This is a genomic window from Campylobacter gracilis, from assembly GCF_001190745.1.
Taxonomy (GTDB): Bacteria; Campylobacterota; Campylobacteria; order Campylobacterales; family Campylobacteraceae; genus Campylobacter_B; species Campylobacter_B gracilis.
In genome coordinates, this window is the sequence record NZ_CP012196.1 from 1309271 (window position 1) to 1424613 (window position 115343).

At 44.7% G+C, this 115343-nt stretch carries 104 protein-coding genes, 1 other RNA gene and 4 pseudogenes (2 of these 109 running past the window's edge); 35 read left to right on the forward strand and 74 right to left on the reverse strand.

The window, feature by feature from the left end; genetic code table 11:
* From pgsA to CGRAC_RS12230, 15 genes are all read left to right on the forward strand, one after another.
* A protein-coding gene (pgsA, locus tag CGRAC_RS06515; RefSeq protein WP_172539850.1) for a CDP-diacylglycerol--glycerol-3-phosphate 3-phosphatidyltransferase crosses the window boundary here: on the forward strand, positions 1–465 show its 3' portion. 93 nt of this gene lie to the left of the window's left edge; 465 of the gene's 558 nt are visible here — the last part of the coding sequence; its start codon lies off the left edge, out of view; its stop codon occupies positions 463–465.
* A 14-nt stretch (positions 466–479) separates the two neighbouring features.
* Complete coding sequence (locus CGRAC_RS11920; RefSeq protein WP_005870219.1) at positions 480–656, forward strand: hypothetical protein; 177 nt, start codon at positions 480–482, stop codon at positions 654–656.
* A gap of 343 nt (positions 657–999) precedes the next feature.
* Positions 1000–1254: a hypothetical protein gene (locus CGRAC_RS06520; RefSeq protein WP_005870217.1), complete on the forward strand. Its 255-nt coding sequence runs from the start codon at positions 1000–1002 to the stop codon at positions 1252–1254.
* Positions 1251–2366, forward strand: a complete 1116-nt coding sequence (rseP, locus tag CGRAC_RS06525) for an RIP metalloprotease RseP (protein ID WP_005870216.1) — start codon at positions 1251–1253, stop codon at positions 2364–2366. Before CGRAC_RS06520 ends, rseP begins: the two co-directional genes overlap by 4 nt.
* Positions 2363–3001 (forward strand): YggS family pyridoxal phosphate-dependent enzyme, encoded by a 639-nt coding sequence (locus tag CGRAC_RS06530; RefSeq protein WP_005870215.1) that lies wholly within the window; start codon positions 2363–2365, stop codon positions 2999–3001. The genes rseP and CGRAC_RS06530 overlap by 4 nt, the downstream gene beginning before the upstream one ends.
* 2055 nt (positions 3002–5056) lie before the next feature.
* On the forward strand, positions 5057–7054 hold the full coding sequence (locus CGRAC_RS06545; protein WP_005870205.1) for a TonB-dependent receptor plug domain-containing protein: 1998 nt from the start codon (positions 5057–5059) through the stop codon (positions 7052–7054).
* Between the two features lie 385 nt (positions 7055–7439).
* Complete coding sequence (locus tag CGRAC_RS06550; protein WP_040303635.1) at positions 7440–8486, forward strand: ABC transporter substrate-binding protein; 1047 nt, start codon at positions 7440–7442, stop codon at positions 8484–8486.
* Positions 8487–8496: 10 nt separating this feature from the next.
* Positions 8497–9498: a FecCD family ABC transporter permease gene (locus tag CGRAC_RS06555; protein ID WP_005870195.1), complete on the forward strand. Its 1002-nt coding sequence runs from the start codon at positions 8497–8499 to the stop codon at positions 9496–9498.
* Positions 9498–10244, forward strand: a complete 747-nt coding sequence (locus tag CGRAC_RS06560; protein ID WP_005870193.1) for an ABC transporter ATP-binding protein — start codon at positions 9498–9500, stop codon at positions 10242–10244. Before CGRAC_RS06555 ends, CGRAC_RS06560 begins: the two co-directional genes overlap by 1 nt.
* Before the next feature lie 195 nt (positions 10245–10439).
* Positions 10440–11123: a hypothetical protein gene (locus CGRAC_RS06565; RefSeq protein ID WP_005870191.1), complete on the forward strand. Its 684-nt coding sequence runs from the start codon at positions 10440–10442 to the stop codon at positions 11121–11123.
* Positions 11116–11649, forward strand: coding sequence for a hypothetical protein (locus tag CGRAC_RS06570; RefSeq protein WP_005870190.1), 534 nt, complete (start codon positions 11116–11118; stop codon positions 11647–11649). Before CGRAC_RS06565 ends, CGRAC_RS06570 begins: the two co-directional genes overlap by 8 nt.
* A gap of 132 nt (positions 11650–11781) precedes the next feature.
* On the forward strand, positions 11782–12243 hold the full coding sequence (locus CGRAC_RS06575) for an SF0329 family protein (RefSeq protein ID WP_005870188.1): 462 nt from the start codon (positions 11782–11784) through the stop codon (positions 12241–12243).
* A 273-nt stretch (positions 12244–12516) separates the two neighbouring features.
* Entirely contained in the window at positions 12517–13326 is an 810-nt protein-coding gene (locus CGRAC_RS06580) for a class I SAM-dependent methyltransferase (RefSeq protein WP_005870186.1), read from the forward strand.
* A 267-nt stretch (positions 13327–13593) separates the two neighbouring features.
* Positions 13594–13989: a hypothetical protein gene (locus tag CGRAC_RS12225; protein ID WP_005870185.1), complete on the forward strand. Its 396-nt coding sequence runs from the start codon at positions 13594–13596 to the stop codon at positions 13987–13989.
* Positions 13970–14656, forward strand: coding sequence for a hypothetical protein (locus CGRAC_RS12230; RefSeq protein ID WP_005870183.1), 687 nt, complete (start codon positions 13970–13972; stop codon positions 14654–14656). The genes CGRAC_RS12225 and CGRAC_RS12230 overlap by 20 nt, the downstream gene beginning before the upstream one ends.
* 291 nt (positions 14657–14947) lie before the next feature.
* Here CGRAC_RS12230 and CGRAC_RS06590 read toward each other — a convergent pair whose 3' ends face one another.
* From CGRAC_RS06590 to CGRAC_RS06605, 3 genes are all read right to left on the reverse strand, one after another.
* Positions 14948–16579 carry a cation:proton antiporter gene (locus tag CGRAC_RS06590; protein WP_005870182.1) on the reverse strand — a complete coding sequence of 544 codons (1632 nt, stop codon included), beginning with the start codon at positions 16577–16579 and terminating at the stop codon, positions 14948–14950.
* Positions 16580–17070: 491 nt separating this feature from the next.
* A complete protein-coding gene (locus tag CGRAC_RS06600; protein WP_005870178.1) occupies positions 17071–17382 on the reverse strand; it encodes a heat shock protein transcriptional repressor HspR in 312 nt (103 codons plus the stop codon).
* 12 nt (positions 17383–17394) lie between these two features.
* Entirely contained in the window at positions 17395–18309 is a 915-nt protein-coding gene (locus tag CGRAC_RS06605; protein WP_005870176.1) for a DnaJ family protein, read from the reverse strand.
* 168 nt (positions 18310–18477) lie between these two features.
* On the opposite strand from CGRAC_RS06605, the gene CGRAC_RS06610 reads away from it, so the two are divergent.
* The 3 genes from CGRAC_RS06610 to CGRAC_RS06620 all read left to right on the forward strand — a co-directional run bounded on the left by CGRAC_RS06610 (position 18478) and on the right by CGRAC_RS06620 (position 27595).
* Positions 18478–19899: a Do family serine endopeptidase gene (locus CGRAC_RS06610; protein WP_005870174.1), complete on the forward strand. Its 1422-nt coding sequence runs from the start codon at positions 18478–18480 to the stop codon at positions 19897–19899.
* Positions 19900–20781: 882 nt separating this feature from the next.
* Positions 20782–22245, forward strand: coding sequence for an autotransporter outer membrane beta-barrel domain-containing protein (locus CGRAC_RS06615; RefSeq protein WP_005870170.1), 1464 nt, complete (start codon positions 20782–20784; stop codon positions 22243–22245).
* A 163-nt stretch (positions 22246–22408) separates the two neighbouring features.
* Entirely contained in the window at positions 22409–27595 is a 5187-nt protein-coding gene (locus CGRAC_RS06620; protein WP_156187203.1) for an autotransporter outer membrane beta-barrel domain-containing protein, read from the forward strand.
* A gap of 450 nt (positions 27596–28045) precedes the next feature.
* Here the strand turns inward: CGRAC_RS06620 and CGRAC_RS06625 are convergent.
* From CGRAC_RS06625 to CGRAC_RS06650, 6 genes and pseudogenes are all read right to left on the reverse strand, one after another.
* Positions 28046–28396: pseudogene (locus CGRAC_RS06625) on the reverse strand (ABC transporter permease subunit); the annotation flags it as partial.
* A gap of 119 nt (positions 28397–28515) precedes the next feature.
* Positions 28516–29028, reverse strand: a complete 513-nt coding sequence (locus tag CGRAC_RS06630; RefSeq protein WP_005869047.1) for a pyridoxamine 5'-phosphate oxidase family protein — start codon at positions 29026–29028, stop codon at positions 28516–28518.
* Positions 29029–30189: a cell division protein FtsZ gene (gene ftsZ / locus CGRAC_RS06635; protein WP_040303139.1), complete on the reverse strand. Its 1161-nt coding sequence runs from the start codon at positions 30187–30189 to the stop codon at positions 29029–29031. It lies immediately after the preceding gene.
* A 22-nt stretch (positions 30190–30211) separates the two neighbouring features.
* Positions 30212–31579: a cell division protein FtsA gene (ftsA, locus tag CGRAC_RS06640; RefSeq protein ID WP_005869051.1), complete on the reverse strand. Its 1368-nt coding sequence runs from the start codon at positions 31577–31579 to the stop codon at positions 30212–30214.
* Positions 31572–33029 (reverse strand): peptidylprolyl isomerase, encoded by a 1458-nt coding sequence (locus CGRAC_RS06645; protein ID WP_005869052.1) that lies wholly within the window; start codon positions 33027–33029, stop codon positions 31572–31574. Before CGRAC_RS06645 ends, ftsA begins: the two co-directional genes overlap by 8 nt.
* A 132-nt stretch (positions 33030–33161) precedes the next feature.
* On the reverse strand, positions 33162–33722 hold the full coding sequence (locus CGRAC_RS06650) for a class II aldolase and adducin N-terminal domain-containing protein (RefSeq protein ID WP_005869054.1): 561 nt from the start codon (positions 33720–33722) through the stop codon (positions 33162–33164).
* A 64-nt stretch (positions 33723–33786) separates the two neighbouring features.
* Between CGRAC_RS06650 and rsmH the strand changes: the two genes are divergently transcribed.
* The 3 genes from rsmH to CGRAC_RS06665 all read left to right on the forward strand — a co-directional run bounded on the left by rsmH (position 33787) and on the right by CGRAC_RS06665 (position 37334).
* Positions 33787–34722, forward strand: coding sequence for a 16S rRNA (cytosine(1402)-N(4))-methyltransferase RsmH (gene rsmH / locus CGRAC_RS06655; RefSeq protein ID WP_005869057.1), 936 nt, complete (start codon positions 33787–33789; stop codon positions 34720–34722).
* A 742-nt stretch (positions 34723–35464) separates the two neighbouring features.
* Complete coding sequence (locus CGRAC_RS12850; protein ID WP_005869060.1) at positions 35465–36274, forward strand: hypothetical protein; 810 nt, start codon at positions 35465–35467, stop codon at positions 36272–36274.
* Complete coding sequence (locus CGRAC_RS06665; protein ID WP_005869061.1) at positions 36264–37334, forward strand: DNA recombination protein RmuC; 1071 nt, start codon at positions 36264–36266, stop codon at positions 37332–37334. The genes CGRAC_RS12850 and CGRAC_RS06665 overlap by 11 nt, the downstream gene beginning before the upstream one ends.
* Before the next feature lie 1081 nt (positions 37335–38415).
* Here CGRAC_RS06665 and CGRAC_RS06670 read toward each other — a convergent pair.
* Positions 38416–38688, reverse strand: a complete 273-nt coding sequence (locus CGRAC_RS06670; RefSeq protein ID WP_005869064.1) for a hypothetical protein — start codon at positions 38686–38688, stop codon at positions 38416–38418.
* 37 nt (positions 38689–38725) lie between these two features.
* Positions 38726–39042, reverse strand: an RNA gene (rnpB, locus tag CGRAC_RS11270) — RNase P RNA component class A.
* A gap of 339 nt (positions 39043–39381) precedes the next feature.
* On the opposite strand from rnpB, the gene CGRAC_RS06675 reads away from it, so the two are divergent.
* Positions 39382–39747 carry a hypothetical protein gene (locus tag CGRAC_RS06675; RefSeq protein WP_005869065.1) on the forward strand — a complete coding sequence of 122 codons (366 nt, stop codon included), beginning with the start codon at positions 39382–39384 and terminating at the stop codon, positions 39745–39747.
* Positions 39748–40075: 328 nt separating this feature from the next.
* On the opposite strand, the gene truD is transcribed toward CGRAC_RS06675, so the two are convergent.
* A complete protein-coding gene (truD, locus tag CGRAC_RS06680; RefSeq protein WP_040303190.1) occupies positions 40076–41188 on the reverse strand; it encodes a tRNA pseudouridine(13) synthase TruD in 1113 nt (370 codons plus the stop codon).
* 106 nt (positions 41189–41294) lie between these two features.
* Between truD and CGRAC_RS06685 the strand changes: the two genes are divergently transcribed.
* Entirely contained in the window at positions 41295–42332 is a 1038-nt protein-coding gene (locus CGRAC_RS06685) for a hypothetical protein (protein WP_005869068.1), read from the forward strand.
* 96 nt (positions 42333–42428) lie between these two features.
* On the opposite strand, the gene CGRAC_RS06690 is transcribed toward CGRAC_RS06685, so the two are convergent.
* From CGRAC_RS06690 to CGRAC_RS06735, 10 genes are all read right to left on the reverse strand, one after another.
* Complete coding sequence (locus CGRAC_RS06690) at positions 42429–42683, reverse strand: hypothetical protein (RefSeq protein WP_005869070.1); 255 nt, start codon at positions 42681–42683, stop codon at positions 42429–42431.
* Between the two features lie 101 nt (positions 42684–42784).
* Positions 42785–43267 (reverse strand): hypothetical protein, encoded by a 483-nt coding sequence (locus CGRAC_RS06695; protein ID WP_005869072.1) that lies wholly within the window; start codon positions 43265–43267, stop codon positions 42785–42787.
* Positions 43268–43282: 15 nt separating this feature from the next.
* Entirely contained in the window at positions 43283–43759 is a 477-nt protein-coding gene (locus CGRAC_RS06700) for a hypothetical protein (protein WP_005869074.1), read from the reverse strand.
* 15 nt (positions 43760–43774) lie between these two features.
* Positions 43775–44251 (reverse strand): hypothetical protein, encoded by a 477-nt coding sequence (locus tag CGRAC_RS06705; RefSeq protein WP_005869076.1) that lies wholly within the window; start codon positions 44249–44251, stop codon positions 43775–43777.
* Between the two features lie 441 nt (positions 44252–44692).
* Entirely contained in the window at positions 44693–45379 is a 687-nt protein-coding gene (locus CGRAC_RS06710) for a lysophospholipid acyltransferase family protein (RefSeq protein WP_005869078.1), read from the reverse strand.
* Entirely contained in the window at positions 45360–46652 is a 1293-nt protein-coding gene (locus CGRAC_RS06715) for an SH3 domain-containing protein (protein WP_005869079.1), read from the reverse strand. The genes CGRAC_RS06710 and CGRAC_RS06715 overlap by 20 nt, the downstream gene beginning before the upstream one ends.
* The gene (gene purQ, locus CGRAC_RS06720) at positions 46646–47311 is read right to left on the reverse strand and encodes a phosphoribosylformylglycinamidine synthase I (protein ID WP_005869080.1); all 666 of its coding nucleotides are present in this window, start codon (positions 47309–47311) and stop codon (positions 46646–46648) included. The genes CGRAC_RS06715 and purQ overlap by 7 nt, the downstream gene beginning before the upstream one ends.
* On the reverse strand, positions 47308–47544 hold the full coding sequence (gene purS, locus CGRAC_RS06725) for a phosphoribosylformylglycinamidine synthase subunit PurS (RefSeq protein WP_005869081.1): 237 nt from the start codon (positions 47542–47544) through the stop codon (positions 47308–47310). Before purS ends, purQ begins: the two co-directional genes overlap by 4 nt.
* A 3-nt stretch (positions 47545–47547) precedes the next feature.
* Positions 47548–48267, reverse strand: coding sequence for a phosphoribosylaminoimidazolesuccinocarboxamide synthase (gene purC, locus CGRAC_RS06730; RefSeq protein WP_005869082.1), 720 nt, complete (start codon positions 48265–48267; stop codon positions 47548–47550).
* Positions 48268–48277: 10 nt separating this feature from the next.
* Positions 48278–49594 (reverse strand): S41 family peptidase, encoded by a 1317-nt coding sequence (locus CGRAC_RS06735; protein WP_005869084.1) that lies wholly within the window; start codon positions 49592–49594, stop codon positions 48278–48280.
* Between the two features lie 188 nt (positions 49595–49782).
* Here CGRAC_RS06735 and CGRAC_RS06740 point away from each other — a divergent pair, with 188 nt between their 5' ends.
* On the forward strand, positions 49783–52392 hold the full coding sequence (locus CGRAC_RS06740; protein ID WP_005869085.1) for an ATP-dependent Clp protease ATP-binding subunit: 2610 nt from the start codon (positions 49783–49785) through the stop codon (positions 52390–52392).
* A gap of 1027 nt (positions 52393–53419) precedes the next feature.
* On the opposite strand, the gene CGRAC_RS12750 is transcribed toward CGRAC_RS06740, so the two are convergent.
* The 19 genes and pseudogenes from CGRAC_RS12750 to dsbD all read right to left on the reverse strand — a co-directional run bounded on the left by CGRAC_RS12750 (position 53420) and on the right by dsbD (position 67065).
* The gene (locus CGRAC_RS12750; RefSeq protein ID WP_005869088.1) at positions 53420–53554 is read right to left on the reverse strand and encodes a hypothetical protein; all 135 of its coding nucleotides are present in this window, start codon (positions 53552–53554) and stop codon (positions 53420–53422) included.
* 1 nt (position 53555) lies between these two features.
* Complete coding sequence (locus CGRAC_RS06750; RefSeq protein ID WP_040303199.1) at positions 53556–53801, reverse strand: helix-turn-helix domain-containing protein; 246 nt, start codon at positions 53799–53801, stop codon at positions 53556–53558.
* A gap of 1219 nt (positions 53802–55020) precedes the next feature.
* Complete coding sequence (locus CGRAC_RS06755) at positions 55021–55473, reverse strand: hypothetical protein (RefSeq protein WP_005869094.1); 453 nt, start codon at positions 55471–55473, stop codon at positions 55021–55023.
* 255 nt (positions 55474–55728) lie between these two features.
* Positions 55729–56181: a hypothetical protein gene (locus tag CGRAC_RS06760; protein WP_005869096.1), complete on the reverse strand. Its 453-nt coding sequence runs from the start codon at positions 56179–56181 to the stop codon at positions 55729–55731.
* A gap of 23 nt (positions 56182–56204) precedes the next feature.
* On the reverse strand, positions 56205–56405 hold the full coding sequence (locus tag CGRAC_RS06765) for a hypothetical protein (protein WP_005869098.1): 201 nt from the start codon (positions 56403–56405) through the stop codon (positions 56205–56207).
* A gap of 16 nt (positions 56406–56421) precedes the next feature.
* Positions 56422–56904 (reverse strand): hypothetical protein, encoded by a 483-nt coding sequence (locus tag CGRAC_RS06770; protein ID WP_005869100.1) that lies wholly within the window; start codon positions 56902–56904, stop codon positions 56422–56424.
* Positions 56905–57206: 302 nt separating this feature from the next.
* Complete coding sequence (gene mrdA / locus CGRAC_RS06775) at positions 57207–59027, reverse strand: penicillin-binding protein 2 (RefSeq protein WP_005869104.1); 1821 nt, start codon at positions 59025–59027, stop codon at positions 57207–57209.
* Complete coding sequence (locus tag CGRAC_RS06780) at positions 59024–59512, reverse strand: hypothetical protein (protein WP_005869105.1); 489 nt, start codon at positions 59510–59512, stop codon at positions 59024–59026. The genes mrdA and CGRAC_RS06780 overlap by 4 nt, the downstream gene beginning before the upstream one ends.
* Positions 59479–60252 (reverse strand): GNAT family N-acetyltransferase, encoded by a 774-nt coding sequence (locus CGRAC_RS11545; RefSeq protein ID WP_005869106.1) that lies wholly within the window; start codon positions 60250–60252, stop codon positions 59479–59481. Before CGRAC_RS11545 ends, CGRAC_RS06780 begins: the two co-directional genes overlap by 34 nt.
* A 112-nt stretch (positions 60253–60364) precedes the next feature.
* A pseudogene (locus CGRAC_RS12925) lies at positions 60365–60739 on the reverse strand (ribosome biogenesis GTP-binding protein YihA/YsxC); the annotation flags it as partial.
* 312 nt (positions 60740–61051) lie between these two features.
* Positions 61052–61264 (reverse strand): annotated as a pseudogene (locus CGRAC_RS12930) (GTPase); the annotation flags it as partial.
* Positions 61261–61776 carry a lipopolysaccharide transport periplasmic protein LptA gene (gene lptA / locus CGRAC_RS06795; protein ID WP_005869111.1) on the reverse strand — a complete coding sequence of 172 codons (516 nt, stop codon included), beginning with the start codon at positions 61774–61776 and terminating at the stop codon, positions 61261–61263. The pseudogene CGRAC_RS12930 and the gene lptA, both read right to left, overlap by 4 nt.
* The gene (lptC, locus tag CGRAC_RS06800) at positions 61740–62273 is read right to left on the reverse strand and encodes an LPS export ABC transporter periplasmic protein LptC (protein ID WP_005869113.1); all 534 of its coding nucleotides are present in this window, start codon (positions 62271–62273) and stop codon (positions 61740–61742) included. Before lptC ends, lptA begins: the two co-directional genes overlap by 37 nt.
* A 55-nt stretch (positions 62274–62328) precedes the next feature.
* Positions 62329–62817: a KdsC family phosphatase gene (locus tag CGRAC_RS06805; protein ID WP_005869115.1), complete on the reverse strand. Its 489-nt coding sequence runs from the start codon at positions 62815–62817 to the stop codon at positions 62329–62331.
* 85 nt (positions 62818–62902) lie between these two features.
* Entirely contained in the window at positions 62903–63850 is a 948-nt protein-coding gene (locus CGRAC_RS06810; RefSeq protein ID WP_005869116.1) for a PstS family phosphate ABC transporter substrate-binding protein, read from the reverse strand.
* Position 63851: 1 nt separating this feature from the next.
* A complete protein-coding gene (locus CGRAC_RS11925; RefSeq protein WP_005869117.1) occupies positions 63852–63989 on the reverse strand; it encodes a hypothetical protein in 138 nt (45 codons plus the stop codon).
* Positions 63990–63997: 8 nt separating this feature from the next.
* Complete coding sequence (locus CGRAC_RS06815; protein ID WP_005869118.1) at positions 63998–64222, reverse strand: hypothetical protein; 225 nt, start codon at positions 64220–64222, stop codon at positions 63998–64000.
* Between the two features lie 245 nt (positions 64223–64467).
* The gene (gene hisB / locus CGRAC_RS06820) at positions 64468–65046 is read right to left on the reverse strand and encodes an imidazoleglycerol-phosphate dehydratase HisB (protein ID WP_005869119.1); all 579 of its coding nucleotides are present in this window, start codon (positions 65044–65046) and stop codon (positions 64468–64470) included.
* Between the two features lie 48 nt (positions 65047–65094).
* Complete coding sequence (gene dsbD / locus CGRAC_RS06825) at positions 65095–67065, reverse strand: protein-disulfide reductase DsbD (RefSeq protein WP_005869120.1); 1971 nt, start codon at positions 67063–67065, stop codon at positions 65095–65097.
* A gap of 108 nt (positions 67066–67173) precedes the next feature.
* On the opposite strand from dsbD, the gene ppk2 reads away from it, so the two are divergent.
* Complete coding sequence (gene ppk2 / locus CGRAC_RS06830; RefSeq protein ID WP_005869125.1) at positions 67174–68076, forward strand: polyphosphate kinase 2; 903 nt, start codon at positions 67174–67176, stop codon at positions 68074–68076.
* 746 nt (positions 68077–68822) lie between these two features.
* Here ppk2 and cas1 read toward each other — a convergent pair.
* The 18 genes from cas1 to CGRAC_RS06915 form a co-directional block, all read right to left on the reverse strand.
* The gene (cas1, locus tag CGRAC_RS06835) at positions 68823–69821 is read right to left on the reverse strand and encodes a CRISPR-associated endonuclease Cas1 (RefSeq protein WP_005869127.1); all 999 of its coding nucleotides are present in this window, start codon (positions 69819–69821) and stop codon (positions 68823–68825) included.
* 16 nt (positions 69822–69837) lie between these two features.
* Positions 69838–70116, reverse strand: a complete 279-nt coding sequence (gene cas2 / locus CGRAC_RS06840) for a CRISPR-associated endonuclease Cas2 (protein WP_005869129.1) — start codon at positions 70114–70116, stop codon at positions 69838–69840.
* An 8-nt stretch (positions 70117–70124) separates the two neighbouring features.
* Positions 70125–70622, reverse strand: coding sequence for a Dna2/Cas4 domain-containing protein (locus tag CGRAC_RS06845; RefSeq protein ID WP_005869131.1), 498 nt, complete (start codon positions 70620–70622; stop codon positions 70125–70127).
* The gene (locus CGRAC_RS06850) at positions 70622–72799 is read right to left on the reverse strand and encodes a CRISPR-associated helicase/endonuclease Cas3 (protein ID WP_040303152.1); all 2178 of its coding nucleotides are present in this window, start codon (positions 72797–72799) and stop codon (positions 70622–70624) included. Before CGRAC_RS06850 ends, CGRAC_RS06845 begins: the two co-directional genes overlap by 1 nt.
* Positions 72789–73502, reverse strand: coding sequence for a CRISPR-associated protein Cas5 (gene cas5, locus CGRAC_RS06855; protein WP_005869135.1), 714 nt, complete (start codon positions 73500–73502; stop codon positions 72789–72791). Before cas5 ends, CGRAC_RS06850 begins: the two co-directional genes overlap by 11 nt.
* Positions 73503–74420: a type I-B CRISPR-associated protein Cas7/Csh2 gene (cas7b, locus tag CGRAC_RS06860; RefSeq protein WP_005869148.1), complete on the reverse strand. Its 918-nt coding sequence runs from the start codon at positions 74418–74420 to the stop codon at positions 73503–73505. It abuts the gene before it with no gap.
* Positions 74420–76213 carry a TM1802 family CRISPR-associated protein gene (locus CGRAC_RS06865; RefSeq protein WP_005869150.1) on the reverse strand — a complete coding sequence of 598 codons (1794 nt, stop codon included), beginning with the start codon at positions 76211–76213 and terminating at the stop codon, positions 74420–74422. Before CGRAC_RS06865 ends, cas7b begins: the two co-directional genes overlap by 1 nt.
* A 116-nt stretch (positions 76214–76329) precedes the next feature.
* Entirely contained in the window at positions 76330–77061 is a 732-nt protein-coding gene (locus CGRAC_RS06870; RefSeq protein ID WP_040303154.1) for a CRISPR-associated endoribonuclease Cas6, read from the reverse strand.
* A 72-nt stretch (positions 77062–77133) separates the two neighbouring features.
* Complete coding sequence (gene glyS / locus CGRAC_RS06875; RefSeq protein WP_005869154.1) at positions 77134–79161, reverse strand: glycine--tRNA ligase subunit beta; 2028 nt, start codon at positions 79159–79161, stop codon at positions 77134–77136.
* The gene (locus CGRAC_RS12755) at positions 79145–79279 is read right to left on the reverse strand and encodes a hypothetical protein (RefSeq protein ID WP_005869155.1); all 135 of its coding nucleotides are present in this window, start codon (positions 79277–79279) and stop codon (positions 79145–79147) included. Before CGRAC_RS12755 ends, glyS begins: the two co-directional genes overlap by 17 nt.
* A complete protein-coding gene (locus CGRAC_RS06880; protein ID WP_005869156.1) occupies positions 79276–80637 on the reverse strand; it encodes an endonuclease/exonuclease/phosphatase family protein in 1362 nt (453 codons plus the stop codon). Before CGRAC_RS06880 ends, CGRAC_RS12755 begins: the two co-directional genes overlap by 4 nt.
* A complete protein-coding gene (locus CGRAC_RS06885) occupies positions 80625–81113 on the reverse strand; it encodes a tRNA (cytidine(34)-2'-O)-methyltransferase (protein WP_005869157.1) in 489 nt (162 codons plus the stop codon). The genes CGRAC_RS06880 and CGRAC_RS06885 overlap by 13 nt, the downstream gene beginning before the upstream one ends.
* On the reverse strand, positions 81106–81801 hold the full coding sequence (locus tag CGRAC_RS06890; RefSeq protein ID WP_005869158.1) for a hypothetical protein: 696 nt from the start codon (positions 81799–81801) through the stop codon (positions 81106–81108). The genes CGRAC_RS06885 and CGRAC_RS06890 overlap by 8 nt, the downstream gene beginning before the upstream one ends.
* Before the next feature lie 49 nt (positions 81802–81850).
* Positions 81851–82972, reverse strand: a complete 1122-nt coding sequence (locus tag CGRAC_RS06895; protein WP_040303159.1) for a tRNA nucleotidyltransferase/poly(A) polymerase family protein — start codon at positions 82970–82972, stop codon at positions 81851–81853.
* On the reverse strand, positions 82932–84281 hold the full coding sequence (locus CGRAC_RS06900) for a CiaD-like domain-containing protein (RefSeq protein WP_005869160.1): 1350 nt from the start codon (positions 84279–84281) through the stop codon (positions 82932–82934). The genes CGRAC_RS06895 and CGRAC_RS06900 overlap by 41 nt, the downstream gene beginning before the upstream one ends.
* Entirely contained in the window at positions 84274–84516 is a 243-nt protein-coding gene (locus CGRAC_RS06905) for a hypothetical protein (RefSeq protein ID WP_005869161.1), read from the reverse strand. The genes CGRAC_RS06900 and CGRAC_RS06905 overlap by 8 nt, the downstream gene beginning before the upstream one ends.
* 9 nt (positions 84517–84525) lie before the next feature.
* Positions 84526–85596 carry a 3-isopropylmalate dehydrogenase gene (leuB, locus tag CGRAC_RS06910; protein ID WP_005869162.1) on the reverse strand — a complete coding sequence of 357 codons (1071 nt, stop codon included), beginning with the start codon at positions 85594–85596 and terminating at the stop codon, positions 84526–84528.
* A 9-nt stretch (positions 85597–85605) separates the two neighbouring features.
* Positions 85606–86088: a 3-isopropylmalate dehydratase small subunit gene (locus CGRAC_RS06915; RefSeq protein ID WP_005869163.1), complete on the reverse strand. Its 483-nt coding sequence runs from the start codon at positions 86086–86088 to the stop codon at positions 85606–85608.
* Between the two features lie 406 nt (positions 86089–86494).
* Between CGRAC_RS06915 and rpoD the strand changes: the two genes are divergently transcribed.
* The 3 genes from rpoD to CGRAC_RS06930 all read left to right on the forward strand — a co-directional run bounded on the left by rpoD (position 86495) and on the right by CGRAC_RS06930 (position 90717).
* Complete coding sequence (gene rpoD / locus CGRAC_RS06920) at positions 86495–88375, forward strand: RNA polymerase sigma factor RpoD (RefSeq protein WP_005869167.1); 1881 nt, start codon at positions 86495–86497, stop codon at positions 88373–88375.
* Positions 88376–89009: 634 nt separating this feature from the next.
* A complete protein-coding gene (locus CGRAC_RS06925; protein WP_005869171.1) occupies positions 89010–90131 on the forward strand; it encodes an AAA family ATPase in 1122 nt (373 codons plus the stop codon).
* Positions 90132–90207: 76 nt separating this feature from the next.
* Positions 90208–90717: a hypothetical protein gene (locus CGRAC_RS06930; RefSeq protein ID WP_005869173.1), complete on the forward strand. Its 510-nt coding sequence runs from the start codon at positions 90208–90210 to the stop codon at positions 90715–90717.
* 674 nt (positions 90718–91391) lie between these two features.
* Here the strand turns inward: CGRAC_RS06930 and CGRAC_RS06935 are convergent.
* The 7 genes and pseudogenes from CGRAC_RS06935 to CGRAC_RS06960 form a co-directional block, all read right to left on the reverse strand.
* Entirely contained in the window at positions 91392–92840 is a 1449-nt protein-coding gene (locus CGRAC_RS06935; protein ID WP_005869179.1) for a DKNYY domain-containing protein, read from the reverse strand.
* 183 nt (positions 92841–93023) lie between these two features.
* Complete coding sequence (locus tag CGRAC_RS06940; protein ID WP_005869183.1) at positions 93024–94265, reverse strand: uracil-xanthine permease family protein; 1242 nt, start codon at positions 94263–94265, stop codon at positions 93024–93026.
* Between the two features lie 213 nt (positions 94266–94478).
* Positions 94479–94556: pseudogene (locus CGRAC_RS12935) on the reverse strand (KxYKxGKxW signal peptide domain-containing protein); the annotation flags it as partial.
* A gap of 318 nt (positions 94557–94874) precedes the next feature.
* The gene (locus tag CGRAC_RS06945; RefSeq protein ID WP_172539852.1) at positions 94875–95768 is read right to left on the reverse strand and encodes an NAD(P)H-dependent glycerol-3-phosphate dehydrogenase; all 894 of its coding nucleotides are present in this window, start codon (positions 95766–95768) and stop codon (positions 94875–94877) included.
* 988 nt (positions 95769–96756) lie between these two features.
* Complete coding sequence (gene gatB, locus CGRAC_RS06950; RefSeq protein WP_005869195.1) at positions 96757–98178, reverse strand: Asp-tRNA(Asn)/Glu-tRNA(Gln) amidotransferase subunit GatB; 1422 nt, start codon at positions 98176–98178, stop codon at positions 96757–96759.
* A 113-nt stretch (positions 98179–98291) separates the two neighbouring features.
* Positions 98292–98516 carry a hypothetical protein gene (locus CGRAC_RS06955; protein ID WP_005869196.1) on the reverse strand — a complete coding sequence of 75 codons (225 nt, stop codon included), beginning with the start codon at positions 98514–98516 and terminating at the stop codon, positions 98292–98294.
* Positions 98506–99186 (reverse strand): F0F1 ATP synthase subunit A, encoded by a 681-nt coding sequence (locus tag CGRAC_RS06960; protein ID WP_005869197.1) that lies wholly within the window; start codon positions 99184–99186, stop codon positions 98506–98508. Before CGRAC_RS06960 ends, CGRAC_RS06955 begins: the two co-directional genes overlap by 11 nt.
* 371 nt (positions 99187–99557) lie before the next feature.
* On the opposite strand from CGRAC_RS06960, the gene CGRAC_RS11935 reads away from it, so the two are divergent.
* The 4 genes from CGRAC_RS11935 (at position 99558) to dnaK (ending at position 103119) form a co-directional block, all read left to right on the forward strand.
* The gene (locus CGRAC_RS11935; RefSeq protein ID WP_005869199.1) at positions 99558–99707 is read left to right on the forward strand and encodes a hypothetical protein; all 150 of its coding nucleotides are present in this window, start codon (positions 99558–99560) and stop codon (positions 99705–99707) included.
* 120 nt (positions 99708–99827) lie between these two features.
* Complete coding sequence (locus tag CGRAC_RS06965) at positions 99828–100616, forward strand: HrcA family transcriptional regulator (RefSeq protein ID WP_040303165.1); 789 nt, start codon at positions 99828–99830, stop codon at positions 100614–100616.
* Entirely contained in the window at positions 100613–101188 is a 576-nt protein-coding gene (grpE, locus tag CGRAC_RS06970; protein ID WP_005869201.1) for a nucleotide exchange factor GrpE, read from the forward strand. Before CGRAC_RS06965 ends, grpE begins: the two co-directional genes overlap by 4 nt.
* Before the next feature lie 44 nt (positions 101189–101232).
* Positions 101233–103119, forward strand: a complete 1887-nt coding sequence (gene dnaK, locus CGRAC_RS06975; RefSeq protein WP_005869203.1) for a molecular chaperone DnaK — start codon at positions 101233–101235, stop codon at positions 103117–103119.
* 18 nt (positions 103120–103137) lie between these two features.
* Here dnaK and CGRAC_RS11940 read toward each other — a convergent pair whose 3' ends face one another.
* Together CGRAC_RS11940 and tupA are read right to left on the reverse strand one after the other, a co-directional pair.
* Positions 103138–103323 (reverse strand): hypothetical protein, encoded by a 186-nt coding sequence (locus CGRAC_RS11940; RefSeq protein WP_005869205.1) that lies wholly within the window; start codon positions 103321–103323, stop codon positions 103138–103140.
* 321 nt (positions 103324–103644) lie between these two features.
* Positions 103645–104463: a tungstate ABC transporter substrate-binding protein TupA gene (gene tupA / locus CGRAC_RS06980; RefSeq protein ID WP_005869209.1), complete on the reverse strand. Its 819-nt coding sequence runs from the start codon at positions 104461–104463 to the stop codon at positions 103645–103647.
* Positions 104464–104546: 83 nt separating this feature from the next.
* Here tupA and tupB point away from each other — a divergent pair, with 83 nt between their 5' ends.
* Positions 104547–105239 (forward strand): tungstate ABC transporter permease TupB, encoded by a 693-nt coding sequence (gene tupB, locus CGRAC_RS06985; RefSeq protein WP_005869210.1) that lies wholly within the window; start codon positions 104547–104549, stop codon positions 105237–105239.
* Positions 105236–106510 carry a tungstate ABC transporter ATP-binding protein TupC gene (tupC, locus tag CGRAC_RS06990; RefSeq protein ID WP_005869211.1) on the forward strand — a complete coding sequence of 425 codons (1275 nt, stop codon included), beginning with the start codon at positions 105236–105238 and terminating at the stop codon, positions 106508–106510. Before tupB ends, tupC begins: the two co-directional genes overlap by 4 nt.
* A 525-nt stretch (positions 106511–107035) precedes the next feature.
* Here the strand turns inward: tupC and CGRAC_RS06995 are convergent.
* From CGRAC_RS06995 to CGRAC_RS07020, 6 genes are all read right to left on the reverse strand, one after another.
* Positions 107036–108361 carry an aminotransferase class V-fold PLP-dependent enzyme gene (locus tag CGRAC_RS06995; protein ID WP_005869212.1) on the reverse strand — a complete coding sequence of 442 codons (1326 nt, stop codon included), beginning with the start codon at positions 108359–108361 and terminating at the stop codon, positions 107036–107038.
* A gap of 155 nt (positions 108362–108516) precedes the next feature.
* Positions 108517–109974, reverse strand: coding sequence for an ankyrin repeat domain-containing protein (locus CGRAC_RS07000; RefSeq protein ID WP_005869214.1), 1458 nt, complete (start codon positions 109972–109974; stop codon positions 108517–108519).
* A gap of 393 nt (positions 109975–110367) precedes the next feature.
* Positions 110368–110556 carry a hypothetical protein gene (locus CGRAC_RS07005; RefSeq protein ID WP_005869215.1) on the reverse strand — a complete coding sequence of 63 codons (189 nt, stop codon included), beginning with the start codon at positions 110554–110556 and terminating at the stop codon, positions 110368–110370.
* A gap of 17 nt (positions 110557–110573) precedes the next feature.
* Entirely contained in the window at positions 110574–111365 is a 792-nt protein-coding gene (locus CGRAC_RS07010) for a winged helix-turn-helix domain-containing protein (RefSeq protein ID WP_005869218.1), read from the reverse strand.
* 9 nt (positions 111366–111374) lie between these two features.
* A complete protein-coding gene (gene fdhD, locus CGRAC_RS07015; RefSeq protein WP_005869219.1) occupies positions 111375–112157 on the reverse strand; it encodes a formate dehydrogenase accessory sulfurtransferase FdhD in 783 nt (260 codons plus the stop codon).
* A 263-nt stretch (positions 112158–112420) separates the two neighbouring features.
* Entirely contained in the window at positions 112421–114673 is a 2253-nt protein-coding gene (locus CGRAC_RS07020; RefSeq protein WP_232501139.1) for a molybdopterin oxidoreductase family protein, read from the reverse strand.
* 533 nt (positions 114674–115206) lie between these two features.
* Here CGRAC_RS07020 and napA point away from each other — a divergent pair.
* Positions 115207–115343, forward strand: the beginning of a protein-coding gene (gene napA, locus CGRAC_RS07030; protein WP_005869227.1) for a nitrate reductase catalytic subunit NapA. The gene runs 2647 nt beyond the window's last position; only the first 137 of its 2784 coding nucleotides appear in the window; its start codon is at positions 115207–115209; its stop codon lies beyond the right edge, outside the window.

Here is a 115343-nt window from a genome sequence, read left to right on the forward strand (position 1 = left end):
GGCGGTATGGTGGGCTCTGTGCACGTCAGCTGGATCGATTATTTTGCCGCGTTCGTATTTGTCATCGCCTCCGTCACGGACTTTTTTGACGGATACATCGCGCGCTCTTGGAACCAGAAGACCAAACTAGGCGCCATTATCGATCCGCTTGCCGATAAGATGCTGACGCTTGCGGGCTTTTTGGGGCTTATGTTTATCGGGCGCGCTAGTCCGTGGGCGATCTACCTGATCCTAATCCGCGAGTTTTTCATCACTGGCCTTCGCGTGGCGATGGCGGGCGACGGCGTAGAGGTCGCCGCGTCGATGGCTGGTAAGGTAAAAACGGTCTTTCAAATGATCGCTATCGGCTGGCTAACGATGCAGTGGCCATATGCAAACGCCCTACTCTGGATCGCAGTTGCGCTGACGCTATATTCGGGTTTTGAATACGTCGCGGCGTATGCGAAGGCGACAAAAAAGAGTTAGAATTTAGGCTATATATGGCTTTCGTAGTTGAAGAAAAAATTGGCGAAGAAAATGCGAGAAAATATAATCTCGACAAAGTTCAAAAGGATATTAGAAATAAAATTTTCAAATGCGATTGTCTCTTTGCCGTAAAAAAACAATGGATAACTGGCTACAGAGCTTCATCGCAAGACGCTAGAACCCGCGCTTAAAGTGGGTTTTAGCGATAGAATTTCAGCGTAAAATTTCACCTATTTTAGTAGCGCGGAATTTTAAAATTTCACGTTCAAATTTTACCGATAAATTTCCTAAACGCTTAATCCGTGCACGTACGGTCGCGTGCTAAGCCTATAAAATTTGAAAGATAAAAATTCCGCCACACAAAATTTCACGGCGTAAAATTTCGTTTAAACCGTCGCGCAAAATTTCAGGGCGGCGCGGCAGTGTTTTAAAACACGATGGAATTTCAAAGCGCGACAAAATTTTAGAGCATTACGACTTGTCAAAACATAATGAAATTTTAAAGCATAGCGACAGTTCAAAGCACAAAGCTCCGTGCAGCTAAATTTTATAACTCGCTCTACAAAATCTCGCGGTAAAATTTCGCTTTTAAATTTTAAATTCCTCACGCCGATCGTCCGCCTGCGCGCCCTTAATTTAGCTAAATTTATAGCTCGAAACGGCGGTGAGCTAAGCTCAAAGCTAACCAAGTTTAAAAAAGCGAGCCAAGGCTTTAAACGGCAATCTAAGCTTAAAATTTACAAAATCATAGTAAGCTTAGCCCATTTTTTACAAAGGTCTGAAATTTGAAAAGCATAATTTTAACGCTCGCGATCCTGGCGGTCGGATTTTATTTTTACTCGATAAATTTTATGGTCACGGTGCTGGCGATCAGCTTCCTCATCTTTTTCCACGAGCTGGGGCATTTTTTGGCGGCGCGGGCGCTGGGCGTGGGGGTGAACGTCTTTAGCGTGGGTTTCGGCGAGAAGGTCTTTACTAAGCGTATCGGCGCGACGCAGTACGCCATCAGCGCGATCCCTCTGGGGGGCTACGTGAGCCTTAAGGGGCAGGAGGATTTGGATCCCGCCGCAGTAAGCACAGACCCCGACAGCTACAACTCCAAAGGCCCGATCGCGCGCATAATTATACTTTTTGCGGGGCCGTTTTTCAACCTGCTGCTTGCGTTTTTGATCTACATCGCACTGGGCTACATCGGCGTCGAAAAACTAGCGCCGAAGGTCGGCAAAATCTCGTCGGGCTCTGCCGCAGCAAGCGCAGGGCTAATGCTAAACGATGAAATTTTATCGATCGACGGTAAGCAGATCCGCGAGTGGGACGACATCTCAAAGCAGGTAACCGCAACACCGCTAAGCCTAGAGATCATGCGCGGCGGCGAGCGGCTGAGCCTGCAGCTTACACCAAAGCTCGGCGAGAAAAAAACCATCTGGCGCGAGAGCATCAGAGTGCCGCTCATCGGCATTTCGCCCGATTACAACGCGACCGTGACGCTATATCACAAAGGTGCTCGCTCGCTTAGCTTCGCGTGGGATCAGACGGTGGAGGCATCAAAGCTCATCTTGGTAGGTCTTGAAAAGCTCGCCAGCGGCGTCGTTTCGCCCAAGGAGATGGGCGGCATCGTCGCTATTACAGATATCACCTCAAAAGCGGTCGATTACGGCGCGGCGGTCTTGCTCGCGCTCGTGGCGCTAATATCGGTAAATTTAGGGCTTATCAACCTCTTTCCGATCCCCGCGCTCGACGGCGGACACATCGCGTTTAATCTCTTTGAGCTCATCTTCCGCCGCCCGGTGCCAAAGCGGGTATTCGTGAGTGCTAGCTATGTAGGCATGGGGATTTTAGCGCTTTTGATGATATTTACGGTGCTAAATGATTTTGCTAGAATTTTGGGATTTTACAAATGAGGCTGGATGAAATTTTAAAGCGCATTGAGGCTGCAAAAGCAGGCGCGGGCGAAGTGCAGCTAGTCGCGGTGAGCAAAAACGTAGGCACGGATGAGGTGCGCGAGCTGTATTCGCAAGGACAGATCGCGTTTGGAGAAAACAGAGTGCAGGAGCTGAAGCGCAAAAGCGAGCTACTGCGCGAGCTGCCGCTAAAGTGGCACTTCATAGGCACGCTACAAAGCAACAAAATCAATCAGCTCATCGCTCTGCGCCCGACGCTGTGGCAGAGCTGCAACAGTTGCGAGCTCGCGCTTGCCGTAAATAAGCGGCTGAATTATCCGCTAGATACGCTGCTGGAGATCAACGCCGCGGGCGAGAGCTCCAAAACTGGGCTCGATAAAAACCGCGCGGTGGAGGAGTTTTTGCGCATTAAGCAGGAGTGCAAAAATCTAAATTTAATCGGCGTGATGAGCATCGGAGCGCACGTGAGCGAGCCAGCGCAGATCGCGCGAAGCTTCGAGGCAACGCGAGAGATCTTTGACGCGCTCGTGCCGCACGGTGCGCGGATCTGCTCAATGGGGATGAGCGATGATTTTGAGCTCGCGATCAAATGCGGCTCAAACATGATCCGCCTGGGTAGAATTTTATACGCCTAGCCCCCGAGGGACGGGCTTTATCGCGCGAGCAAATTTTATACCGCTTTTATTAGGCGGCGCGCTTAATTTGCCGCGAGAGCTAAATCGGGCAACTTGCCTCGATGATGAAATTTGGCGCGATAAAGCTAGCGTGATGTTAAATTTTAAGCCTTGATGAAATTTTGCGGCATAAATTTTATGCGGCGCGATAATCGGTCGCACACAGCTCTATGCTGCCCTCGATCTGCAGGTTCGGCACCCTGCGATGATCGTGCGGTAGCCCTACGCAATTCTATCGATACGCTCGGTGCATGACGATACTCGGTCGCGCGCAAGCCTCATCGGCAAGCTCGGCCGCACGTCGCGATATAAAAAATTTTGATGCGTAGGGCGCGGCGCGATATTAAATTTGCGCGTCTTGGCAAAATTTTATTTTGTAAAATTTTAATAAGGCACGGCGACGGAAAATTTCAAAGCGACGCGCCGATAGAGGGCGCGCGGAAATTTTAAGCGGCGGCGCGGCGGCGTAGAATTTTATGAAATAGCTCGCTAATGGACGACGCGGCGCAAGAGGCTTAAAATGGCGGTGCGCTAGTGAGCGACGAGGCGGGCGCGGCGGCAGAAATTTTTGTAGCAGATGCGGTGTCGCGACGGGAAATTTTAAAGCGGCACGACTTGAGTCGATAAATCTTGGGCGATGAAATTTGGCGCAGCGTCTAGATCGTAAAATTTTAGTGCGTTTCGACGGTATAAAATTTAAAACGCCTTAGCGGCATAAAATTTTAAACTGTATGGCCACGCCGAATTTTAAAGCGACATAGCGCAGACCCGATCGATAAAATTTATCACAGCGCCGAGGTTGTGAAATTTAACCCGCTTCGCCGCTGTAAATTTAAAGCAGCGGCGAATAAGACGCAGTTGCGGCGCCGATAGCAGATGAAGCAAAGCCCGTCAAGCAGTGTAAAATTAACCCGCTTTGGCGTTGCGAAATTTCAAAGCGGCAGCGCAGACGACGCGGCTCGGCGAGCGATGCAATGTTTGCAGAAACAGCGCCCTGCGACGCGTCGATAGAGACGTAGCGGCGCGCCGATGGGTATGAGGCGGCGCAGAAATTTTAAGCGGCGGCGCGCTAGTGGGCAATGCGATGTGAAAGACATAGAGCGACGCGCGAGCACTGTGGCGGTGGGAAAATTTTAAAGCGGCACGACTTGAGCCGATAAATCTTGGGCGATGAAATTTGGCGCGGCATCTAGATTACAAAATTTTATTTCATCCAAACGATATAAAATTTCAGCCCGCGCGAACCCCGCTCATAAGGCGCCGGTTTGCTCAGGCGCGCTTACGCCGACAAAAAGCGCTCGCGCCGAAGTCTATTCGCACGGCGTCCGCTCGCATGGGATCGGCCCGCGCCATGACCCGCCCGCGTCAAAATCCCAATCCATGCGTGCTGCAAAATTTTAAAATTTCATAGCCCGCAAAGCCGCGCGATCTTGAGTTGCGACCGACCCAAAGTCCGTATCTTGCTCAAAATTCCACTCTTAACGTAAAGCCACCCATCGTGCAAGCCCACTCTCGCGCAAAATTCGGACCTTCCCGTGAGCCGCAAGGCGCTGGTTCGCGCCCTACACGCTGCACGCCGTATGCCATGCTGTACTTGTATGCAGCGCACACCGCATGCCGCACGTTGAACGCCAAAATGCATAGGCAGCGCGATCAAAAATCGGTAAATCGCTACAGCAAAAGCCTTCGCAAGCGGAGCAAATATATATTTTACTGCTCGATAAGACCGATATGGTGCCCCTCTGCATGCTCCTCGCCGCAAGGTTAGCCGCTCGCGCATTAGACGCTCCGTTTCCAAGCTTAAGTTTTCGACGGCTCGTACGCGATCCGTCCTTAAAATATTTTCTCGCTACGCTTTTGTGAGTTTTGTTAAAATTTCGTTTATACAGCCCTCCAAATTTAAGCTTCTTTTAACATATATTGAATAAAATTCTTTTCATATATCGATAGCTAAAAAATACCTAAAAATAAGATTTTCTGCGATATATTAAAATAATTTTACTCAAGGGAGTTTCGATGAAAAAGAGCTGTCTGTTTGCCGTCATAGCCTCCGTTGCGCTTCACGGCGAAATTTTTAATCTAGGCGAGATCGAAGTCACGTCGAAAATCGGCGATAAAGTCCAAGAAAGCGACACGAGCGTCGCGGTAATCGACGAAGAGAAGATGAAGAAAAACGAGATCAAGCGTCTTTCCGAGGTCGCCGAGAGCACGCCCGGCCTGCAAGTAAACAAAGGCGGTGGTGGAAGAGCCGAGCAGACCTTTTACGTTCGCGGTTTTAACGCTAGAAGAGTGCCCGTCTTTATCGACGGAATTCCCGTCTATATCCCTTACGACGGCTATATCGATTACGGACGATTTACGACATTCGATCTATCGCGCATCGTAATCTCTAAAGGCGCTAGTTCGGTGCTTTACGGACCCAACACTATGGGCGGCGCGATAAATTTGATCACCAAAAAGCCTAGCAAGGAGCTTGAGGGTGAGATCGGTTATGGAGTCGAGAGCGGCAAAAGCAGTAAAACTATCGGCAATAACGTCGATTTTAGCATCGGCACTAAGCAAGAGCTATTTTACCTTCAAGCAAGCGGAAGCTTCTTAGAAGACAGAGGTCAGCAGCTTTCGTCTAAATTTAATAAGCCTATAAACGGCGATGAAGACGGCGGTAGACGCGATAACTCCATACAAAGAGATAAAAAATTTGGATTTAAGGTAGGTTTTACGCCTAATGAAACTGACGAATACGCTATCAGCTACAACAATCAAAAAGGCAGAAAGCAAGCCCCTCGCTATGCGGGTCGCTATTTGGATTGGAGCAATTATTGGGATTGGCCTATGTGGGATAAGGAAAGCATCTATTTCCTCTCGCATACGCAAATTGCAGGTAGCCTATACATAAATACGAAGGCGTATTATGATAAATTTAAAAACGATCTACGAGCATTCGATGATAAAACCTACAGCACACAAAGAAAAAGGTCTTCATTCAACAGCCATTACAGAGATCATTCTTATGGCTTCGGTGCCGAAGTAGGCGGCGACGTAAGCGATCAAGATACATTAAAATTCGCGACGAATTATAAATTTGACGAGCATAAGGAACATAACGATGGCGAACCGATCCAAACTACCAAAGACGCTATGTATAGCTTCGCTTTGGAAAATACGTATAAATTTACCGATTACAATAAGCTCATCTTAGGTGCCGATTATGATATTAGAGATTCTAAAAAAGCCGAGAAATACGGCTCTATTTTAGCTAGAAGACCGCATTTTTATAGCTTCCCCGATCTAAAAAAGGAAAGAGCTTTTAACTACCAAGCAGCTTATAAGCATAGTTTTGACGGCAACGATGAGCTTAGCTTAAGCTACGCAAAAAAGACCTTTTTCCCAAGCATGAAAGATAGATATAGCGAGCGATTTGGCAGGACTTTCGCAAACCCTGCCCTTCGCCCCGAGATAGCAAACCACTACGAAATAGACTATCAAAGAATTTTCGGAGAAACGCTAAAGCTCGAAACAGCAGTATTTTATTCAAAAGTCAAAGACGCATTCGGGCTTAGAAAAGAAACCAGAAACGGTCAAACTAGAAATATGTTCGTAAACATCGACCGATCGACCCACAAAGGCTTTGAGTTTAGCTTGGGATATTTTGCAACTAAAGACCTTGAGATAGGCGGCAACTACTCTTATCTTATAGTTACGAACGACAACACAGACGCAAAAGTGTATGATCTGCCGAAGCATAAGGCTTTCTTATATGTAGATTATAAAATTACACCTAAGCTATCTGCATACTTGTCGCAATATATCTCATCCGGCAAATATGTCTTATCTGAAGAAGAAACTAGGCTGGCAGGATTTGGCGTTACAAATTTAAAGCTTACTTACGAGCCGATCGAAAACTTAAGCATAGAAGCGGGAGTATCGAATTTATTTGATAAAAACTACGAATACGACGAGGGCTATCCTGAGGAGGGTCGCGTATTTTTCTCAAACATCAGATATAAATTTTAATCGGTTTTCAGACGGCTGTGGCATTTAGCCTAGTGTTTCATACAACTCCTTGGCGAGCGGTTTTGAGCTTCATCTCGGACCGCTCGCCTCTTTTGAAATTTTGCTTTTTAGAATGTAGCGTTTGCCGCGCAGTCCCTAAAATTTCATCCATTTAAATTTCGCTCTTTAATTTCAAATCCTAAATTTTGCGCGCACAACCTAGCCGATTGCACGCATCGTATCGAGCCCTTTAAATTTTAAAGCCCAAATTTTGCACCGAGCAATCTAAAATCACCGCCGCTAAATTTTAAAATTTAGCAGCTAAATAGGCGTCTAGCGAAGATAAATCTATTTTAAAATTTCTTTTGCTATACTTGCGAAATCAAAAAATTTAAAAGGGAAAACGGTGAAAAAAATATTTCTATTTCTCTGCGCCGCGAGCATGCTTTTTGCTCTGAGCGAGGCGCAGATCAAGGACTATATCGCTCAAAACAGCGAGAATATCGAGCAGCTGCAAGGCACTCCAGCTAAAATTTACGCCAGCTCGCCGCCGCTTTTATATATGCTTTACGCGCTTGATCCCGCTAAAATCAGCGGCGTAAATTTCGAGTGGAACGCCTTCGAGCGCCCCTACGTCAAAAAAGAGGTGCAAGAGCAGCCAGTCGTGGGCGGCTTTTTCGGCCAGGGTAAAATTCCAAACGCCGAGATGCTGCTGCGCCTAAACCCAGATCTCATCCTCGTAAACGCAAGCTCGCGCAACGCCAAAAAGATGAGCGAGGTTTTCGGCTCGATCAAAAAGCCGATGCTTTATCTAAGCGCAGTGAGGCTCGAGGATTATCTGGACGGGTTTGAAATTTTAGGTGAAATCACGGGCAAAAAGGAGCGCGCAGCACGTCTCATAAAATACGCCAAAGAGTCGTTAAATTTGACCGCGCAGATCGAGGAATACATTAAGAAAAACAACCTGCAAGAGGTAAAAATCTACTACGCGCAGGGCGGCGACGGGCTAGCTACCGAGTGCGAGGGTTCGTGGCACGCTACGCTCATCGAGCGAGCCGGCGCACAGAACGTGCATAAATGCAGCGAAGATCCAAACGCCAAATCTTTCGGGCGCGTAAAGATCAGCTTCGAGCAGCTCGTTAAATACGATCCGGACGTCATCCTCATCTACGAAAAAGAGCTGTTTGATAAAATTTACGGTGATCCGAAGTGGCAGCTGCTAAGCGCGGTGAAAAACAAAAAGGCCTACTACATTCCGCGCGAGCCATTTTCGTGGTTTGACCGCCCGCCTTCGTTTATGAGGTTTTTGGGGCTAAAGTGGCTGATAAATTTGTCCTACCCCGAGGCATTTAAATTTGACATGGTTTCCCAGATGCGCGAGTTTTACAAGCTATTTTTAGATCTTGAGCTCACAGACGAGCAAATTTATAAAATTTTGGGACGCGCCGAGTGAGTAAAGAAAAATGAGTAAAAAGGCGTTTGCGTTTTTAGCCCTACTGCTTGCGCTTTGCGTCGCGGGCTCGCTGCTTCTGGGCAAATACGGCTTTAGCGCAGAGGACTATGCGCGCTACGTCACGGCGCTACTACGGGGCGAAAGCTTAAAAGATTTTGAGGTCATGCACACGCTCTTGCTCGAGATTCGCCTGCCGCGCATACTTGCCTGCGTGCTCATCGGCGCTAGCCTTGCGATCAGCGGCGCAGCGTATCAGGCGATGTTCGTAAACCCGCTCGTAAGCCCTTCGATACTAGGCGTTCTAAGCGGCGCGGGATTCGGCGCAGCGGTCGGGATGTTTTTTAAGCTCAATGAATACCTTATCCAGCTTAGCACATTCGGCTTCGGTTTTCTTGCCGTGGCCGTGGCGCTAGGCGTTTCGGCGTTGTATTCGCGCAGCGGCAGCGTCATCGTGCTGGTGCTCGGCGGCGTCATCAGCGGCTCGCTCTTTACCTCGCTGCTCTCGGTGCTAAAATACGCCGCAGATCCCAATGATGCGCTTCCGGCAATCACCTATTTTTTGATGGGAAGCCTCGGCTTTGCGTCCAAGAGCTTCATCGAAATTTCGATCTTGCCGATGTGCGCGGGCGTTTTACTGCTAGCGCTTAGCGGCAAATACTTAAACGCGCTAAGCCTTGGCGAGGAGGAGGCAAAGAGCCTGGGCGTAAATACGGCGCGGGTTAAAATTTTCATCGTCCTCGTCGCGACCTTCGTTAGTGCGCTTAGCGTGACGATCGCGGGCATCATCGGCTGGATCGGGCTTATCGTGCCGCACATCGCGCGCTTTATATTCGGCGCCGACAACCGCGCGGTACTTGCTAGCTCGGCGATGATCGGCGCGATATTTCTGCTATTTTGCGACAGCTTTTCGCGGCTCATTTTTACCTTTGAGATCCCTATCGGCATCGTTACCTCGTTATTTGGCATTCCGATGTTTATCATCGTGCTTCGCCGCACCAAGAGGAGCTTTTGATGCGAGAAAATTTGATAGAAGTGCGAAATTTGCGCTTTGCTTACCGCGATAAGCCCGTGCTAAAGGGCATCAGCTTCGACGTCGCGACGGGCGATACGCTAAGTATCCTAGGCGCCAACGGCAGCGGCAAAAGCACCCTGCTACGCATAATGCTCGGATTTTTAAAATTTGAGGGCGAGGTGCTAATCGCGGGCAAAAGCGTGCGTGACTACGGTAAGCGCGAGCTAGCCTCTCTCGTCGCCTACGTGCCGCAGACGCACGCGCCGTCCTATGACTACAGCATCTTTGACGTCGCTCTGATGGGCGCGCTGTGCAGGACGCCGCTGTTTTGTAGCTTTAGCGCGGCGGATAAAAAGCTAGCCGAACAGGCGCTGGAAAAGATGGGCATCGCGCATTTAAAAAACGCGCCCTACACAAAGGTCAGCGGCGGCGAGCGGCAGCTGGCGTACATCGCGCGCACGCTGGTTCAAGGCGCGAAAGTGATCTTTATGGACGAGCCGACAAACGGGCTGGACTTTGGCAATCAAATCAAGCTACTCGAGATGATAAAAGCTCTAGGCGACGAGGGCTATACCTTCGTGCAGACGACGCACTATCCGCGTCACGCGAAGTTCGTCTCAAGCTTGACGCTGTTTATAAAGGACGGCGAAATTTTAGCCTTCGGGCGCAGCGAGCAGCTCATAAACGCCGAAAATATCGATAAAATATACGGCATAAACTACGAAAGATACGAGGATAGATTATAAATTTTACGGGCGCGTAGCGCCGTTAAATTTAGCCGAACTAGGGTAAAATTGCGCGTATAGAATAACTTTTCGGCGGCAAGGCGGCGCGCCGAAAAATGCCAAGCTGCAGATCGCGGCTGCGGCAATGCAAGCAGCAAACCAAATTGCTAGCGAGCAAAACGTCTAAATTTAAACGATAAATTTAAAAGGAAAATCATGACTCCGCGCGAGATATTTTTAAACGGCTGCAATGAGATCGCGGCAAATTTTGCGTACTTCAAGCCCGCGCAAAAGTGGCAAAAACTAACGAAGCTTGCAAGCGATAAGGAGATTTTATTTGAAATTTATTTTGGCTCCAGCATGCGCAATTACTCAGGCAGCGTGAGCATCCTGCCGCAGATCGCGATCTACTGCAAGCGCCTAAAAAAGCTGATGCAAGAGGAGCTGTCCTACTCGACCGACCTTGTTTTCGTATCGCATCTGGGTTATCTCACGCCGCGCAAACAGTTTCGCGACTGGCAGCTTGCAGGCGCCAGCTTTGAGCCCAGCGTTCGCGAGATTAGCGCGGCTATCAAGGACTACGCGCTGCCTATTTTTGAGCTTTTTGAGGACAAACAAAAGGCGGTGGAGTTTATGATGCAGCGCGGGGCTAAATTTAACAAAAATCTAAGCGCTTTCGATCTGCGCCCGATCTACTTTATCTTTTATTTCGGCGGCAAGGACGCGGCGGAGGCGTTTTTTAACGTCTGCCTGAGTGATTGCACGCACAAAGGGCGATTTTATAAGCTTTATGAAGAGCTTGCAAACGGCGCGGAGACGGATTTTGGCAGGAGTTCGTTTTGGAGCGATACAGAGGCGAAGTTTGCATTTGTAAAAGGACTTAGAATTTTAAATGGCTGAAGCTTTAATTCAAATTTTAATCGTAATTTTTAGCATCTTGCTTCTGGGCGGGATTATTTGGACGCTCTTTTGCCGCAACCTTCGCAGGCTTAGTTCGAGCTGTCTTGCCGCGATAGATGGGATAAGCGAAGCAAGCGCGATAAAAAGGCTTTCCGTGCGACCGTTTTTGTTCTGGCTGGAACGGTTTTTTATCTCGTGCGAGAGCCTTTGGTTCGATCAAAATTTCATCTACGTTTTTGACGGACAGAAGCTCGCGGCGAGGTATAAATTTGAGCAAATTTTAGCGTTTGAAGTCACAAAAATTCGGATAAATCATGCTAGGATTTGGCGGATCCGCTTTGCGGGCGGCGCGAGCGAGCTTGAACGTAGCAGCGCGAACAAGCCTGAGCAAGACGGCGCAAGCGAATATAAATTTGTGCCCGCCGCTTCTATTTTTGAGCCGAGCTTTAAAGAATTTTTGCAAATTTTACGCGAGAAAAACCGAGGAGCAATCAAGACGGAGTCTAGATTTTGGGAGACCGTTTAGCGCGGCAGAATTTTACAAAGCGATTTGCAAAAAATAGAAAAGGCGCGCAGCTTTCAGGCGCGATCGCCGCAAAGGGCGGCAAAAGCTACGCGCGAAACCGCAAGAGGCGATAAATAGACAAAAGGAGGCAAAATGAAACGCTGGAGCAAGCTTGCAAAACGGCTTTACGAGCTCGTAGATGAAAGCATTGACTTTAAGCTCCACTGCACGGTTTATAGGATGCAAAGCAGGCGCGGCAGCACGGATTTGCCGCGATATTTTATCACGCTTGCTGGCGAGATTATTTTTGACTACCCGAAGGATTTCGTGCAAAAAAGCGGCGGCATAAAAAGCCTAGCGCAGGGCGCTCTAACGAAAATTTATCCGTATGGTAACGATATAAGCGACATCGGCGAGCTTATCCGCGAATATATCGATACGCCCAAAGAGGAGTTGTTTGCAAAGCACTTTGATGCCGATGAGTGGGGGCTTGCAAATATCCTAAAGGCCGCCGACAAACGCATCGGCAAAAGGAGGCTGCAAATTTTAGCCAAAAACAAGAAAAATCAAGCGATGCAAAAGGTAATAGCGGCTAGATTGGAGGCTTTGCGATAAATTTGAGCGGCGATTTAAATGCGGAGCGAACAAGTGCGGACGACAGACTAAAAATTTTGATTTATGAGCGGACTTTTAAAATTTAACTGCGATCGTTCGGTGAAAATTTAAAGAATTTCGAGCAGATAAAATACGCAGGGGTGGGCTTGCCTTAGCACTTCTCGCCGGGTAGTTTGAAATTTCGGGCGGATTTGGGCGTGGCGCATAAAATTACGCTAAAATTTAACGAAAAAATCGGTGCGATCTGCTCGCAAAATTTTAGAAAGGATAGTTATGATTTTAGCTTCAAACTACGATGAGATCGACTTTGGCGCGCTTTATAAGGCGCAAAAGGCAAAAAGCTCATTCGGCAAAAAACTGGCCGAGCATTGGGACAAAAAGGCGCCCAGCTTCAACGAGGGCGTGATGAAAAGCGCCTACGCGCGCGAGTTTATAGACAAGGTCGATTTTTCGGACGCTTCGACGCTGCTTGATTTTGCGTGCGGAGCGGGCGCGCTTAGCATCGCCGCAGCGGATAAGCTGGAGCGGATCTACGGCTTTGACTTTTCGCCTAAGATGCTCGAGTTTGCCAAGAAAAACGCTCAAACTTACGGCGCAAAAAATATAAAATTTGCACAAAAAGCCTTCGAAGACGACTGGTCGGACGTGCCCGCGTGCGATATCGTCTTTGCCTCGCGCTGCCTCGAGGTGGACGATCTAAAAACCGCGCTTAATAAGCTTCTTTCAAAGACCAAAAAGGCGCTTTACATCACGTTTAAGGTGGGTGGCAGCTTCGTGGACGGGGATATTTTAGACGCGATAGGGCGCGAAGTGGAGCAAAAGCCCGACTTCGTTTATCTTTTAAACATCCTGTTTCAAATGGGCTATCTGCCGAGTCTCAGCTATATCAAAGCCTGGTGTCACGGCGGTGCGGCGAAAAGCGCGGAGGAGTTTGTGCAAAAGACGCGCTGGATGCTAGGCGGTGAGCTAAACGAAGCGGAGGAGGCGAGACTGGCGGAGTATTTTAACAGCGGCAAATACGAGCCAAAGCGAGATTTTATGCACTGGGCGTTCGTGCGGGTGGATAAAACGGATGAGCTTTAGCTTGGTTGCCTTATTTTATGAATGAAGCAAGATAAATTTTGAAGCTAAATTTAGCTAGAAGCGGAGTGTAAATTTAGCCTGCCAAAAATTTTATCGATAAAATTGCAAGAGCCGGTAAGTATTCATTTTTAAAAATTTAATGCAAAATCGAGATTGTTTGCCTGCTAAAAAAGAAGCAAGCCAAAAAAATCTCGCTTCATTAAATTTAAAACGCCACGGAGTAAAAAAGCAAAATTTGAGCTAAAATAACCGAGAAAGGCAGTAAAAATGCAAATGCAAATGCAAAAAGACAAAATCCCCGCGGACATCAGCCAAATTCCGCAAGAAATTTTAAAAAGTTACGATAGATTTCGCTTTTGTAGATATCTGTTTTTCGGGACGCTTTTGACCTTCCTGATTTATATCGTCGTGTTTCTTGCGTTTGTAAATGATGCGCCTATAATGTCGTTTTTATGCATGCTCGCGCTATCTGCGATAAATATACTCGTCTGCCTAAACAGGCTGAAGTATAAAACTTATATGGATACATGTGGCTGCGATATTTTACGTTCTTTATGCTTTGGTCGGATTTTATTTACAGATAAAATATCACATAGACTGGGATACACGTCAGATTATACCTGCTATTTTTATCGCTATTCCGGTGGCGATAATAACATATAACGCAAATCCGGAATTTGACGCCGATGAGACCGTGTATCTACCGGCACCAAAATCGCAAGCAAAAATCGGCGGAGCCATCGCTGATAAAATTTCCGGCGAGCAAAATTTTAATAAAACAAACGGCGAGGCGCAAGCTACCCAAGATGAAACCGCTAAATTTGAGCAAAATTTTAATGACGCGAGCCTTGAAGCAGAATCTATCCAAAGCAAAGAGGAGGCGCTAGAGTACGGCAAAGCTCTAACACGAATTGCAAAAAATTTAAAGCAAAAATATCAACTTCACCGTTTGATCAGATTTACTTTCGCGAGTTTTGCGACAACGGTTTTTTTGATTTTATTTTTACCAAATTCGTACGAATTACACTGGGCGTTTATAATTAGCGTCGTTTGCACGATTATATTTTTCTTTTCAAAACGCAGATACAGTAAACTTTTCGTAGAAAATCCCAAAAAAAGCAATACGATTTTCGCGATAGAAAATTTTGCGATTGTGACGCTAGTTTTGTATCTCCCACTCTCGGAATTGCTCTTTTCTCAAGGACGAAGTTACGATAATATGGCTCTAATTCTTGGGTATCTGTATTTGCCGATAGCTCCGATATTGTTTATAACGACCATCGTTTGCCTAGCACGCAACTTAAGCGTTTATAAAGAGATAAAAGAGTGAAATTAGTAAAATTTAAACGAATTTTTAAATAACTTTATCGCGCAAATATATTTCATCAGCTCCTTGTCTAAGTATTCTTTTGCTGTGGAATGACAGCTTAAATTTAGAATTTAAATCAATCCAAAGCAGCACTTTGCGTCTTTAAATTTGCAAGCCCGCCATCTAAATATATCTATATTATCTGCGTTCATTAAAACGCTTTAAATTAGCTGAGTGTAGAAGTAAGAATAAAGAAGCGTGGATATTTTAGGCATAGCAAATGCGTTTAAATTTGATCTTAAACGCTCAAGGCTACTGCGTTAGCTTGCATTTCAGCGCCTCTTGTAAAAGTGCATTGGCTACTACTCTCTCCTTTTTTACGAAGATAAAATTTTCGCCGTATTCGCTCTGCAACTCGCTTTGCGGATCGGCACCCGTATGCATCACTATGATATTTGCTTTTAAATTAGAGCCGTTTAGCATCTTAGCGACGATGTCGAGCTTTTGCTGATTTGCGATCGTTAGGATGATGACCGACGCATCGCGCGCATGCAGCTCGTCGATCGCGGTTTTTTGCATTATATTTACAAAGTATATGTTCTCTCCGCGCGATTTGCCCAGATCCACAAGCTCTAAATCACTCTCGGCGACTACGTATAGCAGCCCCTGATCTTTAAGGCGTAGCACAACTTCTTGCCCTATCCTGCCGTAGCCTGCTACAATGATGTGATTTTTCATCGGCGGGATTTGAGTTTTATGCTCCTCATCCTCGAGCTTTTCGACCTTGGACTCGAAACGGTTGGCGATTTTGTTTAAATTTTTAAGAATAAACGGCGTTAAAATCATCGTCGCTGTTACGACTGTAATTAAAATTTGCCCATTTTCCTTACTTAGCATATCGCGGCTCATCAACAGCGAAAAGATCGCAAGCGCAAACTCACCTATCTGGCATAGCGACAGCGCCGCTTTTAGCGCTATCCTTTTGCCGGTCGAGAGAAATAAGATCGCATAAATCACAACCGTTTTAAGCGCCATTATAACGATAATAGCGAGCAGGATTAGCCCATAGTGCGAGACGATGACTTCAAAATTTATCTGCATGCCAATCGTGATGAAAAAAAGTCCCAGCAGTATGTCTCGAAACGGCGTCAGATCGGCCTCTATCTCATGTTTATACTCGGTTTCTGCGATGAGCATGCCTGCGATGAATGCGCCCAGCGTGTACGAAAAGCCAAAAACATGCGCCAAAAAGCTAGCCCCCACGACGGTAAAAAGGATGGTCGCGATGAAAATTTCTTTAGAATTTGTCCTTACGACGTAGTAGAGGAAGCGGTTAAAAGCAAATTTACCGAGCACGAAAAGGATCACTACCACTATGGCGGCGCTTACGGCGGTTTTTAAGATTAGATAGTTCACGGGGGTATTGTCAGTCGAGCCGAATATGTCTATCATCAGCAAAATAGGGATGACGGCGAGGTCTTGAAATAGCAGGATCCCAAGCACCTTGCGCCCGTAGTTTTGGTTGATTTCGCCTGTTTCGTTGAGTGTTTTTAGCACGATCGCCGTAGAGCTAAGCGCGAGCGCAAGCCCGATAATCATCACGGTTTTTATGTTTCCGCCGAAAGCTTGATCGATGATGAGCGCTAGAATAATACCGGTGCCGAGCACTTGGAGCATGCCGTTAAAAAATACGTCCTTTTTCATACTCATCAGGTGATGGAAGCTAAACTCAAGCCCGATGGTAAACATCAAAAAGACGATGCCAAATTCTGCCAGCTCAGACATATGGGCGTTTTCGACACTGCTTAAGCTATATATCTGCGAAAAGCACACGCCCGCGACGATATATCCGATGATAGTGGGAATTTCAAAAATTTTAAAGACGATATTTAGTACTATCGCAAGCGCGGTGATCGCAAGAAATAGCTCTATAACAAGCTCCATTAACTCCCTTTTTTGTAAAATTGTGCATAAAATTTAGCGCTAAATTTATTGTCAAATTTTACATTATCCGCGACCATTTATCGGAGGCGATATATCGATTAAATTTTATATTTTCATATAAATTTACGGGTAAATTTTATAATGTGATTTTACTAAAATCCCGCTTAAAAATAGAGAAATTATGTCGCACTTTATCGCTAAATTTAGAGGTTCGCGACAAAATTTTAAAATCTAACACGACTTAGAATTTTAAATTTTAAAGCTAAATTATATCAAGGCGGTTTTTAAATTTAATCGCAAGAAAATTCGCCCGGGTTTACGCTTAGCGCAACTTTAAATTTAACGCGCCTACAAATCCGCACTGAAAGTCAAAATTTATCGCTTTAATCTACGCTTAAGAGGCGATCTTGCTTTTTGATAGCATTAAAATTTCAGCTTATAGCGCCAGGATCTGATTTTTGCTGAGCTTTAAAATCTTTATCTTGCAGATCCTAGTCTGTCTCTCCGCCAAGCTCTAAAATTCTAGCTCGCAGCTCCTCAATCTCGCGCTCATACTCGGCGATCCTTTCTTGCAGGCGAAAGATCACGTCCACGCCCGCAAGATTGACGCCTAGTTCCTTTGTAAGGTTTAAAATCATACGTATGCGGTCCATATCATGCGCCGAGTACAGGCGCATCTTACCCTCAGTGCGCCCCGGACTCACGAGCCCTTCGCGCTCGTATTGCCGCAGCGTCTGCGGATGGATATCTAGGACTTTCGAGACTATCGATATGAGATAAACTGGTTCGTCGTAATCATGCATTTTGATGCCTCCTTATAGCTTTTGCAGCGCGGCTTTGACGTCCTCATCCAGCGAATCGACGTCGGGCAAAACGACATTTACCACCGCGTATAGATCGCCTAAAATTTTACTCTTGCGATTTTGCACGCCGTAGCCTTTTAGGCGGTATTTCTGCCCGTTTTTGGTATTCTTTGCAATCTTTATCGTTGCGCTTTTGCTCGGCGTCGAAATTTCTACCTTTCCGCCAAACATCGCTGTTTTCAAAGGAACGTCGATTGTTTTGAAAAGATCGTCGCCTTCGCGGCTGTACTCGGCGCTTGGCGCGATTTTTATCTCTAAAATTAGATCGCCGCTTTGAGCGCCTGATTTTTGTCCTTTACCCCTGATGCGCAGCTTCTCACCCGCATTGATGCCCGCAGGTACTTTAAATTTAACCGTCTCGCCGCTTATGCGCACGCTCATCTCGCCGCCTTGTATCGCGGTTTCAAAAGGAATTTCAATCGAGCTATGCGTATCTAGACTCTGCGCGCCGCCAAAGCCGCCGCCGAAACTACTGCCGCTAAAGCCACTAAAACCTTCGCCACCGCCGAAAGAGCTGAAACTAAATCCGCCGCGCGAGCCTGCGCTTTTTGCGCCGAAGGAGCCGCCGAAAATGCTGTTTAGGATGTCGTTTAGATCGCCCATGTTCGCCGAGCCCTGCGCGAAATCGTGGAAATTCTGCCCGCCAAACATCTCGTCGCCGTGGCGGTCATACTGCGCCCGCTTTTTCTCGTCGCTTAAAATTTCATACGCAGCGTTGATCTCTTTAAATTTATCCTCAGCTCCGGGCTCTTTATTGATATCTGGGTGATACTTACGAGCTAGCCTGCGGTAAGCTTTTTTAATCTCCTCGGCGCTTGCTGATTTATCCACGCCTAAGGTTTCGTATAAACTGCTTGTGCTTGCCATTTTAATCCTTAAAATCTTAAAATTTATGTAGATTATATCATAAAACTTTAGTGAGTGTCAATCAAGTTTGCTAAATTCTATTTATAAATTTTAATTTTGCGTTAAGAATATATTAGCGGACAAAATTTATAATTCCGCCAAAATTTCATTATCACAAAGGAAGCAAAAATGAAAAAATCGATCATCATATCGATAGCTTTAGCAGGTACGCTTTTTGGCGCCAGTATCGACATTAAAGAAGCTCCAAGCAATTATGAGCGCGTAAATCCGGGCTTTAATCAAGATGTCGTGCTTTCGTATCACAGCTCGCTTGCGGACGTAAAAAAATCCGTCGTCAATATCGCAACTAAAACCAAGATCAAAGCAGGTAATAGTCCGATGTCGCAGATGTTTGACGATCCGTTTTTTAAGCAATTTTTCGACTTTGACATTCCGCAACAGCAGGAGCGCGAAGGAAGCTCGCTAGGCTCTGGTGTCATCATCTCCGAAGACGGCTATATCGTAACTAATAATCACGTGATAGAAAATGCCGACGAGATCGTAGTTACGCTATTAGAAGGCGATAAGGAATATAAAGCCAAGGTAATCGGCACCGACCCTAAAACCGACCTTGCAATCATCAAAATCGACGAAAAAAATCTCTCTGCGGTTAAATTTGCCGACTCGTCCAAGGCTATGGAGGGCGACATTGTATTTGCTATCGGAAATCCTTTCGGTGTGGGCGGCACCATCACTCAAGGCATCATCTCGGCGCTAAATAAAAACAATATCGGACTAAATCAATATGAAAATTTCATCCAAACCGACGCTTCGATCAACCCGGGCAACTCAGGCGGCGCGCTAGTGGATAGTCGCGGCGCGCTTTTGGGGATAAATTCCGCTATTTTAAGTCGCGGCGGCGGAAATAACGGCGTAGGCTTCGCAATCCCTTCAAATATGGTAAAAGAGATTGCTGAAAAGCTCATCACAAACGGCAAGATCGAGCGTGGCTTTATAGGCGTCACGATCTCGGATATGTCTAAAGACCAAAAAGAGCTCTATGAAAGCAAAGAGGGCGCGCTAATCTCAAGCGTAGAAAAGGATATGCCAGCCGATAAAGCAGGTATCAAGCGCGGCGATTTGATTACCAAAATAAACGGCAAATCTATCAAAAATGCCAACGAATTAAAGAATTTAATCGGCTCAATGGCTCCGGGAAGCTCAGTGGATGTAGAATTTGAGCGCGACGGCAAAAGCAAGAGCACGACTATCAAGCTAGACGCGATGAAATCCGACTCCACCACCTTAGGCTCAGCCGGCGAAAACTCGAAAAGCGCTATAGAGGGGCTAAAGCTAAGGACGTTAAATGACAGCTTGCGCCGCAAATATAACCTCGACGACGATGTCTCGGGCGCCCTCGTCTTAAGTGTCAAAGATGGCTCAAAAGCCGATGATTACGGCTTTGAGGTAGGCGACGTGATCATCCAAGTCGGTCAAAACGATGTCAAAAGCTCAGACGACTTCGATCGGTATATCAAAGATTACAAGGGCAAAAAGACCCTAGTCTGGGTTATCAGACGCGGAATTCCGCAAGGTCTTGTAATCCGCTAAGCTTGGTCCGCCAGGCTTTAACGGCAAGAAACGCGCAAGCATTAAAATTCAACCGCGGCAAGCCCAGCTCAAAGCATTAGCGGAGCTTACAAATAAGCTAGCAGAAGCTTTTGAGATTTTGGGCTTTTTGACAAGCGGAATTCCTAGCTTTCGAGCGTAAGATACACATAAACTATAAAAATGGGCTTTTGGTGAGCATTAAAAGCTGCCGAAAGCCCTCCTGTTATTTCAAGTACCTCTGAAAGTCCTCTGTTATTTTAAACAGCTCCGAAAGCCCTTTGCCATTTTGAATACAACTGAAAGCCCAGATTTTTCGCTTAAAATTTTTAGAATTTTGCTTTTTTGCTTTTGTTTTCACTTATAATTTTTAAAATTTAACCCTCCACGCCGCTACTTTATCGTTTTTATCGCCTCGTCTGGAACTTGCTTTAAAATTTTAATCTCTTTGCCAACGACATATCGCAGAAGCATGTGCTTATAGTCTAGAATTGCTTCAAATTTTAATTCCTCTTGTATATTACTTCACTTTAAATTCTACAAATCCAAATTTATAAAATTTATGCCCTACCCTATTTCTCATTATCAGAAACTGCTGCCTTTTTATTCTAGCGCTTTTCTCGCAGCGACGCTTCTTGGGAATTCCGCTAGCTAAATTTTAAGGTCGGAATTTTAAAATTCCATCATTTTGTAATCGTAATTTTTCGTTTAAGCTTCGATAACAAAAATAAGCTGAAATTTTACTTTATTATCGAAAACGTTGCATCACAATACCCATTTTTTCGCATTAAGCTACCTTTCATTAGAAATTTTATTAAATTTATTGTAAATAGGTATTTTTATAGTATAATGAATAGTTTTTATTTTTTACGAAGGATTACAACTATGAAAGATATTAAGATACCGATTATCTCAGGTCTGAGTATCGCTGCTACGCTAGCACTGATGCCGATGCAAGCTTTAGCCGACAATGCAAAAGCGACGGTAACCGGCGGCGGTAGCGATGGTGTTTTGCATACTCCAGGCGGCGGGTATTACTCGGGTGGTTATGAAGGTGCCGGTAACGGAGGCGGCTCCAAAAATCATATAGTAACTATCACCGGAAGTGCTTCAGGCACTGATATGTCGGGGTACAGTATATACGGTGGCGGTATGGGTCATCCTAGCATTACACCTACGACATCGGCCGATAGAAATCAGATCACCGTTCAAAACCGCGCTACCGTTACCACCGTAATAGGCGGTGAAGGCAAAGGCGCAACAGGCAATACCGTAAACATAATAAATGCAACCGTTAATAGAGTCGTTCTCGGCGGCAACGGCACTTGGGCTGGAAAGCCAGGATATTCGGGAAACGCCGTCGGCAACACCGTAAATATCGAAGGCAATAGCCATATAATCGGCGATAATAACACCGTTGGGAGCTTCGAAGCTATAGTATCGGGAGGTCGTGCTAGATATGGTCGCTCCGCAGAAAATAATACGGTAAATATTAAAGGTGCAGCGCAAATAGATAAATACAGGATAGAGGGCGCTACCATACACCAAGGCGGCTCCGCGAAAGGCAATGGCGTAAATATTACGGGCGCTATCGTCTTAAGCAACGGTCAAGAAATAGACGGCGCGGTATCGGTATCTCCAAATTTCGCTAGTACATTAGAGAAAAACTATGTCGTCATAAACAGCGCCGGTGCTAAGCTTCAAAATATAACAGGCGCCAATGCTACTAGAGAGGGTATTACCACCGGAAGCAACGCTACGGCTAGCAAAAACTACGTAAAGCTACAAAACGGAGAGGTTCGATCTACTACGGGCTCATATATGGCAGCCGTTTCTAACGACAATTACTCTGAAATCAGCGGCGGAAAGGTTATAGGTGACGTTCACGGAGGCTTCGGCGGAGGTTCTGGTACCAATCACGTCGCTACTAGCACGAATGATTACGTCAAAATAAGCGGCGGCGAGATAGGCGGTAGCGCTTACGGCTTCCGCAACGTAAATGGAGAGATAAAAAGTAGCTACGTTGAAATGAGCGGAGGCAAAGTAGCACAAGATGCTATAGGCGGAAACAGCCTGAACGGCAAAATTTCAAATACCAAAGTAATTCTAAACGGCGGTGAAGTAGGTCGCGACGTCATCGGCGGAAATAGCGTTAAGGGCGACGTTACGGGCGCTAGAGTAGATATAAAAAGTGGCGTCACGGTAGGTCACGATATCATCGGCGGTAGAAGTGAAGAAGGCAAGGTCGAAGGTAGTTGGGTAGTAGCGGATTTAACAAATAAGACCGTTAATCAAGTAATCGGCGGAACCAATAAAATTCTTCATCGGCAGCGGAACGGCAAACAATAACCACGTCCAAATAACCGGCGGAACACTAAACGGTCCTGCTCTGGGCGGACGCGGCGAACAAGGCGTCAGCGGCAATGAATTCTTCGCGACCGGAACGACTATCAACAACCACGTTTCGGGCGGAACTACCTCAAGCGGCAATGCCGTACAAAACGCCTTATCCTTGGTAAATTCTACAGTCAATGGAAATAGCCAAGTAAAAGGCGGTAACGCTATGGCGGGCTCTGCATCCAATAACAGCGTAATTTTGCAAGGCTCCACGATAAACGGAGTAGTTTATGGTGCGCAAGCTACCACTGCTGGCAGCAATGACAATACGGTAAATTTAACGAATAGCACCGTTACCGGCACGATTTACGGATTATTCGGTAGCGGTAGCGGTAGCGGCAATACCTTGATAAATGCCTCAGACGCCATTGCTCCTAATAAAGCGGGTAATATCGCTAGATTTGATGTTTTAAATTTCTTGCATATATCAAATGCGAATTCCGATGCAAACAAAGCCGCTCTTCAAATCACGGGTGGAGCTCAAACCGATATCAATAACGCCAAATTCCAATTAGATGGCACTGATTATAATGTAGATACTTATGCGATAGGCGATGGCGAGAAGCGCTATTTGATCCATAATGAAAAGGGATTTACCGGTTTTGACGAAACACAAACGACCAAGCGCACCGATAACGTATTTACGATCAAAAATGCCACTACCTACTCGATGAATTTAAAAGGTCTGATGAAAGATGATGACGGAAAATCCATCGTAATCCAAGGTAAAAAGAAAACCGACCGCACTATCGATGGAGCATTCGATAACGGCGAAGTCGGCAAATACACCGGTCCTGCGGGCGATCCTGTTATCGACGTAGGTGAAGATCCAAATGCACCGCAGAATTTCGGCGGGCTAGATATCGATATGACCGGTACTAATAACGCTAAGATAAATTTAGTAAGTGGCAATAATATAGGCACGATAAAAGCTGATGGCAATGACGAGATAAATGTCGGTAAAGACGGTGCCAATCCGCTAGTGCCGGGCAATATAACTGCAAAAAATATCGAAAAATCAGGCCCCGGCAAACTAAAGATAAATTTCAATTTGCCTAACAACTATAATGGAGGTAATCCTGCGATCAAACTTACCGACAACGGGCTTACGGATTTAACCGGTACTGACGTCAATGTAAATAATGCCAAAGACGGCACCACATACACACTCGTCAAAAAGACTAATGGCGGCACTATAAATTTCAACGATAGAGACGTCCAAAAAAACCAGACCTATACTATTACAGACAAAGATCACTATCAGTATGATGGCGAGACTTTTAGAAGAGAAAACGGCAATCAAGAGCTTGTTTATAAAAAAGGCACCATTACCAACGCTTGGGGCGATACCGATTTCGATAGCAGCGAGCTAACCAAAAATCAAGCTAGCAATGCGGCCCAAGCAGACGCTCATAAGCTATTCGGTAATAAAGGCAACACCGTAATCGTAAAAGAGGGCGCAGGTAATCTAGGCAGCAAAAACATAAGCTCGGGCAGAGCCGACGTCAAAGATACTGATACGCCTAATACTATCCACAATAACTACACTACGATAAAAGGCGGAACGGAATTTGGCGATGTATATGCAGGCTATGGTGATAGCGGAACCCAAGATGTTTACAACAACCATCTAAGCTTTGAAGAAACTTCAAAAGGTGCGGTAGTAAACAGAAATATCGGTGCAGGCTATAACGTTAATGGAAACGTTCACGACAATACGGTAACCACTGATGATACCACCATTAACGGCAATGTCTACGGCGCACAGACAGCTAACGGCAATGCAGTTAAAAACATTGTAAATCTACAAGGCGGTAGCGTAGGCGGCGATGTATACGGCTCAAAGGCTAGCAGCTCTGCGACAAACAGCACGGTAAATCTAAGTGGTACGCAAGTCACTGGCAATGTCTACGCAGCAGATGCTGCTAGCGGCAGCGGTAATACCGTAAATTTCTATGGTGGTAAAGTCGGTAAAACTATCTACGGTCTATCCAGTGCAGGCGGCACAAATAACACCCTAAACGTATATAACGCTTCCACTCAAAAAACCGCAGGCGATATTAAGAATTTCAATAATCTTAACTTCGACGGAGTTACCGCAGCTACTAACGGAAGCGCTGCAACCGCTGCTTTAAATTTAACTACTACTAATGATACTAATATCATCAATGACGCTAAATTTAAACTAAATGGCGAAGAGTATGACGTAAATAAAGATACCTACCACTCGCTTAATATCGAGGAGGGTAAGGAGTATTATCTAATCCATAATGCCGGCAATACCTTTACAGGCTTCAAAGAAAAAGCCAAGCAAACGGATAATGAGTTTACCATTACCGGTAAGAGTAGCTATGAGATTAACCTTAAAGGCTTAATCCAAAGTGCCGACAATCAATCTATCCTAGTTCAAGGCAAAAAGCTTACAGGTAGAAATATATCTAGCGACGGCAAATTCGATAACGAAGAGATTAGCAAATATACTCCTGATCTAAGCAATGGCGCTAATATTAACGTAGGAAAAACTCCGGGAGCTAATAAAGATTTTGAAGGACTTGACATCGATACTTCAAATACTCCTGGCGTTAAATCTAAAGTCACTTTAGTAGATGGTAAAAACATAGGCACTATCAAAGGAGATGCTGACGATACCGTAAACGTAGGCAAAGAAGATGGCTCTTTAGTACCGGGTACTATCGAAGCTAAAAATATCGTAGGCGTTGGCAAGTTAAATTTCAATATGCCTAATAGTTACAACGGCGATCCGGCTCTTAAGCTAACTGGCAGCAATCTTACTGATCTAAGCAATACCGATGTTAAGATAAATAATGCCCAAAAAGATAAGGACTATACCCTAATTAAAGGCAACGCTGCTATAAATTTCCAAGATAAAACCACTCAAAAAGAGCAAGTCTATAACATTATAGACAACGCTCACTATCAATATGACGGCGAGACCTTTAGAAAGCAAAATAACAATAAAGAGCTTATCTATAGAGAAGGCACCATTACCGATGCTTGGAACGACAACGACTTTGATAGCAACGAGCTAACTAAGAATAAAGCTGATAACGCGCATCAAGGCGGAACGCCACTATTTGATAATAAAGGCAATACCGTAAATATCGTATCTACTGCAGGCGATCTAAGCACTAAATCCGTTTACGGCGGTGCGACACTAAGCGGCAGCACGGATGACGTATTTAATAACACCGTAAACATTAATGGTGCTGATACTAAAGAGATTTTTGCCGGTGCTTCTAAAGGTAGCGGTAGGGTTTACGACAACGTAGTAAATTTCAATGCAGGAAGCGTAGTAAATGCTATTAGCGGCTCAGACGATGCATCTAACGCAAGAGGTAATAATAGTGGCAACACTCTTAACGTAAATAATGCTTCCACTCAAAAAACCGCAGGCGATATTAAGAATTTCAATGCTCTTAACTTCGACGGGGTTACCGCAGCTACTAATGGAAGTGCTGCAACTGCTGCTTTAAATTTAACTACTAATGCCGATACGGACATTAATGACGCTAAATTTAAACTTGGCAGTGAAGAGTACAACGTAGATAAAGATACCTACGGCTCACTTAATATCGAAGAGGGTAAAGAGTATCACCTTATCCACAATACAGGCAATACCTTTACGAATTTTACTGAGAAGGCTAAGCAAACAACCCAAGAGTTTACGCTTAAAAATTCTACCACCTACGATATAATGCTAAAAGGCTTAATTAAGAGCAGCGACGATCAATCTATCTTGATTCAAGGAAGCAAGCTTACGTCTAGAAATATCACCGGCGGCGAGTTTGGAAACGATGAGATCAATAGATACAATCCTATCCCAAACCCTGTAATAAACGTAGTTAATGAAAATCCAAACAGTCCTACTAATTTCAACGGCTTAAATATCAACGGCGGCAATGGCTCTACCGTAAATTTAACCGGCGGCAATAATATCGGAGATATCACCGGCGGAGCGGGAAGCACTCTAAACGTAGGTAAAAATACTGCCAATCCGGCAGCTCCTAACTCTATAACAGCTAAGAATATCGGAGGGTTTGACGATATCAATATCTTTATGCCTCCTACCATTAAAGACGGCGATTCTATGATTAAGCTTACCGATCCTACAGCCAATACTGATCTAAGCAATATGAGAGGTAAGATCACCGCTTACATTAGCGGTAATACAGATGTAGGAGATACCAGCACTATCCACCTAATCGATAAGCAAGGAAGCGGACGATTACTACTTCCTGATCCTTCGCATCTACAAACAAGAGTCCAGCAAGGAGCTACCATAGAGTATGAGACCTACGGTATGGTAGATGCAAACGGAAGAGCTTTAGATCTTAGATTTAGCGGCAAAAGAAGGGTAAAAGACGATACCAAATCCTTCGCAGAAACTCGTGCCGCAAGCTTAGCTAGCTTAAAGAGCGGAAGCGAGTTAATCACCAACTACCTAGATAAGCTAATACCTGATGGTCATTTAGAGCTATTTCCTTTTGCTATAAGCGAAGCTTATGATCTAAGGTATGAGACAGGCTCGCACGTAAATTCCAAAGGCTATGGCGTTGCAGCAGGACTTGCTAGCTTAACTGAGAATTTCGCAGGAGATATCTTAAGCGGAGTATTCGTTGAATATGGAAGAGCAAACTACGATAGCTACTTAGATAATGGCCTACATGCAGACGGAGATAGCGAGTATATAGGCGGAGGCTTGATGCTAAAGCAAAACTTTACTAGTGGTACCTATCTAGATGCAAGCTTTCACGTAGGTAAGATAAGCAGCGACTACAATAGTAACGACTGGACCTATGCCATAGCTCCTGGAGTATTAGCTCATAATGAGAAGTTTGATATAAGCTCAACCTATATGGCTACTCATATAGGAATAGGTCAGATCTTTGATCTAAGCCAAAGAAACAAGCTAGACGTTTATACTAAATGGCTATATGCTTACACGGATGATGCAGATGCTACTATAAGCTCTGGTGAGAGATATCACTTTGATAGCATTACATCTAATAGAGTAAGAGCTGGTCTTAGAGATACTATAAATCTAAAAGATGAGCATAACCTATACTTTGGAGGCGCATACGAGTATGAGTTTAGCGGAGATGCCAAAGCATCTACTATGGGACTTGACGCTCCTAAGCCTAGCCTAAAAGGTTCAACCGGAGTATTTGAAGCGGGCTATAAGTATGAGAGCAAGAACCTTATCTTTAACCTAGGAGGCAAGGGCTACGTAGGCAAAACAAGAGGCGGTGCTATCAATGCAGGGTTTGAGGTGATGTTCTAAATTTTAAGGGGCAAGCAAGCTCTAACTCACACATCTATAAAATCAAATCCTATACTTAAAATTTCAGGGGCGGGAGATTTCTCGCCCCTTTTTAAATTTAGACACTACGCACTAGATAAATTTCATAGCTTCGCTCTTATGCGATAACGATCTTATTAAACGCGCTGTATCCGCCCGCGTAAAATTTACCGCAAGCGCCACAAGACGATTCATAAAATTCTATGCTTTCTATGCCGCTTTAAAATTTTGCGATACGAAATTTCAAATTTAAAATTTACGGCAAAAGTGCAATCAAATGAGTGAAAGCGGAGCCTTGCGAATGAATGCCGAATCTCGCTAGTAAGAGTAGAGTCTCAAGCAAAGATGAAATTTCAAAGCAAGAGCAGAATTTCACGACAAAAATCGAAGCGGGCAAAATTTAATCACAAAATTCCGCCGCCCATATGCTCCCTACTTTTTCGTAATTTTATAAAGCAAATTTCCGATACTTTGGATTATCTGCACGAGCACGATCAGGATCACGACGGTGTATGCCATTATATCGGGGCGGAAGCGCTGAAAGCCATAGCGGATCGCCACGTCGCCGAGCCCGCCGCCGCCGACCGTGCCAGCCATCGCCGTAAATCCGATGATGACGATGAGCGTCAGAGTAATCGCACCGATAATACTAGGTAGCGCCTCGACGAACATTACGCGAAAGATTATCTGCGTCTTGCTCGCACCGAAGCTCTTCGCCGCCTCGATCACGCCGCCATCAACCTCCAGCAGCGCACTTTCGATGAGCCGCGCGATAAAGGGCGCCAAATTTTTACGCTTTAAAATTTTGCGATACGAAATTCCAGATTAAAATTTGCCTAACATTCAAACTTAAAATTTTAAGAAATCAAGCAATTTAAAATTTAGATTTCTCAAATTTAATTCTATAAAATTTTAGCCTTTGCGGTTATGGATTTTATTTTGAGTTCGTAAATTTTTGTGCGCTTTAATGATGCTCTGGAGGCGAACTCCACGCGCGACATATAGTTTGGGGTGTATTTTTCGCAAAGTATCCGCAGGGCGTAAATTTTACGCTCGTCATCTAACACTTCGTTTGCTTCACAAACGGCGATCGCACTACGGTACTCCGTCGTATAAACTCTAGAGCCTAAAGCGGCAGCGTCGTTTGCGATAGATCGGTATTCTTCGTCGCTTGGGGTAGGAACGCGGTTGTAGCTAACAAAAACAGCCGTTACCGCGCGTCCGTTTTGAAAGAGTTTCGCCTTTGTACCGGCAGGCGCGCCGTGGATATAAATAATGTCTGCATCGCGCACGGGCGAGATAGGCACGCTAAAAATTTCGCCGCTCTCGTCTATGCAGCTAAGCGTAGCATATTCGCTCTCGTCGATGATTTTTAACGCCTCATCTTCGCTTAGCTGCCTATCTCGTCTGCGCATTTAGTCCATCTGGTTGCGTAAGAATGCGGGCTCATCGAGCTCGTCGTAGGTTTCGTCTCCGTTAAAATCGCCGCTACTTACCTTTTGTCTAGAAAAGATAGAATTTCGACCCATGCTCTCTAAAAGTGCCTTCCTGCGATCCGCTACGTTATCGCTGGCGACCTGCTTTTTTTCTTCGATGCTCCTTTCAAAGCCAGTGGCGATGAGAGTAACCTCGACGCGGTTATTTTCCATCTTAGGATCGGTGGTAGTGCCCCAGGTAACGTCGGCATCCTTATCCACGGTATCTTCGATGATATTCATCGCAGATTCGATCTCAAGCAAGGAGCAATCAGGCGACATCTTGAAATGCACCAACACGCCCATAGCGCCGTGGATGGAGGTATTGTCCAAAAGCGGGGATTGGATCGCACTTTTTAGTGCTTCTTCTGCCGCGCCATCACCTTCGCTAACGCCGATACCCATAAGCGCCAAACCGCGGTGCGTCATTACTTTTTTGACGTCGGCATAATCGACGTTGATATCGCTATCGCCCGATTCTAAGATCACGGAGATCATACCGTTTACGGCTTGGAATAGGACATTATCTACAATCTTAAAGGCATCTTTTAGGCCGGTTTTTTTATCGATGATCTTTAATAAATTTTGATTTGGGATAACGATTATGGAATCGCACTCTTTTTTAAGCTCTTCAAGACCCTCTTGTGCTAATCTCATGCGCTTTTTACCCTCAAAACCGAAAGGGGTGGTAACGACGCCGATAGTTAGCGCTTTTTTCTCTTTCGCAGCTTTAGCGACTATAGGCGCAGCGCCAGTGCCGGTACCGCCGCCCAGACCGGAGCCCACAAAAACGATGTCGGAGTAGTCCAAGCGATCCTTAAGATCGTCGTAGTTCTCCTCCGCAGCCATTTTAGCAAGCGCTGGATCCATACCGCAGCCAAGTCCTTTGGTGGTGTTTTCGCCTAGTAAAATTCTAGTATTTGCAATAGACTTTTCTAACGCCTGTGCGTCGGTGTTAGCCACCATAAGCTCAACGTCGGTTTTGGTAAATCCTTCGCGGATCATATGATTTATCATGTTGCATCCGCCGCCGCCGACGCCGATAACCTTCATCTTGGCACCGTAGATGCCCTTTCTTTCTTCCATACTATATCCTTTCACGAGTATCTCCTTAGCTTAAATTTTAAAACCAATTTTTCATAGACGACCAAATTTTATTGAAAAAATTCTGTCCGTCTTTTTTGGGAAGTTGGATATTTAGATCCTCCTTCTTGGCCACACCGCTATCCGCTCTGACGCCCTCTTTTTCTATCGCCTTGCTGACCTCTTTTTCATAATATTCGTTCACATTTCGTTTCGGAGCCTTGTTTATAACTTCGTCTTTGTAGCGGAGTTTGCCGTTAGAGTCCATCTCGTAAGGGGTAAATTCGCCAAAGCCATACATGCAAAGTCCCAATGCGCAAGAATTTGAAATATCGTCGGCGATCTCGTGCAGGCCGCCCACGCTCTTTGCTCTTGCAACCCTAACGGAAGTGTTATCAAAAACTATCGCCGCTAAATCGCGCACATCGTCCAGCTTCGCCATGCCGCCCGTGATGACGATACCCGCTCCTATGCGGTCTTTATAGCCGCTTCTTTCGATCTTATCGGCTATCATATCAAAGGTCTCTTTAACGCGAGCGAGGATGACCTGAGAGATGATCTCAAGGCTTATTATGTGGTTTTCTGATTCGCTATCTCCTAAAGCAGGCAATTCAACTTCGCTATTGCCTTGATTAATTAGATCGTTATAGGTAATTTTAATGTTTTCCGCATACGGAAGCGGCGTATGTAGGGCGCGCGATAGATCGTTAGTAACGTTATTAGAGCCAAACATCACAACATCGTTATAACGCAAGGAATTCCCCAGGTGGATGACTATATCGCATGTGGCGCCTCCCATATCGATCAGTACGACACCTAGCTCTTTTTCATCCTTGCTAAGCGTAGATATAGAAGATGCGTAGCCTGAAAGGACGATGTTATCGACCTTTACGCCCGCCATCTCAACGGATTTTTTCAAATTTTTAATAGAGCTTTCCGGCGCGATGACGATATGGGTAGATACCTCTAGACGCGTGCCACTCATACCAAGGGGGTCTTCGATGTGCTCCTGCTCATCGACTCTAAAATCATACGGAAGCACATGTAAAATCACACTATCGCTAGGCACATTTGCTTGCGCTTCAGCAACCTGCATGGCGCGCTTGATTTCATCTAGTCCGATCTCATTTTCCATAGTTATGACACCGCGAGATTTAACGCTTTTGGCATATGAGCCAGAGATCGATATAATGGCTTTATCATAGCTTCTGCCAGCGCCTTTTACCGCTGCTTTCACCGCCTGCTTTATTGAGCCCGCGGCTTGTTCTATGTTTGTTATGACGCCCTTTTTGATACCTAAAGTATCGGCTCCGCCAACGCCTAAGACCGTAAAAATGCCGTCATTTTTAGCGATTATCGCGCGAATTTTAGTCGAGCCTATATCTAGACCTAAAATATACTCACTCACTGTCTTTACCTTTAAAATATCTTTCGGTTTTATAGCGCTTTTCTAGCATTTTGGTTAGATCGTCTTGGAGATTGGAATTTAATAACGCGGTTATCCTATCGGCTACGATCGCTTTTTCTTTATCTATCTCTTCGCTGTTGCCTAGGCTCTGCTGTGAAATTTTATACACTACGGCTTTGTTATCAAACATCACTATCCCTTCTTTTGCAGGCTTATTAAACATATCGATAAGAAATTTATAAAATTCGTCATCACTTAGCTTGGTATTATTTTTACTATTAAGAGATAGCATCCCGAAATCTTCGCCTTTGAAATTTTTAAGCGCATCTTGAGCTCTTTTTTCAAGTAGCTCTTTACGTTTTTTCGTTTCAAATTCTTTAGAAGCCAAAGACTTAGCCTCTTCAAAGCTCATCTGCCTAGGCTGCTCTACGCCGTTAAGTTTAGCAATCAAATATCCGCCTTTGTACTCGAAAGGCTTAATGACATCTCCTGGCTTTGCAACCTCAATCTCAGATATTGGAAAATTGCTAGCCGTAGCAACTATAGTTTCATTAGTATCGAGCTTGCCTTTTTTAATCTCCAGATAATCCTTTGTAGCGTCTTTTTTAACCTGATCCATTCGGTAATCTTTTAAGACATCGGGCTTGGCTTCTGCAAAATCCAATAATTTATCATCTAAGCTTCTATATTCGCCTCTGTGCTCTTTGTAAAATTTACTTAATTCGGTCTCATTCACATCGGCTTTACTAGGCGCCACAAAATATGCTCCGAGAGTATATTTTTTCTCAGTCATAAAGTGCGATTTCTCGCCTTCCCAAAATTTCTTTAGCTCGTCGTCGCTAAAAGTGACATTAGCATCGGCGTAGATTATCTCTGCAGAAACCTTATCCTGCATCAGCTGCGATGCCGCGAACGCTTCTACTATCTTAGGGCTAGGTGTTATTTTTAGTGCTTTGCCGAGCTTTTCTAAAGTTAGGACCTTTTGTAGATTGCGCTCAAATTCCTTTTTAGTAAGTCCTGAATTCCTTACGACATTATCGTAAAGTTCCTTACTAAACGCGCCGTTTTCTTGGAAATTCGGCGAGCTCACTACAAACTCCGCGACATCTTTATCACTAGCCTGAATGCCTAAATCTTTAGCAAAATTTAGAAAATACGCTTCGCCGATTAGCTGATCTACTGCGATCTGATCTAGATGCATATTTTTAGCTTGTTCTTGAGTAAATTGCCCATCGCTCATAGCACTCAGCCTGTTGTATAGTTCGGAGTATTTTGTGTTTAGTTCTTGATTTGTTATGGAGATCTGCCCTACTCTAGCGATTGAGCCTGCGCGGTTAGCGTTCATATCATATGCGCCCCAGCCGACGAAGCCTGCGCCCACGAAAGCTATCGTGCTTATCCAGATCGTCGGTATAAGCGACTTCTTATGCTTTTGCATCCATTCTATCATCTAAATCCTTAAATAGCTAACTAAAGAAATTTTTTGTTAGTAATTATACAGATAAAACCTTATGTAAGGCTGAAAAATAGGCATTTTTAGCGAATTATAACGCGTTAGTAAATGATTTGGTATACATTAATCTTAGCTTAGCAAAAGCAGCTTTGAACTCATTTCTAAAATCGCTATTTTTTTCGCCATTTGCTGCGCGCTCCTTGCATGAGCAAAAACCCCATAGCCGCGAATCACCATTATATCGCTATTTTCATTTATCATATAGTTACAAATTTCGTACGGCGCACGCTCGTGCCAGTCGTCGTAGCTCTTAGGATCGTAAATTTCAATGCGCTTAAATTTGCTCGCCCCAAAGTAATCTCGCGGCAAAATAAAATCATGCTCCAGCGTATATGCGACGAGATATGGCGGTGTCGCGTAGGTTACGAATTTCGCCTCTTTTATATTTTTGTAGATATTTATATGTATGTCACTATCGATGCTAGCATCCTGCCAGCGGTAGTCTTTTTTTGAAAACAGCGTTATAAAATCATCCCTATCCAGGCTATCGAAAATCGCGTCTTTTTTGTTGATCAAGAACTGATTTTCTTTAATTTTTGCTGAAATCGAGCCGTGAAAGATCCCAAAAAGCCTATCTCTAAACATCGAAAGCGAAATTTTTCGTAAAATTTCATAATAATACTCGTCCATCTCTCGCCTTTGTAAAAAATTTCGCTATTATATAGGATTAGAAATTTCAAAAGGATAAATTTAAGTGCAAGCTCCACATATTCCGGTGCTTTTTTCGCAAACGATCGCCGCATTTTCGCAGCTTGAAGACGGCTATGTTATCGACTGCACGCTAGGCTACGGAGGGCATAGCGAGGGCATTTTAACCGCTAATCCGCACCTTAAACTCATCGCCTGCGACAGAGATGCCGAAGCGATAGAATTTTCGCGCGAGCGGCTTAGTAAATTTAAAGATCGCATAGAAATCCACAAAGCAAAATTTAGCGAAATTTTAAAAATTCTGCCCGAGCAAAAACTCCGCGCAGTTCGCGGGATCTTGGCTGACATCGGCGTTTCGTCTCTTCAGCTGGATAAAAACTGCCGCGGCTTCTCCACTAAAAGCGACGCGCTGGATATGCGAATGGACGAGAGCGCAGCGCTAGATGCGGCGTATGTCGTAAACCGCTACTCACAAGCGGATCTGGCGCGCATTTTCCGCGAATACGGCGAGCTAACAAACGCTAACGCAATCGCTGCTAAAATAGCTACTGCGCGAACTAACGCACCACTAACAAGCGCTAAAGCTTTGGCAAATTTAATCGGAACGAAGCCCGTTAAAGGGCGCAGCATCAGCACGGCTACGCTAGCATTTCAGGCGATCCGCATCGAGGTAAACGACGAACTTGGCGAGCTAAAACGCCTGCTCACGCTCATTGAGCAAAAATCGCGCGATTCAATTCTAACTAATGCAACTGTCGCTATAATCTCGTTTCATTCGCTTGAAGACCGCATAGTAAAGGAGCAATTTAAGGCGTGGGAACGTGATTGCGTCTGCCCTAGCGAGTTTATGCGCTGCGAATGCGGCGGAGATCACTCTTTAGGGAAAATTTTGACAAAAAGCCCGCTAACGGCGGATGCGCAGGAACTCGCGCAAAACTCGCGAGCAGCGAGCGCAAAGCTAAGAATTTTTCGACTGAAATAACCGCCTTTGCTTGCTATGAATTTTAAATTTTGACGAAATTTTGTAAAATTTACAGATTTGCAGGCATTAAATTTTAAAATTTTACGGAATTTTGAAATTCAGCTTTCAAAGATTCGCTTTAGAATTTATGATATTTTTCAGTGCTATTTTGAGTACCTAATAGCTAAATTATAAAATTTAGCGAAAAATTTAACGTTGAATTTTACGCTATATTTAACGTATAATTTTATGAGATTTAACTGCTGCATGTTTTTATGGACTAGGCGGTAGCATAGGCACAGAGTCGAAGGCTCAGTAAAATTCTAACGGTTTTTCAGACGATTTGACAAAAATTTTATAAATAGTCAATCTCGGTAAGGTGAGCTCGATTTTTACCTGTCAAAATGAATTTCCCAAGCAGGCGGTGCAAAAAGCGAGCTAAATTAACGCGATGCTTCTTTTGAAGCTTCTGCTGCTATACAATATCGTGCAAAGAGCCAGATAAATAAACGCAATAGCCCGCTAAAGTAAAATTTTGATTTTGCTGACCGAGATAGAATTTCGTGAGTTAAGATAAAATTCCATTTACCGAGGTAAAATTGCAAAGAAAAATTTTGCTCGTAGCTTTGCTTTTAAATTTTACCTTAACGGCCCATTGCTAGGTACACGCTAGCTGTGAGCTTCGAGCAGAATTTATCTTGACGCAGGCGCTTTGGCAGCAAGTAAAAATAGAATCGTGGTTTTAAATTTATGGAGATTTTAGATGAATAAATATGAATATTTTGCCGACGACGATGACGGGCACGACTTCGCAGGGACATCTGATCTAGCGGGCATAGAGCTTGCGAAAAGACGAGCTATGGAGGATCTGACGGATGAGGAGCTAGAGGATAAGCTTGCCGCGGATCTTTCCGTAAAACGAAACTACGCGAGTTCAGCGGGCGGTTACGACGATTTTACCGGCTTGGAATTCGAAAGTTCAGGCTTCACAAGCGCCTCAAACTATCTAAATTCCGAAAGCGGCGGAACAAAATTTAATAAAAGCAGCAAAGTAAAATTCAAAGGACGCGGCGACGCAAATATTTCAGCCACTCGCGGCAGCGATAATTCCAGCGGAGCGAGCTACGGCGATTTTGCAGATGCCAATTTTGTCGGCAAGGCGGATTACGCGGCGTTTGCAGATGCGAACTTTGCAAGCACGCAAAATCAAAATTACGCGGATCTGGGCGCGCATGATTATGCAAGCCTTGCTGCAGGGCGCGGTTACGGCAGTTTTGCGGGCGCGCAGGACGAGCTACTACGCAACTACGACGCCGAGAAAAAAAAGGAGAAAAATCTCACGCTTTATCAGCTTTTAGTCGTTTATCTGCTGATCGGATTTGCGTTTTTGCTGACTGTGCCGGCGATTTACATCCGCAACGAAATTTATTACATCAGCCGCGACATCGCTGCGCTTCGCACCAAGCACGAGGTTCTGCTTGAGGAAAATCGCGCGCTTAACAACGACATCGAATATCTGCGCTATAAAAATGAAATTTTAGATCCGCAAAGCGTGCAAGAAAATGGGCGCTGATGGGATTTTGCTCGCGGCGTTTGCGTTTTTTGCTGCGCTAGTACTTGCCTTGCTGATCGCGCTCGTGCTACAAAACCGCCGCATAAGTGATGCAAACTCCGCGCTTAGCGAGCTTTTAAGCGAAAGGCTCACGGCTCAAAGTGCGAGAGCAAGTGCCGAGCTTTTTAAGCTAAATCAAAGCCTAAACGACGGCTTTAACGATAAGCTCTATTATCTTAATAGATCCCTGGGCGAAGGCTTGCAGCGCCAAAATAGCGCGCTTAGCGAGAATTTAAGCTCGCTGGATCGCGGCTTTAAGGACATAGCGGAAAATCTAGCGCGAATGAGCGAGCAAAATAAAACTTCACTGCAGGTGCGCGACGAAATCGCAAGGCTAAACTCGATTTTAGGTAATGTCAAACTACGCGGCAACTTCGGCGAGTACCGACTAGAGAGAATTTTATCGATGATCTATGGGCAAAACGCCGCGTTTTACGAGCTGCAAAAGCACCTACCAAACGGCAGAATCGCAGATTGCGCGCTGCATATCGCAAAAGAAAAAATTCTTTGCATCGACTCAAAATTTCCACTTCAAAGCTATGAAAAGATAATCGCCACCTCCGCCTCAAACGACGCCGCAGCGCTTGCTAGTGCGGATAAGCAACTCGCCGCTGATATGAAAAAGCACGCCGCAGATATCGCGGAAAAATACATCATACCGCCTCTTAGCACGGAGTTTGCGGTGCTATTCGTGCCGAGTGAGGCGGTTTTTGTATATGTCTGCGAGAGGCTGCCGCAGGTGCTTGAATACTGCGCGCAAATCGGCATTTTTGCGGCATCGCCCACGACGCTGCTGGCGCTTTTAGGCACGATCCGCACCTTCATAAAAGACGAGGTGCTCGCGCAAAATATCAAATCGGTAAAAGATGAAATTTACGCGCTAAAATCGGACTTTGATGCGCATGCTAAGTATGCGACGGCGCTTCAAACATACGCAGATAAGCTCGCCGCGCAAGCAGAGCTTTTAAACAAAAATGCAAAATCTCTAAAAGCCCGCTTTGAGCGTTTTAGCGAACTATGAGGCGGGCAAACCGTAGCGCATAATGCGGTACCTAGAGCTCATTGGCGCACTATAATGCAGCAGCATTTTAAGCGGCTAAATTATCGATAAAGGCCTTAAACTCTGCCTATCATAAAGCTTTAGCTTTTGCATTGCAGGCTTGCACGGCTTTCTAAAATTATCGCCGGGCGGCTCATTTTGTGAATTCGGCGTTTATTTGGAGTAAAATTTTAAAAACGGACGCGAATCTCAAAACATACGCCGTATTTAAAAAAAAATGGAAAGATTAGACGCGCAATCTTACGCGGCGGCAAGATAAAATTTTAAGTTCGACGCGGCGCCAAAACACACAAAATTTTCTTGCGAAATCGTAAAATTCTAAAATTTCTCGACAAAAATCAAAGCCATAGTACTGCAGCAAATCCGCCAAATACTTTCGCGCTAAAAACCCAAAATCCCGCTGCTATAGTTTCAAAAAACCGCACATCTTAAAATTCTGCGAGTAAACTGAAATTACCAAGCGCCTAAAAGCCGCATGCGCAAGCAAAAAAAAATCACACTGCGCCTTAAAGCTACCCTAACTATCTCGTTTTATCGCTCTTATACACCGCGAAAACCGCGCAGCAGGCCAAAACCGAGTAACAGGATTTTTGAGACCTGATTTTACGATCGATCCAAGCGCCCAGATGGCGATCAAATCCACGTGACGGAATTTTGAGGCTGCAAGGCTTTAGCAGACGCATAAATGGGCACAACAGCCAACTCCACTTGACGGAATTTTGGTGCGACTTTGGAAGTTCGCGCCGATTCGACTAATAAATTGCGCGCTCCTTAGCCAATGCGGCACGAGTATGTGGTGTCGTAATACGATTTTACTACAACCTTGGCGCGCCAAGCTAAATGCGAGCATGAATAGGCATCGTGCCCATGCTTCACACCGCGACTTTATATCGCTAGATCCAAGCGTAAGAAATAAATTTTAGACGCTTTTTGCTTCGCGTAAAATTCTCTCAATAGTTTTTAGAGATTTTATAAAATTTTAAGTGCTTTGCGCCGCTGCCCGCAGCCATGCTTATACCAAATCACGCTCAATCTGCGCAATTTATTTATCGGTCGCACAATTTTTATTGTAGTAGGCGATGGTGCGCTCGTACTCGTCGTAAGCCTGTATATAATCGTTCGCAACGCTTGGGTTTGCGTATCGATCCTCGACCGCCAAGAGCTCCGCCTCAAGCTCTTTGTAGCGCTCATAAACCTCTGCACAAGCGCGATCGTGAGCGTCGCCCTGCAAGATTATAGATTTATCGGAGCCCGCGCAGCCTCCGAGCCCTAAAACGACGGCGCAAAGCGCGCTGCATAAAATTAAGCTTTTCAAAATTTTTTCCTTATTCCAAGTAAATAAATCTGGCGTAAAAATAGGTGTGGTTATAAGCCGAGTTCCGTTACAGCGGTCATTTATCTAGACCGATTTTTGCAAATCGGTTCGAGCGAACGGTTCGAATATAAGACGAAACCACCCGTTCTTGCTGCAGGTTGGGTTTGCATTGCCGCCCGTGTCTCCACGCGCGCGGTGGGCTCTTACCCCACCCTTTCACCCTTACCGCTTGCGCGGCGGTTTGCTTTCTGTTGTACTTTCCCTAGGGTTGCCCCCGGCGTCCGTTAGACGCAACCTTGTCTTATCGCAGCTCGGACTTTCCTCTCCTTGCGGAGCGACCGCACGCCACACCCGAGCGCAATTATAGCTTTTTTGGCTTAAATTTCAGGACTCGCGGAATTTAAGGGGTGGAATTTTTGGCGTGAGCAAGTATAAACTCCAGCATGCACCATTGCCGCCGGAGGATGACGACGATAAAGAAGCTAATAAATTAAATCACATCTTTAACAAAAAAAGAGCATAAATTAGATGATTTTTTAAATAAATTTGAAAACAATCAACAACAAGCTTATAATGCTATAATTAAAGAATTTGAAAAAGATATGGCAAATGGTAAGTTGCCAAATAATTTTACTAATGGCTATAAAGTTAATATTAAGGGCTATGAAATTACTGTACGTGGAGTTATAAAAAATGGAAAACCAAAAATCGGAACGATGTTTATCCCTCGATAATTTTACAGATATTGCAAATATCGAAGCTGAAATTATTAAGCTAATAAGTGATGATTTAGGCGATTATGCGCTTTATGAGCAGTTTGAAAATTCAGAAATTACAAAAAGAGAGGTTTCGACAGCCGGATATTATTGCCATTTCGAGTGTAAAAAAATATTAGAAAAAAGCAAAAACAACGGCTTTGTCGGCAATGTAAATTTAACGCTTTCTGATGAAAACATTGGAGGAGCAATGGTTCTTTTGGAAAATGGAATTTTAAAAATGTTAGAATGCTACTTTTGGGAAGAGAATAATTTTTTTGAAAATATTGTAAACGGGCAATAGTAGATAAAAGACTTAAGCGATTTTAAGCTTAATAATATTTTGTTGATTGTCGACGAAAATGAATTTGGGCAACTATAAAAAGGTGAAATTTAGCAAATTTTACCTACGGCCGAGCAGAATAAAATTTTAAATTCTATGGCTTAGACAAAACGGCGCGCTTACTGCGATAAAATTTTACGAAATTTCATAAAATTTTATCTGCCGCATAAATTAAATCCACGTAGTCGGTTTTAATATTTCACAAAATTCCGCGCTGTGCAGTGCGGCGCAGTTTAACATGGAGCGTGACATGGCGTAGCATGAGCCCTACTTCGCGGCGCGATGCGGCTCAATCCTCGTCCGTCGCGGCGCCTTCGAATATATCTCGGTGCAAAATTTCCTCCAAAACGACCGTCGCGTAAGAGCCTTTCGGCAGGTAAAAACTGAAGCTAAAATGCGCATTTTGCGCATCGTAGGCATGCTGTACGCGCTCCATAAAGCTCCATGCAAACCTGCGCGAGCCGTTCATCTGCGCCTCAAACTCGCGCGAGGGCGTGAAAATTTCATCTTCAAATCTGCCGCCAAGCCCGCTAGCTCGCAGCTTCGCTCGCCCCACGATAAGGCCAGCGCTCGTGATTTCTCGCCTCGCGAAGCGCTCGCACTCCGCGCCAAGATCGTCACAGCTAAAAAACGCGCCGTGCGGGAAGTGTCCTAAAATCTCGCCTCTTAAAAGCTTAAAAAACTGCGGCTGAGCCGCGATCTCGCGCGCCTCCTCCTTGCTTAGTCCGTAAATTTTAGCAAACTCGCCAAGGCTAAATTCCGCCGCAAATTTTGAAATTTCGACCCGCTTGCTAAGCCAGCGGTTAAAAAGCTCGCTCTGATAGGCGCTGATTAGAAAGTCGCGCATTTTGGGATTTTTAAGCCGTCTCTGTCCGCGTAGCACCTCCTCGCCCTGAGCCGCGTTGTCGCCGAACTTACCGAAGCGCTGATAGCCGAAGTAGTTCGCAAAGCCCTCGCGCCCTAGCGTATCTAGCGCGGCTGCGAGCTTGACGGCGTCGGGCGGTAGGACCTTTTTTAGGCGGATGAAAAAGTCGTTACCCTTTAGATGTCCGATTTTAAGCTTGTTTTTGTGCCTTTGCACGCTTAAAATTTTAAGGCTTTCGTGCGAAAATCCGCCCAGCGCAGGCTCAAATTTAGCGGGCATACTAACGTGCTGCGTCGTAAGGCCCTGCTTGTCCTTAAGCCCCGCGTAGCCAAACTCGCGCATCTTAGCGCCCGTGCGTTCGCTTAAAATCCGCAGCGCCTCGTGCGTGCCGATGCCCTTTTTTTGCAGCAGCAAAATGCAGTGCTCGCCCTCATTGCTAGGCTCGTAAAGCGGCACTTCGCGCACGACGAAATCGCTTGAGTTTTTACTAAAATGCGCATTTATCGGCGCGTGATTTAGGGTGTATAAATTTTTCATAGCCGGCCTTTGCGTTAATCTAAGGCGCAATTTTATAAAATTGAGCCTAAAAAACTCATTATTAAGGCAAATTCTAGTATCATTCGCCATAAAAAAAGGATGAAAAATGCTTCAAATCAGGCTCTTTCGCTTTGATCCCCGCTGCGACGTAGCAAGCTACTTCAAGCCCTATGTTTATGAAAGCGCGCCCTTTGCCGATCTTGCGGCACTGCTTGACGACATCTGCGCGCACGACCCCTATTTCAGCGCGCAGGGAGTGGAATTTGTAAAAATCGGCGGCACGACGGTGAGCGTAAAAGAGCCGCTGGATACGCTCATAGCGCACTTTGGAAGCGAGCTAATCATCGCGCCTCTTAGCGAAAAAGAGGCAATTAAAGATCTACGCTGCGAGCCGAGGGCGTTTTTGGATAAATTTAAAGCATTTGAAAACATCGCAGATGTCTCTGATTTCGAGTTTTACAAAAGCCTCGCGCCCTATTTTTACTCGACGAAAATCCCCGCATGCTCACGGGAGTTTTTGGGCAACAGCGCCTTTATCTTCGCGCACCGCCTGATGCAGACGCACCCGAGCGAGCGCATGAGGATTTTGGAGATCATCGAGCCGCAGATAGCGTATTTTACGAAGTGCGACGCCGTGGGGATGGAGTTTGACGACCGCGCGGCATACAGGGCGTTTTGCGATATTTTAAAATTTAAGCCTGCGCGCAGCAATAAAATTTTAAGCGCGCAGAGCATGGCGGAATTTGACGCAGCGGGCGCGAAGCACGATTTTAGCGGCTTTAACGTCGCCGTGTGGTACGACGAGGCTGCGGAGGGGCTCGCTATCAGGTTGGGCGCGCAGATCGTGCACTTTGAATGTGAAGGCGCGCCGCTTGGAGCGCAGATATACGAGCGGGAGCGGGAGTGCGCGCTGCGGCTGGGGGGCGAAATTTTATTTGACGCGTTTGACAGCGGAAGCGATTTTTTGCTAGTAAATTCCAAGCTCGCGCTTGATTTTTTAGACGGCAGAAGCGATGAAATCCAAAGGCTTTTCGGCAGAGATCTCGCGGGCTTTTATCTAATCGCGACGGATGAGCTCATCGCTCTAGCTCGCGGCGAGAGGCCCGACTTTTCGGCACGCAAGCTAAAGCCGACGCTGATTTAAGCGGACGGGATTTTAAAATTTCAAAATTTTATCTATTTGTCTATTTGGCTGCTTTTGGAATTTCACTACTTTAGCCGCCTTACTGTCCATAATTTTTTAAAAAATTATCCGCAAAATCGTACTTACGATAAGCCCGAAAATGCCTAAATATACACTAAGCCCCAAGCAAAATTCAAAGGCTATGTAAAGCCAAATAATTTTACGATCTAGAGGCTTTTGGTATCTCTCATCATTTAAAAGTTTCATATCTCTTTTCATAGCGGCAAATTTAAAAAACTCATCTACTTTTGAGTCTTTCCAAAAATCAAATGACGGAGTAGCTATGAAAGCCCATATCGGTGCAAAAAACATAATAAACGACACCGTTTGAATTGTTTTTAAAATTTCATCAATCTTTCTCTCCTATTTTCAAAACAAAATTCCGACCGAAATTCTAATACACGCAAGCATTCTTAATCGTGCAGAAAAGTTACGACTTCATGCTCTTTTGGTAAATTTTCTCTACCGTCAATACCGCGATTGCCATATTCTTTTAAAGCCTCATTCAAGACGCCATAAAGTTCATCTAACGAAATTCCGTCAATACTAGAATTTATATTTTCTAGCTTATATTTGATAAAAAACGGATTATCTGCGAGCATTTTACTGGTAGTTTCGTCATAGACCCGTCTAATATCAAGCTCGATTTCTCTACCTTTATAATAAAGCAGCCAAATCTCCTCTCCAGTATATCCGTCTCTTGGATCAGGCAGATGCGGGCTACAAACAAAAATAAGCCAAATATCTCTTTGCCTGTCGATGACCCAGTCCAACCACTTTATTTCATTAGGCCCCTGTGGATCATAATGATATTTTGCCAAGCGCTGATCTACACGATTTATAATATCATATTTCTTAATATCCTCTTTAGAAATATACTCCGCTACAAACGCCACTTTATCTCCTTTTCTTTAAATTTTTGATACGAAAGTTACTTGAATATTTTCTTTTGAGATAATAGATCCTCCATCGCCATATTCATTTAAAATTTCTTTTAAAATATCCACAATCTCTTGCTTTGGTATATCCCCGATATCGCTTCTTATAGATTCCAGTTCATATATTAGTATAAACGGATTATCCGTATCTTTTTTACCTGTATATTCATTATGTATATTCCTCAGATCGATTTCTATATCTTTACCCTTGTAGTGCAAGATCCATATATCTTCGCCGCTATAGTTCATATCTCTAGGATCTCCGATAGTGATACTGCGTACTACAAAAAGCCAAATGCCCCTATCTCGATCTATGCACCAATCTCTCGAATTTAAATCTACCAAATCAAGCTCACCCTGATAATACTTATTGCATATCTCATTGCACGGTTTTAGCAAATCGTATTTCTCGACATCCTCTTTTGAAATACGCTCTGTAACAAACGCCACTTTATCCCCTTTTCTTTAAACTTTAGATACGAAAGTTACTTGAATATTTTCTTTTGGGATAATAGATCCTCCATCACCATATTCATTTAAAATTTCTTTTAAAATATCCACAATCTCGTGTTTCGGTATATCCCCAATATCGCTTCTTATAGATTCTAGTTCATATATTATTCTAAATGGATTATCTGTAACTTTTTTACCAGTATTTTCGTTGTTTATATCTCTTAAATCGATCTCTATATCTTTACCTCTATAATGCAAAAGCCATATATATTCACCGCTAAATTCCATATCTCTAGGATCTCCAATAGTGATCACGCGCACAGGAAAAAGCCAAATGCCTCTTTCTCTATCTATGCACCAGTCTCTTGAATTTAAGTTTGCCCAATCAAGCTCGCCCTGATAATATTTTTCGCATATCTCATTGCTCGGTTTTAGCAAATCGTATTTCTCGATATCCTCTTTTGAAATACGTTCTGTAACAAACGCCATTCTCTCCTCCTTAAGAATTTAAAATTTTAAGACCGCTTGCGGGTTGCCGCCGTCTTTTGCTCTTGCGACAAATCGTTTAGCCATTTGCGCAAATGGCTAAATATACGCCAAATTCCATCTTGCCGCACCGCGCAAATTTTAAAATTTCGCTTTTATACAGGCGCTGTTTTCTTGCGGGTCTCTCGCCGATAGCTCGCCGCCTGTAGTTTAGATGAAATTTTAAAATTCCACTACTTGAGCGCATAGATAAAATTTTAAAATTTCATCGTCCGCGCGCACGAACGAAATTTTAAAATTCCACGCTGCCTAACACGAGCGGATAAAATTTTATAAAATTTTGCCGCCGCAAATCAAAGCGCAAATAAACGCGCTAGCGCACAGAAATCGCGCGAACTAACAAAAGTCGCGTTTGAATTTGATCAATAAATTTATAAATTTCGACTATGCTTCGGCGGTTTCGTTTTCGTCGATTACTGCTTGCATCGCCTCTCTGGCGTGCTGCAGCCAATCTTTATCGCTCGTATCGAGCAGGTCTAGGTAGATGATTTTGACGTGTCCGCTGTGGACGGTGAAATCGTGAGAGTTTGCGATGTGCTGCGTGCCGATGAGTACCACTGGCTGGACGCGCAGACCGAGCTTACTAACGATCGCTTTAGCGCCGCTTTGGAATTGCAAAAGCTGCGTGCCGCGATGTCTGGTACCCTCTGGAAACATCGTGATGACGCGCCTTTCGCTCACGCGCTGCTGCACTTCGTGCACGATCCGCACCAGATCGCGTGGATTTGAGCGATCGACTTGGATCATCTTCGGAAGAGTGATGATTTTGCCGATAATAGGGATGTCTGCGATCTCCTTTTTAGCGATCCAGCAGATATCGGCGGGGTGGGTTTCTTCGAGCACGACGATATCCATTATGCTTTGGTGGTTGGCGATTACTAGCTGCGCGCGCGGATCGGGGGTACCTATGATCTGTATATCGTATCCAATACCGTAGCGCTGGAAGCGCCCCCAAATGCGGCGAAAGCGGCGATGAGAGGAGTTTTTCACCGCCATGGCGATCACGACGCAAACGACGGTAAAAATAAACCAAATCGCGTAAAATAGCGCTCTAATCCTTGCTAAGCTCATCTTTTTTAACCCAGCCGATCTTGTTGCCGCCCAGCATGATTTTATAAAATTCCTTATTCGTACCCAAAATTTCAACCTTTTCGGGATTTTTAGTCACGTAAAACACGGTGGAGCTTTGCATAGGCAAAATTCTAACCGGGGAATTTTGCGCGATACTGCCCGTGCCGTAAGGCCTTTGCGCGTAGAAATTTACCGCCAAAATCAGCACCGCAAAGATGAGCGGCGTGATATTTTTACTAAGTAGAAACATCACCAAAAGCACGGCAGCTAGTGTGTAGATCGCGATCTGCTTGTAGGCTTCGAACTTGCTCTCTTTCGGATTTAGACCGATCTGCGTGCTAAGATCCTCAGCGCGCGGATTAAGCTCAAGACCGAAATTTTCAAATTTTTTAGTATTAAGATTGAAATAGCTGAAGTCTAAATTTGTGATATTTTTATCCACGACGGCAAAATAATATCCGCTCTGGCTCGCGTATGTGCCGCGTACTGAGTCCACCCCCTGCTTGATAATGGCTGGATTATCGATACTAAAAGCGCTGATTGCGCCGTTTCGGATACCAAGATCGAGCGTGAGTAAATTTGAAGCGTCGTCAAATTTGGTAGTTTTGTAGTTTTTAAGTTTTAGCTCGTCGGCTACGATATGCGAAAAATTAGGCTTCGTATCAAGCTTTATAAATTCCGGATTATCAGGTTTGATGGAGCTTTTTTCAAAGAATTCTCCGTTACGCTGCAGCGTCAAAACGAGCTCATTTATCTTATCGCTCTTATCACTTGCCGCAAACCACAGCGTCGTCTCAAACATCTCGTCGCCCTCAATCCACGTAAGATTGTCAGCATTAAGCCACTTCATACCATTGGTGCGGCTGATCTCTAGCTTTGGCTTAACGGTGATTTTCTGCCCTAAATACACGGCGAAATCAATCTTAAAAATTTGATTGCAATACACCTTCCTAGGCATCCCGCTAGCTTTTAGCGTAAGCTCTTTGGGCTTAATGTCCTGATAGACCTTATCGTCGGATACGTCCAGATCGACTTCGTTAGTAGGCGCCAAAGCTTTGAGATCGTCGATGCTTAGATTATCCATCGACATAACCTCTTTTTTATTGTATTTCAGCATAACCTTGGAATTATCGCGCGTCTGCGGCTCGTCCGGCTTATCCTCAGCTTTTTTCGGTGCATATTTACTTAGATCGTCAAGCGAATCGATCTCAATCTCTGGCGCAGCAAACGCGAGCGTGCAGACACCTAAAATAGTAAGAATTCTTTTTAGCAAATTAAGCCTTTTAGCATTTTCTCTCCGTCCGTGCCGCCCAAAATAGGCTCTATCGCGCGCTCAGGATGCGGCATCAGTCCGAAAATCTTTTTGTTTTTATCGCAAATCCCCGCGATTGCGTCCACTGAGCCGTTCGGATTTAGATCCGCGCCGTTTGCATCGCAGTATTTCAAAAGCACGCAGTCCTCGTCGTATAGCGACTTTAGCGTATCCGCAGGCGCATAATAGTTACCCTCGCCATGCGCGATCGGGATATTTAGAATTTCGCCCTTATCGCAACAGTGCAGAAATTTATTATCGTTTGAAACGACGCGCAAATTATGAAATTTTGAGATAAAGCTTAAATTTATATTTTTATTCATCGCGCCTGCGAGCAAGCCTAGCTCCAAAAGCATCTGAAAGCCGTTGCAGATGCCTAGGATATAGCCGCCGCGCGCAGCATGAGCGAGAACCGCCTTCATCACCGGGCTAAATTTGGCAATAGCCGCCGTCCGCAGATAATCTCCGTGGCTAAAGCCGCCGGGAAGCACGATCAGATCGGCGTTTATTTTGTCTTCCTTGTGCCAGATTATCTGCGTTTCGCAACCAAGCTTATCAAAGGCGTATTTGGTGTCGCGCTCGCAGTTGGTGCCTGGGAAATTGACGATCGCTACCTTCATATCACGATCTCGTAGTCTTCGATGACGGTGTTTGCCAAAATTTCATCGCACATTCTAGCGACATCGGCATAAATTTTATCCCTATCCTCGCCATCTAGCTCAAGGACGATCTGTTTGGCTACGCGCACATCTCGCACGCCGCTAAATCCAAGCGAAGCGAGGGCATGCAAAACCGCCTTGCCCTGCGGATCTAGCACGCCCTGCTTAAGTCTTACATTTACGATTACCTTCATCGCTTATCCCAAAATTCTACGCAAGACCTCTTCGTAGGCCACTTTTACGCTACCGAGATCCTGCCTGAATACGTCCTTGTCGAGCTTTTTGTCAGTTTGTTTGTCCCAAAAGCGGCAGCTATCGGGGCTGATCTCGTCTGCAAGCAGGATATTTCCGTCCTTATCCCTGCCAAGCTCGATTTTGAAATCCACGAGCTTTAAATTTCGCTCGTCGAAAAATTTAATCAAAATTCCATTGATCTTGCGCGCGATCTTTTTGAGCTCGTCAAGCTCGCTTTGGCTCTTTACGGCGCCAAGCAGCAAGCAATGCTCGTCGTTTAGGATCGGATCGCCCAGCTCATCATCTTTATAGCAAAACTCCACCAGCGTAAACGGAAGCTTCGTGCCCTCTTTGATGCCCAGACGCTTTGTAAGCGAGCCGGTAGCGATATTACGAGCGATGATCTCAAGAGGGAAAATCTTACATTTTTTTACGAGCTGCTCGGTCGGACTGATCGTCTCAACAAGCGCGGTGGCGATGCCGTGCTTTTTAAGAAGATCAAAAATCAGCGTCGAAATTTTACAATTCAGCGCACCTTTGCCGCTCTCTTCGGCTTTTTTGACGCCGTTAAACGCCGTAAGCGAATCTTTAAATTCCGAGATCAAAAGGTCGTCACTTTCGTTAATCGACCACATCTTTTTGCCCTTGCCTTCGTAGATAAGCTCTTTTTTGGTAGCTTGCATCACACTCTCCTTACTTGATGTTTAGAATTTTTATCGCGTCTATTGCGGTTTTTAACTGGATATCGTTATTAATCTGCTCTGCAGTGATGAAATTTTTATCATCCTTTTTCTGAGCATCTTTTTTCTTGGTCTCGACCTTGGCTAACTCGCCTTGCAAATGCTTTTTGAGATCGGCTTCTTTTAGCGAGAATTCATCCTCGTCGCGGCTCGGCACCTTGCCCGGCGCCACTATGAGATCAGGCGTCACGCCCACCGCTTGGATGGTGCGACCGCTTGAGAGATAGTAACGCGCGATGGTTAGTCGCAAGGCTTCTTTATCCTCGATCGGTAGGATCACCTGCACGCTTCCCTTACCAAAAGTTTTTTCACCAACCAGCACGGCGCGCTTTAGATCCTGAAGCGAGCCGCTTACGATCTCGCTCGCGCTTGCGCTGCCGCCGTTTACTAACACCACAAGCGGTAGATCGGTGATCTTCTTTTTAGGATCGGCGTTATGCGCTTCGGTTTCGTTTTTCGCACGCCCTTTTTGAGAGACGATAAGACCTTTGCTTACGAATAAATTTACAAGCCCGATCGCTTGATCCAAAAGCCCGCCCGGGTTGTTTCGCAGATCCAAAATAATACCCTTGGCGTCTTTATGCTCTTTTATAAATTTGCTCGCGTCAGGAACCACGTGCTGATCGAAATTAGTAACGCGCAGATATAAAATTTTATCATCCTCGATCATCTTGGCATAGACCGATTCTACTTTGATTATGTCGCGGATAATCTCGACGTCAAAAGGCTTGCTAACTCCCTTGCGCACGATCGTTAGAGTGATTTTGGTTTTTGGCTTGCCGCGCATTTTTGAGACCGCATCGTCGATCGTGATGCCGAAGGTCGCATTGCCGTCGATACGCAAGATCACGTCGTTAGCCTGAATGCCCTTTTTATCCGCCGGCGTACCCTCGATAGGCGAGATGACGGTCAGAGCGCCGTCTTTCATACCCACCTGAATTCCAAGCCCGCCAAACTCGCCTTCGGTCTGGACTTTCGTATCATTAAACGCCTTTTCGTCCATGTAGCTTGAGTGCGCGTCGAGGTTATTCATAAGCCCCGAGATCGTCTTATCCACAAGCTCGGAAAAAGTCATCTCATCGACATAATTGTTTTCGACGATCGCAAGCGTTTTGGTAAGCTTAGCTAGCGCCTCCAGACGCGTTTTTTCGCTGTCTGGCTTTTTGGTCGCATTGACCTCTCTGGCTTGTAAATTTCCGGTAAAAAAACTAACGCCTAAAAATAGAGAAAATATGAATCCCAAGCCGAAGAAGAGGTGTTTTTGTCGCAAAGTTTATCCTTGAAAGTAAAATGGAGTGAATTTTATAGAAAATTGGCTAAAAATAAGGTAAATTTCATACGAAATTTGCGCGTTTACGGATAAATTTAAGCCGAAAATTTTAAAATCTCACTAAAAAACCTTGACATAAAGACACTAAAGTTATATAATGCTACCAACTTCAACTTTAGGAGAAATTTATGAACGAAACTATTGAAATTTTAACCGATAAAATGCGCTCTTTGCTTGAAAGCAGCGTTTCTTTGGCGATCCATTCCAAAAATAGCGAAGTGGGCGTATTGCACATGCTTTGGGCTTTGGTAGCCGACAGCGGCTCGGTGCTAAATCAAATTTTTAATAAATTTAGTATCGAAAAGACTGCAGTCGAGCTTGAGATCAAAAGCGAAATTTCAAATTTGCCTACGAGCTCAAACGTCACGAAGGAAAACGTTCGAATCTCGCGCGAGCTGATGAACTCGCTAGAGCTCGCAAAAGGGCTGATGACGAGCTCGGGCGATAAATTTATCGCCGTAGATACCTGGCTGATCGCAAATTTAAACGTAGATCCTCTAAAGAAAATTCTATCTAAATTTGCAGATCTTAGCGAGATCAAAAAGGAGCTAGAAGCGCTTCGCGGCGGTAAAAGCATCGATTCGCAAACCGCCGACGAGACGCTTGAGGCGCTTAGTAAATTCGGCGTCGATCTCACCGCCAAGGCGATCGCGGGCGAGCTCGATCCGGTCATCGGCCGCGATGAGGTGATCTCGCGAATGATGCAAATTTTAATCCGCAAGACGAAAAACAACCCTATCCTACTGGGCGAGCCGGGCGTAGGAAAAACCGCGGTCGTCGAGGGTCTTGCGCAGCTGATCGCCAAAAAAGAGGTCCCGCTTAGCCTGCAAAACAAACGCGTCATCGCGCTTGATATGAGCGCGCTGATCGCGGGCGCGAAGTACCGCGGCGAGTTTGAAGATAGGCTCAAAGCCGTCATAAACGAGGTCGTAAAAGCCGCGAACGTCGTGCTTTTCATCGATGAAATTCACACCATCGTAGGCGCGGGCGCAAGCGAAGGCTCTATGGACGCCGCAAATATCCTAAAGCCCGCTCTCGCGCGCGGCGAGCTGCACGCTATCGGTGCTACGACGCTGAAAGAATATCGAAAGTATTTTGAAAAAGACGCCGCGCTTCAGCGCCGCTTCCAGCCCGTAACGGTCGCAGAACCTAGCGTGAGCGAGGCTACGGCGATCCTGCGCGGCATAAAAGAGCGGCTAGAGGTGCATCACAACGTCACCATCACCGATAGCGCGCTTGTGGCGGCTGCAAGGCTAAGCGACCGCTACATCAGCGATAGATTTCTGCCTGATAAGGCGATCGATCTGATTGACGAAGCGGCGGCGGAGCTTAAAATGCAGATCGAAAGCGAGCCCAACGAGCTTGCCAAGGCTAAGCGCGACATCCTCACGCTTCAGGTCGAAAAGGAAGCCCTTAAGATGGAGGATGACGGCAAAAACGACGAGCGGCTTGCGCAGATCGACAAAGAAATCGAAAATTTAACCGAGCAGAAAAACGCGCTTCAGGCTAAATTTGAAAACGAAAAGTCCGTATTCGGCGGCATCAGCGAGGCAAAAAAAGCGATCGATAGCCTTAAAAACGAAGCTAGCCTAGCAAGACGCAACGGCGATCTTAGCAAGGCTGCCGAGATCGAATACGGCAAGATCCCCGCCGCGCAAGCAAAGGTCAAGGAGCTTGAGGCGAAGTGGGACGCGATGAAAGAAAACGGCGTGCTTTTGCGAAACCGCGTGGACGAGGAGAGCGTGGCTGAAATTTTAAGCAAATGGACGGGCATCTCGGTAAGTAAAATGCTCTCCTCCGAAAAGGAGAAATTCCTCCACATCGAGGAGCATCTAAAAGAAAGCGTCGTGGGGCAGGATGAGGCGCTGCACGCCATCGCTCGCGCCGTCAAGCGCAACAAAGCGGGGCTCGTGAATGAAAATCGCCCGATCGGAAGCTTTTTATTTTTAGGCCCCACCGGCGTCGGCAAGACCGAGAGCGCAAAGAGCTTAGCGAGGTTTTTATTCGACGACGAGCGAGCGATGATCCGCTTTGATATGAGCGAATATATGGAAAAACACAGCGTCTCGCGCCTACTCGGCGCGCCTCCTGGATACGTGGGCTATGATGAGGGCGGACAGCTTACCGAAGCTGTGCGCAGAAAGCCCTACTCGGTGCTGCTTTTTGATGAGATCGAAAAGGCGCACAAGGACGTTTTTAACATCCTGCTTGGAATTTTAGACGACGGACGCGCGACCGATAACAAGGGCGTTACGGTCGATTTCAAAAACACGATCATCATCCTAACTAGCAATATCGGCTCGGCTAAGATTATGGAGCTTGACGCCAAAAATGTGGACAAGCCGCGCGAGGTCGCACTTGCCGAGCGCGAGGAGGCGGTAAAGAGCGAGCTGAAGAATTATTTCAAGCCCGAATTTATCAATCGCCTGGACGACATCGTGATCTTCAACGCCCTAAACGAGGACGATCTCATCAAAATCGTGGGCATTATGTTTAAGAGTCTGCAAAAAACACTCGCAAACCGCGGCATTAACGCGAGCCTAAGCGAAAATGCCAAAAAGCTCATCGCCTCGGCGGGCTTTGATATCGAATATGGCGCAAGGCCGCTACGCAGGGCACTTTACGATCTAGTGGAGGATAAGATCGCCGATATGATCCTAAGCGACGATATCAAAACCGGCGATCGGATCGAAATCGGCGCGCGTGACGGCGAAATAGAGATAAAGAGGGCAAAGTAAAATTTAGCGGAATTTATCCTGCGGGGTAAATTCTGCGCTTCTGCTAAGTAAATTTGGCGAGATAAATCTAATACTTTATTAATATAAATTGGGCGGGTAATCTATCCGTTGGGAATTGAAACAGCCTGATAATAACAATACTAAGCCTAATAAACCCGAGTAGAATTCCATCCCGTTGGGAATTGAAACTTTCTTCGAAAGGAATTTCTCCGCCGGTGCCCCAGGTAGAATCCCATCCCGTTGGGAATTGAAACTCATCGAGCAGCAGCTCTTTCGTATCCCACTTTTGGTAGAATTCCATCCCGTTGGGAATTAAAACTTCTGCCACTGCATTTATAGCGTCCCGTAGAAATGTGGAATAATTCTGTCCTTTGGAAATTGAAACGCCTAAATGGGCTTATTGCACGATTCGCGTAGGAGGTAGAATTTATCTTGTTGAAATCAAAACGGATTTACGCGATACGCCTTTTGCGGCGGAAATGGGTAGAATTCTCATCTCGCTATAAAATTTAAAAAGATTAGTTGTGGCTGGGATAGGATACAATATGGGGCACTTATATGAAATTTCATTCGGTTTCAATTCGCCTACTAAATATGTTAAATTTATGGATTACTAATGAAATTTTGGAGTTACTCACAAATTAAAATTTTAACGAACTGTATATTTGCCGCAATATAAATAGATTTAAATGCAACTTATTTAGTAGCAAATTCCAAAATATTTGTAAAAATGCACGCTAGGGATCTTAAAAGCTAAGTTAAAGTAAGAATTCCGCATTAATTTCAATTAAATTTACGCTACAAATTTAAGATCATGTGCCAAAGTTAGAATTTAAAATTAAATTAGATGATACCAAAGAGGCAGAAAGATGGAAAAATTTTTATAAAGTAAGAATTTGGCAACAACCTTTGAAACTGCAAAACAAAGAATATCGGCGTGCTCGTCATAAAAAGGAAAAATCATCTAAATTTAATGGATACTACTGCCTTTGCTACATAAAGTATAATAATTAAATGCCTCCGCCAATTATTTTTTAAAATTTTTAAAAAATTTCTTCAAAAGCGCCTTATAAAAAATCGCGAATTTCGACTCTTTTTTCTCATAAATCACGCGAAAAACGCCCTGTAGATCCAGCTTTTCTTGCAAAGTAATGTTTTGCACTCTACTCTCCTATAAGTTTTTTTATCTTATGCAGCACAAACGCAGCGTCGTCGCTATCGAGCTCGCACAACATCTGGCATATCGCGGTCGCGGCTTGCGGCTTGGTCGTGCCCAAGCGCCAGTCCTGATACGTCCGCATCGACACGCCTAACCTCTGCGCCATCGCGGCGTGCGAGATCTTTTTGCCGTTGTTTTTGGCCTCGACGGCATTGTGCAAAATGTTGAATATATCGCTCGTTTCTAACATATGAAAATTATACAAATTTATTCGTTAATTATACATAAAATCGTATAAAATGAATAAAAATCGTGTTATTCATAAGTAAAAATAGCAAAACGCTTCGTTTATCCGTATGAATTATACAGAATACTGCATAAAATAAACATAAAATTTTATAAAATTTTGCATATTATGCCGTAAAGATGAACCAGCTTGCACAAACAGGCATATTACAGAACGGCACATTAAATTTTAAAACGGGGATAGATGAAATTTTACACATCGAAGCTTTTGGGGTTTGATTTTTTTTGATCGGTTTTGGCAGCAATTACAAACAAGATGTAATTTTACCCTATGCCGAGCCATATCTGCCAGTACAAAGAGCGTTTCAATTCCTAGTGGAATAGAATTCTACGGAAAGGCGGTGAATGCGGGATATGTGAGTTTCGCATTTCAATTCCCGTTGGGAATTGAAACCAATCCGGGCGTTCGTATCGGAAGTGAAAACGGGTAGAATTTCATCCCGTTGGGAATTGAAACAGCACAAATGGCACGCTAGCGATATAAAAATACCGTATAATTTCATCCCGTTGGGAATTGAAACTGAGCGACCGCTGCCCGATCGAGGTGAAAAGGGTAGGGTAGAATTCCATCCCGTTGGGAATTGAAACCGCTTCGAGTCTGCACGCCGGTGGCCTTTGCTTGGGTAGAATTCCATCCCGTTGGGAATTGAAACACTACTGGAGCGCATTTTAGGGCATATAAGGATATGGTAGAATTCCATCCCGTTGGGAATTGAAATGCTCTATTTAAAATTTCATCTTTTCCTCTTTCATAGTAGCATTCTATAGAATTTATCGAGCCAAATCCTACCCGATAAAAATTTTTACCAAACAAAATTCCGGCTTAGATTTTAAAATTTATCGAGCAAGGTTCTGCGCCTCAGAGCTTAGAATTTTAAATTTAAGAAGCAGCGACTTCAAGCTGCGTGGTTCGAAACACGAGGATTTTAGATTATAAAATTTTGAAAGGTCGGTAGGATTAGAATTTTAAAATTCAAAGTCAATGATCGAAATTCCAAACCGCGCAACTTGAAATTTCAAATCTGAAGCGGAAGCAAATTTTAAGATCGTTCCAAAATTTACCTCTTTTAAATTCACATATCTCAAGCTCTATTCATAAAATTTTACGTATTAATTTACGTAAAATTTAGCTGAAAAACAATGCTAGTATAAGCTTATCCGCATTAAATTTTATCTCTTCTTTTTAGAATAAAAACCGCCACGGACGCGATTATTAGCGATGATAAAGCGCTTATCAGCATTAGATTAGAATTAAAATTTGGGCGATCAAACAGATGACCTAACCAGGTCAAATCGGCTCTTGTTAGGATTATCACAGCTAGCGAATAAGTATAAAATAAACTTATAAAAAATGCAGATGCGGCGGATATTTTATCTAGCAGAATAAAAGCCTTTATTTTGGAAAATACAAAACAGCAGATGATTAGAGGCAAAATTACCGTCGCGCAAAATAGATACAATATCATAGCGCCGAAAATATCGCTTTCGCTATCGCCCGCTTCTTCGTGCCAAGTTAGTTCAAAAGCTTTTAAAACGATAGAAAACGGATGCGCGATATCATAACCTCTATATTCCGTCAAAAAAACCGCATCTATGCTAGCAAATATAATACCCAAGCAATCCTATTGTGAAAAGGAGCAAGGCGATCCAGAATAAAATCCTCACCCCTTTTAGCTCAAAACATTTTTTAATGAACTCTTTTATCACTCTAGCCCCTACTTTATAGATTTTAAGATCAATTTGACTTTTATATCGCGTTTTATTTCGGCGCCTTCAAAACTCTTTGTCGTGATCTCTCATCAAATTTAAGCCTTTCGCTGCGCTAAATTTTAAAATTTACCGAGCTGAATTCTGATCGGATAAAAAACCATTTATCCTTTTCTTGCATCTATCAACGTGACTTTATAATTCTCACCTTGCTTATATAGTCCATCAAGCCCAAATACTATAAGTTGCTCTTTTAAAAGTGATAAAATTTCATCTACTGATATTTTTTCGCTACCATTTGGCACTATTGACAATACTTTCCAGACTTTATTATATTGGATACCTGAAACTTTTTCATCTAATCCATAATCAAGAACGATGTCAAATATATCACCTTTATAATAGAATTTCCACATTACTTTCGATAGATATGCGTGATCTATCTCTGGATCATTAAATAATTGAGTTTTCATAATCCAACAATCCAGTTTTTTATCTATAATCCAGCTCTTTTGACTTGGTAGTATCTTATATAATGGATTGTACTTATAGTAAATCTCGCTAAGTCCATACTTCTCATCATCCTCTTTAGTGATGATTGCATTTTCAAACGCCATTTTCTACTCCTTAAATTTAATATTTAATTTATATCTACGACATATTTATATTCGCTTATATGCTCGTAGATATCGCCTTCGCTTTTAGTGCCTAGCTTTCTAACCATATCGTTTAGAAAAAATTTCTCAAAATTTTCAGCGGTTACCTTAGCGCCGCTACTGGTGCGCACATCTTTACCGTCTGCAATATCTGCTAAAATTTGATCGGCTTGTTTACTCGTCATTTTTTATCCTTTGTATTTAATCGTGCAGAAAAGTTACGACTTCGTGTTCTTTTGGAACATATTCCCTATTTTCAATACCGCCACTACCATACTCAGACAAGGCTTCATTTAAAATTTCATAAAGCTCATCTATCGAAATATCCCCAATGTCAGAATTTACGCTTTGGAATTTATATTTGATTTTAAATGGATTTTCCGTGAAATATTTACTCGTTGTCTCATCATAAATTCGCCTTATATCAAGCTCGATTTCTCTACCTTTATAATAAAGCAGCCAAATCTCCTCTCCGGTATATCCGTCTCTTGGATCAGGCAGATGCGGGCTACAAACAAAGATAAGCCAAATATCTCTTTGCCTGTCGATTACCCAGTTCAACCACTTTATTTCATTAGGCTCCTGTGGATCATAATGATATTTTGCCAAGCACTGATCTACACGATTTATAATATCATATTTCTTGATATCCTCTTTAGAAATATATTCTGCTACAAATGCCATTTTCTACTCCTTAAAATTTAATTCTCGGATTATACTACGATATATTTATATTCGCGTATGCGCTAATATATAATGTATTTTAAAATTTAAAACTGCTTTGATCTACTCAATTTTAGGGTCTTTTGCCGCTCTAAATTTTAAAATTTCAAGTCCGCGAAGGACGGGTAAAATTCTAAATTTAAAAGCCTCCCGCACTGCGCTAAATTTTAAAATTTAAGACTTACAAAGCGGATAAATTTCAAAATTTAAAGCCCGCGAAGGACGAGTAGAATTCTAAAATTTTATAATTTTAAAATTCCATCTTACTTCGTTTTCTTTGCGCTGTCTTTGTTAGTCGTTGCGTTGGCGTCGATGTAGCCCATCTGGACGAGCTTTTCGTAGATTTGCATTATCACGGGACCTGCTGCGCTTCCGCCTCCGCCGCCGTGTTCTACGAGTACTGTTACGGCGTATTGCGGCTTGTCGTACGGCCCAAAGCTCGTCATCCAGGCGTGCGAGCGGTGGAAGTAGTCCATATCGGCTTCTTTTATTCGCTTTTTGGCAGTCTGCGAGATGCCCACGACCTGCGCGGTGCCGGTCTTGACCGCTAGAGGCACTACTGCGGTATGGATGAGCTTATAGGCGGTGCCTCCGTCGGGGTTGTTACCGACCTCATACATCCCGCGCCTCACGAGGGGCAACTGAGCCTTTTCTTTCGGCGTGAAAAGCTCGGTAGGGGTAAATTCCACCGGCTTGCCGTCGATGCTTTTTAAAAAATGCGGCGTGATAGCCTTGCCTGCGGCGATCTGCGCGGTGTTTTTAGCTACCTGCATAGGGGTGACGAGCACGTCGCCCTGACCGATCGAAGCATTGACCGTCTCACCCTGATACCACGCGCGCTTAAATTTCTGCATTTTCCAGGCCTTATTAGGCATCGTGCCTACAAACTCATTGGGTAGATCGACGCCTGTTTTACTACCAAACCCCAGACGCTGCAGATACGCGGACATATAGTCGATCCCCACTAGCAGCGAGCCTTCGTAAAAATACACGTCGCAGCTGCCTTTAATCGCTTCTACTAAGCTCACGCGGCCGTGACCCCAGCTCTTCCAGCAGCGAAATTTACGCCCCCCTAGCTCTATCGCGCCGCTGCAAAACACGCTCCAGTTCTCGTTGATCTTGCCGCTGTTTAAAAAGCTCATCCCTACAGCCATTTTAATTACGGAGCCCGGCGGATAGAGGCCATTTACGAGCTTATTTGTAAACGGATGGCGCGGGTCTTTTATCAGCTCGTCCCACTGCGCCTGTGAAATTCCGCCCACGAAGGTGTTTAGATCGTACTCGGGGAAGCTGCCCGCCGCGATAATAGCGCCGTCGCGCAGATCCATCACAATCGCTACGCCGTCTTTATCTTTAAAAATTTCCTCGAGGTATTTTTGTAGCTCAAGATCGATGGTAAGCGAAATTTCGCTGCTGCTGGGCTCTTGCATCGAGATCTCCTCTACGACCTGATTTAGCGCCGTAACCTTCGTCTTGCGCTCGCCCTTGCTGCCCTGCAAAAGCTCGTTATAATACCCCTCGACGCCGCTTCTGCCGTTGTATCCGGTAAGCGCGCTTAGGGGGTTGCTTTGGATATCCTTTTTATTTGCGCGGCCTACGTAGCCGATGATGTGCGAAGCTAGCGCGCCGTAAGGGTAGAAGCGCTGCGAAGCGGGCGAAATTTTAATATTTTCGTGCAGGCTCAAGCTTGCAAAATGCTGTATCGTGACGTTGTAGTCCAAAAACGGCACGACTTCGATGAAGTCTTGATTATAAGCGGAATTCGCGTCCTTGTAGCTCTTGCTCATCGCGGTGACGTTGAGATCTTTGAAGTAGCGGGAGATGTTATTTAGCTCGCTTTGCAGCGCGGCGTCCTTTAGATGCGGCGCGATCGATAGAGAAAAGCCGAGATTATTTATCGCGAGCGGGCGGCCTTTGGCGTCTAAAATTTGACCGCGCACCGGCGGGATGTATTCGGTAGAGATGACGTTATTTTTGGCGACCTGCTCGTAGAATTCGTTTGATTTGATCGAAAGATAATAGATTCTCACCAAAAGCATGCTAAAAAATAGTATCACGAAAGCAAATACAAACTTCAGCCTCATACCAGCCGCCCCTTAAAAAAGAGCAAAGCGAGCAAAATTTCAATCACGATGTAATTTAAATACTCGCCGCTTAGAGGCAGATACTCGCTCTTTTTGATCGCCGAGATCGCGTTGCTCACCACAAAGACCAAAACATAGCTGATCATCACGTAAAAGCAGATCAAAAAATTTCTAAATTTAATATATTTAAATGAGTTTTCATAGACTACGAAATAAAATATACAATACGCGATAGCTACGCTAAATAGGTTAAATCCGTGGATCTGTTCGGCGCAAAACAGATAAAAAATAGAGAAAAACCAGCTAAAGCCGAACTTTTTAAATTTCACGTCGTTTTCGTATTTTTGCACCACCATCGCCGTGAAAAAAAATCCGATCAGCGGCGGCAGCCCCCTATACACCGCACTTAGAAGCAGGTAGAAAAGAACCCCCGCGCTAAAAAGCGTGTCCGCTATAAGGTATAGATAAGTGCGATTTCGTTGCATACCGGAAACTTTTTGCATTTAATACAATCAGCCCAAATTTTTTGCGCGGGCAGCTCGTCCTTTGGGATTTCGATAAAACCGAGGCGCTCAAAAAATTCCTTTTGATAAGTGAGCGTAAATACGCTTTTTAGCCCGTAAAATTTCGCCTCGTCTAGCAGCTCGTTTACGATAGCTCTGGCAATGCCGCGCCTGCGAAACTGCGGAGCGACGATGAGCGAGCGCACCTCGGCAAGATCGGCGTTAAAAATTTTAAGCGAAGCAAAGCCCGCCAAAATTTCCGCATCTTTTGCAGACTGCGATTCGCAAAGCTGCGAAAGGTCGTTCTGAAAAACGCTTGCGCTTTGTGAATATTCGCTCCGTAAAATTTGCTCTTTGCCCGCTTGCGCGCAGCCCGCCTCGGATACGGCTTGCGCTTCGCTTTGCGGCGTAGCTAGTTGCGGCGCAAAATTACTCGCGGCATTTTCGGCTGAATTTTCAGTAGAATTTTTGGCAAAATTTGCGGCGGAGCTTTGAATTAAATTTAAATCGGCATTGCGCGCTAAATTTAAATCGGAATTTTCCTTGGAATCAAAACTCCTATCCGCCTTAGAATCGCAACCGAACGCCAGCACGTATGAGCGGATATTGGCAGCTATCTCATCGCTTTCAAGAGGCAAGATCACGCCATTTTGCACCTCCTCTTTTACGAGCTCCTGCATACGCGAAATGTCGCAAAGGCGCGCTTTTTTTAGCCGTATCATCTAAAATTTTCCCTAATCTTCGCGCAATTTTTGCGGTGCATTTTATATCCGCTAAATTTAATTATATTGAAATTCTGCGCCGTAAAATTTTGCGTATTTAAATTTAGAAATTTCATAATCCAAACGCCCTGCGCACGATGATCTCGCGCGCTTTTGCAAGCCCGCTACCCTTTAGCGTAGAGACCAAAATCGCCTGCGGATCGTGCCTCAAAAGCTTTGCGCGCTCGCTTTGATTGAGCTTGTCGGCTTTGGTGTAGAGCCTCACGACCTTTTGATCGCCGCGCAGAAAACTAGAAAGATAGTTTTGTAAATTTTTATCTATTTCAAGATCAAACTGCCTCGCGTCGATGAGATGGACGAAAAGCTTGATATTTAGGCGCTCCTTGATAAATTCGTCGAGATTTTTCTGCCAGATATAATGCAGTTTTTTAGAAACTTTAGCGTATCCGAACCCGGGCAGATCCACGAAGATCAAAGAGATATTTTCTCCCAAGCTCGCAAGATCGGAAAAAGCGGGATTGTCCGCTAAATTTAGCGCGGATCTGCCCGTAAAATTTAATTCAGAGCTTTGCGCGGAATTTGACGCGAGACCTGCCGCAAGATCCGCATGGCGATCCGATTCAAAATCCGCCGAAGCGCTTTTTAAATTTAAAATAGAGTCCTGCTTTAAATTTCGCTCAGACGCCGCAGCGTCCGCAAAATCTCTCGCGTAATTCGCATCCGAGTTTAAAGCCCCTTTGCTCGCTAGATCGGGCGGCATTTTGGCTTGCGAGTCGTCCGAATCTGCGGCAAGCTTTTGTTTAAATTTAACTTCAAAAAAATTTATCAGTTGCGTTTTGCCAGGAGTCGAGCTTGATTTGGCTAGGTTTTTACGCCCGGTAAGCGCGTTTATCAGGCTGCTTTTGCCGACGTTTGAACGCCCCAAAAACGCCACTTCGCTCATCGCAAACTCGGGCGCACCCGCGATATTTGCGGCAGAGGTGATAAACTGCGCGCTGCTAGGATAGATCATTTGTTTTGATCTTCGACCTGAAAGATCAGTCGTACGGGCTTTTTCTCGCCACCGCCGCTTTTTACTTCGTAGGTGCCCTTTTGGCGATTTACGATGATCTTATCGCCGTAAACCTCCTTTTTGGTCTCGGCTTCGTGCAGATAGGCGTTATTTTCGAGCGTGTAAGCCTCGATAGTCGGATCATAGGTCAGCACACCGCCTCTGCCGTCGTAATGCTTTTGATTGAGTAAAATTTTAAAATTTGCGTTTCCCGTCGCGACGTATTTGGTAGGCTGACGCTTAGCGTCGAAATAGATCGTCACTTTGTCGGAATTTAGCGTATCGTAAGCGCCCTTTTTGATGCGGACGTTGCCTGTTAGGACGCTGATCTGCTTGATCTCATCGGCGAAAAAATTATCCGCCGTGACCTCGACCTGCTCCTGCGCGGCGCTGAGAGCTGACGCGCTAAAGCCCGTAATTAGCGCGGCTGCGAGTATTAGTTTGTGGAGTTTTGATCTTTTATTAAATACCATGCGTGGATTCCTTTTGAGTTTGTTTGTTTAGTTTTGGTGTCATAGCTGATGCTTGTGCCCGTGATGCGGTCGCCGCCTTGGCGCAGCACGTACGGCACGTCGGAGCGGACGATCTTACTGCTCGTATCGTAGATGATCTCCTGCGCCGTGTAATCAAAGCCGTCCGTGTTGATATAATGCGCGTCGCCGTTAAATTTTATCAGCTCGCCTGCGCGCGTCGCAGTCTTTGAAACCAGAGTGTGATTTAGATCCGAAGTGGTCTCCTCGGCTTTAAAATTTACAAACTCGTCGCGATCCTTATAGCGCGTGCCGCCATCTGCGGTAAATTTAGCATCCACGAGCTCGCCGATCTGATAATCGACGATCTTTTTCATCTCCATATTCGCAATGCTTAGATCCTGCCTAAACATATCGCTAAAATACGGCGTCTGCACGCTTAGAAACACCATCGCGACGCAAAAGATCGCAATCGCGACGTAGAAAATTTTTATCACCATCGCTCGGCCCTTCTTGATCTACGCAGAATTTCACCCCTCGCGCGCGCTTGCGAAACTACATCCATTTGCTATTCCACTCTTCGCGCATGCCGTTTTTATCGACGAGCATTTCGATCATCTCGCGCACCGCACCGCAGCCGCCGTTTTTGCTTAGCACGACATCCGCTTTTAGCGAGTTTAGCGCATCGGCAGGCTTGAAGCTGATCGCGACCGCATTTAAAAGCTTCGCATCATTTATATCATCGCCGATCGCAGCGGCCTCATCGAAGCTTAGGTTAAAATTTTTTAAAATTTGCTCCGCCCTTGAGAGCTTGTCTTTTTCGCCTTGAAAGAGCGTATCGATCTTTAGCTCTCGCGCGCGATTTGCGACGATTTGCGAGCTTTTGCCGGTGATGATCGCGACCTTTAGCCCCAGCCGCTGCCACTCCTGGATGCCAAACCCGTCTTTTACGTTAAATTTCTTCATCTCTTCGCCGCCGTTTGAATGGTACAGCCCACCGTCGCTAAGGCAGCCGTCTACGTCTAAAAATATGATCTTTATCACTTTGTTTCCGTTTTTCGAAATTTTGTGATTTTAACGAAATTTGGCTGAATTTTTGGCAAACGCCGTATAAATTTAAGTTGCGATCTTAGCCTTTAATCGGCACGTAGCCGCTATTTTCGATGATACTTTGCCCCTGCGGCGAAAGGATCCAATCTATCAAGATGCGGATATTTTCGTTTTTGTTATTTTCGTCGTAAACCGCGTAAATTTCGGCTACGAGCGGGTATTTGCGGCTAGCGATATTTTCTTTGTTCGGATACGCGCCGTTTAGGCTAAGCATCTTCACGCCGCCGTTTTGCACGATCCCTTCGACGTAGTATCGAAACGAAAAGCCGATCGCGCTGCCGAAAAAGCCCGTGATCTTGCGCTTAGGCTGCGTCTCGCCCATAAATTTCAAAAATGCGCTCTGGCTGCCGCTGCCTACGTTTCGCTGCACGGCATCTATTCGCATGCGCTCGCCGCCTAGCTGCGACCAATCGCTATATTGCCCCGAATAAATTCCTCGCACCTGATCCACGCTTAAATTAGATACTTTGTTATTCGCATTTACGATAAAGACGAACGCCTCCAGCCCGATCGGCACGAAGCGCAAGCGCGCGCCCTTTTCCTGCGCATAAGCAAGCTGCTGCTTCGAAGGAGCAGCGACGAAAATGAGATCCGCCTCGCCGTCGCTTATGGCCTTGTACGCGTCGCGGGTATTGCTAAATTTAAGCCTGCTAGCACTCGTGAAATTTTGCCCGTCAAATTCCACGCTGTCCTTCGGATAGCTCGCCGCGACGAATGCCGAAAAGACGGGATACAAAGCCGCTGCTCCGTCTATTATCGGCAGATCGCCGCTAAGTTTTAAGCTAGAGCTGGCGCGCACGATCTGCGAACCCTCATCAAACGGCAGAAATTTATGCAGCTCGATCGATTTGGCCTGCATCTCGGCGCTACTTTGATTTACGTATCGCTTCACGACGAGGCGGTAAAACGCAAAATCGAAAGCCGCCAAGATAAACACCAGCAAAATGGCGATAATTGCACGCTTCATCTTAGTTCCCGTTTGCGATATAGGAGATGATCGAGCATTTACTCTGAAGATATAGCGCCGCTGCGACTAGCGCGCAAACGCTGATCGCCCACGCCGTAAATATTACGGCGATCGTTTTTTGAAAAATTTCATCGCTCATTTTGTATCTCACATATGCGCAAGTGCGCGGTCAAGTAGCCATAAAAAGCCGACCACCGCGCCCGTGGAACATGCAAGCGTAAGCACAGAAAAGATCAGAAAAATTTTATCCTTTCCGCGGCGCGCGGGTTCGTTTTTTGATCTGATAAATTTTACTAAACGCACGACGAACCAAATAAACGAAATTATCGGCAGCGCGAACAAAAGGAAAATAAAAATCGAGAAAGAATCCATATCTCACCTTCAAAATTTAATACGCAAAGCGATATTTCGACGCAATGCGAGCGCAAAATTTTAGACAGCCTATACGCACGCCGCTGGTTTAAAATTTCAGCCAAGCGGCGCGCCTTTGCAAATCAATTCTAGCAAAGACGGAATTTCGCGGATTTTAAGCGAGCGGCGAGAGTAAAATTTCAAACGCCGATAAAATTACAAAACCGCGAATTGCCAAATTTACTAAATTTAGCGCGCATTTACCGCTATAAAACGCCCTTCGTGCTAGGCACGCCGGCGCGCTCGTTGATACTTATCGCGCGACGAAATGCGACGGCGAACGCCTTAAACGCGGCTTCTGCGACGTGATGCAGATTTTCGCCACGAATTTGGCTTATATGCAGCGTGAAATTTGCGTTGAAAGCCAAAGCGCGGAAAAATTCCTCCACGAGCTCGGCGTCGAATTCACCGATCTTGCCGTGCTTTAGGCTCGGGCAATCAAATACCAAAAACGCACGGTTGGAAAAATCAAGCGCCGCAGAAACTGCCGCCTCGTCCATCACGACGACGCTATCACCGAAGCGCTCGATGTTTTGCGCGGGATAGATCGCCTCTTTGATCGCGCTTCCGAGCACTATGCCGCAGTCCTCGACGCTGTGGTGAAAATCGACCTGCAAATCGCCCTCGCAGCGCAGGTTTAGATCGATCCACGCGTGCTTGGCAAACGCGCTAAGCATATGATCGAAAAAACCGATGCCCGTTTGTATCTGCGCCGAGCCGCATCCGTAAAGCTCCAGCTCAAGCTCGATTTTGGTCTCTTTCGTAGCCCTATTTTTGCTTATCATCGCGCAATCCTTAAAACTAAATTTTGTTTGAAATCTATCTAAATTTCACTAAATTTCGCTTAAAATCTCAGCCAGCTTTTCGGAATTTACGCTACCGATCTGGCGCAGGCTCGTAATCTCGGCGCCCTCTTTAAAAAACAGAATCGTAGGCGGACCGAATACGTTAAAATGCGCTTTTATCGCCCTATTTTGCTCGCTATCTTCGCTAAGATCGATCTTTAAGAGGCTAAATTTATCAAGCGCGCCGGCAAGTGCAGGATCTGCAAACGCCCGCTCGCTCTGCTCGCAATTTTTACACCAGCTAGCCCAAAAATCGACTATCACGGGCTTTTTGGAATTTTCTATTTCGCCCTGCAGCTGCGCCAAATCGCGCACAAACGAAAAATGCGCGCCGCCAAAATTTTGAGCGCTAGAAATTTCGCCCGCTTGCAAGCTCTCGCCCAAGCCGCCCCTGGAATATCTCGCATTTTGCGGGATTAGATTACCAAGCGGCCTGGAAAAATCTTTTGCACCGCTGGCAAAGCCCGTGAGCAGCAGCGCCGAATACAAAGCGATTACAAGGGCTAAAGCGCGCTTTATCCCGCCCGCGCCGCCGTCAAACAGCCCCAAAAATCCTGCGAAGATCGCGCCTAAAACCGCATAAATCAGCAGGCTTAAATTTTCGCCGATGAGCGTGCGCGAAATCCACACCGCCGTAAAAAGCAGCAAAAAGCCAAAAATTTTAGGCACCGCCTCCATCCAAGCTCCGGGTCTCGGTAGTGCGCCGCCGAGCCCAACTACAAGCAGCAGCGCACCGCTTCCGAGCCCCAGCGCAAAAAGAGCCGCCGCGCCCAGCAGGACGTCGCCGCTGCCCGCGATATAAACGAGCGCGCCCGCAAGCGGAGCGGAGATGCACGGCGATACGACGAGTGCCGAGATAAGCCCCATCGAAAAAACTCCGATCAGACCGCCGCTCTTTTCGCTTTTGCTGTTTAAGAAATTTTGAAAGCGCGCAGGCAGGCGGATCTCGTAAAATCCGAACATCGAAAGCGCGAGCGCGGCAAATATGAGCGAAGTTAAAATCAGTGCGGGCGGAGTTTGCAGCAGGCCTTGTAAATTTTGCCCGAAAACTGCCACGAAAGCCCCTAAAATCGCATATGAGCTCGCCATTCCAAAAATATACGCGAGGCTTACGGCGAGGCTCGTTTTCGCGCTCGGCTTGGAGGAGGTTTTTGCCACTATGATCGACGAGAGAATCGGGATGAGCGGGTAGACGCAAGGACTTAGCGAGAGCAACACGCCGTAGCCGAAAAACAGCGCGATCGCGGCGATGAAGCTCTTGCCGCTAAGAACGTTTAAAATTTTATCCTGCTCGGAGATGGAATTTGCGCCACTTGGATTTTTGTGCGCGGAGGATTCATCGGAATTTACAGCAGCGTTTTCAGCCGAGCTTGCCGGGAAATTTCCCGCCGCATGCGAGTTTGCCAAGGAATTTGCCTCTGCGCCCGAAGCCTGAGAATTGCTTTTAAAATTTACAGCCCCGCTCTGCGCGCTGTCTGCGGCAGAAATCTGCGTGGAATTTGCGGCGCTTCGGTATCTTTTCAGCTCGGAGTTTGAAATTTTGCTGATCTGATAGCCCTCCACTACGCGCTTGAAGCTAAAGCCGAACTGCTGCGGCTGGTAGCAAAAGCCCGATTTCGTGCAACCCAAAAAATCGCCGTTAAGCACGAAATCATCGCTGTCTGCGGCATTTGCAAGCACGAGGCCTAAAGGCACGGCGATGCTAAATTTGCCCTCATAAATTTTATAATCCTTGTATTCGGTCGCGGCGGGCAGATTTATTAAATTTGTGACCTCCGAGCCGCCGATGAAAATTTTTATCTCGTTTTGATAGAGATAGACCCCGTCCGCGATATCAAAGCTTAGCGTTACGCCGTCGCTTTGTGCCGTCGCGTTAAGCTTGAACGCATCGGAGGGTTTCAGGGGCTCGGCGCCCAAGCCTAAAAGAAAAAACGCTGCCAAAATAAGTGATCTGATCAAATTTTATCCTTTGAAATTTTTTCCTACATTCTAACGTAATAAGTATGAATTTATAGTGTAATCTAAAGAACTTTTTTGTAAAATTCCTTAAAATTTTTAGGAGGCTATATGAGCAAAGAGATCAAAACCGAAACGGGCGAAATAGCGCTGAAAGAGATAGAATTTAAAAGCTCAAAGTACGAAAAAATCTCGTTCAAAGACTACGAGACGTTGCTTGAGAGATACCAGATCGAGCTTTTGAAGCTGCAAAAATTCGTGAAGGAAAAGGGGCTAAAAATTTTGATTTTGATGGAGGGGCGCGACGCGGCGGGCAAAGGCGGCACGATCAAGCGTTTAACCGAGCATCTAAACCCACGCGGATGCCGCATCGTAGCGCTCGAAAAACCGAGCAACGTCGAAAAGACGCAGTGGTACTTCCAGCGCTACGTCGCGCACCTACCAAGCGGCGGCGAGATTGCGATCTTTGACCGCAGCTGGTACAACCGCGCGATGGTCGAGCCCGTGATGGGCTTTTGCACCCACGCCGAGCATAAAGATTTCCTGCGCCAAGTGCCTAAATTTGAGGAGCTTTTGGTAAGTGCAGGGATAATTTTGTTTAAATTTTACTTTTCAGTTTCTAAAGAGGAGCAAAAAAGGCGCTTCGAATCGCGCCGCACCGACCCGCTGAAGCAATACAAACTCTCGCCGGTGGATGCGAGATCGCAGGAGCTGTGGAATCAATACACGCTCGCAAAATACTCGATGCTGCTTGCTTCAAATACCGAGTTTGCGCCGTGGACAATCCTTGATAGCAACGACAAAAAGATCGCGCGGCTAAACGCCTTCCGCTGCATACTCTCGCGCATAGACTATCCCGAAAAAATTGGTGCGAAGGAGCTTGCGGTGGATCCAAACCTCGTGCGAAACGGCGCCAGGGAGATAGTGCTAATGGAGGATAGCCAAAAAAGCGAGGCTTGGCGCAAGCTGGAAAGCCCCTCTCGCAAGAACAAGAAGGATAAGAAAAAGGGCTGAATCTTGCCAATGAAGATTATCCGCTAAGAATTGCTAGGGAGGATTTGCTTGCCAGGAATTGCTCATTAGGAATTTATTTCCTAATATATAGAAACGCATTAAATTCTATGATTGTGACCTCAAGATTCTTTGAAATTCTATCTAATGGGATGGAATTCTACACAACGCCACGGGCTACGTGATGAAGTATATCACGTTTCAATTCCTAATGGAATAGAATTCTACTTCGTCGCTTGCTTTTCTCTGCGGCTGTCGTCCATAGTTTCAATTCCCAACGGGATGGAATTCTACTTTGGATCTGTTTTCCAAATGAGTGAAGCAGAAGTTTGTTTCAATTCCCAACGGGATGGAATTCTACAGCACGAATTTTGCCATTTTTCTAGGTAGAAAGTGTTAGGAGTATATATTTTTATGCCTTAAAATGGACTAAATTTAAAAAAGCGCCGATTGTTAAATGCCCAAAATTAGGCATTTCAAAATCTTAAAAGCAACTTTATCGCTATCTATATGTATCGTGAGTGCAAATGTTAAAATCTAAATATAAAGATATTCAAAAATCGAAGTGTGAATAATAAAAAGCCAAAATTTCAAAAGCATATACATTTTTAAAGTCAATTCGTTCGCCGTTCCGTGCTTCAGATCAAATTTATTTCAAAAGCACATGCATCTTAAGAGGGCGCAATCTATAGGCGCAAGTGATTCTAGTCAAAATTTCAAAAACATAAATTTAAACTTGAAGGCCCAACCTACCGCCATACCAACCCCTCGTAAGGCACGCCTTCGCAGACATATTTTTTAATCTGATTGGCCTCGCGACGGATGATTTGACGCCAGGTTAAGCTCTGTCCCGCTGCATTTGCGCAAGATGATAGTTTCTCGATCATTTTTAGCTCGATCTTTTGCACCGCTTCTCGACCGAATCGAATACGCCACGCGTCCGTTTCAAAATCTTTTGCCGTAATCTCGCGTTTATTTAACATTCCAAAAATTAATCTATCGCCTAAAATAGGCTTAAAAATCTCTGCAAGATCAAGATGTAGGCTTAACGCGCGGTAGTTTGGCTCGTGCAAAAAGCCGATGCGCGGATCGAGCTCGGTTTTGTAAATTTCGCTGAGGCAGACGTTATAAATACGCGTATTTACATAGCTAATGAGGGCATTAATTTTATCCGCCGGCGGGCGTTTGGAGCGCGTCGTAAATTTAAAACTGCGCTGATCCTCTATGATTTCGTTCCAAGCCGCGAAATACTGCTTGGCAAAGCCGCCTTCCACTGCCATTACTGCTGCTATGTCGCAGGCGTGCGCTAGAGCATCCAGATGTGGCACAGTATCGAGCGAGACACCGTAAACCTTACAATTAATAGCCGCGTTTAATATGCGAGCGCGAGTAATCTCGCGAGCGATAAAAAGGCGCTTAGAAAGATCGTCAAAAGCCCGCAGCTGCGCCAAAAGCACAAAGCCGCTTTTATTCACAGAATTTGAAGTATTTGGGAAAAAACTGCCACGGAAGCTCTGATAGGCGCTAAAAATATGCAGCAAAATGTTATTATCAGCCAAAAACGCCATAGCATAAGTGTCAAGCTCTACCCGCGCCAAAATATAAATTTCATCAATCGCGTTAATCGGCAAAATTTTACTAGTTAAAATTCCGCCCTCGTCGTTAAATTTATCGAAGTATAGATTATTATCTTTGCGGCGCAATCGGCCTGGGCTCAAAATAAAATGCGTGCGATCCGATTTTTGCATACTTTATCCTTAAATTTTAGCTGAATATTGCCTCGTTTTTATCGCACCCGATGACGAGGCGCTGTGAATATTTAAGCGAATTAAAAGTATAAATTACTACCGAATCAAGCTTGCTGGCGCATTCTTTTTGCAAAATCGCCATTAATTTTTTAAGATCGCTCGCTCTAATTTCACCCTCGAAAACGCTGAATTGCACGCGAGGCAGAAACTTCTCGACCGCCTTTCGGACGCGCGCAGCGTTATTTTTCTCCTTTTCGTCGCTGCTTGAAATATCGTAAAATAAAATGGCATACATTCTATCTCCTAAATGCAATAATCACGATAAGCGCAACTCTCGCAAATCTTTTGCGGGCTAAATTTAGGCGGCTTTGGCTCGTTCGCAAGGGCGGTAATGCCGTTTAGAATTGTTTCGATTTTAGTGAAATTTTCGGCGTTATCCTCAATGGCTATGACGGTTTTGCCGCTAATTAATTTGCCTTTTACCTCTTTTAAATTTAAGCCTGTTTTTAAAAGATAGATATAAAAAAGTAGCTGCATCTTGCCTGCTTCTGGATTTTTTAGGCTCTTTTTATATTCGGTGATGAGATAATGTCCGCGCTGCTTGGAAAGCTTGTCGAATTTCAAATTTGAAAATGCAAAGTCCTGCAAATCGTTCTCTTTGATATCCGCTAGCGCCTTACCCATCAGCACGTTTTCATCCTCCCGATTGGCATGAATATTGTGTGCATAAAGCCACGCCTCACGCTTACAGGTAATGTAATAATTCACAAGCGTGCCGGTGATTTGGTCCTTACAAAACATTAGTCGAAAAACTCATTCTTGAGATTTAATGCGGCATCCTTTTTAATCCCGAAATTATTATTGTACGAAGTATCGCCGAATGGTAAATAATAGACATCTTTTAGCCCATCAATACGCTTTATATTTAAACGCTTTGCATCAAATTCTGTGATATTTACACCAAATCTATTAATTTTCTTAATAGTATTCGTAAATATATCTTTCTTATTAAATTTATCCATATCAAGCCTATTGATTTCAAAAATTTCATTTTGAAATTCTTTAATATAATCTTCTTTTGGCTCAATTATTACTAAAATTTTGAGCCTATCATCCATCGCCTCGCTAATCTTTTCGTTTATATCGTAAAATCCTAGCTCTTGCATCTGCTCCGCCAAAAATAAGCCCTCTAAGCTTTGCTTTATGGCGCTGAAATACCTAGTGGAAATATCTAAAATTTCGCTTTCGATGATATCTCTTTGCTTTAGAATTTTTACCAAAATAGTATCGCTAATGCGTTTTAAATCACCGTAAATGAGATCGGAATAGTCGCAAATATCGTTAAATACGTATAATTCTCCCAGAGCTGCGAAATTTCTATTTATACGACCGGCAGTTTGGATAATCGAGCTAATGGGCGCTATCTCTCTAAATCCGACATCAAAATCCAAATCCACACCAGCTTCGATAGACTGCGTAGAAATTAGCAAGATCGAATCACCGTGCCCACTTTTATTTTTAGCAATTGCATCTTTTATATTTTCGATATCTTTTCGTTTGTGATCGTCGCACATATATCCGTTTAGGCAAAAAACTTTAAATTCGTCGTAAAATTCCAAAAATAGCTCTTGCGCTTTTTTAATGGTATTTACGACGACTAGTGTATTTTTGTTTTTTGCCAATTGTCTAATCTTGTCTTTTAAAGTACTTTCGTCACCATCAAACCACTTTAAGACGTATCTATTTTGATCTTTGAAATAATCTAAATTTGAAATTTCTTTAAATTTAGTCGCATCAACAATAGGCATCGTAGCGGACATAAAGATAAAAATGCAGCCAAATTTCTCCGCCATCATCTCGCAAAGTTTCATAAAATCCGCCCTGAGCTTATACGGTACCGCCTGCGCCTCATCGATTATTATTACACTATTTTTTAATCGGTTAAATTTTACGCTATCTTTATTTTTGTTTCCAAAGAGTGCAAATATAAATTGATATAGCGTAGTTACGTTAATATCTCCGCTAAAAGAATCCATCAAAAATTTAACTTTAGAATAGCGATCTTGCGGGATGCTTTCATCTATCGTAGTTTTGTGATGAATTTTATGAATTAATATATTTTTATCGTCTTTGAAAATCTCTTTTATCTCATCACAAACTTGATCTATGATAGCCGTAAACGGCAACACGTAAATAATACGTTCTTTATTAAATTTAGCGGCAAAATTTAGCGCAGTCAAAGTCTTACCGTAGCCTGTAGGCGCAGTTAAAGTAAAAAGATTATGATTTAGATCGAAATTATTTAAAACGAATTTTCTAAACTCGCTTCTTTTCGCATTTGGCTTACGATTTTCCAGGGCTTTGATATATTTTTCGATCGTATTAGAATTCACCGGTTTAGAAACAGGAATTCTTTGATTAAAAATAGCTTCATATTTGTCACTATAAATAAGCGACGAAAATATGTCTTTGAAATTTAAAAAGTCATCGTAATCAAACTTCTTTTTCGCAAATTTGAAGTATTCTCTCAAATGCTTAGCTTTAATTAAAAGCTCATTTTTATCCCTTTTAATATCTTTGTAAATTTCTAAACCTAAAGCTTTATCTACGACTTCATCCCAAAAGTCTAGCTCTTTCGAGCTCTCAAAATATTTGCCGAAATTTTTATTTTGCGTTGTAAGCTCACAAAAATTTTCTACATTTGCGTGGTGTGATACGATGGATAAAAATCCAAAAGCCATATCTAGCTCATTAAATTCTGAATTTAGTAAAAATATATAAGATGATAATAAAGCATGATTTTTATCTGAAATTTTTTCGGTAGGATTTTTGATATAAATTTGAAAATTAGTTTTTAGCTTAGCTATATCGTGATAAATTTTAATGCATTGTAAAAGCCTACTATCCGCTTCGGCAAGCATATTTGTTATATGCTTTATTAGCGGTTTGTTAGGATGTGATAGCGGCTCACTTTGCAAAGTAGACCTTGTAGTCATTTATTTGATAGATATTTCCTCTATTCTTTGCTTTGATTTGACTATTGCCGCTTAACTTAATAACAAAATCTTTAAAATCCTTAAAAATTCTACCCTCTTCACATCCGCAAGCCATTCTAGCCGTAGTAAGTCTGATATCAAAGCTTTGTGCATCAAATATAAAATCGTCCATTAAAACGAACGTATCTATAAAACTTTCCTTTTCATGCACCAATTCACAATTTTTTATCTCGATATATTTAAAATCCGCTATACAAAAATTTATACCTAAATATGGTGTGAAGACACATCTATGAGCTTTTAAGCTGTCGATTATATTTTCTTTATAAGAAGCGTTTAAAGCACTTAAATCAACGAATATGACATATCTAGGATCTTTTATTAGCTCTTTATAAAACTGCTTTTTCTCGCTAGAATCTTGATAGCCTTGTTCGATATGCATACTTGAAGATAGAGCAAATTTTATACCGTTAAAAATCATAGTTTTTTTGCGAAATTGCGAACTTAAAATAACGCTATAACCTATATCGTTAAGTTTAAAATAATTCATTTCACCTATAATCGCTCCCAAAAGCCCCATGATGGCAGTCTTTGGTGGCACCGGGTATGTAAGAGACGAGTAGATAGTAGCCGGATGAGAAAAATGCGCATAATCTCCCGATAGCTCAAAAGCTATTATATCCATTTAAAATCCTCTTTTTATCCAATTACTATCAAATTGTGATCTGTTATTTTGCTCGAAGTCAAAATCGCTCATATACTCTATTTTTTCGATTTCTTGCGCGTATCTGGTAAGTTTAGCTTTTAATCTAGAAAAATCAATCGTAAAATCATTTATACTTCTTATCTCCACATCTTCTTTGCTACTATTTATAGTTATACAGTTATTTAAATCTCCAGCAAAAGTATCATTTTTATATGTAATTACTAGCATAAACCTAGGCATCTGACCCATTTTCGTGCGAGTAATTAAATTCTTAGTCCCGCTCCAGAGCGCGCCTAAAATCACTTTCACATCATCTTCACTTAAATTTGTAATCTTTGCACTATGATTATCCACTATTCCGTAAGTTGCAAAGATTGCATAATTTAAAAAATCTTCTTCTCTAAACGTTTTATTTGCCTTATCGCTACCGCTTGCAAACGCGCCGGTGCCCTTTATATGCTCTACCGCAACTCTATGAAGCGATCTGCTCATTCTAAACTGAATTGGTCCAACAAATTGAATTCCGGCTGTTTTTATGCCTTCTTTTTTCATCTCGTCTTTATCCGATATCGGCAAAACTCCACCAAATGCGCGAATATCGATAAATTTAGATAAAATTTCTTTTTCAATCTCGATTTTTTCTTGCTTCACGTTAATTACTTCACGTATTGCGCTTTTGCAATCTAAGATATTTTCATCTCTTTTATACTCTTTAATGAAAATCGCACTTTCGTCTTTTTTCATAATTTCATCTCTAATTGTTCGCTTTATACGTACATCAGTAACTTCTGCTATACCTGTCTCATCGTCTATCCTAGGAGCGTTATCTCTTAGCATATCGCCGTTTGGATTAAAATTTTCGCCATCCCAAAGAAATAGAATTTCCTTCTTTTTCATTACTCGTCTCCTTGAGTGTTATCTTTAATATATTTCGTAAAATCACTTCCGCCCATAGCAAAAGCTAGCGTTACATAAGCGCTCTTAACCCGCTTTTGAGATAAAAACGCACTTGGTAAAATTCCAATCAAAATATCACGCATGATTTCTATATTAGCGCTTCTTTTTCCTCGCGATACATTGGAGAGTTTTTTGTTAGTTTCATCGCACTTGGTCCAAATCCGTTCTAAAAGCTCTTTCGTAATTGCTCCGGCATTATTCAGCCATTTTTCAAATGAACTATTTTTGCTAATAGCAAATTGGCGATTTATCAACCCTGCTGACATCATTCCTAGCAAATATGCACTCTGCAATACTTCATTATCTTTTAGAAATTCGCTATTTTTCAAAATAGAGCTTATTAGCTCTTTTTTATCGCTTAAGCTTTGCAAATTAACCTCCCTTTCAAATGATATTTTTTCATTTAAAGCACCTATTTCATTAAAGAAATTTTGATATTTTTCGATACTTTCTATACTTCTATTTTGATATGTCTTAACGCGATTAAAATAAAATCCCCATTCTATTTTTGACGCATAACTAGAATTAATATTGCCTTTATAAATCAAAGCAGCATATTTTTCCATCATATCATCTAAATTCATCCTATTTTGCGATAATAAAAAATCCATAATATCGATATTTTTAAGAAATAAATTTTGCATGTAAATAGTATCGTCTTGTTGATCTTTACTATCTTTTCGCCTAATCGCCCTAATGTTATATCTACCCATTAAATCGGAAATTTTAGAAATATAAGACGGCAATACATCATCTATTTGCAATAATACATTAACCGCGGCATTGCTTTTTTTATAAAATAAAATTGTATTTAGTACGGGCATATTTGCTTGTGCTTTAGCTACGAATTCCAATTCGTAATTAATACTTTCTTCGATATTTTGTATGCCTTGCAGATCTTTTTTCTTTTCGCTCGGATCTTTTAAAATTTCCACTATTTTTTCTAATAAATTTGCATCATTTACCATTAACGTTGGTAAGATCGCCATTTTATCCCCGTAAAAATTAAAAGATAATTCCTTATCAATTGCCATAAAACCGTTTTTGACCAAATTTGCATTAGCGCTATTTAGAGGTAGTAATCTAACTTTAATGTCTTGCAAAGCAGTCGGTAGCTCATTTACGGAACAAAACGCCAAATTCGCATCTCCGCCAATACCCATATTATTTGCAAGCATATCATAACCATAAATTTTGGCAGTTTTACCATTATTACTATCGCTTAAATGACTCGTAAAAATACTTTTAAAATACGCCGAAATCGGTCTACACTCCCAAGATAATGCAAAAAAAGTAGCCACTTTCATGCCTTTTTTCTTAGGCTCTTCTTGTAGAGCTGCAATTTCACTTAAAATATCATCAAAAAAGCTCTCGTTTAAGCTAGATAAATCCGTTAATATTTTATCGTTTTTGATATCGTCAGGATTGAAACAAGAGAGCATATTTTTTACGGCTTTTAAAATTCCTTTTATAAATTTAGGAGTATCGTCTTTTACGGCTTTGCTAATGAATTGGACATTAGGGAACAAATTGCCAGAATTCGCGCCTATGCCAAATCTACAAACTATTAAATCATCTCTTGAAATATTGTTATTTACTGATATTTCTTTGCTTTTAATATCGCAAAGATAAATTTTAATAGCATCGTATTCATAGCTTTTATTGTTAATTTTAGTTTTTTGTTTATCATAAATCTCGCCGATACTAGAAAAAATTTTAACTATATCGCCCAAAATTTATCCTTTCTAAAATATAGGTGAATTATAACTAATTTTAATTATATTGTCAATAGTTATTGTGTTTTAATGAGATAATTTGCCTTTTTTGAATTTTTATTATACAATCGGTTTTAAAGCAAGCAATCATCCTTTTTAGGATTTGAAATTTGTGCTTTAATGCAGTCTTGCTTTACAACCTCCAAAACCCCTACTCCATAGTTCATGCACCCGCTTCCAGCGCCCGTGCCAAGGATCAAATTGATTAGTTCAGCCCTAGCTACAATTTTCCATCTTGCTTGCCACGTATATACCGGCTCGCGATTGTTGCCGTAATAGAATTTCGCAGATTCACCCGGCTTTTGCCACAATAAATTTAACTCCATTTCGCCATCATATTTTCGCCCCATAATCGTTTCAAATCGCTGTAAAATATTCGTCTTCATCATCTCTAAATGCCTGCTATCTTGCGGCTGCAAATAGACTTTATGCCCCAAAAGCCCGCTTACTGCGCACGCCACGTAGCCTTGCACAATAGCTTCGTTCTCGCAAATTTTATGATTTTTTGCTTCGACGGTAGTTTGCGTAAATAGAATTTCACCCAAGCTTAGCCCGTCTTTTAGCACTGCTAGCGCGATTTTACGTTCAAACTCCGGCTCGCATGAAGCAAATCGCACGCGCAAGTCCTCTCCTCGCAAGATAAAATCAAACACCGTGCGTTTAAAAATTTTACCGCTTGATTCATGCCTGTATCCTACATGCTCCGAAGCAGGCAGATAGCGATAAAGAAAACCCTGAATCAGCTGCGAGAGAGATTTTGTAATTTTTAGATTTTTAGTTGGTAATTTTGCGTTGATGATTAGCATTTGCGCTCCTTTGCGCGGTAAAATTTTACCCAAGGTTCGCGTAAACCTTGGGCGAATGAGCTCTAAGCGGAATTAAAATCCTATCTCTTTGATATCGGCAAATTGCAAAAACGCGCGATAAATTTGCCCGATATTTGCGATACGATTTGTGCGTATCTTGACATCCTGGACGTTTATCATTACGTTATCGAAAAAATCATCAATCACGCCTTTAAGCCCAAATAGTGAGCGCAGATACCCACTCACATCGTTTTCGTTGAGCTTAATCGCCCTGAACGCCGCATTTAGCGCACGCTCAGCGCCGTGTTCGAATAGGTTTTCGTCCACCGCGCCTATTTTTTCGTCCTTGATGATATTAGCTAGGCGCTTAAAGGTTGCAAAATTTTCCCCGAAATCCGCTGCTGCTGCGATCTCGCCCAGCGCCTTTATGGCCTTGCTTAGTAGTAATAGATCGTTTTCGCCGCTTGCGATGCACGCCTTGATCACGGACGGATTTATCTCGTCAAAAATTCCATATAACCTATCTTTTATAAAATCCAGCAGCTTAGAAATGTCAAATTTCTTATAATTTGGCGCCAGCTTTTGCGCCAGCGCATTCGCATCAAAGCTCAATCCTTGATTTAGTAAAATTTTAATTAGCCCCGTAGCTGCGCGGCGAAGCGCATACGGATCTTTATTGCCGCTTGGAACTTTATTGATGCTAAAAAGCCCCAGGAGCGTTTCAAATTTCATCGCTATAGCGATTACGCTACTAAATACACCGCTTGGCAGCTCGCTATCCTCGCCGCTAGGCAGATATTGCTCGCGTATCGCGCGGCATACATGATCTGCCAGTCCAGCGTGTGCGGCATAGTAGCTGCCCATAATGCCTTGAAGCTCGCTAAATTCACCCACCATCGTGCTGCTAAGGTCTGCTTTACTAAACATTACAGCATTTTCCACATCCTGCGCAAAATCCTTTTTGCCGATCTCCGCCTCAATCTGCGTAGCATAATCCGCGCTCAGTGCCCTTGCTACTGCTAGCTCGCGCACTTGCTTATCATAAACTGAGCCAAGAGCTTGCATATAGGATATTTGCTTAAGTTTTTCAGGGCTAAATTCCGCTTGCAAATCGCTTTTCCAAAAAAACATAGCATCGCTTAGGCGCGCGCGTAAAACTTTTTCATTACCGCGTACTACAAGCTCGTCATCATCGGTGATCGCATTACTAACGACAACGAAATGATTGCTTAAGTTTTTACCCTCGAAAACGGGAAAATAGCGCTGATTCTCCTTCATCGAAGTGATAATGACCTCTTTTGGCACGCTTAAAAAATCTCGCTCAAAGCTGCCTAGCAGCGCAGTCGGGTACTCGGTGATCGCCGTTACTTCATCTAGCAACGCAGGATCGACCTCGATCTTAAAGCCATGCTTTTTCTCGAGCTTTGCAAACTCGCTTAGAATTTTATCTTTTCTTTTTTGCTCGCTTAAAATTACGCCGTTACGCTCCAGCAGTGCGAAATAATCCACGGCGTCTTTAAATTTAATCGCTTCGTAGCCAAATTTCCGGTGCGGAAAAAATGCAGCTGCGCTTCGCACGCCATAAATTTCAAAATCTACGTTTTGACCGCCCAAAACGCAGGCTATGCTTCTTATCGGACGGATAAACTCAAACTCGCCGCTACCCCAGCGCATCGCGCGTCCAAAATTTAGCGATCGTAAAAACTCCTCTATCATTTCGCCTAGAATTTCACGACTATCGCGCCCCTTTTGCACCTCAGCGTGGTAAAGCACCTCTTTGCCGCCCACCTGCCGAAATTCCAGCTCGCTTTCGCTTATGCCGTATTTTTTAGCGAAACTTAGCGCTGCAGGGCTCCACGCGCCGTCTTTGAGCGCGACGGACTTAGGTGCACCCGTACTTACGATCTGTGCATCATCGCCGCGTTGCGGAAAATCCTCGTGAAATAGCACAAATCTACGCGGGCTAAATTCAAAGCGAAAGTCGCTATTTATGCGGTTAGCCTCAAGCACTGCGCGCCATTTTGGCGCGATATTCGCACGCTCTTTTAAAAACGGGATCGCAGGCAGCTCCTCGACCCCAATCTCAATGAGTAGTTCCATCTTTATCCTTTTTTCGTTGATTTCGTTTTTCGTTTTTCTCCATCATTTCGCGGTTAAATCCTACGATCATAAATATCATAAAAAGCACGAAAAATGCGGTTATAACGGCGTGTATCATTCTACTATAAATTCCTTTTGCCCTTTATAAATCGTAAAATAGGCGTTTTCAAATTCTAAATTTTTGCCGTTTTGCACAGGGGCGCTTTTGCGAAAAATTCTAAACTCGCCCGCGCCTTTTAGATCAATTATGCCGTCTTTAACGTCGCCTTTGATCGTGCTTATCACATCTCCTGCGCGCAGCTGCCGCACCGATGCGCTAGGCAAAACGTATGGCGCGATATAGCCTACGTTGCCGCTTCTAGATACGATCTCAAAATCGTCTATCTCAAAGCTTTGCTTATAAAATTTCGTCTTTTTTACTAGCAGATCGAGTTTATCGCCTAACTGCAGCCCGCCGCCGCCATAGACAAAAACTCCGCTTCCATCTTGGGAGATCGCAAAGCCGTGGCGGTTTGCAAAGCTCACGACTGCGCCTTTTATCAGCACAGGCTCGCTTATAATGCGCCCGTAAAGCTCCTCTATCGTGACGGTCTTTGCGGAGCTAGCGGTATTTTTAGCTAAAAATTCTTGCTTTTTCGGCGTAGATTTTAAAGCGCCCTCGTCCGTCAGAATGAAGCTAATCGGGAAATGATCGGAAGCGGTAGAGGATTTAGCAACCACGAAACTGTCCTTTTTATATCCAGGCTCGTTACTAAAAAAATCGTCGCTAAGCAAGATATGATCTAGCACTGCGCCGCTTTCATGAGATTCACAAGAGCCAAAATGCTTTAACTGCGAGCAGGGATGTAGCGCCCATAAATCACTAAATCCGTCGCGCTCGATAAGCTCGTTTAGCAAGGAATTTCGCCCGAAATTCGTATTAAAATCTCCCGCTACGATAGCGCGTTGGTGCCCTTGCAAAACCTCGCGTAAAAAGGCGAAATTGCGCTTGCGCTCGCTTAGCGGATTGCGTGCAGAGAGCATATGTACGACATAAAAGCTAAAATCAGTGCCACCAAGCGCAAAATCAGCGCGCAAAATATCTCTAGTTTTAAGCTCTGTCGGGCGGTAAGTTTTTTGAAATTTTATCGGTATGCGCGACATCACTGCCACGCCCGCAGGTGCAGTCTGCGCGCGCGAAAAAGCGTAGAATTTATAGCCCGCCTTCTGCGCAAGCGCTTTTAGCACCGCTTCGTTTTCGATCTCTTGCAGCCCCAAAATATCGGCATTAAGCGCGCTTATCTCGTCCGCTATCTCTTGCAGCTTGCGCTCGTATTTTTGCTCGCTCCAGCCTCCGCGCCCGATCTCAAAATCCGCGTACTCCGTGCCGTCGTTTACGCCGTCGAATAAATTTTGCACGTTAAACGATGCGATTTTCAGCTCCGCTGCACTCGCGCCGCAGAAAAACATCGCAAAAAGTAGCGCTAAAACTCGCAAACCGCGCTCCTAAAGTCAAATTTATCGATGTTTTGGCGGATCGCTTCGTAGGTTACGATGCCCACGCTGGTGGCTAAATTTAAACTGCGCCCCGCCCCGCTCATCGGGATCGTGATGCAGTTTTCACGGTTTGTGCGCATGATCTCAAGCGGCAGCCCATGGCCTTCAGAGCCGAAAATCAAAAAATCGCCCGGCTGAAATTTCGCCTCGTAGTAGAGCTTGTTCGTCTTTGTCGTCGCAAAAAAGAAGCGCTGCTTAAATTTCCCGTTCGCCGCCATAAACTCGTCCCAACTCTCCCAAATTTTAAGATCCAAGCTCGCCCAATAATCAAGCCCCGCACGGCGTAGATGCTTATCGTCGATGACAAATCCGAGCGGCTTGATCAGATGCAAAGGGCACCCCGCATTGACGCACATGCGCCCGATGGAGCCGGTGTTTGTGTGGATCTGCGGATATACTAACACGATATTAAACATCAAAAATCACCGATTTTGCACGAGCGAAATTCTGTGATTTAAAATTCCGCGAGGCAAAGTTTTGAGATTTAGAATTTTGCAAAGCTAAATTACGCGGCTTGGAATTTTGCGCGGTAAAGCCTTGCAAATTTGAATGGGCAAAATTCCACAATTTGAAATTCTGCGAAGTACAATTTAGGTTCATGATTTTGCGATGCTGCAAGGCATCAGATATCTCCTTGCAGCGATACGGCTCGCTAAATTTTGCTTTAATGCGTTTAATATGATGCAGGCTGTGAGATTTTGTGCCAAGATGTCCTAATCCGCAAAATTTCATCTCGCTGTAATGCGAGCCGTGAAATTCCGCATAGTTACCGCACGTTTCGTATAATTTCTCGCCGCAGTGATGCGATCTGCGAAATTCGCGCGATCCATAAAGCTTCGCCTCGTGGGTTTTCTCGGTGTGGCGGCACGACGGATAAAATTTTAATAGGTAAAATTCCGCGTCATGAAATCCTACCGAACTAAGCTTTGCGCTATGAAATTTTACGCCGCAAAAATTTAAATTTCGCTCGTCGCAAAAGATAAAATTTCGTGCAGCAAAAATCACGAGATTTCGCCTGCGATCAAAGCAAAAAGCGCGCTTTTGCAAAGACGCAGCATTCTTGCAAAACGCGTAAATTTCGTCGCGACGATAGAATTTTTTCATAAAACTAGCTCCTAAATAAAACGGCAATTTTACAAAAATCTCTCTAAATTTACGCTTTTAAAGCCGCTACAAATGCCCTAATCTCCGCTTCTTGCAGCCTCTCAATCTCCTTGCCGATCGCAGCGCCGCGCAGATTGCGAGCGACATCCGTAGCGCAAACCAAGCTTTTAAATTTCTTATCCCAAATCCCAAGCCGCTTTGCCGCTTGCACCCTACCTTTACAATATAGCCCGAGCCACTGCTTAAGCGGCATTTTTAGAGCGATTTTGCATAGCCGCTCGTCGCTTACCCGCTTAAAAAACGGCTCGCTAAGTAGCCTTTTATAAAGAGAATTTAGCCCTAAATTCTTTAAAATTTTATCTTTATCTAATCCTAAAAAATTCAAAAACGCATATAAAAAAAACATTTCATTTCTCACGAAAGATTCGCCGTGCTCTATGAATTTTATCAGTCGCTCGTGCGTACGCGTATCAATCCGCAATCCAAAAACCCGCTCATAAAGCCCCAGCTCTTGCATTAGCATCATCCCGTATCGGTGCGCAGGTGCACGGAAAAATTTAATCAGCTCTGCTTTAACGCGCTCGCAACTAAGATCGCTAACGTCGATACTACGCATGAGCTCTAAGGTGTGATGCTCGGTGCGAAGCTCAAATCTTGCGGCAAACTGTACCGCGCGATACACGCGCAAGCTATCCTCCACGAAAGTGCGTGGATCAACCACTCGCAAAATACGCGCGTGCAGATCCGCAAGCCCGCCGTAAAAATCGAGAACTTTACCGCTTATAGCGTTTATCATCATCGCATTGATTGTAAAATCGCGTCGCCTGCTAGCCTCACGTTCGTCCGTAGCCAAAGCGACACTGAAGCCCTTGTGTCCGATGCCTGTCTTACTCTCGGTGCGCGGCAGCGAGATGTCAAAGCTTTTATATTTATAAACGAAGTAGCTTTTGCCAACGCCCTGCGCGCCGAAGTCCTGCATAATTTGCTCGAAGCGGTGCGGACCCACATCGTAAAGCTCCACATCCACATCAGCACTCGCCCGTCCCAAAAAATGATCGCGCACGCAGCCGCCTACCAGATATATGCGTGAGCTAAATTTTTTAAGATAATCTAAAAGCGCGATAAAATCGTCATTTTGATAGATTTTCAAGTCGGTTTTCGATACTTGCAAGCAAAAATTCCATAAATTTTAAATTTAGCTCCACGCGCGCGTTCAAATCACCCTTCTCAAAAGCGTTCAGCCCCTCAAAAAGCACTAAAATTCGCTCTTTTATCGCGCTCAAAAACTCCGCTTCGCTTGAAATTTTGAAATCTGCATTTGCGAGATATTTTGATTTGTCACCCACTTGTCTCGCGGCCCCGAGATGTCGTGCTTCCTCGGGCTGGCGCACGGCGGAATTTTTAGCACCATAAGAGGCAAAACTTCCCGCTTGCATATCCTGCGCGGTGGAATTACGAAGCTGCGGCGTGGCGAGCTCATCACCTCGCACCCCAGGCATCGTAAAATTCTGTGACTGCGAAACGAAATTTTGCTGGCGCGTGGCAGCATTTCGGATCTCTAGTGCGACGGAATTTTGAGCTTGAAGCGACGCTAAATCCTGCTTTTTAGAATGCGCTGTGCTGAAATAATCGTCAGCCTCGCTTTCTTTAAAATCAGAGCCAGGCCCAAAATCGTCATTGCTTAGCTCCTTAAAATGCGCGCCTAAAATACGAGGCGTCAAATCTTGCTCGCTTTGGGAGTCGTCATCCGTAGAATTTAGCGCTAATTCAAAATCTTTACTTTCGGCAGAGCTTTGCGCCATGCTTGCGTCCCTGCTTTGCGGCGAAATAAACCCATTCATATCGCTGCCTAGACTATCGTAAATTTCACCTGCGATGCCTGATAAATCACGAAAGCTTTCGTCAAATTTCGCGGCAGAGCTTTTTAAAATTTCATCGCTTGCAAAGGCGGTATTTACGGAATCTTTGCCACTTGCAGAAGTGAAATTTATAAAATTTTCTCCATTTAAAGAGACGGAGGCCACGGAATTTTCTCTGCTTGTAAGATCAGAATCTTTAGAATTCTCCTCGCTGGAAAAAGTAAAATTTTCATCTTTTACGACAGATTTTTTTAAAGTAGCATCCGCCGCAAACTCCGCGCCGCTAGGCGCAGAGCTATTACTCGCCATGAAATTTGAACGATCTAGGGTGGAATTTAAAGCGTCCGATGAAACAAAACGCGAAGTGGAATTTTTAGTATCTAAGGAAGTGAAATTTTGTGCATTTGATGAAGCGATATCCGGCGCAGATGCGGAATTTAAAGCATCAGGTGCAATGGGATCTGGCGCAAAAGAGGCGGGGCTTAAAGCATCCTGCGATCCTGCTTCGGTGCTACTTGCATTTGTAGCCCTCTCTTGCTGCGCCGTCAAATTTTGCGCGCGCTTTTGCGCTTTCATCTCATTTACTGCTTCGATGATATCTTCTAGTTCATTTTCATACATCAATTAGCCACCTCTTAAATTCCGCTTGTTTGCGCGCATCGACGCTTAAAAAGCGCTCCAACATCGCCATATTGACGCCCGAGCTTACCCGGTGATTTAAATTTAGCCGCGCAAAAAGCACCGCCGCATCGCCATCTTGCGGATTATCGCGTAAAATACCGCGGCAAATCCGCATCGCGCCGTAGATATCGCCTTTTTTCTCAAGCTCCATAGCATATGCTAGTGCGCCATTCAAAGCTGGCTCCTAAGCCTTAGCCGCGTAATCTGCGATGATCGAGCCGATCTCTGTAGTCGAGCAAATTTCTTTGGCGTCGTACTGCGCGATGTCCTTGGTGCGGTATCCGTCGCGAAGCACGCCGCGTACGGCAAGCTCGATCGCTTCTGCCGCTTCATTCTCGCCGAATGCGTATTTCAGCATCATCGCAGCGCTTAAGATCGTAGCGATCGGGTTTGCAATCCCCTGCCCCGCGATGTCGGGCGCGCTGCCGTGGATCGGCTCGTAGATGCCTACCTTGCCGCCGATACTTGCACTCGGAAGTAGTCCGATCGAGCCGCAGATCATGCTCGCCTCATCGCTTAAAATATCGCCGAATAAATTTTCCGTTAAAATCACATCAAACTGCGCGGGCGCCCGCACAAGCTGCATAGCGGCGTTATCTACGTACATAAACTCCAAATTTATCCCCTCGTAATTTTTGGCTAGCTCGCTTACGACCTCGCGCCACAGCTGACTTGTTTCAAGCACGTTGGCTTTATCCACGAGCGTTATCTTTTTGTTTCGCAAAAGCGCAGCCTCAAAGGCAACTTTTGCGACGCGCTCAATCTCGGCGGCGTTGTAACACATCGTATTTAGCGCGTCCTTTTCGTTTTTAACGCGCGGCTGCCCGAAATAAATCCCGCCCGTAAGCTCGCGCACCACCATTATATCGACGCCCTTGATGATCTCAGGCTTTAGCGTCGAAGCGTTTATTAGCTCATCAAAAATCATCGCAGGGCGCAGGTTTGCAAACGCTCCAAGCTCTTTGCGAATTTTAAGCAGTCCGCTTTCGGGGCGCAGTTCGCGCGGCAGACCATCCCATTTCGCGCCGCCGATCGCGCCGAAAAGCACCGCGTCGCTTGACTTAGCGGCATTTAGCGTTTCATCTGGAAGCGGAACGCCCATAATGTCGATCGCCGCGCCGCCCATTAAACGGTAGTCAAAATTTAGCTCGAAATTAAATTTATGGCTTACGGCATCGAGCACTTTTATCGCTTCTTCGATGATCTCAGGGCCGATTCCGTCGCCTTTTATCACGCATACGTCGTATTTTTTCATCCAAATTCCTTACAAGTTTATCTTTGTTTTTGCGTAATTTATCGCTCCGCCCGCGTCGAGGAGCTTTTGCATAAACTCCGGTATCGCGGCGAATTTATACTCAGTTTTTTGAGTTAAATTTTTAATTACGCCGCCCTTTAGATCGATGCTAAGCTCGTCGCCCTGCGCGATCTTATCCGTCTCGTCGCATTCGAGGATCAAAAAGCCCGTGTTGAAGCTGTTTCGATAAAAAATCCTAGCGAAGTTTTTTGCGATCACGCATGAAATCCCGGCGGCCTTAAGCGCCATCGGAGCGTGCTCGCGCGAGCTGCCGCAGCCGAAATTTTTTCCCGCTACGATGATGTCGCCGCGAGCGATTTTGGACGAAAAATCCCTATCCGCATCCTCCATGATATGCGTCGCAAGCACCGCCGCGTCGGAGGTATTTAGGTAGCGCGCCGCGATAATAATGTCGGTGTCGATATCATCGCCGAATTTCCATACTTTTGCCATATTTCCGCCTTAAATTTTAAAATAGATGCGCGATTTTACCGACAAATTTATTAAAATCCGCTCAATCGCTCCGATGTGGGGGCGGAATTCCTCGCTTGAAATTTAGGGCTAAATTTAAACGCGAGAGCGCAGAGATAGGAAGTTTGGAGGCGCTAAATTTTAAAGCGGCGGCGTAAAGGAGGCAGAATTTCGGCGTACTAATTTTCGTCTTACAAGCACGAAATTTTAGCGGGCAATCTTAAATTTAGCTAAAAATATAACCTAAATTTTAAAATTTAGCCTAATTTCTAGAATTTGAAAAATCATTAAATTTAGATAGTTTGCGCCGTATATAAGCAAAAATAAAGAGCGTTTCGGTATAATCTGATCTTCCAAAACCAAATACACAATGACACAAGGAGATTTTATGGCGAGCCCAAAAGACGCCTTAAGCCCCATCGAGCAATTTTTCGACGAAAATCAGAAAAGCTACATCACCTACGAAAGACTGATAAAATTTTTCGACAAGGCTCCCACCGCGACGGCCGTTAAGAAAGTCGAAGCGCTTACGAAAAAATTCGACGTCGAGCTGATCTCCGCCGCAGAAATCTCCAAAATCAAAAATTTAGAGGATGCGAAACTCAAAGAAGCCACGCAAAAAAAGCTGCTGGACGAGGGCTGGGACGAGGAATTTGACCTATCCAGCGACGTCGAGCTTTTGGAGTGGAGCCGTTCGGACAGCCCGGTGCGGATGTATCTACGCGAAATGGGACAGATCCCACTGCTAACCAAAGAAGAAGAGATCGAGATCAGCAAAAAAATCGAGCTCGGCGAGGACATCATCATCGACGCGTTTTGCTCGGTGCCGTACTTAATAGACTTTATTTTAGACTATAAAGAGCCACTTATCAACCGCGAACGCCGCGTGAAGGAGCTTTTCAAGAGCTTTGACGACAGCGACGAAGAGGGTGAAGAGGAGGACGAAGAGGAGCTGCCGGAGGATGATTACGACGACGAGGAGGATGAGGAGAGCGCGGACGAGGCGAAGCAAAGGCGATCCAAAAAGAACGATAAGCGCGCTCTAAAGGTCATCGAAAGCTTCAAGGCTCTTGAAAAAGCCAAAAAGGACTGGATGAAATTTGCCGAGAAAAACGCCGAAGCGATTAAAGAGAGCAAGGGAATTTTATCGAAGCTAAACTTGGCGTTTAAAAAGAAAATTTTAAAAGAAAAGCTCATGGATCTGGGGCCTACGAGCAAGCTCATCACCGAGATCGTAAAATCGATGGAGACCGCGCTAAAAAGCGACGAGGGCTTTGAAAAAGAGCTCAAGCGCCTGGAATACAAGCTGCCGATGTTTAGCGCCGAACTGCGCGAAAATCACAAAAAAATCCTAAAAGAGATCACGAAACTCAGCAAAGACGACATTATCGCGCGCGTGCCGGAAGCCACGATGGTCTCGACCTACGTCGATATTAAAAAGCTCTTTTTGACCAAAGAGGCGAGCAAAAAAAGCTTCAACCTCGAGCCCGAGCGGCTGAAAGAAATTTTAGAGCAGATCAAGCGCGGCAAGCGCATTAGCGACAATGCAAAGGCGCGCATGGCGAAGTCCAACCTGCGCCTGGTCGTCTCCATCGCTAAGCGCTATACCAACCGCGGGCTGCCGTTTTTAGACCTCATCCAAGAGGGCAATATCGGACTTATGAAGGCAGTGGATAAATTTGAATACAAGCGCGGCTATAAATTTTCTACCTACGCGACGTGGTGGATCCGCCAGGCGATCAGCCGCGCCATCGCCGATCAAGCGCGCACGATCCGCATTCCGATCCATATGATCGAGACGATAAATCGAATTAATAAAATCACACGCAAATATATGCAAGAAGGCGGCAAGGAGCCCGATATCAACGTCATCGCGCAAGAGGTAGGCCTTAGCGTCGATAAAGTAAAGCAAGTCATCAAAATCACAAAGGAGCCGATCAGCCTAGAAGCGCCGATCGGAAACGAGGATGACGGTAAATTCGGCGATTTCGTCGAGGATAAAAGCTCAGTTTCGCCGATCGAGCAAATTTTAAAATCCGACCTAAAAGAGCAGATCGACGATATCTTAGAACAGCTCAACGACCGCGAGCGCACGGTAATCCGCATGCGATTCGGACTGCTTGACGACGAGAGCGACCGCACGCTCGAAGAGATCGGCAAGGAGCTCAACATCACCCGCGAGCGCGTCCGCCAGATCGAAAGCTCGGCGATCAAAAAGCTAAAACACCCAAAGATCGGCCGCAAACTAAAAACCTATATCGAAAGCTAGGATTAAAATTTATAAAATTCTAACCACTTTAGATAAGACGAAATTTTAGTAAATTGAAATTTTGGGTTTTGAAACTTCATATTTTAGTTGGCAGCATGGTATCTGGCGAAATAGATCTTCACAAAAGTAACGCCCTAAGCATAAATGAGACCTATAATAAATCCAAGTCCAGATAGAGATTTAACGGGCTCTGGTAAAATTAGCAAATTTAAACATGCTTAAATTTACTAATCCGACCTAGCGCAATACAGAATTCCAATAAGAATCCTTGCTTAACCCATCTGTATTTGTGAGTAGTTTTAAAACTTTAATAAAATATATATTCATTCGAAGAAAACCTTGCCCTCACAATTTAGAAAAATTTTCAAGCTTTAAAGAAACAAATTTATATAAACGCTCTGCCATTAAGCAAACATAGTAAGATATAGTTTTAAGCTTTAATAAAGTGAATCTATATGCTCCAATGTTATGGCAATTCAAATTTTCAAAACTAAAAAGCTGATCCCAAAACACAGAATATTTTAAGGTTATGGACAAAAATCGTAAAAAGTATAACAAAAATTATATAAATATAAGCGTAAAAAGCGGTTATATTATGTTATAATTCCATAAAAATTACACATAGGAATTAAAAATGATAGCTAGTTTTGAAGTTTGTGGATATGCATCCATATCCCAAAATATTAAGATAGACTTTACTGCAAAACAAAACCAAAGGTTAAAAAATACAAAATATGAAAGCAATTACTTTTCGGATACTAGAATCGCCAAAAGCGTGGTATTGTTTGGGAAGAATGCTACAGGTAAAACAAATATACTGAAAGCACTGGAGAGCATATTACGTATTATTGAAAAAGGGTTAAATATAGAAAAAGAATTGCAGTTTATCAGTTCCGATATAGGATATACTGAATATAGGATAGTTATTACTGATAGTAAAAAAGATAGTTATGCGTATGAGATTAAGTTTAATAAAGAGCAGATAATAAGCGAAAGTTTAACAAAAAATGAAGTTTTGATTTATCGATTTGCCGAAGACAAGCTAACATTCCCGATAGCTACCGAATATGAAAAGATACTATCCGTAGTTCCTCGAGACACCGTCTTAAATAAAATAAAAGATAATGGCATCAAAGAGCTGCGCAGTTTTCAGAGCATGGTAAATATATACGAATATAGTAAAAATATAAACGCTTTCGAAGTTATGGCTAGTCAGGTTAGAGTGATTTCTTTTAAATTATTTGAAAGAAATTTTTTTATGAAACATAAAGACACCGTCTTGAATATACTAGAGATTATAGATGATAGTATTACGGATTTTGACTTCATAGACATAAAGGATGATAGATTTTCTTTGATTTTAAAAAGAGATGAAAAAACTTTTGTATTTGAAAAAGAAAGTTCCGGCGTAAAGAAGATAATAGAGCTTATGATAGGGCTAGTATATGCAATAGACGACATTGGCATTACAGAAGAGTCGGTTATGCTAATAGACGAGCTAGATAGCTCTATTAGCACTATATCTCTAATTAGGCTATTAAATGGGGTAATTAACTCATCGTCAAATATTAAAGGACAATTTATATTAAGCTCTCACAACCCGCTTATATTTGATACCGATATGCTTGCTCCGGCGCAAATTTATATAGTAGGCAAAGAAAATACCGCTACAACCTTAAAATCATTAAGCGAATTTGAACTAAGAAACGATAAAAAGAAAGCATATATGGGCTATTTAAGAGGCGATTATGAATAAACAAAAGATAACTATAAAATTCATAGTTGAAGGTCAAACCGAATAATATTACTTAAAACATTTTAAAAATGAGCATTTGAGCGACGAGTTTGTTTTTGAAATAAAAAATATTAAAAACGGAAACTATAAAAGCTTTATAGATATATTAGAGCAATATAGGGGAACTCCTATACCTGTTTTTGTAGTGGCGGATTTAGATAGAGCAGTCAATAATAATGCCGAACTGAAGTATTTAAAAACGCTGTGCACCAAGCTTAGCTATATAAATAAATATAGCAATATATTTTTAACGTATCAAAATTTTGAGACATTTTTATCGGCTCATTTTGCAAATAGTGCCGATATATGCAAGGTTTTAGATATTGATAGGTGCAATATAAAAAACAACCAGAATATATATGATTCCATAAAAAATAATGGCGGTTGCTATGAAAATGCAATTAGAAATCTAAGCGAAACAAATATTTGCTATTGTAAACGAAATTTTATTTTCCCAAAACAACTAGATACTAATAAAATAACTGCAAAACAATCGTCTTTGATAATTTTAAAAAAGTATTGTGAATTTTTGAAAAATAATAGATAAGAATTATTTTAGGCAATTGTCACTTAGGTATTCTAAAAAAATTAAATAGGTAATGGGGCAAGTTATAAAGATAAAATACTAAAATCGCCACCCTTTCGTAAATCTTAAAAACTTCATCGGCGTAACTTTGATTAAATTTTACTCGAATTATGTAGTGCATCTGCCACATAACTTCGCATGATTTTCGAGCCAAACTCAGCTGCTAACATATCATAATCTTTATCTATCGCCTGCACTTTAATCCCAAGCACTGCAAATATACTCGAAGTTAGAAACTACCACGAAACTCGTACGAATTCAGAAAGCCTAGAGTTTGGCTTAACGGCAATTAAACTAAGCTAAATTATAAATAAAACAACCAAATCGTCTTGCCACATATTCAGCAGGTAAATTGTTCGGCTATTAAATTTGCCGTAAGTTTGCAAAATCAACTTGTTATACTATGAAATTTAAAGTAAAGCGCACTGACTTGCACCGTATCAACATCTCATTGCGCCCTGATGTGTATAGGAAGCTAGTACCCCAGGCAGAGCTGCTTTATAACGCATTTATTTCGCTACACCGAGGCGATATTACACCTACAACAAAGCAGTTTTTGACAAGCAGCTTAAAGCTGCCCGCGTACTAATATAAGCGCGCGGGCAATTCATATTTTAAAGCCTGCGCGGATAAATTTAGCTGCGTCGCAAGCTGCGTTTTCTAAGGTAGCTGTAAATCCAAGCTCCGAGCAATAAAACCGCCGCAAGGCAATACATATAAAAGGCCGCGCCGTTTTCGTACTCCACGTCCTGCGCGGTAAAGATCTGCTGCGACATTTCTGGGTTTCGCGCCGCCTCGTCCGCGATCTGCGCCATCACCTCATCGTCGTGTACCCCAAGCGTGATCTTTCGCAGCTCGATGAAATTTGTCCGCTTATCCAGATGCCTGCCGCTGCGACCCGTGACGTAAACGCTATGCGAGTAGAAATTTAGATAATAAAATCCCGCGTCGTCCTTCAAAAGCTTCTCCGAGATCTGCCGCACGGCGCCTTTAAACGGATTGTCGCCCGCCCTTTTTAGCGCGCTTAGCCGGCTGGCGTCTGCGCCAAATTTATAATACACGTACCAAAGCGCGTCTTTGAGCCGGCCCTCGGCGCCGCTACCGCGCGGACGATTTAAAATTTTATCCTTACTTAGATAAAATATGCCGTTTTTGCTCGCAAACAGCATGTATTCCTGATGCCCGCTCTGAAAATTTAGCGGCGTATAGGGCTCGTTTGCGGCATCAAATCTCTCGCCGTTCATCAGTACCGCGCCCGTAGCGGGATCATAAAGAAACTCTATGCCGGCGTTTGGCTCCACGAGATACATCTGCTCGCTAGGGGTAAAATTTAGCCTCTCGCCGTCTGCATAGACGCTGCGTCCGTCGCTTAGCCACCGATCGACTGAGCGAAAGTGCGCGGGCGAATCGGGGCCGTCTTCGTGTATGATTTTTAGCCTTATCTGTTTTAGATTTTTTGCATCCGCACCTGCTAAAATTTTACCCTCGTAAAATACCCGCTCACCGTCCGTGGCGACGTAAGGGCTCTCGGTCAGAGGCGAGATAGGCGCGCTAGTATCAAGTCTAGCGTATGGATAGTTGTACTCCTGCGGCCATTTAGAGAGCCCGAACGCATGTAAAAAAACTTTGTAAATGTAGCTTATCGCGCCGCCCGTGCGCTGCGTAACGTCCGAGCAGAAGTAGCTCACGCGTCCGTCGCTGTAGTAGCGAGAGCCGATCTTTTGCGTGCGAGCGGGATCCAGCCCCGACATCTTGCGAGCGCCGCAAAACACGCTACTAGCGTCCATGCCGACGTTTGTGTAGGAGTATCTGCCGGTATCAAGCGCGCGAAAGCTCGCCGCGTCTGCGCCGCCCTCCAGCTCGTAAGGAGCGAGATTCCAAGAGCGTAGATAAATTTTGCCGCCGATATTATAGTAATCGCTTCTGCCGATCTTTTGCGCGTCCGCGGGCAGCTCGCGCGAGCTATCATACACTGATAACTCATAGATAAAAACGAGCGAAATGAAGAGCGGCACGAAAAGTACCGCAAAGAGCAGCTTTAGCGCCTTTTTATCAAATTTGCTTAAATTATTCGCCTTTTTCATAAGGCAATTATATATCTTGCTAGTTTAAAACGTTAGAAATTTAAAAGCGTTTACGGGTGAAATTTTAAAATTTAGGACGCGGTAAATTTGGCGGCGAAAACTGCGGGTAAATTTGGCGGCAAAGCCTCAGCTCAAATTTACCCGCAACCGCGCGAAACGACTCAAGCTCCGCGCAAATTTAACTTAGTATCCGTCAAAATGCTTGGTCTTTGGCAGCACCAAATTTAGCGTGATGCCGATGAGCGCGCCGAGCCCCACGCCGCTAAAGCTCATCGCGCCAAAATCCAGCACCATGCCGCCGATCGCGCAGACGAAGATAAGCGCGACGATGATCATATTGCGCGGCTCGGCCAGATCCACGCCGTTTTTGATCAGGGTCTCCATGCCCACGCTAGCGATGATACCGAAAAGCAGCAGCATAATGCCGCCGATGACGGGAGCGGGGATCGTGGAGAGCGCGGCGCCGAGCTTGCCCACGAATGCAAGCAGTATCGCCGCAAGCGCGGCAAAGGTCATGATGGCTGGATTGTAAGCTTTCGTGATGCTAACTGCGCCCGTGACCTCGGAGTAGGTGGTGTTCGGCGGTCCGCCGAAGCAACCCGCCAGCGACGTCGCGAGCCCATCGCCTAGCAGCGTGCTTTTAAGCCCTGGATTTTTTAGGAAATTTTCCTTCGTGACGTTGCTGATCGCAAGCATATCGCCGATGTGCTCGATCGCGGGTGCGATGGTGATAGGCACCATGTAGATCACGGCTTCGAGCTTAAAAACCGGCGCGGTGAAATGCGGCAGCACAAACCACGGCGCGTTTAGAATCGGCGTAAAGTCCACAATCCCTACAAACAGCGACGCGCAGTATCCAGCCGCGATACCGCACAGTATCGGCACGAGGCGCAACATGCCGCGACCAAACATCATCACGACGATAACCGCCGAGAGCGAGATGAGCGCGATCGTAAGCGACTGCCCCTGCGTATATAGTGCCTCTTTGCCCTTGCCCATGACCATATTTACGGCTGCTGGCGAGAGGATGAGACCTATCGTCATGATAACGGGGCCGACGACCACGGGTGGTAAAATTTTATGCAAAAACCCCTCGCCTTTTAGCCTGATGAGCAAGCTTAGAACCACGTAAAAAAGCCCCGCCGCGATCACCCCGCTCATCGTCGCGGCGATACCCCACTCCTTCACACCAAAGCTTAGCGGCGCGATAAACGCGAAACTAGACGCGAGAAAGATCGGCGGGACGTTTTTGCGCGTGATTAGCTGAAACAGCAGCGTGCCGATGCCCGCCGTAAACAGCGCCACGGACGTATCAAGCCCCGTTAATATCGGCACCAGCACGAGTGCGCCGAACGCGACGAATAGAAACTGTACGCCGACGAGAGCGTCGCGTAGCCTGAGATTGTAGCCTTCGTATTTTTCCATCTTGTTAATTCCCCATTCGCTATGGATTTTCGATAAATTTTTATTACTTGCTGCAGTCACGGACTAACAATCCGCTCCTTTGCAAGCAATAAAAATTTATTAAAACTACACATCATCTGTCTTGAATATTTTCAAAATTTATGCCTTTCCGCCTCATCTAAAGAAAAAATACTACGCCTTAATTTTTAAATCTGACACATCAAAAATTTTGACCTACCCGGTCACAGACAAGCAATATGCTCCACTCTCAGCCGTCAACCACCTGCGACCCACCTTAAATGTTTTAAAATTTTAGCCTCTTTTTAAAATTTTACGACCTCGCTTTAAAATTTCGCACTCAAGCTTAAAACGAAATTTTAAATCATAGCCGCTACGCCACATCATATACAAGCGCCCTTTTGCTGCGATTTTGCGTCGTATCAGATGCGCGAAGCCGCAAGGCGAAAATCAAGCCCATAAAATATCAGGCAAAGCCGCATAAGCAGATCCAAACAAACAACGACCAAAATCCGCAAACCGGCAACTAAATTCCATAAACATAGCGGATAAATCAAAACTATGCAGGCCGAATTTACCGCTAAAATTTAGCGAGTAAATTCCGTCGCACGGCTATTTTTTGCGCAGCAAGTCCTTTAGACTCGCTTTTACGTCCTTGCCACGCAGAATTTGCGCGACCTCGGTAGCGATCGGAGCGTAGATCTTGTGCTTTGTCGCGATATTTACGACCGCTTCGGTCGTAGCCACGCCTTCGGCAACCTCGCCCAACTCGCGCAAAATTTCTTCGAGCCCTTTACCGCGCGCAAGCCCTAGTCCTACGCGGTAGTTTCGCGATAGTGCGCTCGAGGCGGTCAAAAACAGATCGCCCACGCCGCTTAAGCCCAAAAAGGTCTCGTCTCGTGCGCCGAAAAACTTGCCGAAACGCGCGATCTCTACGATGCCGCGTGCGATCAAGCTCGCTCTAGCGTTATTGCCAAGCTCAAGCCCATCGCAAACGCCGCTAGCGATGGCGATAACGTTTTTATACGCGCCGCACACTTCTGCGCCGATGATATCGCCACTCGTGTAGGTCTTGATGTAGGCAGGGAAAGTGCTTGCGAAAAGCTCGGCTAGATTTTCGTTACACGAGCTTACGACGAGCGCGCAAGGCAGCTTCTGCATGACTTCAGTGGCAAACGACGGACCTGATAGATAAGCAAGATTGCCGCGCGCGACATGAGATTCAAAAATTTCGTTCAAAAACCTGCCGCTAGCCGCGTCGATACCCTTGGAGGCGACTAGAATTTTTTGATTTTTGTAGGTGAAATTTTGATCCAGCCACTGCGCGGTTTGTTGTGCCGCGAGCGCGAAAACGAGCGCTTCGCACTCCAGAGCCTCGCTCACGCTTACAAAATGCGGAATTTGCCTTGGCGTGCGAGAAGTGATGACGCATTCGTTTTTCACGCTAAGCGCATCAAAAAGCGCGCTACCCCATTTGCCAGCGCCGATAACCGCGATTTTCATTATGTTCCTTTTTAAAAATTTATTCGCAAATTTGCGGTTTTTCAAATTTCATTCTCTTGAAATTCCCGCTCTTTGAAAAATTAGTCCAAAAGCGCCGACATGAGCCTGCACAAATGCTAGCCGAAGCCACGCTTTAAAATTCGCTTTTTGAAATTTCATCTCGTCAAAATTTCGTCTCATTAAAATTTTACGCTTTTGAAATTTACTCAGCAAAAACTTCGCTTTTTTTAAAATTTACCTCGCTAAAATTTCATACTTTTAAGGTTTTGCTCTTCCACCAAAAAACACTTTCACAAAAGGCGCGGCAGTGAACGAATGAGGATTTTGAAACTCCATTATACATTTTAAATTTCACTCGTGCATCGCCGAAGCAAATCAAATTTTTAAAAATTTTACTCAGACGCCCGATCGCAAATCGCGCTTTTAAACCCACTTAAATCTATCAAGGCGTGCTTTGGGCCTAGATGATCTGCGGTCGCTCACCACGTTATCGTTTGGCGCAAGGTTTGGGGCACGCGTATCCGACGCAGCGATTGATTAAATTTAGCCTACACATCGACTCGCCGCTCAAATTCGACCCTGCGTATTCGACTCTACCCGTCGCACCCCGAGCTTCCGTTCTCGCTCTCTCAAGCAGAGCAATTTTACGCATTTCCTGCGAGCTTTGCCGCGCTTTGATGGTAGCCGTAAATAAAATTTTTTAACGGGTGCCTTCTTAAACCCCTCCGTCGCAGACCGACACTTGATGTAAACGATCCGCACTAGAAAAAACGAGCTCAAAAGAACAAAACGTGCGCAAAGCAGAGCAGGTAGCCGCCGAGATCGCGCCGAATGAAATTATAACACGAAAAGCCTTCGCCATTGGCGCGCGAAAGCTTTAGCTCAAAGCAAAACGCTGCGAGCGGATTTAAAATTTTATCCCAGAGGCTTCATCTATCGCATGCATCGCGCCGCCTTTAATTCGCTCTTTGCCGCCGCAGAAGCTGCGAAATCAGCCCAGCTTCTGTTTCAGAAGCTCGTTCACCTTTGCAGGGTTAAACGCGCCCTTGCCCTCTTTCATCACTTGGCCTACGAAGAAGCCAAATAGCTTGTCCTTGCCGCCGCGGTAGTCTGCAACCTTGTCCTCGTTTTGGCTCATCACGCGCGCTATGATCTCCAAAATCGCGCCGTCATCGCTTACCTGCCTCAAGCCTAGCTTGTCGATGACCGAGCTTACGGCCTCGTCGTGCTCCATTAAATAGTCAAGCACCTCTTTGGCCGCCTTTTGCGACACTGCGTCGCCTTCGATCGCGCTTAAAAGCTCGCTCATCTTCGCGCTACCTACGGGCGAATCCTCGATCGTAACGCCGTTTTTGAGCCTGCCCGCAAGCTCGACGGTAAGCCAGCTGACGCAGAGTTTGGGCTCGTGCCCCGCCGCGATCAGATCCTCAAAAAATCGCGCGTTTTCGTAGGTCGAGATTATGATCTCGGCGTCCTTTTCTTTAACGCCCAGCTCGCGGACGTAGCGGGCCTTTTTCTGATCGGGTAGCTCGGGGATCTGCTGCGCAGCAGCCAGCATCTCGTCATCCACGATCACGGTTAGCAGGTCGGGGTCGGGGAAGTAGCGGTACTCGGCGCTGTCTTCTTTGCTACGCATCGGCTTGGTGATAAGCTTGGCGGTATCAAAAAGGCGGGTTTCTTGCACGACCTCTTGCTCATATTTGCCGTCCTGCCACGCTTCGATCTGACGCTCAATCTCAAACTCGATCGCCTTTTGGATAAATTTAAAGGAGTTTAAATTTTTAATCTCCACGCGCGTGTAGAGCTTTTGCTCGCCTTGCGGACGGATGCTGACGTTTACGTCGCAGCGAAACGAGCCTTCTTGCATGTTCGCGTCGCTGATATTTAAAAAGCGCAAAATGCTGTGGAGTTTTTTTAGATACGCGACCGCCTCGTCCGCAGAGCGCATATCGGGCTCGCTTACGATCTCCAAAAGCGGCGTGCCGGCGCGGTTCAGATCGACTAGGCTGCGCGAGCTTTCGTGGTTATTCTTGCCCGCATCCTCCTCCAGGTGCGCGCGCGTAATGCCGATGCGCTTGCTCTGTCCGTCCGCGGCTATGAAAAGCTCACCGTGCTCTACGATCGGGATCGTCCACTGCGAAATTTGATACGCCTTGGGAAGGTCGGGATAGAAGTAATTTTTGCGGTCGAATACCGACTTGCGATTGATCGTCGCATTAACGGCGGTGCCGAAACTGATAGCTTTTTTAACCGCCTCCTCATTTAGCACGGGAAGAGCGCCCGGAAGCGCCAGGCAGGTCGGGCAGACGTGCGAATTCGCCTCGTCGCCGAAGCTCGTGGGGCAGGAGCAGAAAATTTTGGTTTTGGTATTTAGCTGGCAGTGTACCTCTAGGCCGATCACGGTTTCAAACATAAACTTAACCTTTTAGAATAAAAATTTCGCGTAATTTTACAATTTTTTGCTTTAATACTCGCTTGTAGCGGCGCACGGCGCGGCTAAATTTTAAAATTTAATCGGATAGATTTCTATTCGCCGCCATGAAGGAGCTTTTCTTTCAGATCGAAAACATCGACCATCAAGCAGGTGATGATTACGCATATCACGCCTGGAGCGGTGCAGATGAAGAGGAATTTTAACCCTAAAAAATAAAATGACGGGTAGGCAAAAAAGACGAATGCGCCGACGAATATCAATCCGAACGACGCACCCACGAGGAAGTATAAGAAATTTCGCTTAAAATTAATGCTCATCGACGATCACGGCGCCCGCTAGATAAACGTAGCTTAAAACCATGAAAATAAAAGTCTGCAAAATCGCCATAAAAGTAAGCAGTGCAAACGGTACCATCGGTATTAGCGCAGGAGCAAGAGTAAGCATAACGAGCAGGAAGGTATCGTCGCCTTTGATATTACCGAAAAGTCGGAACGAAAGCGATACAACGCGCGAAAAATGCGAGACGATCTCTATGACGAACATAAACGGCGCTAGGATTTTCACAGGCCCCATAAAGTGCTTTAGATAGTTGATCACGCCGTGCTCGCGAACGCCCTCAAAATGGTAGTACAACCAAACGCAAAGCGTAAGCGAAAGGGTTAAATTTAAACTCGCGCTCGGCGACTCAAAGCCCGGCACCAAGCCGATAACGTTACTAAAAAATATCACAAATCCCAATGTTGCAATTAGCGGAAGATATTTTTTGGCTTGCTCTTCGCTACCCATCGCGTCCTTACCGATCGTTAGTACGCCGCTTAAGTAGGCTTCGGCGATGTTTTGCATGCCGTGAGGCACAAGCTGAAGCGAGCGAGTGGAGCAAAGCGCGACTGCTACGATGATAGCGACGACCAAAAAGAAGTAAAAAAGATAGATGAAAGTGTGGTCGTAAGAAATTAAACCGCCGAAAAGGAAGACGTCTTTTAGCATAAAAACCCTTGATCGTTGAAATTTGAGGCGTATTTTACACTTCTATTCGTTAAAGTATATTTAAATTTGCGCCAGCGAGTGAAATTTTGAGCTTTGCGAGTTCTTGTACCGCCTACTTGCCTAGCACTTTCGTCTAGCTTGCGCGCCATTTCGACGGGGATTTTACGTTTTTTTTAGCATTTAACTTCACATTTTCAGCAAATGACAAAATTTTTGCTAGTAAGCACGAAATTTACGGCTACACTGCCAATTCGCTATTTTTGCAAAATAGAATTTAATCTAGCGTATACGACGAAGCTCTAAATCAGCTATGCGGTAAAATTTGTGTTTACAGATACAAAAAATACGATAAAATTTACCGCGATGGCGCCGTGGCGAATTCCAAGAATTCCAAGAATTCCAAGAATTCCAAGAATTCCAAGAATTCCAAGAATTCCAAGAATTCCAAGAATTCCAAGAATTCCAAGAATTCCAAGAATTCCAAGAATTCCAAGAATTACGCTCAGCTCAAAAAATCATAGTTAAAATTTAGCAAACTCAGGACCTGATTGATAAAATTTTATAAAATTTATATAAAAACCTTGACATCTTGCCACTCAATGTTGTATAATACTGGCAATCTTACCAAAAGAGTGCTAAAAGTGAAAACAAATAAACGCGATATGATTCTAGAATCCATCATTTCCGCCTATCTCGATAGCAACACCCCGATCGGATCTTCCGAGCTGGGTGAGCGTATGGGCGTAGCGATGTCAGCGTCTAGCATCCGAATTTATTTTAAGCGCTTAAGCGAGGAAGGGGCTTTGACGCAGCTTCATGTAAGCGGTGGTAGAATCCCCACAGTTGCGACGATGCAGGATTACTGGCGCGCTAGACTTAGCTTCGACGATGAGATAAAAATAGACGATGCTCGCGAGCTAGAAGCGGTGCTTGAGGATTTTGAAATTTACTGTATGATTTTCAACGCTGAAAATGAAGCCCTAAGCGAAGTCATCAATCATGATGATCGTTTCATAATCCTTACGTTTAGAACAGACGAGATTATCTTAAAATACGATTTTAGAGTTTTTAAATTCTTATCAAATTTAATAGGAATTTCACTCGGAGATTTGGAGCTAGCTTCGATGCAGATCGGTCTGCGCGAGCTTAGCACCAAAATTAAAGAGCTAAAAAATTCTAAAATCGAATTTCTTTGTAACGAGGTCGTGGCGTATAAAATTTTCAAAGACGAGCGGTTTAAAATTTTACTCAACCCCTCGATCGCCGTAAATTTTACTAAAAATTTGATCTTCGCGCCCTACTTCGAGCACGGATTTATGGGGATCAAACGCCCCGTGAAATTCGAAGGCGAGGACGCTACGATGATCTGCGCAGGCAGCGTTTACGAGAATTACGAGAAATTTTTTAACTACGCTAAAGGAGTAGCATGAGCCATAAATTTAAAGAGCACGGCGATAAAAATGCAGCGTGCGATAGTGAAGAAAAAGAGGTTTGCGAACAGTGCGCGTCAGAAGCGAGCGAGCCGCAAGAGGCGCAGACATGCGACGATACCGACGCGCAGATACAAAAGCTTCAAAACGAGCTGAGTGAGATCACCGATAAATTTTACCGTGCCAATGCGGATTTTGAAAATCTCAAAAAACGTTTGGAAAAAGAAAAAGATAGCGCTGTTGCTTACGCTAGCGAGAGCTTTGCGAAGGATCTGCTGCCGATAATCGACGCGCTTGAGGAAGCCGCCAAAATTGATGTGGAAGGTAATGAGCTTGCGGATAAAATCGAAGTTGGCGTAAAACAATGTCTAAGCCTTTTTATAAAGACTTTTGAAAAATACGGTATCGTTCCAATAGCGACGGATGCGGGATTCGATCCTAGCGTGCATAACGCCATCTCGATGATTGAAGCCGAAGGCGCTAAAAAAGGCGATATCGTTCAAGTATATCAAAAAGGCTATATGTATAAGCAGCGCGTTTTACGCGCCGCTATGGTAGTAGTGGCGAAATAATCGCCCAAATTTTAAAATTTTAAATTCAATACAAAGGATAACAAATGGCAAAAGTCATAGGCATCGACCTAGGAACAACAAACTCGTGCGTAAGCATATTCGAGCGCGGCGAGAGCAAGATCATACCGAACAAAGAGGGCAAAAACACCACTCCGTCGGTAGTCGCTTTTACCGACAAAGGCGAGGTTTTAGTAGGCGACAGCGCCAAGCGCCAAGCCGTCACTAACCCGGAAAAGACGATCTACTCAATCAAGCGCATCATGGGTCTTATGATGAATGAAAAAAATGCGCAGGAGGCCAAAAAGCGCCTACCGTATAAGATCATCGACCGAAATGGCGCGTGCGCGGTAGAGATCGCGGGCAAGGTTTATACGCCGCAAGAAATTTCAGCTAAGGTGCTAATCAAGCTAAAAGAGGATGCTGAGGCGTTTTTGGGCGAGCCGGTTGTCGATGCGGTCATAACCGTGCCTGCGTATTTCAACGACAGCCAAAGAAAGGCGACGAAAGAAGCAGGAACGATCGCGGGCCTAAACGTGCTTCGTATCATCAATGAACCTACCGCAGCAGCGCTTGCGTATGGGCTGGATAAAAAAGAGTCTGAAAAGATCGTCGTTTACGATCTGGGCGGCGGCACATTCGACGTAACCGTGCTAGAAACCGGCGATAGCGTCGTAGAAGTTTTAGCTACCGGTGGTAATGCGTTTTTGGGCGGCGATGATTTCGATAACAAACTGATCGACTTTTTAACCTCAGAATTTCAATCTGAAACGGGTATCGACTTGCGCGGCGATGTCATGGCTATGCAACGCCTAAAAGAGGCTGCGGAAAACGCCAAAAAAGAGCTAAGCAGCGCGATGGAAACGACGGTAAATTTACCTTTCATTACCGCTGACGCTACGGGTCCTAAACACCTGATGAAAACCATCACTAGAGCTAAATTTGAAAGTATGATCGATTCTTTAGTAGATGAGACCATAAGCACGCTTAAAAAGGTCGTAAGCGATGCAGGTCTTAGCATGAACGACATAAAAGAAGTCGTCATGGTTGGCGGCTCGACGCGTGTGCCTTTGGTGCAAGAGGAGGTCAAAAAGGCTTTCGGCAAGGAGTTAAATAAGAGCGTAAACCCTGACGAAGTCGTAGCTATCGGCGCGGCGATTCAAGGCGCGGTCATCAAAGGCGACGTAAAAGACGTGCTACTACTCGACGTCACTCCGCTAAGCCTCGGCATCGAAACCCTAGGCGGCGTGATGACTAAGATCATCGAAAAAGGAACTACAATACCTACGAAAAAATCTCAAACCTTCTCGACTGCAGAGGATAACCAAAGCGCCGTTACGATCAACGTCTTGCAGGGCGAGCGCGAGTTCGCGAAGGACAACAAATCGCTAGGAAATTTCAATCTTGAAGGCATCATGCCAGCCCCTCGCGGCGTGCCGCAGATCGAGGTGGAATTTAACATCGACGCGAACGGAATTTTAACCGTTTCGGCAAAAGACAAAGCCACCGGCAAAGCAACCGACATCCGCATCACCGGCTCAAGCGGCTTAAGCGACGCCGAGATCGATAAGATGGTAAAGGACGCCGAGCTTCATAAAGAGGAAGACAACAAGCGCAAAGAAACCGTCGAAGCGCGTAACCAAGCCGACAGTATCGCGCATCAAACCGAAAAGAGCCTAAGCGAGATGGGTGAGAAGGTGCCGAGCGATCTACGCGCTAAGATCGAGGGCGCGCTAAACGATCTAAAAGCCGTGCTAAAGGATGAAAACGCGAGCAAGGAAGCGATAAACTCCAAAGTAGAAGCCCTAAGCAAGGTCGCCGAGGATCTATACAAGGCTGCCAGCGCAAATCAGGGTGCACAAGGCGGATCGCAAAGCTCCGGCTCAAACGGCGGTAAAAAAGACGACGACGTCATCGACGCCGAAGTCGAATAACCCACGCAAAGTGAAATTTTATAGCCGCGCGCTCGGTAGTTTTGCTAGAGCTTGAAAGGCAATTTTACCGGCACGCGGCAGAAGCAGCTCCGCAAACCGCGCATAAAATTTCATAGCTTCATAAGCTTGGGCGTTTTTCATACGCCCGAGCTTAACCGCAACTTCAAAATTTAATTCCCAACAAACTAAATTTGAGTCACACATAAATACTACTAAATTTTGCGCTGTATAAATTAAATATCGTTAGACATTAGAGCATATCCGAACGCGATCGAAATTTCTCCGCACCGATCTCAAATATAGCTGAAATTTTAAGCTTATTGCCTACAAACGGCACTGCGATAAATTTAAATGTATGGCTAGAAAGTAAAAAATGTATCGTAAAAAGACGCAGTAAAAAACGCCCGTTAAATTTTAGAAGCAAAATAGCTAATTTAAAGGCACGCAGATTGATTTATTAAAAAGCAAAAGCCCAAAGGCGGCGTTTCGCCTTCAGGCTTTAAATTTAGCTTTATTTAGCTAGAGCTAATTCTTGCGAGTATTCGCATCAGGGGTGAAAAGCGGCTTATTTAGCAGCTTGAAATCGCCTACGAACTTCTGCCCCTTCTCGCTAGTGATCCATTTAATGAAGCGCTGCGCGTTTTCATAGTCGGCTTTTGGGCAGTGCTTCGGATTGACCGCGATTACGGAGTAAAAATTCTTCAGATCGTTATCGCCTTCATTGATGATAACCATATCGGGATTTCCCTTTTTATTATCCTCGTATTTGATGTAGGTGCCGCGATCGGTAAAGGTCACGCCCTTTTGCTCGGCGGCTGCGTTGATCGTAGCGATCATGCCTTGACCGGTTTGGTTATACCACGCCTCATTTTCAGGCACGGCGCCCTCAACCTTTTTCCAAATACCTTTCTCTTTGTTATCGGTGCCCGATTTATCGCCGCGAGAGAAAAATTTAATCTTCTCCGCCTTGATCAGCTCAAACGAACCCTTAAGATCCTTGCCTTTAAATTTAGGCGCGATGGATTTATCGGCGATGAGGATAAAATCATTATACATAACGGGCGTGCGATCAACGCCGAAGCCTTTTTCTACAAATTCCTTCTCGACCTTCGGCGAATGCACGAAAAGTATGTCCGCATCGCAGTTCTCGCCAAGCTTTAGAGCAGCACCTGTGCCTACCGCCGTCCATTTGACATCGACGCCGGTTTCCGCCTTATACGCAGGATAGATCGCGTCTAGTAAGCCCGTATTATCGGTGCTCGTTGTAGTTGCCATCACCAAATCGTTATCAGCGGCAAAAAGGCTCGCACTAAGAGCGAGCGAAACAAAAAATATTTTTTTCATGTTATCTCCTTTAAAAAATGTGCTATTATAGCATATAAATTTGGTTTATAAATATGCCAAAATAGAACATTTAGGACGTGATCTTGGACTTTATTTTAGAAGGAATTTTAAGCGCATTCGGGCTACTTCTTAGCGGCGACGCGGAGACCTTTTCGGCGATTAAAGCGACGCTTTACACTTCAAGCATCTCGATACTTTTCGCTATTGTAATCGGCTTTCCGATAGGATTTATCCTCGGATTTTGCGAATTTCGCGCCCGCAGAACGCTTAGGCTTTTAAGCGACGTAGCGCTTGCGATGCCCACTGTAGCAATAGGACTGATACTTTATGCTTTCATATCCAGAAACGGCCCTTTGGGCGAGCTGGGGCTGCTTTTTACGCTCAAGGCCGTGATGCTCGGGCAGTTTGTGCTGGCGCTCCCTATCATCGTCTCGCTAAGCGCCAGCGTCATCGAAAATATGGATAAGAAGCACTATCTAAACATTATGAACTACCGCCTAAGCCCGCTAAATTTAATCCTTTGCGTGCTTTATGAGCTGCGCTACGCCCTACTCGTCGTCATCGCCACCGCTTACGGGCGGATCGTCGCCGAGGTGGGCGTAGCGATGATGATCGGCGGCAATATCAAATATTTCACCCGCACGATCACCACGGCGATCTCGCTTGAGACCAACAAGGGCGAATTTGCGATGGGTATAGCGCTCGCGCTGGTGCTGATTTTGATAGCGTTTGCGGTAAATTTAGCCATCCACGCGCTAAAAAGGTTAGATCGATGAATGCAGACAAGCAAACGCGCCCGAGCAAAAATTTCGCGGGCAAAAACCGGGCGGAGCGGGAGCGCGAAAATTTTATGAGCGAAAATTTCAAGAGCACAAATTCTATAGGCGAGAATTCTACGAGCGCAAATTTTGCGAGCAAAAATTTCGCCGTGGGAAATTCTAAGAGTAAAAATTCTGCAACCGAGAATTCCATTAGCGCAAATTCTGCGGGTAAAAATTCTACAAACAAAATTTACGCGAGTGAGAATTCTGCGAGAAAGAATTTTGCAAATGAGAATTCCGCTGCTGTGCGATCTGTACCCAATAGCGAGCTGATCTCGGTTCGGGATCTAGTGCTGCGCTATGGACGGAGCGAAATTCTAAATATCCCTAGCCTTGATCTAAATACGAGCGGCATCACGGCGCTTTTGGGTTCCAACGGCAGCGGCAAATCCACGCTACTGCGGATTTTGTCCTTTTTGCAGCGTCCGAGTAGCGGCAGCGTGGAGCTTTGGGGGCAGCGGGCGCCCTCTTTGCAGACGCTGCGGCAGACCTGCTTGCTGCTGCCCGAGCCCGTGCTTTTAAAACGCAGCGTGGAGCAAAATTTTAAATTTGCGCTCAAAAGTCGCGGCGCGCTTGCGGAATTTGACGAGCGAGTGGACGAAGCGCTCGGCCTAACGGGGCTTGATAGAGGTTTTTTATCAAAGAAGCATTTCGAGCTTAGCTCGGGGCAGACGCAGCGCATCGCGTTTGCGCTCGCTCTGGCGCAGCGCGCGAAGCTCTATCTGCTCGACGAGCCGACCAACAGCCTCGATCTTGCCGCCTCCAAGCTCTTTGCGCGCGCGATTTTATTTATGCGGAGTCGCTACGGCTGCGGTTTTATCATCGCCAGCCACGATGAGAAATGGCTCAGCGCGATCGCGCAAAGAAGCGTATTTCTGCATCGCGGCAAGATATGCGAATTTGAATACAAAAATATCTTTGACGTGCAAAACGGAGTTTTAAAATTTTCGGATGAAATTTCGCTGTGCCTTGAAGAGGGGCTCGCACGCGCTCGCAAAATCGCGATAAATCCGAGTAAAATTTTATTATCCAAAAGCCCGTTTGAGCGCTGCTTTGCGGGGATTTTGCACTCGGTTTCGCTTCAGTACGGCTCCTCGCTACTCATCAAGATCAAAGCGGGCGATCTGCTACTAAAATGCGTCACGGCGCAGGATGAGAGGTGCTGGAGCGCGGGCGAGAGGATCTATTTCGGATTTGAAGACGGCGCGTTTTTAGGGCTGGAGTAATTCTGCGCGGTGCGGATAAGTTTTATTTCGCTTTAGAATTTTTATTCGCGCGGCACTAATAAATTTCATTTCTACCTCAAATTTTTACTGCGAACCATCTAGCGCGGCGTATCTGGCGAAACAGAGCGCAAAAATTTGCGTCTTGAAATTTTGAAATTTATAGACGCAAATTATACCGAGCGGCGCAGCGCGGAATTTTTAAATTCTATCGCTAGGAATTTTAAAACTTAGCCGCGAATACGGCTAGCGGAACTTTGCGATTCTAAAATTTCTAGGCGCGGAATTTCAGAATTCTAAATTTTAACTCTGCGGAATTTGTCGGTAAATTTACGAACGAAATTATATGTTCCTCCGAGGAACGCGCCGTTTGCCTACAGTGCAAAAGCGGAACGATAGTAAGAATTCTATGGCATAAAACCCGCGTAAAATTCCAAGTAGACGGCGCGGAATTCCGATAAATTTTAAAAACGGCGCGGGATCTTATAAAATTTCACTAGAGCTCAAAAAAAGCGGCAAAGCCCTAGCTTAAATTTTCCCGCCGAACATCTCATACATCGCCTTTTCCTCACCCCAAAGCTCGCGGTGCTTTTTGATGCAGGATTTTATCGCACCCGTGAGATAGCGCACGTCGCGCTCGGTGTGCGTGTAGTGCAGGCTCACGCGCACGAAGCCAGGCTTACTTTCTGGCATGCGCCCCTCCTTGATACCCAGCAGATCGTGAGCGTACGGGCCCGCGCACATTACGCCGGCGCGCGTCTGGATACCATAGTCGTTGCTAAGGCTCGCGGCGAAATCATACGCCGAGACGCCGCGCACGTTAAAAGAAATTATCGGCAGCCGCGGCGCGCCCTTTGGAGCGTAGTTTATGATCTCGTCTATGCCTGCTAGCTCGCTCTCAAAAAGCCCCGCGAGCTCGTCCTCGGCGCTTTTTATTTGCTCAAAACCCACCTCGTTTCGCAGCGCGTAGGCTAAATTTGCCCGCATGAGCCCGATAATAGGCGGCGTACCGCCCTCCTCTAGCTGCTCGGGGTTTTTCAAAAACACGTGCCCTTCGCGGCTGGCGTAGGCGACCGTCCCGCCCGCGGCAAATGTCGGCACGTCGCTATTTAGAAGCTGCTTTTTGATTGCCAAAAGCCCGCAGCTAGCAGGCCCTCCTAATAGCTTATGCGGCGAGAGGAAAATCGCGTCAAAATGGTCGCAGTCTAAATTTGCGTGCGAGCTAAGTGCCGCACAGTCAAAGGCAACGATGCCGCCCGCAGCTCTGATTAGTTCGCTGATCTTTTTGTAGTCACTGATGACGCCCGTGACGTTTGAGGCGGCGCTAAACGAACCGATAATGCGGCGTCCGGCGTTTAGCTTCAAGATACGCTCAAGCGCGAGCAGATCGATCTCGCCCGATTCGCTAAGTGGCACGCGCAGGTAGTCGCAAAGCCCCTCGCGAAAGCTAAGCTCGTTTGAGTGGTGTTCGTAGGGCGAAACGAGCACGAGCGGAAGCTGCGCTGCGCGTAGATTTGCCTCGCCGATCGCGCCTCTGGTCGCAGGCGGCAGGTAAATGCCGAGCAGCTCTTGAAATTTCTTGATCGCGGCCGTCGCGCCCTGCCCGCAGGCGATGAGATAAAACCGCTCGTCAAGCCCAAGTAGCTTTTTTAGGCTCTCGCGTGCGCCCTCGTAGCGTCGCTGCGTGATGATGGCACTGGAGCTACTGTCGGAGTGGGTGTTGGCGTAGGTTTTTAAAATTTCGCCTATCTCGCGCTCTACGGGCTCATAAGCAAGCCCCGAAGCGGTGTAGTCAAAATAATGCACGCCCGGTTTTAGGATGATATTTTTTCGAATTTCGTCTAAGCTTAGCATTCGCAGCCTTTAAAATTGAAGTGATTAATTATAGTGAAATTTGGATTAATTTAAGGCTTTGCAGCCTCGCAGGGAGAAATTTAATGAAAATTTAGAAAAGCTTTGCCCACTATATCACTTAATTTCTGATGCTATATAGTTTTACTCCTTCAAATTTATTGATTACTATCTAGTTTTTTAGCCGCTTCTTGTCTTAGAATTTCGGCATAATCTTTTATATCTATTTTCTCGCCGTTATGTAGAATTTTCACTTTCGCTTTCTCTAGCATTTCCTCAAAATTTAAATATTTAAAAAATGTCTCAATATCGAATGCCTCGGTACTATTTTTATCTTTAAGGCTGCTTTTTTGCAAAATCTCTTCATCGCTCAGCCCATTGCCGCAAAGAGCTTTATATCTATCTATTTTCATATTATAGAAATTTAATATTTTAATATCCGGTTCTAGCTTAGTACATTTTTTATCATTTGGCATATAACCGAAAAATTTTATAAAATCTTTTTCTTTCCAGTATCTATCCGTTCCTTTATCTTTTTCTTCGTTATTTTTAACTTCCCATCTGCCTCGAAGAGCCCAATCGTATGATTCTAAGATCTTTTCTCCATAGCAGTAATCGTTCATATGATTTATGTAAGACTCCTTCTCTTTTATAGACATGGCTGTATTATTCAGACAATTGTTGCGAGCTACAATAAAGTCATCTTTATCAGGCAAGCCATCTATATTATGTTTTATTAATAATTTTAATTTATCTTTATACATCATATCCCGCGGAAGAAAAGTATAAATAGATCTTTTAAATATTTCTTTTCGCTGAAATGGAATGCTGCTATTACTTAAATAATACAAAGGACCTTCATATGCTTTCGGTTTCATACCTTTTTGTAGCATCATATCGGCAATTTCTATAAGGTTACTATATATTGCATAGTTTAATGGATAAACAGGGTCTTTTGAGTGATTGTGATTGATTAAACACTCGGTACGTAATTTTATATCTATATTGTTGCCAACTATGATTTCGGTATCGTCAGAATATCTAGGGCAAACTATATAGCCCTGCACCATTTTGACCTCTTCAAATTTAACCCCGTTGTCTAAAAGCAGTCTTACCGTTTTAGTAGCATTATTTTCTATCGCATAAGCCATAGCGGATAGCTTGTATTCGTCTTTTTTGTGTATATCCGCACCTAGCTTTATAAGCTCTTGAGTAGTATTTGTATCATCCCAAAAGCTAGAATACATCACGGGCGTTACCCCTCCGTGCATAGTATGATCGACGGTTAGATTGTTATCTTTCATAAATTTTAAAATTTTATCCGTTTGCTTGCTTTTTAAAAGCCTTTTTAGTTCTACGTCTATGGCAGGTTCTTTAAATGCGTTTTTTGGATTTGAATTGTAATCTATATCCCAGTAGCGAAATGCGAAGCTATCGACCTCTTCTTGGGTTACGTATTTGCTAAGGCCCGGTACTTTTGAGACATTTGTATCTGAAGTAACGGTAAAATGAGTTTGTTTGCGCTCCACAAGACCCGATCTTTCGGCTAATAGATACAGCGCGCATGCGACCACCACGCAGATAGCGTAAATAAACCGAAGTTTAAAGCTTTTCAAAATTTCCCCTTAGAATTTTGCCCGCGACTATACCCAATGAGTACTTAATAAAATATAAATACTATATAGGCATGATAAGCAAAACTGACCGAAAAATGCCGTTAGGTCGGGTTTAAATGATGAAATTTTTCGAGTAAATTTGGCGAACGAATGTCGTCGTAGACCTTATTTGTGTAGCTATATCCTCTATTCACACACTACGCTAGGCTCTATATCCGAGGCTCGTTCGCCGTAAATTTTACCGCAACATATTTGCGTAAGCTCTTCTTGAAAGCGCAAACCTGAAAATCATCGTCGTGCTAATGAGCGGCGAGCCGCTACCGTATAACAAAAAGCGTTGTTTTGCGGATTCGTTCGCAAGCTGCTAGCGCGACTATGAAGTGCGCTTTGCGGCTATTTGCCGATAAAATTTTTCTGCAGCCACTCCATCGCTTTTTCTTCGCTTTCAAATCTCCCGCTTTTGGCGACTTGAAACTGCCCCTCATAGAAGCGAATTCTGATACCGTCCTGGACGCTATCTACCTTGATGCGCGTGATCCTGTCTTTGTTTAGATAGGTTCGGTCGTTTAGTTTTACAAACATCGTTCTCTCCTTTAAATTTAATGGTTTTTATCTGCCGCTTTACTTGCGTCTTTCTCGCCCTCTTTTTTCAAAAAAAGCTCCTTAAAGCGCTCGTTTGCGTAGTTTTCTATATCGCTTTGCAGCTGCTTATATGCGGCGATCAGCTCATAAGCGCGCGCATTTAGCGTCGTGCCTGCGGCATTGCCGCCGCCTTGCTTGGTGCTAAAGAGCTCCTCTTGCAGATTTTTTTGTAAAATTTGCAGATGGCTCCAGCACTTTTTGTAATTCATCCCCAAAACCTCGGCAGCCTTAGAGATAGAGCCCGTTTGAGCGATCACATCTAGCACTTCGGTTTTGCCCTTGCCGAAAATGAGCTCGCCCTGCGCATTTTCGATCCAAGTTTTTGTTTTTACCCTCATTCTTTTGCCTTTCTTCTCCTTAAAGCAGCCCAGCTGACAATATTTCACGTCTATGGCGTGCTCCTTAAGCGTAGAGCGCACGGTATCGAACCCCACTCCGCCGCTAGCTACGGCGCGGGCGTCGCGGCAAAAAATCCGCCTTTTCTCATCCAAAAATGGATCTAGCTTTTTCAGGGCCTTTATACTGCCTCCGCTACATTGCAGCTTGCCGAACTGTCCGAGTTCGCAACGATCTATCCGTATCCCTTCGCGCGCCGCGAGATCTCCTACGACGCTCGCATCCACGCCTAATTTGGCGGCGATCTTAAACGCCGCGCCGCAATCGAGCTTGCCGCTTGGATTTAGTAAATTTAAAATCAGCCTTTTGATTTCGCTTACTTTTTTATCGTCTATCTTGATATCTATCTCCATGCCGCCTTCTTAACTCAAAATTCTCTCTTCGCCGCTATAGACGTTTAAATTTTCGCCGCGCGCGAAGCCGCAAAGGGTAAGATCAAATTTACGCGCGATCACGACGCCGAGGCTCGTAGGAGCCGTACGCGAAACAAGCGCGCTAACGCCGCTCATTACGGCTTTGGCGACCATTTCGGAGCTTAGCCTGCCGCTTACTAAAAGAAGCGAGCCCTGCGTATCGTGCCCCGCCAAGACCGCCTTTCCGACCGATTTATCGATGGTATTGTGCTGGGCGATATCCTCGCCGATAAAATACTCGCCGCTCGCGGTAAAGAGCTTTGCGGTATGCACGCAGCCGGTCATCTCGTAAAGCTCGCACTGCGTGTAAAACTCGCTCATCAAATTTAAAATTTCATTCTTATGAAATTTAGCGTCCGAGCGGACTTTACGCGCCGCCATCGCCTCTGGATCGATATTTGCGGTAGAGCTGCGCCCACAGCCGCTGATGATGACCTTTTCGGCATCGAAGCTATTTAGCCGTTTTTCGTTTATCTCGCCGCATACATTCACGCTAAGTCCGTCAGGCGCGAGCTCGATGCCTCTTATGCCGCTTGGATCCGAGATTAAATTTTCGCTCAGCAAATAGCCTACCGCAAGCGCCTTTAAATCGCTCGGAGTCGCCATCAGCGCGCCGAAACGCTTGCCGTTTAGTAAAATTTCAAGTTTGATCTCACGAACCAAGATATCGTTTATGATCCTTCTTTCATCCCCTTTAAATTTAACTATCTCCGCCCTATAAATCGGCTCCATAGACCTTCCTTATTTTAATTTCGCCGATATCGTAGTGAAATTTTGCTTAAATAGCCTTAATTCGCCGAAGCGGCGTGCGTAAATTTAGAACGCTCGCAGTTTTGTATTTAAAAAATCGCGTGGAAAATCCACGAGCCGCTCGCACCGCTAGCACAAGCGGCCATGAAACGCCCGCAAAGATAAAATTTCATCAAAATTTTGCAGCTGCCAGCAACCGCGATTAAATTTCATCTTTGCAAAGCGGGCGGAGTTTACCGCCCAAACTACCTATGCACCGGCGATAGATAAGGTTTCTCGGAGTGCATCGACATCTCGTTTTGTCTTCTGAACTCGATAAACTCGCTCTCGCTAAGCTTTCTGATATTTGCGATCGTCATCTTTAGCGGCGGGATGCCAGATAGCGGATCCAGATCGCCCGCATGCACGAGCTCGTTGCCGTCGGCCTCGCTGTAATGGAAGGTCGTAAAGATCGTGCCCTCTTTCAGATCCGGATTTATGCGAAGCTTCGCGGCGATCTGACCGCGCTTATTTTTAACGAGCGCATAGCAGCCTTCGGTAAGCTCGCGTTCGCGTGCGATGTCAGGGCTTACCTCGATGAGCGCGCCTTCTGCGCCCGCACCGTACTCTAGCGCGCGGCACTCTCTCGTCATCGTGCCAGTGTGGTAGTGATAAACCTTGCGCCCGGTCGTAAATAAGCACGGATAAATTTCATCCGGAATCTCGCTAAGCGCGCCGCTTCCCACCGGATAATCATCAGGAATCTTCATCTTGGCTCTGAAATCCGCCTCAGCTTTAGCGCGCCCCTCTTTATCATCCACGTAAAGCACCGGCACCATTCTAAATTTACCGTCAGGCAGCATCGATTTATGATCTGCGTAAAGAACCGGTGTGCCCGGATGATCTTCGTCGGGGCACGGCCAGCTTATGCCGCCTAGCTTATCTAGCCTATAGTAGCTAATACCGCCGAAAAATTTAGGCATTAATGCACGCACTTCGTTCCAAATTTCTTCCGCACTTAAAAAATCAAACCCTTCAAGTCCCATTCTTTGTGCGATATTGCAAACGACCTTCCAATCAGGCTCTACGCCAGGAGCCGGCTCGCTTGCCTTGCGCGTGCGCTGGACGCGGCGGGAAGTGTTTAAAAAGGTGCCATCCTTCTCGCCCCAGCCGGCAGCAGGTAGTACGACGTCGGCCTTCTGTGCGCTCTCGGTGAAGAAAAGATCCTGCACGATAAAGCAATCCAGATGATGCGTTGCATGCACGAAGTGTTCCGTCCAAGGATCGCTCATTACGGGATTTTCACCGTAAACGTAGAGTAGCTTCAGCTCGCCGCTATCCATCTTATCGGGAGCAATCGTAAGCTTAAAGCCCGGAGTTGGATTTAGCTCAAAGTGCCATACTCTGCGCGCCTGCTCCTGAGCATAAGCGGAATTTACCGCACCTGCCGGGATGACGTTAGGTAGCGCGCCCATATCGCATGCGCCCTGGACGTTATTTTGACCTCGCAAAGGATTTACGCCTGCGCCTCGTTTGCCTAAATTTCCAGTCAAAATGGCTAAATTTGAAAGCGAAAATACGTTTGACGTACCGTCGCTAAACTGCGTGATACCCATCGTGTAGCAGATCGCCGCTGCGCCTGCTTTAGCATACATTCTAGCAGCTTCGATTACGAGCTCTTTTTTCACGCCGGTCTCGCGCTCGAAGCGCTCAGGAGTAAAGTCCTTAACCGCTTCTTTTAGATACTCGTAGCCGTGAGCATAGTTTTTGATAAACTCGTCATCTTGCAAATTTTCGGCAATGATAACATTCATAATGGTATTTAGCGTCTTAATGTTCGCGCCCACTGGGATTTGCAGATAGATATCGGCTTTTTTCGCCATATCTGTGCGCTTTGGATCTACGACGATCATCTTTGCGCCGCGCTGAAGTCCGCGCTGCATCTGCATAGCGATGATCGGGTGGCACTCGCTCGTGTTGGTACCGATGAGTAAAAATACGTCCGTATCGGTAGCGAACTCTACCAAATCGTTCGTCATCGTTCCGTTTCCTAGCGTGTTGGCAAGACCTGCCACTGTAGGAGCGTGTCAAAGACGGGCGCAGTGATCGACGTTGTTGCTACCCTGAGCTCGGAAAAATTTCTGAAAAACGTAGTTGTCTTCGTTATTCGAGCGCGCAGAGCTAAAGCCCATTATTGAGCTTGGGCCATATTTAGCGACGGTCTCTTTAAATTTAGACGCTACAAAATCATAAGCCTCTTCAAAGCTTACCTCCTCAAGCTTACCGCTTCTATCAAATACTCCGTTTTTCTTACGGATCATAGGTTTGGCAAGGCGTTTTGGAGAGTTTACAAACTCCCAGCCGAACATCCCTTTTAAGCATAGCTCGCCGTCATTTACGTGGTGGGCCTGCGTAGGGCGCGCGTTTACGATCCTGCCGTCTTTTACGATAAGATCGATACCACAGCCGGTGCCGCAGTAAGGACAAGTCGTTTTGACAATCTTTTCTCTGGACTGCATAATACTCCTTTCAAGAATTTTGGTTTGCACGGCTATTATACTTTCTAGATTATAAAAGAATTTTTAAATTAGTGAATTTTTTTAAGCAAAATTTAAGCAATATGCAAATATCGCATATTAAATTGAATAGATAAATTTTATGCTTTTGCTTCGATAATGACGGCGTTTTAGCGTAAAATTTATCGCTTATCGCAAAAGACGCTTTTTAAGCTAAGTTTTATAATTTTAATAAAATTTCGAAATTCTATTACGCTCCGTTTTATTTCAAAGCACAATTAAATTTTTATGAAATTTTAATGCTAATTTATCGGTATAATATATTAATTTAATTAAATGAAAATCTATATTAAAATTTATCAAAAACTCGCTATCCTGATAAAATTTGAGCCACTAAATTTAAAATTTATAAAATTATTATCTTATATCTGAAATCTATGTAGAAAAAACTTTGATTTTAATCTAGACTAAGCTGTTTTTTTATGCTATTATTCAAAATCTTAGTAGAAATTAATTCTAAACGAAAGGTTAATCTCATGGATAGACGAGACTTTATAAAAAGCTCTGCAGCAGCGGCTGCCTGTAGCGTTGCGGGCATCAGTTTGCCTAGCAGTCTTAGTGCTGCGGACGAAGCCGAAAAAGGCTGGCGCTGGGACAAGGCAGCCTGTCGCTT

What these genes read in the sequence shown, in the direction of transcription:
- lptC (WP_005869113.1), bottom strand. Translation starts at nt 62,273, where the DNA reads ATGGTGATAAAAATTTTCTACGTCGCGATTGCGATCTTTTGCGTCGCG.
- purC (WP_005869082.1), bottom strand. Translation starts at nt 48,267, where the DNA reads ATGCAAGCTACCAAAAAAGAGCTTATCTACGAAGGCAAGGGCAAAAAG.
- lptA (WP_005869111.1), bottom strand. Translation starts at nt 61,776, where the DNA reads ATGGTATTTAATAAAAGATCAAAACTCCACAAACTAATACTCGCAGCC.
- CGRAC_RS06845 (WP_005869131.1), bottom strand. Translation starts at nt 70,622, where the DNA reads ATGTTTTGTAAGGACCAAATCACCGGCACGCTTGTGAATTATTACATT.
- CGRAC_RS06780 (WP_005869105.1), bottom strand. Translation starts at nt 59,512, where the DNA reads ATGCAACGAAATCGCACTTATCTATACCTTATAGCGGACACGCTTTTT.
- cas2 (WP_005869129.1), bottom strand. Translation starts at nt 70,116, where the DNA reads ATGTATGCCATTTTATTTTACGATATTTCAAGCAGCGACGAAAAGGAG.
- CGRAC_RS06605 (WP_005870176.1), bottom strand. Translation starts at nt 18,309, where the DNA reads ATGGCAAGCACAAGCAGTTTATACGAAACCTTAGGCGTGGATAAATCA.
- purQ (WP_005869080.1), bottom strand. Translation starts at nt 47,311, where the DNA reads ATGAAGGTAGCGATCGTCAATTTCCCAGGCACCAACTGCGAGCGCGAC.
- CGRAC_RS06545 (WP_005870205.1), top strand. Translation starts at nt 5,057, where the DNA reads ATGAAAAAGAGCTGTCTGTTTGCCGTCATAGCCTCCGTTGCGCTTCAC.
- CGRAC_RS06580 (WP_005870186.1), top strand. Translation starts at nt 12,517, where the DNA reads ATGATTTTAGCTTCAAACTACGATGAGATCGACTTTGGCGCGCTTTAT.
- tupC (WP_005869211.1), top strand. Translation starts at nt 105,236, where the DNA reads ATGAATGCAGACAAGCAAACGCGCCCGAGCAAAAATTTCGCGGGCAAA.
- CGRAC_RS06815 (WP_005869118.1), bottom strand. Translation starts at nt 64,222, where the DNA reads ATGGATTCTTTCTCGATTTTTATTTTCCTTTTGTTCGCGCTGCCGATA.
- CGRAC_RS11925 (WP_005869117.1), bottom strand. Translation starts at nt 63,989, where the DNA reads ATGAGCGATGAAATTTTTCAAAAAACGATCGCCGTAATATTTACGGCG.
- CGRAC_RS06555 (WP_005870195.1), top strand. Translation starts at nt 8,497, where the DNA reads ATGAGTAAAAAGGCGTTTGCGTTTTTAGCCCTACTGCTTGCGCTTTGC.
- grpE (WP_005869201.1), top strand. Translation starts at nt 100,613, where the DNA reads ATGAGCCATAAATTTAAAGAGCACGGCGATAAAAATGCAGCGTGCGAT.
- cas5 (WP_005869135.1), bottom strand. Translation starts at nt 73,502, where the DNA reads ATGGATATAATAGCTTTTGAGCTATCGGGAGATTATGCGCATTTTTCT.
- CGRAC_RS06650 (WP_005869054.1), bottom strand. Translation starts at nt 33,722, where the DNA reads ATGGACGAGTATTATTATGAAATTTTACGAAAAATTTCGCTTTCGATG.
- CGRAC_RS11920 (WP_005870219.1), top strand. Translation starts at nt 480, where the DNA reads ATGGCTTTCGTAGTTGAAGAAAAAATTGGCGAAGAAAATGCGAGAAAA.
- CGRAC_RS06955 (WP_005869196.1), bottom strand. Translation starts at nt 98,516, where the DNA reads ATGAGCATTAATTTTAAGCGAAATTTCTTATACTTCCTCGTGGGTGCG.
- CGRAC_RS06870 (WP_040303154.1), bottom strand. Translation starts at nt 77,061, where the DNA reads ATGCTAATCATCAACGCAAAATTACCAACTAAAAATCTAAAAATTACA.
- CGRAC_RS12755 (WP_005869155.1), bottom strand. Translation starts at nt 79,279, where the DNA reads ATGATACACGCCGTTATAACCGCATTTTTCGTGCTTTTTATGATATTT.
- leuB (WP_005869162.1), bottom strand. Translation starts at nt 85,596, where the DNA reads ATGAAAAAATACGACGTATGCGTGATAAAAGGCGACGGAATCGGCCCT.
- CGRAC_RS06575 (WP_005870188.1), top strand. Translation starts at nt 11,782, where the DNA reads ATGAAACGCTGGAGCAAGCTTGCAAAACGGCTTTACGAGCTCGTAGAT.
- CGRAC_RS06705 (WP_005869076.1), bottom strand. Translation starts at nt 44,251, where the DNA reads ATGGCGTTTGTTACAGAACGTATTTCAAAAGAGGATATCGAGAAATAC.
- purS (WP_005869081.1), bottom strand. Translation starts at nt 47,544, where the DNA reads ATGAAGGTAATCGTAAATGTAAGACTTAAGCAGGGCGTGCTAGATCCG.
- CGRAC_RS11940 (WP_005869205.1), bottom strand. Translation starts at nt 103,323, where the DNA reads ATGTGTGACTCAAATTTAGTTTGTTGGGAATTAAATTTTGAAGTTGCG.
- CGRAC_RS06570 (WP_005870190.1), top strand. Translation starts at nt 11,116, where the DNA reads ATGGCTGAAGCTTTAATTCAAATTTTAATCGTAATTTTTAGCATCTTG.
- CGRAC_RS06610 (WP_005870174.1), top strand. Translation starts at nt 18,478, where the DNA reads ATGAAAAAATCGATCATCATATCGATAGCTTTAGCAGGTACGCTTTTT.
- CGRAC_RS06560 (WP_005870193.1), top strand. Translation starts at nt 9,498, where the DNA reads ATGCGAGAAAATTTGATAGAAGTGCGAAATTTGCGCTTTGCTTACCGC.
- CGRAC_RS06890 (WP_005869158.1), bottom strand. Translation starts at nt 81,801, where the DNA reads ATGAAAAAATTCTATCGTCGCGACGAAATTTACGCGTTTTGCAAGAAT.
- CGRAC_RS07010 (WP_005869218.1), bottom strand. Translation starts at nt 111,365, where the DNA reads ATGGAGATAGATATCAAGATAGACGATAAAAAAGTAAGCGAAATCAAA.
- CGRAC_RS06690 (WP_005869070.1), bottom strand. Translation starts at nt 42,683, where the DNA reads ATGTTTTTTGCACCGATATGGGCTTTCATAGCTACTCCGTCATTTGAT.
- CGRAC_RS06765 (WP_005869098.1), bottom strand. Translation starts at nt 56,405, where the DNA reads ATGACGAGTAAACAAGCCGATCAAATTTTAGCAGATATTGCAGACGGT.
- CGRAC_RS06925 (WP_005869171.1), top strand. Translation starts at nt 89,010, where the DNA reads ATGATAGCTAGTTTTGAAGTTTGTGGATATGCATCCATATCCCAAAAT.
- glyS (WP_005869154.1), bottom strand. Translation starts at nt 79,161, where the DNA reads ATGGAACTACTCATTGAGATTGGGGTCGAGGAGCTGCCTGCGATCCCG.
- CGRAC_RS06915 (WP_005869163.1), bottom strand. Translation starts at nt 86,088, where the DNA reads ATGGCAAAAGTATGGAAATTCGGCGATGATATCGACACCGACATTATT.
- CGRAC_RS06750 (WP_040303199.1), bottom strand. Translation starts at nt 53,801, where the DNA reads ATGTTAGAAACGAGCGATATATTCAACATTTTGCACAATGCCGTCGAG.
- CGRAC_RS06760 (WP_005869096.1), bottom strand. Translation starts at nt 56,181, where the DNA reads ATGGCGTTTGAAAATGCAATCATCACTAAAGAGGATGATGAGAAGTAT.
- cas7b (WP_005869148.1), bottom strand. Translation starts at nt 74,420, where the DNA reads ATGAAAAAGAAGGAAATTCTATTTCTTTGGGATGGCGAAAATTTTAAT.
- CGRAC_RS06600 (WP_005870178.1), bottom strand. Translation starts at nt 17,382, where the DNA reads ATGCATGATTACGACGAACCAGTTTATCTCATATCGATAGTCTCGAAA.
- CGRAC_RS06565 (WP_005870191.1), top strand. Translation starts at nt 10,440, where the DNA reads ATGACTCCGCGCGAGATATTTTTAAACGGCTGCAATGAGATCGCGGCA.
- CGRAC_RS06940 (WP_005869183.1), bottom strand. Translation starts at nt 94,265, where the DNA reads ATGGAAAAATACGAAGGCTACAATCTCAGGCTACGCGACGCTCTCGTC.
- fdhD (WP_005869219.1), bottom strand. Translation starts at nt 112,157, where the DNA reads ATGGAGCCGATTTATAGGGCGGAGATAGTTAAATTTAAAGGGGATGAA.
- CGRAC_RS11545 (WP_005869106.1), bottom strand. Translation starts at nt 60,252, where the DNA reads ATGATACGGCTAAAAAAAGCGCGCCTTTGCGACATTTCGCGTATGCAG.
- dnaK (WP_005869203.1), top strand. Translation starts at nt 101,233, where the DNA reads ATGGCAAAAGTCATAGGCATCGACCTAGGAACAACAAACTCGTGCGTA.
- cas1 (WP_005869127.1), bottom strand. Translation starts at nt 69,821, where the DNA reads ATGCAAAAATCGGATCGCACGCATTTTATTTTGAGCCCAGGCCGATTG.
- CGRAC_RS12225 (WP_005870185.1), top strand. Translation starts at nt 13,594, where the DNA reads ATGCAAATGCAAATGCAAAAAGACAAAATCCCCGCGGACATCAGCCAA.
- CGRAC_RS06630 (WP_005869047.1), bottom strand. Translation starts at nt 29,028, where the DNA reads ATGCGCAGACGAGATAGGCAGCTAAGCGAAGATGAGGCGTTAAAAATC.
- hisB (WP_005869119.1), bottom strand. Translation starts at nt 65,046, where the DNA reads ATGATAAGCAAAAATAGGGCTACGAAAGAGACCAAAATCGAGCTTGAG.
- CGRAC_RS06615 (WP_005870170.1), top strand. Translation starts at nt 20,782, where the DNA reads ATGAAAGATATTAAGATACCGATTATCTCAGGTCTGAGTATCGCTGCT.
- rpoD (WP_005869167.1), top strand. Translation starts at nt 86,495, where the DNA reads ATGGCGAGCCCAAAAGACGCCTTAAGCCCCATCGAGCAATTTTTCGAC.
- mrdA (WP_005869104.1), bottom strand. Translation starts at nt 59,027, where the DNA reads ATGAGGCTGAAGTTTGTATTTGCTTTCGTGATACTATTTTTTAGCATG.
- ppk2 (WP_005869125.1), top strand. Translation starts at nt 67,174, where the DNA reads ATGAGCAAAGAGATCAAAACCGAAACGGGCGAAATAGCGCTGAAAGAG.
- CGRAC_RS06710 (WP_005869078.1), bottom strand. Translation starts at nt 45,379, where the DNA reads ATGAGCTTAGCAAGGATTAGAGCGCTATTTTACGCGATTTGGTTTATT.
- CGRAC_RS06740 (WP_005869085.1), top strand. Translation starts at nt 49,783, where the DNA reads ATGAACGAAACTATTGAAATTTTAACCGATAAAATGCGCTCTTTGCTT.
- CGRAC_RS07005 (WP_005869215.1), bottom strand. Translation starts at nt 110,556, where the DNA reads ATGTTTGTAAAACTAAACGACCGAACCTATCTAAACAAAGACAGGATC.
- CGRAC_RS06770 (WP_005869100.1), bottom strand. Translation starts at nt 56,904, where the DNA reads ATGGCATTTGTAGCAGAATATATTTCTAAAGAGGATATCAAGAAATAT.
- CGRAC_RS06935 (WP_005869179.1), bottom strand. Translation starts at nt 92,840, where the DNA reads ATGAAAAAGGCGAATAATTTAAGCAAATTTGATAAAAAGGCGCTAAAG.
- CGRAC_RS06900 (WP_005869160.1), bottom strand. Translation starts at nt 84,281, where the DNA reads ATGTATGAAAATGAACTAGAAGATATCATCGAAGCAGTAAATGAGATG.
- CGRAC_RS06960 (WP_005869197.1), bottom strand. Translation starts at nt 99,186, where the DNA reads ATGCTAAAAGACGTCTTCCTTTTCGGCGGTTTAATTTCTTACGACCAC.
- CGRAC_RS06645 (WP_005869052.1), bottom strand. Translation starts at nt 33,029, where the DNA reads ATGATAGAATGGATGCAAAAGCATAAGAAGTCGCTTATACCGACGATC.
- CGRAC_RS06885 (WP_005869157.1), bottom strand. Translation starts at nt 81,113, where the DNA reads ATGTTTAATATCGTGTTAGTATATCCGCAGATCCACACAAACACCGGC.
- CGRAC_RS06665 (WP_005869061.1), top strand. Translation starts at nt 36,264, where the DNA reads ATGGGCGCTGATGGGATTTTGCTCGCGGCGTTTGCGTTTTTTGCTGCG.
- CGRAC_RS12850 (WP_005869060.1), top strand. Translation starts at nt 35,465, where the DNA reads ATGAATAAATATGAATATTTTGCCGACGACGATGACGGGCACGACTTC.
- CGRAC_RS06995 (WP_005869212.1), bottom strand. Translation starts at nt 108,361, where the DNA reads ATGCTAAGCTTAGACGAAATTCGAAAAAATATCATCCTAAAACCGGGC.
- gatB (WP_005869195.1), bottom strand. Translation starts at nt 98,178, where the DNA reads ATGTTTGAAACCGTGATCGGCCTAGAGGTACACTGCCAGCTAAATACC.
- truD (WP_040303190.1), bottom strand. Translation starts at nt 41,188, where the DNA reads ATGAAAAATTTATACACCCTAAATCACGCGCCGATAAATGCGCATTTT.
- CGRAC_RS06685 (WP_005869068.1), top strand. Translation starts at nt 41,295, where the DNA reads ATGCTTCAAATCAGGCTCTTTCGCTTTGATCCCCGCTGCGACGTAGCA.
- CGRAC_RS06675 (WP_005869065.1), top strand. Translation starts at nt 39,382, where the DNA reads ATGGAAAACCAAAAATCGGAACGATGTTTATCCCTCGATAATTTTACA.
- tupA (WP_005869209.1), bottom strand. Translation starts at nt 104,463, where the DNA reads ATGAAAAAAATATTTTTTGTTTCGCTCGCTCTTAGTGCGAGCCTTTTT.
- CGRAC_RS06530 (WP_005870215.1), top strand. Translation starts at nt 2,363, where the DNA reads ATGAGGCTGGATGAAATTTTAAAGCGCATTGAGGCTGCAAAAGCAGGC.
- CGRAC_RS06810 (WP_005869116.1), bottom strand. Translation starts at nt 63,850, where the DNA reads ATGAAGCGTGCAATTATCGCCATTTTGCTGGTGTTTATCTTGGCGGCT.
- CGRAC_RS06590 (WP_005870182.1), bottom strand. Translation starts at nt 16,579, where the DNA reads ATGGAGCTTGTTATAGAGCTATTTCTTGCGATCACCGCGCTTGCGATA.